This window comes from Actinomadura oligospora ATCC 43269 (genome assembly GCF_000518265.1).
Lineage (GTDB): Bacteria > Actinomycetota > Actinomycetes > Streptosporangiales > Streptosporangiaceae > Spirillospora > Spirillospora oligospora.
This window is the reverse complement of the sequence record NZ_JADG01000013.1, coordinates 169763-283027: the sequence shown is the minus strand read 5'-3', so window position 1 is coordinate 283027 and position 113265 is coordinate 169763. Positions and strand designations below refer to the sequence as shown.

The following is a 113265-nucleotide window of genomic DNA, read 5'->3' as shown; positions in this document are numbered from 1 at the left end:
GCCACTTGGCCGTCATGCCGTCCACGTGCATCTTGTTCAGCTCTTCGAACATGAACGTGCCGTGGCCGAGCTTCTCCTGCGACAGCGGGTAGAGCCAGACGACGGCGACGAGCATGAGCAGCCCGCCGAACAGCGAGTACAGCAGGAACTTCACGGCCGCGTAGGACCGCTGCGGACCGCCGTAGGACCCGATGATGAAGTACACCGGGATGAGCATCGCCTCGAAGAAGACGTAGAAGAGGAAGACGTCGGTCGCCGCGAAGACGCCGACCATCATCGCCTCGAGCGCCAGGATCAGCGCGAAGTAGATCTTCGCCGAGCGCTTCGGCGGAGCGGCGTCGGTGCCGCCGGAGCGGCCCGCCTCGTCCCAGGACGCGATGATCACGAGCGGGACGAGGATCACCGACAGCAGGACGAGCACGAGCGCGACGCCGTCGACGCCGACCGCCCAGTGCACGCCGAACTGCTTGATCCACCAGTACTTCTCGGTGAACTGGAACCGGTCGCCGCCGACCTTGAACGCGGTCGTCATCACGATCGCCAGGACGGCCTCGACCAGCGAGATCCCGAGCGCGGCCCGCTTGGCCAGCGACTCGTTCTCGCGCGGCAGCAGCCCCACCAGCAGCGCGCCGACGGCGGGCAGCGCGATGAGGACGGTCAGCCAGGGGAAGTCGGTCATGAGACGTTCACCACCAGGAGGGCGGCGACCACGATCGCCGCGCCGAGGTACATCGAGAGGGCGTAGGAGCGGGCGAACCCGGTCTGGACCCTGCGGATCCGTCCGGACGTTCCGCCGACGCCGGCGGCGATGCCGTTCACCGCTCCGTCCACGCCGCGGTTGTCGAACCAGACGGCGAGCCGGGTCAGCCACTGGCCGGGCCGCATCAGCAGCGACTCGTTGATGGCGTCACCGTAGAGGTCGCGGCGAGCGGCCCGGGTGAGGAACGACCCGGCGGGGGCCTCGACCGGAACCGGCCGCGCCCCGTACTGCCGCCACGCGATCGCGACACCGGCGAGCATCAGGACGAAGGTCGCGATGCCCGGGGCGGTGAACGGGTTGAAGCCGTGCTCCTCCGACTCGCCGACCACGGGGGCCAGGAAGTCGGAGAACCCGCCGAGGACGAGGAACCCGCCCGCGAACACCGACCCGAAGGCCAGCAGGATCAGCGGGATCGTCATCACCTTGGGCGACTCGTGCGGGTGGACGTCCTCCTGCCAGCGCTTCTCGCCGAAGAACGTCATGAACATCACGCGCGACATGTAGTAGGCCGTGACGCCCGCGCCCACCAGGGCGCAGGTGCCGAGGATCGCCCCCGACGTCCCGCCCTTGTTGTAGGCCGCCTCGATGATCCCGTCCTTGGTGAAGAAGCCGGAGAACGGCGGGCACCCGATGATCGCGAGGTACCCGAGCCCGAACGTCCCGTAGGTGACGTACATGAGCTTGCGCAGGGCGCCGTAGTGCCGCATGTTCACGTCGTCGCCGGTCGCGTGCATGACCGATCCGGCGCCGAGGAACAGGCCCGCCTTGAAGAAGCCGTGCGCGATGAGGTGCGCGATGGCGAGGGCGTAGCCCGCCTTGCCGAGCCCGGCGGCGAGGGTCATGTAGCCGATCTGCGACATCGTCGAGCCGGCCAGCGCCTTCTTGATGTCGTCCTTGCCGCACCCGATGATCGCACCGGCGATCAGCGTGGCCGCGCCGACGATGGTCACGACGAGCTGGGCGTCCGGCGACATCTCGAAGATCGGGGCCGACCGGACGATCAGGTAGACGCCCGCGGTGACCATGGTCGCCGCGTGGATCAGCGCCGACACCGGGGTCGGGCCCTCCATCGCGTCCAGCAGCCACGACTGCAGCGGGAGCTGCGCCGACTTGCCGCACGCGCCGAGCAGGAGCAGGAGCCCGAGCGCGGTCGCGACGCCGGACGACAGCTTCGCCGCCAGGCCCAGGTGCTCGGTGCCGGTGCCGAGGATCGTGGTGAAGTCGACCGAGTTGAACGTGGCGAACATCAGCATGATCGCGGTGACCAGGCCGAGGTCGCCGACGCGGTTCACCACGAACGCCTTCTTCGCGGCGACCGCGGCGGTCGGCTTGAACTGCCAGAACCCGATCAGCAGGTAGGACGCGAGACCCACGCCCTCCCAGCCGAGGAACAGCACGACGTAGTTCGCGCCGAGCACCAGCAGGAGCATCGCCGCGACGAACAGGTTGAGGTAGGCGAAGAACCTCCGCCGGTCCTCGTCATGGGCCATGTAGCCGATGGAGTAGATGTGGATCAGCGAGCCGACGCCCGTGATCAGCAGCACGAAGCTGATCGACAGCGGGTCGACCAGCAGGTCCATCCCGACGTGCAGCGAGCCGACGTCGAAGAAGTTCCACAGGTGCAGCGTGCGGCGCCGCTCGGCGTCGTCGTAGCCGAGCATCTGGACGAACATCCCGGCGCCGACGACGAACGACGCGAGCGACATCGCGACGCCGAGGAGATGTCCCCACCTGTCGGTGCGGCGTCCTCCGAGCAGGAGGACCGCCGCCCCGAGCAGCGGGAACGCGATGAGCAACCAGGCCGCGGCCTGGATCCCTTCCGCTTTCACTGGCCGCGGCCCCCTAGTACTTCAGCAGGTTCGCGTCGTCGACCGACGAGGACCTGCGGGTCCGGAAGATGGTCATGATGATGGCGAGGCCGACCACGACCTCGGCCGCCGCCACGACCATCACGAAGAACGCGATGATCTGGCCGTCGAGGTTCCCGTGCATCCGGGAGAACGACACGAACGTCAGGTTGCAGGCGTTGAGCATGAGCTCCACGCACATGAACACCACGATCGCGTTGCGGCGCACGAGCACGCCGATCGCGCCGATGGTGAACAGGATCGCCGACAGCGCCAGGTAGTGTCCCGGGCTCACTTCTCACCCTCCTCGGTCTCGGCGACGGCGCCGGCCTCGGAGTCGGCGGTCTCGGTCACCGTGCGGACGGCCCGGACGTCCTTGTCCAGGGCCTGCCGCTCGGTCTGCCCGTGCAGGTCGGTGTGCCGGTGCGCGGTGTCGGTCCGGGCCGAGATGACCGGGTTGACCGACAGCTCGGACGGCGTGCCGTCCGGCAGGAGCGCGGGCATGTCGACCGCGTTGTGGCGGGCGTAGGTGCCGGGTCCGGGCAGCGGGCCCGGGTGGGCGCCGGTCTGGCCGCCCCGGCGGAACCGCTCGACCGACAGCGACCGCTGGGTCGGCTTCGGCGTGGTGCGCTCGCGGTGCGCCAGCACCATCGCGCCGAGCGCCGCCGTGATGAGCAGGGCGCTGGTCGCCTCGAACGCGAACACGTACTTGCCGAACAGCAGGTACGCCAGGCCGCGGATGTTGCCGCCGTGCTCGGCGTTGGCCGCCTTGAGCCCGGTCGAGTCGCCGAGCGCGGCGTTGGCGAAGCCGGTGCCGAGCAGGGCGAGGAACCCGACGCCGCTGATCGCGGCCCAGAGCCGCTGCCCGCGTAGCGTCTCCACCAGCGAGTCGGTGGACGAGACGCCGACCAGCATCAGGACGAACAGGAACAGCATCAGCACCGCGCCGGTGTAGACGATGACCTGCACGAACGCCAGGAACGGCGCGTCCTGGATCGCGTAGAGCGCGGCCAGCGACAGCATCACGGTCGCCAGCAGCATCGCCGAGTGCACCGCCTTCCGCATGAAGATCATGCCGAGCGCCGCGGCGACCGACACGATCGCCAGGAGCCAGAAGAAGAACGGCTCGCCCGACTGCTTGTCGGCGACGGTGCCCGCGAGCACGTGCGCCGTGCCCGCGTGCCCCGCCAGGGCGTGGCCCGCGAGGGCGTGGGCGGTGGTCATTTCCTCTCACCGCCTTCCTCGGGCTGTAGGCCGAGGCGGTAGTAGTCCTCCTCGGAGTCGCCCAGCCGCATCGCGTGCGGCGGGCTCTCCATGCCCTCGCGCAGCGGCGCGAGCAGCATGTCCTTGGTGTAGATGAGCGACTCGCGGCTGTCGTCGGCGAGCTCGTACTCGTTGGTCATCGTGAGCGCCCGGGTCGGGCACGCCTCGATGCAGAGCCCGCACAGGATGCAGCGCAGATAGTTGATCTGGTAGATCCGGCCGTACCGCTCACCGGGCGAGTAGCGCTCGTCCTCGGTGTTGTCGGCGCCCTCCACGAAGATGGCGTCGGCGGGACACGCCCAGGCGCACAGCTCGCACCCGATGCACTTCTCCAGGCCGTCCGGCCAGCGGTTCAGCTGGTGGCGTCCGTGGAAGCGCGGGGCCGTCGGCTTCTTCACCTCGGGGTACTGGACGGTCTCGCTCTTGGTGAACATCTGGTGGAACGAGACCCCGAACCCCTTCACCGGGTTCAGGAAGTCAGTGAGTCCCACTGCTGACCTCCTCACGAGAGGTTTCGGTGATGCGCGGCCGCGGCACGTCGCGGTGGCCGTGGTAGTGCGGGGCGTCCATCGGCGGGACGGGATAGCCGCCCGCGTCCGGATGGTCGGGTGCGGGCGGGGGCTGGGCCACGTCCGCGGCGCCGCCGCCGTTCCGGGTGAACTCCCAGACGAAGGTCAGCAGGATCACGACGATCGCGATCCCGGCGATCGTCGCCATCACGCCCGTGGCGTTGTGGCCCTCGTTCTTCCACACCCGGATGGTCGCGACCAGCAGGATCCAGCCGATCGAGAAGGGCATCAGCACCTTCCACCCGAGCTTCATCAGCTGGTCGTAGCGGACGCGGGGCAGCGAGCCGCGCAGCCAGATGAAGAAGAAGATGAACAGCCAGAGCTTGACCATGAACCACAGCACCGGCCACCAGCCGGAGTTCGCGCCGGCCCACACGGTGGAGATCGGCGCGGGGGCGCGCCAGCCGCCGAGGAACAGGGTCGTGCACAGCGCCGACAGCGTCGCCAGGTTGATGTACTCGGCGAGGAAGAACATCGCGAACTTCAGCGACGAGTACTCGGTGTGGAAGCCGCCGACCAGCTCGCCCTCGCCCTCGGGCAGGTCGAACGGGATGCGGTTCGACTCGCCCATCATCGTGATCACGTAGACCACGAAGGACGGGAAGAGCAGCACCGCGTACCAGGTGTTGGCCTGCGCGTTGACGATCTCGGTCGTGGACATCGACCCGGCGAACAGGAACACCGCGACGAACGACAGCCCCATCGCGATCTCGTAGGAGATCACCTGCGCGGACGAGCGGAGCCCGCCGAGCAGCGAGTAGGGCGACATCGACGACCAGCCCGCCAGGACGATGCCGTAGACGCCCATCGAGGACATCGCGAGCACCAGCAGCACCGCGACCGGCAGGTCGGTGCCCTGCAGCGCGGTGTGGTGCCCGAAGATCGACACGGTCGGGCCGAACGGGATGATGGCGAACGAGATGAACGCGGGCACCGCCGACATGACCGGCGCGAGGACGAAGACGACCTTGTCCACGTTCCGGGGGACGATGTCCTCCTTCAGCGCCAGCTTCACGCCGTCCGCGAGGCCCTGGAGCAGGCCGAACGGGCCGGTCCGGTTCGGGCCGACGCGCAGCTGCATGCGGCCGATGACGCGCCGCTCGACCCACATCGACATCAGGACGGTCAGGACCAGGAAGACGAAGATCGCGAGGACCTTGCCCCCGATCAGCCACCACGGGTCCTTGCCGAAGGTGGACAGGGTCGGGTCGGCGGGCGCCGGACCCGCCAGCACCGCCGCTCCCGCCGAACTCACCAGACTCATCGGGAGCCTCCGATCGAGACGATGTCCCCGGCCGCCGCGCCCAGGTCGGCGTGCAGCGCGACCGGGGCGGAGTTGGCCGGGAGCCACACGACCCGGTCGGGCATGCCGGGCGTGATCAGCAGCGGCAGCGTGACCTCGCCGCGCGGGCCGCGCACCGTGAGCTCGCCGTCCGCGCCGGCCTCCTCGGCCGTCGCCGGGGACACCCGGGCGACGGCGTCGCGGGCCGTGCCGGCGAGGTAGGGCTCGCCGTCCTGCAGCGTGCCGCGGTCGAGCAGCAGCCGCCAGCTGGCCACGATCGCCTCGCCCGGACCGGGCTGCGGCAGGACGCCGATCGCGACCGACGGCGCGGGCTGCCGCTCGCCGCGGAACGCGCCGAGCCCGGTCAGCTCGCGGCGCGCCGCGTCCGAGTCGGGCAGGCCGAGGTGGACGTCCATCTCGTTCGCCAGCGCGTCGATGACCCGCAGGTCGGACATCTTCCCGGCGGTCTTCAGGACGGTCTCGAACGGACGGCCGCGGCCCTCCCAGTCGACGAACGTCCCGGACTTCTCGGCGACCGCGGCGACTGGGAGCACGACGTCCGCGCGGTCGGTGACCGCGCTGACCCGCTGCTCCAGGCTCACCACGAACGGCGTGCGGTCGAGCGCCGCGAGCGCCGCCTCGGGGTCGGGCAGGTCGTACGGGTCGAACCCGCCGACCAGCAGCGCCCCGCGCTCACCCGCCGCCGCGGACGCCAGGATCCCGGCGGTGTCGCGGCCCGGCGTCGCGGGCAGGTCCGCGACGCCCCAGGCGCGGGCGGTCTCGGCGCGGGCGTCCGGATCGAACACCGGACGGCCGATCGGCAGCAGCCCGGGCAGCGCCCCGGCCTCCACCGCGCCCCGCTCGCCCGCGCGGCGCGGCACCCAGGCCAGGCCCGCGCCGGTGGCGTGCGCCAGCCGGACGGCCGCGGACAGCGCGCCCGGGCTCGTCGCCAGCCGCTCGCCGACCAGGATCACCGCGCCCGGCTTCTCCAGCAGCTCGCGGACCTCGGCGTTCTCGCCCGCGACCAGGCCGCCGAGCACCTCCGCCTCAGCGCCGGGAACGGCCGGAAGCAGCGTCCCGCCGGTCTTCTTCAGGCCGCGGGTCTCGAACGGCGCGACCGCGACGACCTTCTGGCCCTTCTTGCGGAACGCCTTGCGCAGCCGCAGGAAGACGATCGGGGACTCCTCCTCGGGCTCGAACCCGGCCAGGAGCACCGCCGGGGCGTTCTCCAGGGCGGAGTACGACACCTCGATCGGACGGCCCGCGACGCCGAAGGCCAGGAACTCGGCCTCCTCGGCGCTGTGCGGACGGGCCCGGAAGTCGATGTCGTTCGTGCCGAGCGCGATCCGGGCGAACTTGCTGTAGGCGTAGGAGTCCTCCAGCGTGAGCCGTCCGCCCGTCAGGACACCGGCGTTGCCTCGTGCGCGCGCGAGGCCGCGAGCGGCCACCGTCAGCGCCTCGGGCCAGGACGCGACCTCCAGCTCACCCTTCTCGTTCCGGACGAGCGGGTGCGTGAGCCGGTCGGGCTGGGTGGCGTAGGTGAACGCCCACCGGCCCTTGTCGCAGTTCCACTCCTCGTTCACCTGCGGGTCGTCCCCGGCGAGGCGGCGGGTGACCTTGCCGCGCCGGTGGTCGGTGCGCAGCGCGCAGCCGGACGCGCAGTGCTCGCACGCGGACGGCGTGGACACCAGGTCGAACGGCCGCGACCGGAACCGGTAGGCCGCGCCGGTCAGCGCGCCGACCGGGCAGATCTGCACGGTGTTGCCCGAGAAGTAGGACTGGAACGGGTTGTCGGTGGCCGTTCCGACCTGCTCCTTCGCGCCGCGCTCGAACAGGTCGATGAACGCGTCCCCGGCGATCTGGTCGGAGAACCGCGTGCAGCGCGCGCACTGGATGCAGCGCTCGCGGTCGAGCAGCACCTCGGTCGACAGCGGGATCGGCTTGGGGAAGGTCCGCTTGGCCTCGGTGAACCGGGTCTCGCCGCGCCCGTTGGACATCGCCTGGTTCTGCAGGGGGCACTCGCCGCCCTTGTCGCAGATCGGGCAGTCCAGCGGGTGGTTGATCAGCAGCAGCTCCATCACGCCGTGCTGCGCCTTGTCGGCGACCGGCGAGGTCAGCTGCGTCTTGACGACCATCCCCGGCATGACCGTGGTGGTGCAGGACGCCTGCGGCTTCGGCATGCCGCGCCCGTTGCCCGCGTCCGGGATCTCCACCAGGCACTGGCGGCAGGCCCCGATCGGGTCGAGCAGCGGATGGTCGCAGAACCGCGGGATCTGGATGCCGAGCAGCTCCGCCGCCCGGATGATCAGCGTGCCCTTGGGGACGCTGATCTCGAAACCGTCGATGGTGCAGGTCACCATCTCGACCTGCTGCCGCTCGACGGTGCTCTTCTCGTCGGCGACGGTCATACCGCAGCACCTCCCCACAGGGTGGACTTGGCCGGGTCGAACGGGCAGCCGCCCTGCTCGAAGTGGCGGATGTACTCGTCCCGGAAGAGCTTGATCGAGGACACGACCGGGCTGGTCGCGCCGTCGCCGAGCGCGCAGAACGAGCGGCCGAGGATGTTGTCGGACAGGTCCAGCAGGGTGTCCAGGTCCTCCTCGGAGCCCTGGCCCGCCTCCAGCCGCTTGAGCAGCTGCTTGTACCAGTACGTCCCCTCGCGGCACGGGGTGCACTTGCCGCACGACTCATGCGCGTAGAACTCCGACCACCGCAGGACGGCCCGCACCACGCAGACCGTGTCGTCGAAGATCTGCAGCGCCCGGGTGCCGAGCATCGACCCGGCCGCGCCGACCGACTCGAAGTCGAGCGGGACGTCCAGGTGCTCGTCGGTGAACAGGGGCGTGGACGAACCGCCCGGCGTCCAGAACTTCAGCCGCCGGCCGCCGCGCATGCCGCCCGCCATGTCGAGCAGCTCGCGCAGGGTGATCCCGAGCGGGGCCTCGTACTGTCCCGGCCTGGTCACGTGCCCGGACAGCGAGAAGATGCCGAACCCGGCGGACTTCTCGGTGCCCATCGAGGTGAACCAGTCGGCGCCGTTCGCCACGATCGAGGGAACGGACGCGATGGACTCGACGTTGTTGATGACGGTGGGACCGCCGTAGAGTCCCGCGACCGCCGGGAAGGGGGGCTTGAGCCTGGGCTGACCCCGGTATCCCTCCAGGGAGTCGAGAAGGGCCGTCTCCTCGCCGCAGATGTACGCCCCGGCGCCGGTGTGCACGACCAGTTCCAGGTCGTAGCCCGAGCCGAGGATGTTCTCGCCCAGGTACCCGGCGGCGTAGGCGTCCCGTACCGCCTGCTGCAGACGCCTGATGACGTGCAGCACCTCACCGCGCACGTAGATGAACGCGTGGTTGGACTTGATCGCGTACGAGCTGATGATGACGCCCTCGACGAGGACGTGCGGGTTCGCCATCATCAACGGGATGTCCTTGCACGTGCCCGGCTCGGACTCGTCCGCGTTCACCACCAGGTAGCGCGGGTTCGGGCTGTCCGCGGGCAGGAAGCCCCACTTCATGCCGGTGGGGAAGCCCGCGCCGCCGCGTCCGCGGAGGCCGGAGTCCTTCACCGTCTGCACGATCGCGTCCGGTTCCATGGCGAGGGCCGTGCGCAGCGCGGAGTAGCCGCCGTCGCGCTCGTACCCGGCCAGCGTGAACGAGTCGGGCTGGTCCCAGTTCTTGGTGAGGATGGGAGTCAGCGTGGTCATTTCTCTCCCCCCTCGGCGGCGTCGTCCGGCCCCGCGGCAGGCTTGGCACCCGGCTCCGGGGCCGTCCAGCCGCGCTCGCGCGCGAGGTCGAGCCCGCGCAGCGACTCGGTCCCAGCCTGGACGCCCTCGTGGGCCAGACCGTCGTCGAAACCGGCCAGCACGCGGCTGGCCTCCTTCCACGTGGCGAGCCGGTTCGGCCCGCGCGAAGGAAGCACTTCCTTACCGGCGCGGAGGTCGTCGACCAGACGCTTGGCCCTCTCGGGCGTCATGTTGTCGAAGAACTCCCAGTTCACCGTCATGACGGGCGCGAAGTCACAGGCCGCGTTGCACTCGATGCGCTCGAGCGAGACCTTGCCGTCCTCGGTCGCCTGGTCGTGCCCGACGCCCACGTGGTCGCTCAGCTCGGACCAGATCTGGTCGCCGCCCATCACCGCGCACAGCGTGTTGATGCAGACGCCGACGTGGTACTCGCCGACCGGCTCGCGCTTGTACTGGGTGTAGAACGTCGCGACCCCGGTGACCTGCGCCGGCGTGATGCCGAGCGTGTCCGCGCAGAACGCGATCCCGCGCCCGGTGACGTGGCCGTCCACCGACTGCACCAGGTGCAGCATCGGCAGCAGCGCGGAGCGGGGCTGGGGATAGCGCGCCAGGATGTCCTTGGCGTCCCGGTCCAGCCGCTCCCGGGTCTCCGGGTCGTACGGCTCGGTGTTGCGGAACGGCGGCTCCAGCTTGAGCAGCTGCTCGCTCAACGGTCCACACCTCCCATCACGGGGTCGATCGAGGCGACCGCGGCGATGACGTCGGCGATCATGCCGCCCTCGGCCATCGCGGGCGCCGCCTGCAGGTTGGTGAACGACGGGTCGCGGAAGTGCACCCGGTAGGGACGCGTCCCGCCGTCGCTGACCAGGTGCGCGCCGAGCTCGCCGCGCGGCGACTCGACCGGCGCGTAGACCTGCCCGGCCGGGACGCGGAAGCCCTCGGTCACCAGCTTGAAGTGGTGGATCAGCGCCTCCATGGAGGTGCCCATGATGTGCGCGATGTGCCGGGGCGAGTTGCCCATGCCGTCCGCGCCGATCGCGAGCTGCGCCGGCCAGCCGATCTTCTTGTCCTCGACCATCACCGGGCCCTTGACCGTCTGGAGCCGCTCGACGCACTGCTCCACGATCTTCAGCGACTCCTCCATCTCCCTCATCCGGACCAGGTAGCGGCCGTAGACGTCGCAGGTGGTCTCGGTGGCCACCTCGAAGTCGTAGGTCTCGTAACCGCAGTACGGCTGGGACTTGCGCAGGTCCCAGGGGATGCCGGTGGAGCGCAGCATCGGGCCGGTGATGCCGAGCGCGGTGCAGCCCGTCAGGTCCAGGTACGCGATGTCCTTGGTGCGCGCCTTGTAGACGGGGTTGTCGTCCATCAGCTTGCGCATCGCCTTCAGCCGCTTCGGCATCCGGTCGAGGTAGTCGCGCAGCTTGCTCATCGCGCCGGACGGCAGGTCCTGCGCGACGCCGCCCGGACGGACGTAGGCCATGTTCATCCGCAGGCCGCTGATCTCCTCGAACAGGTCGAGGGTGTACTCACGCTCGATGAAGCCGTTCAGCATGACGGTCGTCGCGCCGAGCTCCAGGCCGAACGTGGCGATCGCGACCAGGTGCGAGGAGATCCGGTTGAGCTCCATCATCATCACGCGGATGATCGAGGCCCGCTCGGGGATCTGGTCGGTGATGCCGAGCAGCTTCTCCACGCCGAGGCTGTACGCCGTCTCGTTGAAGATCGGCGCGAGGTAGTCCATCCGGGTGACGAACGTGGTGCCCTGCGTCCAGGTGCGGAACTCCATGTTCTTCTCGATGCCGGTGTGCAGGTAGCCGATGCCCAGGCGGCACTCGTCGACCGTCTCACCGTCGAGCGTCAGGATCAGCCGGAGCACGCCGTGCGTGGACGGGTGCTGCGGGCCCATGTTCACCACGAGCCGCTCGTCGCCGGCGTCCCGGGCGTCGGAGACCACCTGGTCCCAGTCCTGCCCGTTGACGTCGTAGACGCGGCCCTCGGCGGCCTCCTCGGCGGCGGCCGTGTACGCGTCGTACTCGGTGTACTTGGTGGAGGGGCTCATGTGTACGACCTCCGCTGGTCGGGCGGCGGGATCTCGGCGCCGCGGTACTCGACGGGGATGCCGCCGAGCGGGTAGTCCTTGCGCTGCGGGTGCCCGACCCAGTCGTCCGGCATCATGATCCGGGTCAGCGCCGGATGGCCGTCGAACACGATCCCGAAGAAGTCGAAGGTCTCGCGCTCGTGCCAGTCGTTGGTCGGGTACAGCCGGACCAGCGACGGGATGTGGGGGTCGGCGTCCGGGCACGACACGTCCAGCCGGACGCGCCGGTTGTGCGTGATCGACAGCATCGGGTAGACCGCGTGCAGCTCGGCGCCCTCGTCTTTCGGGTAGTGCACGCCGCTCACGCCCATGCACATCTCGAACCGCAGGTCCGGCGCGTCCCGGAGGGTGGTCGCGACCTCGACCAGGTGCTCGCGCCGCACGTGCAGGGTCAGCTCGCCGCGGTGGACGACGATCCGCTCGACCGCGTCGCCGAAGGTCGGCAGCAGCCGCTCCAGCGTGTCGGCGACCTCGTCGAACTCGCCGGGGTCGGCGGCGCCCTCGGGCCCGCCGAACGGACGCGGCGAGGACACCTTCGGCGCCTGCCGGACGACGAGTCCGCCGTACCCGGAGGTGTCGCCGCTGCCCTGGATGCCGAACATGCCCATCCGGGCGACGGGCTGCTCGACCCGCTCCTCCTCGCGGTGCGCGGGAAGGCGGTCGGCGGCCTGCTCGGCCTGCTGCTCGGGGTTCTGGCTGCTCATCAGGCCCCCTGTCCCAGCAGCGGAAGCTGACGACGCTTGATCTCTTCCAGCTCGGCGATCTGCTTGGCGCGCTGCGGCCCGAGCTTGGTGTTCTGGATCTTGTCGTGCAGCTTCAGGATCGCGTCCAGCAGCATCTCCGGCCGCGGCGGGCAGCCGGGCAGGTAGATGTCCACCGGGACGATGTGGTCCACGCCCTGGATGATCGCGTAGTTGTTGAACATGCCGCCGGACGAGGCGCACACGCCCATCGCGATGACCCACTTGGGCTCGGTCATCTGGTCGTAGATCTGGCGCAGCACCGGCGCCATCTTCTGGCTCACCCGGCCCGCGACGATCATCAGGTCGGCCTGCCGCGGCGTCGCCGAGGCGCGCTCCATCCCCCACCGGGAGAAGTCGTGCCGGGGGTCGCCGGCCGCCATCATCTCGATCGCGCAGCAGGCGAGACCGAAGGTGGCGGGCCACACCGAACTCTTGCGCGCCCAGCCGGCGACCTGTTCGACGGTCGTCAGCAGGAAGCCGCTGGGGAGCTTCTCTTCAAGACCCATTTAGTCCCACTCCAGACCACCGCGCCGCCAGATGTAGGCGTACGCCACCAGCACGGTGAGGATGAAAAGGACCATCTCCACAAGACCGAAAACCCCCAGGCTGTCGAAGGTGACGGCCCAGGGGTAAAGGAAGATGATCTCAATGTCGAAGACGATGAACAGCATCGCCGTCAGGTAGTACTTGACGGGGAAACGGCCCCCGCCGACCGGCTGCGGGGTCGGCTCGATCCCGCACTCGTAGGCGTCCAGGCGCGCCCGGTTCCAACGCTTCGGCCCCGTCATCGAGGCCATCAACACCGAACCCGCGGCGAACGCGAACGCCAGAACCCCCAACACGATGATCGGGATATAGAGGTCCACGGAGTCCTACTTCCTCTCCTCGGGGCGTACGACGCTGTACGGGCGGGGTCTCCGCGCACGCGGAGCCCACGCCTCGACGACGCCCCGCCTGTGACTGCGGTCACAAGGCCGGGTCGTCGTCCTGTCCAAGGTGATCAATAGCACTCCCCTCCGGGGGTCGGGGTTAAGCGGCGGGCGCCACCCTCTGCATGGCGTTGATGATCCGGTCGAACGCGTCGCCGCCCTTGGGGTCGGTGAGGTTCGCCAGAAGCTTGAGGGTGAAGCGCATCAGCGTCGGATGCGGCAGGCCGTGCGCGGTGAGGAACTTCATCACCCGCGGGTCACCGATGGCCTGCACGAACACCCGCGCGAGCGTGAAGTAGCCGCCGTGCTCGTCCTTGAGGACGCGTGGGTACTCGTAGAGGGTCCGCTCGCGCTGCGCCGGGGTTCGCCGGGCGAGCGCCTGGACCATGATCTCGGCGGCCAGCCGGCCGGACTCCAGGGCGTAGTCGATGCCCTCGCCGTTGAACGGGTTGATCATCCCGCCGGCGTCGCCGACCAGCAGCATGCCGCGCGCGTAGTGCGGCTGCCGGTTGAAGCCCATGGGGAGCGCCGCGCCGCGGATCGGGCCGGTCGCGTGCTCCTCGTCGAACTGCCACTCGGGCGGCATCTGGGACGTCCAGCCCTTGAGCATGCCGCGGTAGTCGACGTTCTGGAACGACTTGGAGGTGTTGAGCAGGCCGAGGCCGACGTTGGCCGTGCCGTCGGCGAGGGGGAAGACCCAGCCGTAGCCGGGGAGCAGGCGCTGCCCGTCCCACAGCTCGAGCCATGCCTCCATGTACTCGTCGGTGGACCGGGGCGACTCGTAGTAGCGCCGGACGGCCACGCCCATCGGGCGGTCGCTGCGGCGCTCGAGGCCCATGGCCACGCTGAGCCGGGTCGAGTTGCCGTCGGCGGCGACCACGAGCGGGGCGTGGAAGGTGATCTCCTCGCCCTTGTGCTTGGCGGTCACGCCGGTGATGCGGTCGGTGCGCTCGTCGATGATGGGGCCGGTGACGTTGCAGCCCTCGATCAGCTCGGCTCCCGCGGACGCGGCGTGCCGGGCGAGCAGCTCGTCCAGGTCCATGCGGGAGCGGACGAGGCCGAAGTCGGGGAAGCTGGCCAGCTCGGGCCAGGGGAGCTCGATGCGGGTGCCGCCGCCGTAGATGCGCAGGCCCTTGTTGCGGCTCCAGCCGGGGGCGTCGATGTCGACGCCCATCGAGATCAGGGCCCTGACCGCGCGCGGGGTCAGCCCGTCGCCGCAGATCTTGTCGCGCGGGAACGTCGCCTTCTCCAGCAGGAACACGGACAGGCCGGCGCGCGCCAGCCAGTAGGCGGTGGACGACCCGGCGGGTCCGGCCCCGACGACGATGACGTCCGCGTGTCGGGTGGAGTCGGTCACAGCGTTCCTCTTACTTCGTTCGCTTGTGAAGTACTTCACAAGAATCCGATGGGGAGTCTATTCCTTTGGAGCCGCTTGTGGCTAACTCTGCGCCTACCTGGTTTTGGACCGGTGCAAACCGCCACGAGCGGACGGGTCAGCCCGGGTTGACGGCGTGGTGCATCGCCGCGACCCCGAAGGTCAGGTTCTTCCACCGGACCTTCGTCCACCCGGCGGACTGCACGATCCCCGCCAGGGCAGCCTGATCCGGCCACGCCAGCGTGGAATCGGCGAGATAGGTGTAGCTGTCCGGATTCGAGGACACCCGGGCCAGGAGGGGCAGCCCGATCTTGAGGTGCGCCTTGTGCCCGGCGTCCAGCAGCCGGTTCGGAGGGTGACTGACCTCACACACCAGAAGCCGTCCGCCCGGCTTGGCGACCCGCCGCATCTCGCGCAGCGCCGCCTCGGTGTCCTGGACGTTCCGGAGGCCGAACGAGATCGTCACGACGTCGAACGAGCCGTCCTCGAAGGGCAGCCTCATCGCGTCGCCCGCCACGAAGGCGAGGTTGGCGACCCCGGCCTGCCGCTCGCGTCCGACGCGGAGCATGCCGAGCGAGAAGTCGCAGGCGACGGTCTCGGCCCCGCCGTCGGCGAACGGCACCGAGGACGTGCCCGTCCCGGCGGCCAGGTCGAGCACCCGCTCCCCCGGCCGGGCGGCCACGGCACGCACGACCTCCCGCCGCCACCACCGTTCCATTCCGCCGGTCATCAGCGTGTTGAGCAGGTCGTACCGGTCGGCGGTCCGGTCGAACATGGCCGCCACGTCGGCGGGCTTCTTGTCGAGATTGGCGCGGGTCATACCTCCAGCCTAGGAGGCCGCCCGGGAACGCATGCGAACGGTCCACGGCCACCGCGGTGGAACCGCCGTCCGAGGCCCACCGAACACGCCTCCAGACGAGCTTCCCGAGCGGCGTCCAGACATGCGAAAGCCCCCACGAACGAGCGTGGGGGCCGGGGTTCCGCGGGCCGGAAAGACCAATCCGCTGCGCCTCAGGAGGCCGATCAGCCGCGGTTCAGGAGGCCGATCCGCCGCGGTTCAGGAGGTCGCCCCTCCGCGCCGCACCCCCGGGAAGTCAGCGCCTCCGGCAGCGAGTGGGAGGTCAGCGCCTTCGCGCCGCACGCTCGGAAGGTCGGTGCCTCCGGCAGTGAGCGGGAAGACTGTGCGCCCCTCCGCAGGGCGGAACAACGGCGCGTACCGCCGCGGGGGCGGGAAGGAGAGCGCGTCCCATGGCAGGGCAGGAAGGACAGCGGGTCCTGCCGCGGGCCGGGGTGGGAGCGCCGCGCGGTACGAGCTGGAGGTCAGTCCTCCTTGACGCGGGACTCCTCGAGCTTGGTCTTCTTGTCGCGGACGCTGTTGGCGATCGTCGCCGACATCGCGTCCCGCTGGGTCGACAGCAGCACGTAGCTGATGACGCCGCTGAGGACGAGGGCGCCGAGCAGCAGGAACAGCGGCGCCTTGCGCATGGGCGTCAGCCAGAGGACGGCGGTCGTGGCGACGAAGATCCCCAGGCGGGCGGAGGTGTAGAACAGAACGGAACGCATGGCGGTTCCAGGCTACTCCCGCTCTCCCGATGACCTGGTCCGCCCCTCCCGGACGGTCCTGTCCGGTCTCTCTCGTGGCGCGGTCAGGCCTGGCGGAGGACGTCCAGGAAGAGGGCCGGATCGACGTTCCCGCCGCTCAGCACGGCCACGGCCGTCCGCGTGGGCGGCAGGAACGGGCGGCGGTACAGGTAGGCGGCAGCCGCGACCGCGCCACCGGGCTCGGCGATGAGACGGGACTCACGCGCGATCCGGCGCATGGTCAGCCTGATCTGGTCCTCCGAGACGGTCACGATGTCGTCCACCAGCTCGTGGATGTGCGCGTAGGTGAGGTCGCCGAGCCGCTGGACACGCAGCGCGTCGGCGATGGTGCGCCCGGTGTCCTCGGCGGCCCACTGGACGGGATGCCCGGTGCGCAGCGACTCGCGGGCGTCGGCGGCGAGCTCCGGCTCGACGCCGATGACCTTGGCGTCCGGGTGGAGCGCCTTGACCGCGACCGCGACGCCGGAGACCAGTCCGCCGCCCGAGACGGGCACGAGGACGAGGTCGACGTCCGGCTCGTCCCGGACGATCTCCAGCCCGACCGTGCCCTGCCCGGCGATCACGCGCGGGTCGTCGAACGGCGGGACGAGCGTGAAGCCGTGGGCGGCGGCGAGCTTGTCGGCAGTCTCGACGCGGGCCTCGATCGTCGGCTCGACGTACACGATCTCCGCGCCGAGCGCCATGCAGGCGTCCACCTTCACGCCCGGCGTCGTGTGCGGGATGACCAGCACGCAGCGGATGCCGAGGGCGCGGGCCGTCCACGCGACGGCCTGGGCGTGGTTGCCGCTGGAGTGCGCGACGACGCCCCTGGCGCGTTCGTCCTCGGGAAGTCCGGCGATGGTCGCGTAGGCGCCGCGCAGTTTGAACGCGCCGACGGGCTGGAGCGATTCGGCCTTCAGCAGCAGCCGTTCTCCGTCGGGCGTCGGGAACGGCACGAGCGGGGTGCGGACGGCGGTTCCGGCGAGCAGTCCGGCCGCGTGCTCGACGTCCGCGAGGGTCACCAGTGCGGGCATGGAAGCGAGGTTATTCGCTCACGATCGGCGCGCGATAACGGACCGCCCGGCGCCGGTCACGGCCGGGGCACGAGGGACCGATGGTGGGCACGGTGTCCGTTGTGTCCAAAACCATGTTTACGGTCGGTGATCTGGGCAGCTCGCCAAACTACGCAGCGTGATGTTTTGCGAAAACAAGGGAGAAATCGGTCTTGCTCCGCCACACTAGGAAACAGTCCACCCGCGCCGAGAGCGGGACAAAGGGGGAGAGAGAACGTGGAGAGCACCAGCGAGCGCCTGCTGACCCCCGGAGAGGTCGCCGCGCTCTTCAGGGTTGATCCCAAGACGGTCACCCGATGGGCCGCTGCGGGCCGCATCAGCAGCATTCGGACGCCGGGAGGCCACCGCCGCTTCCGCGAGTCCGAGGTGCACGCGCTGCTTCGCGGAGACGAACCGGTCGCAGAGCACTCGGTCGTCCGCTGACGGGACCCGCCCGCGCCCTTCCGGCGCGGTCGGCCCCGCCGCCGCCTTTCCGGCACCGCCGCCCCGGCACACCCCGCCGGTAGCAGGCGGTTTCCTGTTTTGCGCACCCGTTCGCGGGTGCCGGAACGAACACGTTGACGACGCGCGGGCGTCCCGCCGAGTCCGCGCGTCGTCGACCTTCCGGCTCACGCCCGCCGCCTCCGTCCGAGGTCCGAGGTCCCGCGTCAGTGCCGACGCCCGTGGCCCTCACCATTCCCACATCTCACGGTTTGTACCGTTCCCGCGGCCACGGATCACACGGATCTCGCGTCGCTAGCATTTCCCGCGCCCCACCGATTTCACCACCCTTAACACACGACATCAACGGATTTCGCGTTCTCCGTCCACACGGCTCCCTCTTTCCGCGCTACCCCTTCTCCCCTCTCGGACTCCCGCCTCGGGCTCGCGGAAATCGCACAGCTCCCGACCGCCGCCGTTCAAGTGCGGAATGCACGCAGATGGCCGTGCTCACACCAGGACGGTCCTCACGCGCCGACGGCACTCGCGCGGCCCGTCGCGGAATGGGGCCCAGTGCAGGGCGGTGGCCTGTCGCGGAACGGGGCCCGGCGCAGGGCGGGGACCTGTCGCGGAGCGGAGGCCCGGCGCAGGGCGTGGCCTGTCGCGGGCGCGCCTGTCGCGGGCGTGCCTGTCGCGGGGCGGGGGCCTGTCGCGGGGCGGGGCCAGGCGCGGGGCGGGGGCCTGTCGCGGGGCGGGGGCCTGTCGCGGGGCGGGGCCAGGCGCGGGGCGGGGCCTGTCGCGGGGCGGTGGCCTGTCGCGGGGCGGTGGCCTGTTGCGGGGCGGTGGCCTGTTGCGGAACGAGGGTCTGTCGCAAGGCGGGGACCTGTCGCAAGGCGGGGACCTGTCGCGGAACGGGGGCCCGGAGCAGGCTAGGAGCCTGTCGCGAGGCGGGGCCAGGCGCGAGGCGGGGCCAGGCGCGGGGCGGTGGCCTGTCACGGGCGGGCCTGTCGCGAGGCGGGGGCTGGCGCGGAGCGGGGGTCTGTCGAGAGGCGGGGGTCTGTCTAGAGGCGGGGCCCGGCGGGTGAGGCGGGGTCAGGAGTCCTGTTCGTGTTTCCAGGCTTCGAAGGCGGCCTGGAGGTCGGCGTCGCCTTCGCGCCAGGAGCGGCGGCGGTCCTCGAGTTCGTCCTCGGTGAGGGACTGGGCGCGGAGGCGGTCGTAGTCGGGGTCGTCCGGGCCGATCTCCACGTACGCGTCGGCGATGACCCGTCCGTCGTCACCGCCGTCGAGCAGGACGCCGTGCGGCACCCTGAGCGTGCCGTCGGGGAGCCGGATCACGTACATCGGGAATCACCTTCGCTGGCTTGTCTTCCGTTGGCGGAGGGTCAGATCAGATTCCGTATCGGCGGTTGAAGAAGAGCATGACCTCGAGGGCGGCGCGGATGTTGCCGGAGAGCATATCCACCAATGCCGGACGCTGCCGGGCCGAAATCGCGGCGAACGCGTCGGCGAAGAACTCCCGGCGGCCGAGAGCGTCGGGCTGTTGGTGGAAGTCGCTCATCAGGTACGGCCTGCACATGTCGTAGAGCTCGAGGAACGCGGGCGTGTCGGACTGCCAGCCGGTGTCCCCGCCGTCGATGTCGTCGAGCGCGTGCCCGACCTCGTGCATCATCACGTCCGGCGTCGGGGAGGGACGGTCGCCGACGACGACCTTCCGGTCGCCGTACGCGCCCGCGCAGATGTCCCAGGTCGCCCGTCCGGACGGCAGCGGACGGCCGCGCAGGTGCCCCATGTCGTCCAGGTGCGGGACGCCGCCCGGGCCGACGTAGATCCCGGTGAGCCCGTCCGCGAGCTTGCGCTTCAGCGCGTCCGGCAGCGACGCCAGGCTCTCGACGGCGCGGACGACCTCGGGCGACGGCGGGCCCTGGCGCGCGTCCCACTGACGGTGCAGGACGTTCTCCAGGACACCGCAGTGGCGCAGTCCGTCCAGCATGGGAGGGCTGTCCGGCGAACGCGGAGCGGCGCGCGGCGGGCCCGGCTCGTCGTCCAGTTCGAAGTCGCTCCACGAGTAGACCTTCGCGGGCTGCTCGGCGCGTATCCGGTGGCGTCCGACCGCGGTCGCCGGGTCCGGGCTCGGAGCGTCGCCCTCGGGACGGGCCGCGTACGCGTCGTCCCGGCCACCCTTGCGGAACCTGCCGAACCGGTCGCGCGGCTGCGCGCCCCTCGGGCGGATCTGCGTCGGCTCGGGACTCTGCCAGGAACCGGAGTCCCGTGACCGTCCGGGGTCGGGCGGCGAGGGCGAGTACCGGGCGTCGCCGGGGCGCGACGCGCCTCCGGGGGACCGGCGGTGGATGCCTTTGAACCGCATCGGGCTCCTCGCGTTCTCGCGGGGCCCCGTGCGGGGCCTCCGGGAAGCGTAAGCCGAACGCCGACACGCCGTCATCCCCCCAAGTCGAGGACTAACGTTGACCCATGGCCTACGCGCTCATCGCCGTCGTCCTCGTCGCGGGCTGGCTCTTCTGCCTGCTGGATGTCCTCACCAGCGACGAGCGCGAGGTACGCCTCCTCCCGAAGTCCGTCTGGCTGCTCATCGCCCTCCTCGGATTCGTTCTCGGCGCCGTCCTGTGGCTGCTGGCGGGACGTCCGCGCGGCCGCTCCATGGAGTCGGTGCTGTGGCCCCCCGGCGCGCAATCCGACCGCCACCCGGACGCCCCCAAGGGCCCTGACGACGACCCCGCCTTCCTCAACGCCCTAACCCGCCGAATCCGCGGCGACAACTGACCCCGCCCGCCCGTCCTCGACACCAAGGCCCTCGCCTCGCCCGGACAGCCCCCCTTGGGCTCGCACCGAGCAGGGTGGTCAGCCGGGGTTGTGGTGGGTTTTCAGGTGGTCTCGGGAGTCCTGGTCCAGGCGTTCGATCGTGGTGGCCATGGGCTTGAGGGCCGTCAGGATCTCGTTGCGGAGGCCGTCGAACTTGGCGCTCATCTCGGCGCGAAGGCCGTCGATACGGGAGTTGGTGCCCTCGATCCTGGCGTCCAGTTCCGAACGCGCGCCGTCGATCTTGGTGTCGAGTCTGGTGGCAACGCCGTCGATGCGGGTGGTGAGTCCGGTGGCGACGCCGTCGATGCGGGTGGTGAGTTCGGAACGGATGAGGCCGATCTGGCGGAAGATGACGCCGATGATGGCCACGGCCGCGGCGATGAGCGGCCAAATCTGAGCGAGATGCATAACGGTGATCCCTTCGTCACGGACTGTTCTCAAGCGATCATCCGGGACGGCGACAACTGATCACAAGGCGATGGGTCGGCTGTGGACAACTCGCTGTCGCTCCGGTTTCGGAGGTCTGGGGGCGGGCACGCGAAAGGGCGTCCTCCCCGGAGGGAGGACGCCCTTGGCGAAGGTTGTCAGGCGTAGGAGTGGAGGCCGGAGAACATGTAGTTGACACCGAAGAAGTTGAAGATCAGGCACGCGAAGGCGACCAGGGAGAGGACGGCGGCCTTGCGGCCCTTCCAGCCGGCGGTGGCGCGGGCGTGGAGGAAGGCGGCGTAGGCGATCCAGGTGACGAAGGACCAGGTCTCCTTGGGGTCCCAGCCCCAGTAGCGGCCCCACGCCTCGTCGGCCCAGATGGCGCCCATGACGATGGCGGCCGTCCAGATCGGGAAGGCGAAGGTGGTGACGCGGAGGGCCAGGCGGTCGAGGGCCTCGACGCCGGGGACGCGGGACCAGACCGACTGCTCGGGGATCGGCCCGGCGGCCTCGCGGCGGGACTTCAGCAGGTACATGATCGTCGCGGCGCCGGCGACGGTGAACGAGCCGGTCGCGATGATCGCGGCGGTGACGTGGATGGCGATCCAGTAGGAGTTCAGCGCCGGGGTGACGGGGCCGACCGAGTCGTACAGCCAGATGTTGGCGACGCCGAGCGCGATCACGGCGGCGACCATGACGAACGCGCCGAGGAAGCGGGCCTTGTACCGGGCCAGGACGACCAGGTACGCGGTGACCGCGGCGAACGCGATGGCGGTGAGGAACTCGTACATGTTGCCCCACGGCCAGCGGTGCGCCGCGAGGCCGCGGGACAGGATGACGCCCAGGTGGGCCGCCCAGCCGAGGACGTTCAGCACCACGGCGAGGCGCGCCCAGTCGATGCGGCGGCGGTCGTCCTCCGCGGGCGGCGCGGCGACGACCTCGGTGACGGTCTCGTCGGGGCCGTCGGCCCCGACGAGGACCTTGGCCTCGGTGCGGACCACGGCGGCGGGCTGTCTCCTGCGGCCGAAGCCCAGGTCGGCCGCGTAGGCCACCACGGCGACGATGTACAGCACCACGGTGCTGAGCATCAGCTTGTCGCTCATGTTGGCGAGGTCGGCGGTTTGCACCCTCGTCACTCCTTGTCAGAAGGGTCGTCCGCCGCCGACGTGGACGTCTCGGCTCCGGACTGTTCGGACTTGTCGCCGGGGGACGCGTCCCCCGGCGTTCCGGTCTCCTCGGACACCGGGGTCGTCGGCTCCGAGGCGTCGGAGCCCTGTGAATCGCCGCGCAGCGCGGTCACCACGTCGTCGAACTCCGGGGTCGGGTTCCCGAGCGTGAGCCCGCCGACATGCACCACGGTACGCCCGTCCTCCGCGGCGCTCGCACGGACCCACACCCTGCGCCGCCGGACGGTGAACGAGGTGATCACGCCGAGGATGGCGAGGACGGCCGCGATCAGGGCGGGCATGCGGCCCGGGTCGTGGTTGACCGAGAGGCTCGTCCACTCCTTCAAGCCGTCGAAGGTGATGGAGCCGGAGCCGTCCGGGAGCTTGAAGGTCTCCCCCGGCTCCATGAGCTTCTCGCCGCCCTTGATCGGGATCAGCGTCTTGCCGATGCCCTCCAGCTGGTACACCGACTGGGCGTTTCCGCTGTCCAGGCCGAGGTCGCCCTTGAACCCGACGATCGAGACCACCGGACGGAGCGCCCCGGGGAACTCCGAGATGATCTGCTTGCCGTCGGTGGTGGCGGTCGCGGTCGGCCAGAGGATGGCGTAGAAGGCGAGCTGGTCCGGCTGCGCGTCCGGGACCTTGATCACGCCCTCGGACTGCAGGGTCCGCGAGTTCTGCGGGAGGAACGGGACGGCGCCGCGGTAGGCGACCTGGCCCTTGCCGTCCCGGACGGTGAACTGGGGCGCGTAGCCGTGTCCGAGCAGGTAGAGCTTGGTGCCGCCGATCTCCAGCGGGTGGTTGACCTTCAGGTTGTAGTGCTTCGAAGCGGAGGTCGGGGTGTCCCGGTAGGTGATCGAGGCGTGGAAGTCGGTGGCCTGGCCGCGCTTGTCGCCCTTGAGCTCGTACTTGGCCTGGAAGTCGTCCAGGGTGATCGAGAACGGCGCGAGTTCGTTGGTCGAGAACGCGCGGCCGGGCTTGAACTGGTCGTACTGGGCGAGCGTGTTCGCGAAGGACGAGCCCTCGCGGAGCAGCACGTCCCCCCGGTAGCCGAACAGGTTGCCGACGCCGAGGGAGAACAGCAGGCCGAGCAGCGCCAGGTGGAACAGCAGGTTGCCGAGCTCGCCCGCGTAGCCCTTCTCGGACGCCACGGCCCCCTTGCCCTCGGCGACCCGGAACCGGCGCTTCCTGAGCAGGGCCTTCGCCTCGGCGAGCACCTCGTCCGGGGTGCGGGACGTCTCGAACGTGGCCGACTGGGGCAGCCGGGTCAGGTTGCGGGGCGCGGCGGGCGGCTGGGCGCGCATCGCCTGGAAGTGCTTGACCAGGCGCGGGACGACGCAGCCCGCGAGCGACACGAACAGCAGGATGTAGATCGCCGCGAACCAGGGCGCGGCGAAGACGTCGAAGAGCGAGAACCGGTCGAGCCACGGCGCGAGCGCCTTGTGCTGCTGGAAGTAGACGTCGACCTTCTCCGGGGCCTGCGCGCGCTGCGGCAGGAAGGAGCTCGGGATCGCGCCGAGCGCCACCATGAACAGCAGGATCAGCGCCGTCCGCATGGTGGTGAGCTGCCGCCACGCCCAGCGCAGCCAGCCGATCGGGCCGATGCCCCTCGGACGCGGGCCCTCCTCGGCGGGCCTCCGGCCCGCCGGGGTGGCGGTCGCCGCCTCCTCGACCCGGTCCGGCCCGGCCTGGTCCGGCGTGGGCTCGTCCGGTGTGGTCTTCTCCGCCTTCGCGCGCTCAGTGTCTGTCTCGGCCATGGCTCAAATCGGGGTCTCGAAGCCGACGATGAACGACTTCATCTGGATGGTCAGTTCGTTCCAGAGCCCGGTCACCAGCGCGAGCCCGATGAGCACCAGCATCCCGCCGCCGATCCGCATGACCAGCGCGTAGTGCCGCTTGACGGCGGCGAACGCGCCGAGCGCGCGGCGGTAGGCGAGCGCGGTGAGCAGGAAGGGCAGCCCGAGACCGACGCAGTAGGCGACCGACAGCAGCGCGCCGCGGGTCGAACTGGCCTCGGTGATCGCCAGGGACTGGACGGCGGCCAGCGTCGGGCCGATGCAGGGCGTCCAGCCCAGGCCGAAGATCACGCCGAGCAGCGGGGCCCCGGCGATGCCGGCGCTCGGCATCCGTCCCGACTTCAGCGTCCGCTGCAGGCCCGGGATCATGCCCATGAAGGCCAGCCCGAACACGATCGTCATGACGCCGAGGACGCGCTGGATCGTGGTCTGGTACTCCAGCATCCAGCGGCCGAGGCCGCCCGCGACCGCGCCCATGCTGACGAACACGAAGGTGAACCCGCCGACGAACAGCGCGACGCCGCCGAGCAGCCGGCCGCGCCGCTGCTCGGCGAGGTCCGCGCCGGTCATCCCGGTCACGTACGACAGGTAGCCGGGGACGAGCGGCAGGACGCACGGCGACACGAACGACACCAGCCCCGCGAGCGCCGCCAGCGGGGCCGCCGCCAGCAGCGAGCCGCTGGTGACGGTCGTCTCGGTGTTCACCGCCGCGAGGATCACTTTTCCGCGAGGACCTTGGTCACGATGGGGTTCAGCGAGGAGAAGGTCGTCGCGCCGAGCAGCCGCGCCGCGATCCGGCCCTGCCGGTCGAGGACGAGGGTGGTCGGGATGGCGTTCGGCGGGACGTCCTTGAACGCCAGGCCGATGCGGCCGTCGCCGTCGAACACGCTCGGGAAGGACACCTTGAGCTTGCGCTCGAAGGCGATGGCGTTGTCCTTGTCGTCCTTGAAGTTGACGCCGAGGAACGCCACGCCGTTGTTCTTGTTCTGCTGGTAGACCTGCTCCAGCGAGGCCGCCTCGCCACGGCAGGGCGCGCACCAGGACGCCCAGAAGTTGACCACCGCGACCTTGCCGCGCAGGTCCGACAGCTTCACCGGCCTGCCGTCGAGCGTGCTGCCGTCCGCCTGCGGCGCGGCGTGCCGGCTCGACGCCGACACCTCCTGCACCTTGCCGTTGCCGGCGATGAACCGGTTGTCGCCGGCGGCGGGACCGCCGGTGCCGCCGCCCGCGCAGCCCGCGAGCAGCACGGCAGCGGACGCCGCGGCGGCGCTCACAAGGGTGATCCGGGGGCTCAACGCACCCTCCTACTACAAGACGTAGTACTCAATGTATCGGCAGGGTCAGGCGCCGGCGACACCGGTCCCCCCGCCGATGCCCGCGGCGGGCTCGGCGTAGGAGACCCCGACCAGGCGGCTGCCCTCGAACTCCAGGCTGGTGACGCTGGCGAGGTTGCACTCGCGGCGGCCCGGGTGGTGCCAGAGGCGGCGGTGCTCGGCGTGCAGGCGCAGGATCCAGATCGGCAGCTGGTGGCTGACCAGGACGGCCTCGTGGCCGGTCGCGGCGTCCCGGGCGGCGATCACGGCGGACCGCATCCGGCGCGCGATCTGGATGTGGGGCTCGCCCCAGGACGGCCGGAACGGGTTCCACAGGTAGCGCCAGTGCTCGGGCCGCTTCAGGCTGCCCGCGCCCACGCCGAACGTCAGGCCCTCGAAGTGGTTGTCCGCCTCGATCAGGCGATCGTCCACCGTGACCGGCAGCTCGAACGTGTCGACCAGCGGGGCCGCGGTCTCCAGGGCGCGCTGCATGGGCGAGGAGAACAGCGCGGTCACGTCGCGCCCCTCGAACCACTTGGCCGCGGCCCTGGCCATCTCGTTTCCGTCCTCGCTCAGGCGGAAACCGGGCAGCCGGCCGTACAGGACGCCGTCGGGATTGTGCACCTCACCGTGCCGCAGCAGGTGAACGATCGTCTTCTCAGTCATCGCGTCGCCAGGCTACCCGCCCCCGGAACGTCGCCCGCCCCGCCCCCACGCCCGCGGGAGAAGCCGGTGTGATCAGGCGGCCGGGCCCAGCTCGAACCAGGTGTGGAGGCGGCCCGAGGCGCCGGAGGAGAAGCCGAACCGGTCGGACAGGGACTCGATGAGGACGATCCCGTACCCGTTGTCGCGGGGCTCGTCGCCGACACGCCGGGTCGGGACGGTCTCGGCGCCCGCGTCCACGACCTCGCAGCGCAGGACGCCGCCCCGGTCGTGCAGGGCCAGGACGAAGCTGCCGCCGTCGCCCGAGCGGGAGTGCTGGACGCTGTTGGTGCATGCCTCCGAGACGAGCAGTTCGGCGGTGTCGCGGCGCGGATCCCCGGCCAGCTCGTCCCGGACGAACCGGCGCGCGAGCGCCACGCTGGCCGCGACGGCGGCCAGCTCGACCTCCCCGATGAGCTCTCCGACCTCGGCTCCGTACACGGCGCACCCCCGCCCCGATGACGCGCTGAACCCACACCGGACCAGCGCCGACTCCTGACCCTCCGCCACACAAGATAGGACGAACCGGACACCGGTCGCGCCGTCGGGTACGGCCGGGGGGTGTGTCAACCGGGAGATCAACACGGGCGTCCCACTGGCGAGATCAAGAGAAAGGGCACCATGCGCCGTTCACTGACGCTTGTCACCGCCGGGGTCGTCCTCGGTGGCATCCTCGTCCCGGCCGCGGACGCCGCCGCGCCGGCCTGGCGTACCGCCCGCACGGACGCCAAGGCCGACTACTACGCGGTCGCCGCGGTCAACAGCAAGAACGTGTGGGTCGCGGGCCGCGTCGGCGGAGCCCCCCACGCGTGGCGTTTCGACGGGAAGCGCTGGTCCGACACCAGGCTCCCCCAGGCGCTCCAGAAGCGCGGATTCCTCTCCAGCGTCGCCGGATCGGCGGCCAACAACGTCTGGGCCTTCGGGGTCGGGCCGTCCGGCCAGTACGCGCTGCGCTGGAACGGCAGCAAGTGGACGATCGCCCACACCTGGAAGACGACGTCGTCGATCGGCGGCGCGGTCGTCAACGGCCCGAAGGACGTGTGGGTCCACGGCACCGACAACGACGGGTTCAAGTTCGGCGCCTGGCACTACGACGGACGTACCTGGAGCCGCCCGAAGACCGGGTTCAGGATGGCCGCCGGAACCTCGGCCTCCAGCAAGAACATGTGGGTGGTCGGCGACGACGGCCGCGCGAACCCGTACCCGGTCGTCCGGCACTGGAACGGCAAGGCGTGGACCGCGGTCAAGCAGCCCGCGCTTCCGGTCGCCGGTGGCCGCACACCGGAGCTGAGGGCGGTCGCGGCGCGCTCGTCCTCGGACGTGTGGGTCGCGGGCACGCGGATCGAGACCCAGGGCGGCCCCGCGCTCCGGCCGCTCGCGCTGCACTGGGACGGGAAGTCCTGGCGCCGCTCCGACCCGCCGACCAAGAACTACGTGGTCGCGCTGGCCCAGGACGGCACGGGCGGCGTCTGGGCGGCCACCTACAGCGAGATGTTCCACTTCAGCAAGGGCCGCTGGGCCAAGGCGACCCTGCCGGGGATCAAGGGCAGGGCGACGCGGGTCGGCCAGCTGTCCCACGTCCCGGGCGGCACGTCCGTCTGGGGGACGGGCGCCTACGTCTGGGACGGCGTCGACACCTCGACCGGCGCGATCTTCCGGTACTGACGTCCGGCCGTCGGCGATGATCGGACGTTGGCGATGATCAGCCGGTCGTGACGTCAACCGGTCGTGACGATCGGCCGGTCGTGACGGTCAGCCGGTGCTGACGTTCGCCCAGGTGTGGCGGTCGAGGAAGCCGCGGTCGTCGTTGGCGTACTCGGTGAAGGCCAGCTGCACCTCGGCCAGCTCGAGGACGCGCGCGCGGTGGAGCTCGCCGCGCGCGCCGTCCTTGTACTCGAGCTCGTAGCCGCCGTCCTCCGGGGACACCTGGATGAAGTGGTGGCCGAACACGACCAGCGCGGCGAACGGGTTCTCCCCGCCGAGGCGGGTCAGGACGTCCCGGACGAGCCCGAGGTCCGGGTCGATGACGACCATGCCGTCGCCGGTGTGGAGCTGCATGCCCTGGTAGACGCCGACCGGGGCGATGTTGTGGACGAGCTCCCGGACCGGGTCCCAGACGATCAGCCCGAGGCCCTGGGCGATCGCGTAGACGTCCGTGGACACCTGGTCGGCGCGGTCGTCGGCCATCTCGACGCGCGCGAACCGTCCGCGGCCGGTCTCGGCGACCTGGACGTCGGAGTGCAGGCGGCGCAGTTCGACGACGAACTCCCCGATCGCCGGGGTCGGCTCGGCGCCGGTCTCACCGGCCTTCGCCGCCTCCTCCCGGGTCAGGGGCCGGTCGGATCGCCAGAGCAGCAGCTCGTACGTCATGTCCTCATCATCCCAGCTCAGCGCTTGGACGCGGCGACCGCGTCCGCGATCTGGCGCTGGACCCTCACCAGCGCCGCGGGCGGAAGGGGCTTCTTGGCGGTGGCCCGCTCGACGCCGAACGTCAGCGCGGCGACGCAGACCTCCGCCTGGGCCTGGGGCAGGCGGCAGGTGAGCGAGCCGCCGTTCATGATCCCGAGGACGACCGACACGTACGGCGAGGGCGGCGCGGCCTCGGTCGTGCCCGGGTTCAGCCCGACGACCATCTTCGGGGACGGCCGCCCGAGGTCGAGCGGGCGGCGGACGCGCAGGTCGGACGTGCACTCCCCGGACCTGCGGATCTTCGCGGCCTCGGGCGAGTCCGGGAAGTACAGGCAGGTGGAGATGTTGAACGAGCCGATCGAGAACGGCGAGTAGGTGGAGACGCCCCCGGCCGCCGCGCCGCGTCCGATCGTCGTGCTCGCGCTGCTGTTCCCGATCGAGCGCGAGCAGTCCTGCCCGGCGGGCCCGACGACGTACTCGCCCTGGGCGAAGCGGTAGACGGTGGCCCCGGCCGGGAGGCGCACGCCCGTCCGGACCTTCGGGGGCGCGCCCTTCGGGGTCTGGTCGCCGCCGAACGGGTCGGTGACCTTGCACTGGTGGGACGCGATGAGCTGGACGGTCGCCGTCGGGCTCGGTGCCGCGCTCGACTTGGCGCGCGGCTTCGGCGACGGCGAGGCCACGTAGTGCCGGGCCGTCGCGGCACCGCCCGCGACCAGCGCCGTCGCGACGACGCCCACGGCGACCTTCGCCGTCGTGGACGCCAGCAGCCCCTGGGACGCCGTCGCCGCAGCGGACGTCCCAGCGGCGGACGTCCCGGCGGCGGACGTCCCGGCGGCGGACGTCCCAGCGGCAGACGTCCCAGCGGCAGACGTCCCGGCGGCGGACGTCCCGGCGGCGGACGTCCCGGCCGCCGTGGAAGCCGCGCCGCCCGCCCCGGCCCCTGCCCCGGCGCCGACACCCGCTCCCGCGCCCGCCGCGCCGCCGCTGGAGCCGACCAGCGCGGCGATCGGGAACAGGGACGCCAGGGCCGCGGCGGACGCGGCCAGGGCGCGGACGCCCCGGCGCTCCCAGTCCGGCCCGTAGGCGGCGGACGCGACGGCCTCCAGCTCGGTCACGAAGTCCGCGGCGCTCGGCGGACGCAGCGCCGGGTCCTTGGCCATCCCGTGCCCGACGAGCGGACGCAGGGCCTCCGGGACGGCCTCGACCGGCGGCGGCTCGTTCAGGTGGGCGTTCTCCAGCACGGGCAGCGACCCCGAGAACGGGCGGCGGCCCGCGACGCATTCGAAGAACACGCAGGTGGCGGCGTACACGTCGGTCGCGGGGGTGGCCACTCCGCGCCGCCACTGCTCGGGAGCCATGTACGCGGGCGTGCCCGCGCCGCCGCTCTCCCGTCCGGCGGTGACGGCGATGCCGAAGTCGATCAGCTTGCTGCGTCCGTCCGGCGGGACGACCACGTTGGCGGGCTTGTAGTCGCGGTGGACGACCCCGAGCTCGTGCGCCGCGGCGAGGCCCAGCAGCGATCCCTTCAGGATCGCCAGGGCCGCCTCGGGGGCGAGTGCGCCCTCCCGCTGGAGGACGGTCCGCAGCGGCACCCCGTCCACGGCCTCCATGACGATCGCGGCGCCCTCGTCGGTCTCCACCAGCTGGAAGAGCCGCGCGACGTGCGGGCTGCCCGTGCGGCCGAGCATGGCGGCCTCGTGCCGGAGCACGGCCCGGTCCGCGTCGGACGCGACGTACTTGATCGCGACCAGCGTCCCGGCGGTGTCGTGCCGCGCGAGCACCACCGCGCCCTGCCCGCCCTCGCCGAGCTCCCGGACGGTCGTGAACCCCGGGACCCGCCACCCGTTCATCTCGCCTGCACCCCTCGGACCAAGATCGGTCCGGGCGAATGTAGCGGATCACGACGGCCGACCGGGAACGGCCGCACCCGCCGAACGCGGAGGCCCGAACGCGGGAGCCCGGACGCGGCGGGTCGGACGCGGGAGCCCGGACGCGGCGGGTCGGACGCGGGAGCCCGGACGCGGCGGGTCGGACGCGGGAGCCCGGACGCGGCGGGTCGGACGCGGCGGGTCGGACGCGGCGGGTCGGGGCAGGCGCGGAGGGTCAGGTGGGGACGGGGACGTCGGCGGGGACGGCCGTCCGGAAGGACTCCAGGGCGGCGCGGATGGCGGGACGGCGGGCGGCCTCCTCGCGCCAGACCGCGTAGACGCGGCGGGTGAGCGGGGCCTTCAGGGTGACGATCTCGACCTCGGAGGGGACGTCGCAGCGCCCGAGCCGGGGCAGTATCGCGATGCCCAGCCCGGCCGCGACCAGGGCGAGCTGGGTCGCGAACTCGTAGGCGTGGTGGTCGATGCGCGGCTCGCAGTCGATCGAGCGGAGAGTCCGGTGCAGCCAGTCGCAGCAGATCGAGCCGGGGGTGGAGCTGATCCAGGTCTCGCCCGCCAGCTCCTCCAGGTGGATCCCGGAGCGCCCGGCGAAGCGGTGGCCGGGCGGCAGCGCGACGTCCGCGACGTCCGCGCAGATGGGGCCCTTGACCAGGCCCTCGGCGAGCGGCAGCGGCTCGTTGCTCCAGTCCTGGACGACGGCCATGTCGAGGTCGCCGCGCAGGACCAGCGGCATGCTCTCCAGCGGGTCCAGCTCGCTCAGCAGGACGCGCAGGTCGGGGTGGTCGGCGCGCAGGGCGCGCAGGGCGGCCGGGAACAGGCCGCGGATCGCGGTCGGGAACGCGCCGACCGCCAGCTGCCCGACGACCGCGCCCCGGTGGGCCTCCAGGTCGGACTGGGCCTGCTCGACCAGCGACAGGATGCGTCCGGCGTGCCCGACGAGCAGCTGCGCGGCGTCGGTGAGCCGGACGCCGCGCCCGTTGCGTTCGAGCAGCTTCTGGCCGGTCTCACGCTCCAGCTTGGCCAGCTGTTGGGAGACGGCGGAGGTGGTGACGTGGAGCACGTCGGCGGCCGCGCTGACCGACCCGTAGGTCGCCACCGAGTGCAGGGCGCGCAGCCGTTCCAGATCGAGCATGAAGCAATGCTAAATCCATCTGTCAAGAAGTTCTAGCTTGTCCTAAACACACCAATTCAGGACGATCGGGGCATGCGTGCCCGCCATGTCCTGCTCGCCGTGCTGATCGCGGCGGTGTGGGGGTTCAACTTCGTGCCGATCAAGATCGGCCTGGAACACTACCCGCCGCTGTTCTTCGCCGCCCTGCGCTTCACCGTGGCCGCGCTGCCCGCCGCGTTCTTCGTCCGGCGCCCGCCCGTCCCGGCGCGCTGGCTGCTGCTGGTCGGGCTGCCCCTCGGCGTCGGGCAGTTCGGGCTGCTGTTCATCGCGATGCGGGTCGGCATGCCCGCCGGGCTGTCGTCGGTCGTCCTCCAGCTGGCGGCGCTGTTCACGGCGCTGATCGCGTGGGTGACCCTCCGGGAGCGCCTCAGGGCCGGGCAGGTCGCCGGGATGGCGGTCGCGCTCGGCGGGGTCGCGTGGCTCGGCGTCCTGCAGTCCGGCGGGACGAGCGGACCGCTCGGCGCGTTCCTGCTGTGCGTCGTGGCGGCGTTCATGTGGGGCCTGGCGAACGTCGCGATGCGCCGGATGAACGCGCACGCCACCGGCCCGGTCGACTCGTTCGGGTTCATGGTGTGGATGTCGCTGGTACCGCCGCTGCCGCTGCTCGCCCTGTCGCTGGCCTTCGAGGGGCCGGGCGAGATCGGGCGCTCGCTGGCGCACACGTCCCTGGAGGGCCTGGGCGCGCTGGCCTACATCGCCTACCTGTCCACGCTGGTCGGCTACGGCCTGTGGGGCTTCCTCATGCGCACGTACGAGGCCAGCACGGTCAGCTTGTACGCCCTGCTCGTCCCGCCGTTCGGGCTGGCCGGGGCCATGGTCGCCCTGCACGAGGACGTGAGCCCGGCGCGACTCTGCGCCGCCGCGCTGATCGTCGGCGGGGTCGCGCTCAGCGCAGTCCGCATCCGTACACGCCGGACGCCCCTGGTCGTCGATCCGGCGCCCGAACCCGTCCACACGAGGTGACTCCGATGACTGGAACGCCCATGCAGGGAACTCACGTCCCCCTGGTCACGCCCTTCACACCCGAGGGCGAGGTGGACGTCGCGTCGCTCGAACGGCTCGCCCGGCACGTCCTGGACGGCGGGGTCGACGGCCTCGTCGCGCTCGGCACGACCGGTGAGGCCGCGACCCTGACCCCGGACGAGCAGGAGACCGTCCTGCGCGTCTCACGGGGCGTCTGCGACGCGTACGGGGTGCCGCTGACCGTCGGCGCGGGAACGATGGGCACGGACGCCACCATCGCGCAGGCGCGCGATCGCGCCCCCTACGCGGACACCTTGCTGGTCGTCGCCCCCTACTACCTGCGCCCGACCGAGGACGGCGTCGTCGCGCACTATGCGGCCGTCGCGTCCGCCGTGGACGTGCCCGTCCTCATGTACAACATCCCGTACCGGACGGGCCGGACCCTCTCCGCCGAGGCCATCCTGCGCATCCTGGACCTGGACGGCGTCGTCGGCATGAAGCACTGTCCAGGCGGCATCGACGGGGACAGCCTCGTCCTGCTGGCCGAGGCGGGCGAAAAGGTCCTGTGCGGGGACGACGCGTACGCGTTCCCCATGCGCGCGCTAGGCGCGGCGGGCGTGATCGCCGCGACGGCCAATCTCGTGCCGTCCGCCTACGCGAACCTCGATCTCGCCACGCACGACCGGCTCGTCCCGCTGGTGGACGCCCTGTTCTCGGAGCCGTCGCCGACCGTCCTCAAAGCGTGCCTGGCGGCCCGGGGGCTGATCGACGACCCGTCCGTCCGGGCGCCGTTCCAGCCGCCGCACCCGGAGACCGTGGAACGCGCCCTCAAGGCTGCGTTCTAAGGCGGCGTTCTGAAGAAAAGCGAGGGCGGGGGCGCCCCAGCGGTGCGCCCCCGACCCCGGACACGGACTAGGCCGACGCCTGAGCGGCGGCCTTGGCGGCGTGCGGAAGCGCATCGACGATCTTCGAGAGCGCGGTGTCGTCGTGCGCGGCCGACAGGAACCACACCTCGTACGCCGACGGCGGCAGGTAGACGCCGCGGTCGAGCATCGCGTGGAAGAACGCGGCGAACGCGGCGGTGTCCTGCTTCTGCGCCTGGTCGAAGTTCTGCACGACCGGGACGTCGGTGAAGAAGACCGAGAACAGGTTGCTCGCGCGCTGCACCCGGTGCGGCACGCCCTCCTTGGCGAGCGCCTCGGACGCCGCCTCGGAGACGATCTTCGCGTTCCGGTCGATCGCCGCGTACACCTCGTCGGTCGCGTTCCGCAGCGTGGCGAGCCCGGCGGCGGTGGCGAGCGGGTTCCCCGACAGCGTCCCGGCCTGGTAGACGGGACCGGCCGGGGCGAGGCGGGCCATCACGTCGGCGCGTCCGCCGAACGCCGCGGCGGGCAGGCCGCCGCCCATGACCTTGCCGAACGTCATCAGGTCGCCCGCGACGCCCTCGACGCCGTACCAGCCGGACCGGGACGCGCGGAACCCGGTGAGCACCTCGTCCACGATCAGCAGCGCGCCGAACCGCTCGCACAGCTGCTTCAGCAGCAGGTTGAAGCCCTTGGTCGGGGGGACGACGCCCATGTTGCAGGGCACCGCCTCGGTGATCACACAGGCGATCTCGTCGCCGTGGACGGCGAACGCCCGCTCGATCCCGATCACGTCGTTGTAGGGCAGCACGAGGGTGTCGGCGGTGGTCGCGCCGGTCACGCCGGGGGTGTCGGGGAGGGCGAGGGTCGCCGCGCCGGACCCGGCGGCGGCGAGCAGCGCGTCCACGTGCCCGTGGTAGCACCCGGCGAACTTGACGACCTTGGAGCGCCCGGTGAACCCGCGCGCCAGCCGGATCGCCGACATGGTCGCCTCGGTGCCGGAGTTCACCAGCCGGACGGCCTCCACCGGCGTCCGCGCGACGATCTCCTCGGCCAGCTCGACCTCGCCCTGCGACGGCGCGCCGTACGACGTGCCGCGCCCGGCCGCCCGCGTGACGGCCTCCACGACCGCCGGATGCGCGTGCCCGAGGATCATCGGTCCCCACGAGCAGACGAGATCGACGTACTCGTTGCCGTCGGCGTCGGTGAGGTGGGGTCCACGCGCGGACGCGATGAACCGGGGGGTGCCGCCCACGGCCCGGAACGCTCTCACCGGCGAGTTCACGCCGCCGGGGATCACCCGTCCGGCCCGTTCGAACAACTCCTGGGACTTGTCTGCTTCGGTCACACCACCAGTCAACCAGTTGCAGTTCGGTGACGCGTCTTGACCTCGCCTGGTACCGGCCGATATTCCAGCAAAGGCGTCGTCTGCCCCTTCGGGACAGGCGAGAATGCTTCAGGCGGGATGTCGGTGTCGCGAGCGGCGACGCCCCCGGGGTCTCTTCCCGGCGCCGCCGGATCGGAGGGATGGCTCACACCGTGGTCGACGGCTGGACGGTTCCGGGATTCACCCACGAGCGGGACCTTGGCGGTGGTTCCGCGGGGCGCGTTGTGCTCGCGGTGGACGACATGACCCAGACCAAGGTCGCCATCCGCTATCTCGACAAGCGCCTCGAAGCGGACGAGGCGCTGCTGTCGCGGTACCGGATGGTGGCGCGCAGGCTGTCCCAACTGGAGGATCCGAACGTCGTCGACGTGTTCGACTTCGTGGAGAACCCGTCGCCGAGCGGCGGGACGGCGATCGTGATGCAGCGCGCCGAGGGCGTGTCGCTCCGGCGCATCCTCGCCTCGCGCGGCCCCGGCGGGCCCCTGGCGGCCCTGTCGGCGCTCGGAGGCGTCCTCCTGGGGCTGGCGGCGGGAGAGGGACGGGAGGTCGTCCACGGGGCGCTCCGGCCCTCCAACGTGATGGTCGCGCCGGACGGCGAGGCCCGCCTCACCGACTTCGGGCTCGGTTTCGGCCCGGCCGCGGGGCCCGCCTACGCCGCCCCCGAACTCTGGGACGACGCGGCCCCGTCGATCGCGTCCGACCTGTACGCCGCCGCCGCGATCTTCTTCGAGTGCCTGACCGGGCGGCCCCCGTTCAGCGCCCGCAGCAACTCCGGCTGGGCCAAGGCGCACCGCGAGACCCCCGTCCCGGTCGACCAGGTCCCGGGGCCGCTGCGCGACGTCCTCGCCCACGGCCTGGCCAAGGAGCCGGAGAAGCGGCCCGCCTCGGCCGCCGACTTCGCCGCCGAGCTCGAGGAGGCGGCGGTCGCGGCGTACGGGCCGTCCTGGGAGGCGCAGGGCCGGGGACGGCTCGCCGAGCTGGTCAAGGAGGCCGCCGCCTCCCCCGAGCCCGCGCCGTCCCGGATCCGCATCACCGGCCAGAACCGCGTGGCCGCCCCGTCCGGAGGGCGGAGCGGCGGCGGACGCCGCTGGGCCCTCGTCGGCCTGGCCGCCGTGGTCGTCGCGGGCGGCGGGGCCGGGGCCTACTTCACGATGGGCGGCAAGAAGGACACCGCCGACCCGCCGCACCCGTCCCAGGAGGCCAGCACCGCGGCCCCCACGCCGACCGCCCCGGCGGGCCCGGGCGCCGCGCTGGCCGCCCAGATCCGGGAGGCCACGACCCGCACGCCCTCCGCGTCCTTCTCGTTCCGGCGGACGGGCCCGGGGATCAAGGCCAACGCGCACGGCTCGTTCACGCTGGTCAACGGCGCCGAGCCGTCCTACACGATGCAGCTGGCCGGCGGTGGTGAGACCAAGCGCCCCGGCCAGACGGTCGTGATCGGCGAGAACGCCTACGTGCGCGCGGGCAAGGCCTGGCGGATGACCCCGGTGTCGTCCAAGGGCTACCCGTCGCTGGCCGCGCAGGTCCGCTCGGCCGGGTCCGTCCCGGCCCTGACGGCGCTGCTGGAGAACTCCACCAAGTTCCAGCACAACGGCACCCTGTACCAGGGGACGGCCGCGCTCGGCGCCCTCGGCCAGCAACCCGGGTTCGGCGGCCTGTACGCGGAGCTGGCGCGGGCCACGGGCGCGCAGGAGGTCACGTTCTTCCTGCGGGTGGACAAGGCCAACCGGCCCGTCCAGCTCAAGCTGCGCGCGGGGGCCAAGCCGCACTGGCTCCTGACGAACTACACCGGCTGGGCCCGCAAGCCCCCGATCGCCGCGCCCAAGACGGGCGCCTGACCGGACGATGCGGCAGCGCTCCACGGCGGGTTCACGGGCGCCGGGCCCACGGACGTCAGGCTCCCTGACGGCGGCCACGTGGGCGCTCGCCACCGTCGCCCTCGGCGCCGGGACCACCCTCTGGGCCTGGCGCCACCTGGTCGTCGTCACCGTCGAGGGCCACAGCATGGCCCCGACGTTCCAGGACGGCGACCGCGTCCTCGTCCGCCGACGCGGTCTGGCGGACGTCCGGGTCGGCGACATCGTCGTCCTCGAGCCCCCGAACACCCCCGATTTCCTCACCGCACCCCCGCCCGTGGCGGGCGGGACCGCGCAGGCGCCTGCGCGGCCGAAGACGCCGGGGGCTGCGGCACAGGTGTGGAACGTGAAGCGAGTGGCCGCAGTGCCGGGTGATCCGGTGCCGTCCGGGGTGCCCGGGGAGGGCGGGACGGTGCCGTCCGGGCGGCTCGCCGTCCTCGGGGACAACCCGGACAGCGTGGACTCCCGGCAGCGCGGGCTCTACCCCGGCGACGGGCTGCTGGGGGTCGTCCTGCGGCGGCTGGGCCGCTCCGCGGGCCCCATCGGGAACGCCGCCGCGGACGTTTCGGGGGACGGGCCAAACCGGCAACAGTCACCAAGATCGACTCTCCGCTGATCGCAGAAGTCACAACGCGGAACCGGCCTCTTGAGAGCTTGATCGCCGCCGGTTAGCTTCTGGGCAAGCGAGCGCCGGGCGGGTTCCGGAACCGGCACGGCGCCCGACCAGCCCTGCGACCGGAGCGATCCGGCGTGTCTGGAGGTGGTTCCCATGGTTCGTACCCTGACCAGGCTCAGCGACCGCATGCTCGACAGGATCCTCCCGTCCACCAAGGCCAAGGCCGAGGCGTGCTGGTGGACGTCGACCGGCATGCACTGCTGCATCTACGCCGGCCACACCTACTGCACCTGATCGGCGGCCGGGCGTGCGGATCGTCGCGTTGACCTCCCCTGTTGCGGTGGGAACGGCCATCGCCACGCGCCGCGCGTCCGGACGGACGGCACCGGCCGGGCTCGTCCCGGCCGGTGCCTCTCCGCTTTCCGCGGGCGGGCCCCGATGACCCCGCCGGAGGCGGCGGCCCCGTCGGAGGTTCCGCTGAGGCGGCGGCTGGCGAGCGTCGCGTCCCTGACCTGGCGGGCGCACCGGCGCGCCGCGCTGGCGGCGGTCGCGCTCGCCGCCCTGGCCGGGCTCGTGCCCGTCGCGACGGCCTGGCTCACCAAACTCGTCCTGGACGGCCTGGCCTCGGGCGAGGACCGGTCCGTCCTGCTCCTCCTCGCCGCCGGGCTCGCCGTCTGCGGCCTGTCGCTCACGGTCATCCCGCACGTGTCCACGTACGCGCAGCGGCAGCTGCGGCGCGCGGTGCGAGCCCTGGCCGCCGACCGGCTGTTCCGCGCGGTGAACTCCGACGCCGGGCTGCGCCGGTTCGAGAGCCCCCGCTTCCAGGACACCCTGCGGCTCGCCCGCGAGTCCAGCGAGAACGCGCCGGACCGCCTGGTCACCGGGGCGCTCACGATCGGCCAGTCGGCCCTGCTGCTCTCCGGGTTCGTCGTCACCCTCGTCGTGATCAACCCGGTCCTGGTCGCGGTGATCTTCCTGGCCGCGCTGCCCGCCGCGTGGATCCAGCTCGGGCTGAGCCGCGAGCGCGCCCGGACGATGTGGGGCATCAGCCCGGGCCTGCGCCGCCAGATCTTCTACGGCGAGCTGCTGACCAGGCCGGAGGCCGCCAAGGAGGTGCGGCTGTTCGGCCTCGGCGACTTCTTCCGCCGCCGGATGCTGGCCGAGCTGCGCGCGACCGACGCGGCCGAACGCCGCGTCGACCTGGCCACGGTCCGCCGCCAGGGCCTCCTCGCCCTGCTCGGTGGCGCGGTCGCGGCGGGCGGCCTGTTCTGGGCGGTGTGGGCGGCCACGGCGGGCGACATCTCGCCCGGGGACGTGACGATGTTCGTCGCGGCCGTCGCCGGGGTGCAGTCCGCGCTGAGCCAGATCGTCGACCGCTGGGCGGACGCGCACCAGGCGCTGCTGCTGTTCGGCCACTACGTCACGATCACCGAGGCCGGGCCGGACCTTCCGGTGCGCGCGGACCCGCGTCCCGTGCCCGAGCTGCGCCGGGGCGTCGAGCTGCGGGACGTGTGGTTCCGCTACGGCCCCGACCATCCGTGGGTGCTGCGTGGGGTCGACCTGGTCGTCCCGCACGGCCGGAGCGTCGCGCTCGTCGGGGTGAACGGCGCGGGCAAGAGCACCCTGGTCAAGCTGCTGTGCCGCCTCTACGACCCCGAGCGCGGCTCGGTCACCTGGGACGGCCTGGACCTCCGCGACCTCTCCCCGGCGGAGCTGCGGAGCCGCGTCGGCGTCGTCTTCCAGGACTTCATGGAGTACGACCTGTCCGCCTCCGAGAACATCCTGCTCGGCGACCTCACCGCCGCGGACGCCCCCGAGCGGATCCGCGCCGCCGCCCGCCGCGCCGGGATCCACGACGCCCTGGAGGCCCTCCCGGACGGCTACGACACGATGCTGAGCCGGATCTTCGCGGGCCCCGGGGACGAGGCCGGGGTCGCGCTGTCGGGCGGCCAGTGGCAGCGGCTCGCGCTGGCCCGCGCGCTGCTGCGCGACGACCGTGACCTGCTGCTTCTCGACGAGCCCAGCTCCGGCCTGGACGCGGAGGCCGAGCACGCCGTGCACGCCTCGCTCCGCGCGCATCGCGCGGGCCGGACCAGCGTGCTGATCTCGCACCGCCTCGGCGCGGTGCGGGAGGCGGACCACATCGTCGTCCTCGCGGACGGGAGGATCGTCGAGCAGGGCGGCCATGACGAGCTGATGGCCCGGGACGGCGAGTACGCGCGCCTGTTCACCCTCCAGGCGAGCGGCTACACGTCCGAGAGCCCCGCAGACGACCCGGCCACGGACACCCAGACCCGCGACGTCCCAGCGGACGATCGCGCACCCGAGGCCGCAGCCGACGGACGGGTTCCTGAGGCCGTGGCGGAGCGCTGAGCGGCGGCTAGAGGGCTTCGCAGGCGTCCGAGAGGACGGCGAGCAGGCGCAGGGGGTCGGGGAGGGGGGTGTTCTCCGGCGGACGGATCCAGCTGACCGTCCGGCCATAGGTCAGTAGCGACGGCGGGGCCACGACGTAGCTGTCGCGGCAGTGCCAGCGCATGCCGGGCGTCTCGGCGACGGTCTCGGGCGAGCAGTCGAGGTGGCAGGACCACCACTCGTCCTCGTCCACGGGCGTCCGCGTGGCGACGAAGAACAGGTACCGCTCGTCGGCGACGTTCGCGACCGGGCCGATGGGGAGGCTCTCGGCGTCGATGCGGGCCAGGGCCTCGACCCCGGCCTCGGCGGGGATGTCGAAGACGTCGAAGACGCGCCCGGTCGGGAGGATGACGTTGGCGTCGGGGCGCTCGGTCCACCAGCGGTCGATCACGGCGGGGTCGACGCTGGCCTGGATCGCCCAGGCGGCGGAGACGGGATGCGCGGCGGGGTCGGGACAGCCCACCCGGTCGCAGGAGCAGGCGCGGTCGCCGCCGACGGAAGCGTGCGCGCCGGGTACGCAGGGCCAGCCGAGGGCGGCGTAGGCGGCAGCGGCGGCGGCGTTGGCGGGGGGCCGGGGGCGCTCGCGGTTCCGATCGCGCCGTTCGCGGGCCCGACGGTTGTTCCTGTTGCCCGAGACCGCAAGCACGATGACGCCCCCCATTCACGCCGGGCCTGGGATCACCGGCCCCGTCCGGCTCCTTGTTAGTCGATGATGCCGGGCGGGAGGCCGCCCGGACACGGCAACCCCCCGGAAACGGTTCCAATTGACTAGGAGGAAGTGATCCCCGGCAAACGATCACCTACCTCGCGGCGGGGTCATCCCAGCGTGCGGGCGACCTCGGTGGCGTAGTAGGTCAGGATGATGTCGGCGCCGGCGCGACGGATCGCCATCAGGGACTCCATGACGGTGCGGTCGCGGTCCAGCCAGCCGTTGGCGGCGGCGGCCTCGATCATCGCGTACTCGCCGCTGACCTGGTACGCGGCGACCGGGACGTCCACGGCGTCGCGAACCTGGCGGAGCACGTCCAGGTAGGCCCCGGCGGGCTTGACCATGACCATGTCGGCGCCCTCGTCCAGGTCGAGGAAGACCTCGCGCAGGGACTCGGCGGCGTTGGCCGGGTCCTGCTGGTAGGAGGAGCGGTCGCCGAAGCTCGGGGCGCACTCGGCGGCCTCGCGGAACGGGCCGTAGAAGGCGGAGGCGTACTTGACCGAGTAGCCCAGGATCGACACGTTCTGGTGGCCGGCCGAGTCCAGCGCGGAGCGGATCGCCCCGACCTGGCCGTCCATCATCCCGGACGGCGCGACGACGGCGGCGCCCGCGGCGGCCTGCGCGACCGCGATCGACGCGTACCGCTCGAGGGTCGCGTCGTTGTCGACCTCCCCGGACGGGGTGAGGATGCCGCAGTGGCCGTGGTCGGTGAACTCGTCCAGGCACAGGTCGGAGATGAGGACGGTCGAGTCGCCGAGGTCGGACGCCAGGTCGCGCAGCGCGACCTGGACGACCCCGTCGGCCGCGTCGCCCGCCGAGCCCACGGCGTCCTTCACGGCCGGGACGCCGAACAGGATGATCCCGCCGACGCCCGCCTCGACGGCCTCGTGCGCGGCCTTGCGGAGCGACTCGCGGGTGTGCTGGACGACGCCGGGCATGGACTGGATCGGCTGCGGCTCGTCCAGGCCCTCCTTGACGAACATCGGCAGCACCAGGTCGGCCGGGGCCAGCCGGTTCTCGGCGGTCAGCCTCCGCAGCGCGGGGGTACGGCGGAGGCGACGTGGCCGGGCGACGGGAAACTGGGCGGACATCTCAGGCATCTCCAGGAAAAGGCGACGGCGGGCGCGCCGGGGTGTCCGGGCGCCCGCCGTGGGGTTCTACTTGCGGCGGCGCGCGCCCCGGCGCATCTGGCTGGGCTTGCGCAGCGGGTCGCCGTTCTCGATCTGGGCGGCCCTCCTCTTGGCACCGTACTCCGCGAGGGCCTCAGCCAGCGCCTGGACCGACGGCGTGGGCGACATCACGTCCACGCGCAGGCCGTACTCCTCGGCGGTCTTGGCGGTCTGCGGGCCGATGCAGGCGATCACGGTCACGTTGTGCGGCTTGCCCGCGATGCCGATGAGGTTCTTCACGGTGGACGACGAGGTGAACAGCACCGCGTCGAAACCGCCGCCCTTGATGGCCTCGCGGATCGGCGCGGGCGGCGGCGCGGCCCGGACCGTCCGGTAGGCGGTCACGTCCTCGCACTCCCAGCCGAGGTCGGTCAGGCCCGCGATGAGCGTGTCGGTGGCGATGTCGGCGCGCGGGAGCAGGACCCGGTTGATGGGGTCGAGGTCCTCGTCGTAGGGCGGCCAGACCTCGACCAGGCCCTCCGAGGACTGCTGCCCGGACGGCGTCAGGTCGGGGTGGACGCCGAACTCGACCAGCGCCTGCGCGGTCGCCTCGCCGACGGCCGCGACCTTCAGCCCGGCGAACGCGCGCGCGTCGAGGCCGTAGTCCTGGAACTTCTCGCGCACCGCGCGGACGGCGTTGGTGGAGGTGAACACCACCCACTCGTACCGTCCGGTGACCAGGCCCTTGACCGCGCGCTCCATCTGCTGCGGCGTGCGCGGCGGCTCGACCGAGATCGTCGGCACCTCGTCCGGGACGGCCCCGTACGAGCGCAGCTGCTCCGACAGCGACGCGGCCTGCTCCTTGGTGCGCGGCACCAGGACCCGCCAGCCGAACAGCGGCTTGGCCTCGAACCAGCCGAGCCGGTCCCGCCACTTCACCACGTCCCCGACGATGATCATCGCCGGGGTCTCCATGCCCTTGGCCTCGGCGGCCAGGCGCTTGAGGTCGGAGACCACGGTCTCCTGCTCGGTGGTGGTGCCGAGCATGGTCATCGCGGCGGGCGTGGAGTCCGGGCGCCCGACGGCGATCAGCGACTTGCAGACCTCGGCGACCGAGTGCTCGGCGCCGATGATCACCAGCGTGGCGGCCGGGTCGGAGAACGCGGCCCAGTCGACCCCGCCCTCGGACGCGTCGATGAACCGCACCTCGCGGTGCTTGTCGTCGGTCAGCGGGATGCCCGCGTACCCGGGCACACCGGTCAGCGCGGACACACCGGACGCGACCTCGAACGAGACGCCCGCCTTGTACAGGGCCTCGCCCCAGGACGCCATCCCGCAGGCCAGCGCCGGGTCGCCCTGGAACAGCCGGGCGACGCGGCGGCCCGCGCGGGCGTGCTTCACGGCGAGCTTCACCGGGTCGGCGACCTCGGCGGAGTCGACCAGCTCGGCGTCCGCGCGGCGGTGCGTCAGCACCTCGGGGTGGACGTGCGCGATCGGCGCGATCACCACGTCCGCGCCCGCCAGCACCTCCACGGCGCGCAGGGTCAGCAGCTTCGGGTCGCCGGGACCGGTCCCGACGAGGAAGACCCGGCCGGCGTCCGGGTCGGTGACCGGGTTGCCGGGACCGTTCACGGGGCTCACGCTCCCTCCCCCATCAGGTCGGCGGCGCCGCGGTCGAGCAGCGCCTCGGCGAGCGCGCGGCCCGTCTCGGCGGCCTCGTCCGGACGGCCGCTCGCGGACAGCCGCACCTGGCGGGACCCGTCGTGCGCGATGACGGCGGCGGTCAGGTGCAGCGTGTTCTCGGTGACGGCGGCGAACGCGCCCACGGGGGCCGAGCAGCCGCCCTCCAGCACCGCGAGCACCGTGCGCTCGGCGAGCACCGCGGCGCGGGTCTCCGGGTCGTCCACGGTGGCGAGCAGCGCGACCAGCTCCGGGTCGTCGCCGCGGCACTCCAGCGCGAGCGCGCCCTGGCCGGGCGCGGGCAGCATGGCGTCCGGCTCGAAGACCTCGGCGACGTCGTCCAGGCGGCCGATGCGCTTCAGCCCGGCGTGCGCGAGGACGACCGCGTCCAGCTCGCCGTCGGCGACCTTGCGGAGCCGGGTGTCGGCGTTGCCGCGGATCGGCACGATCTCCAGGTCGGGGCGGAGCGCGCGCAGCTGCGCGACCCGGCGCGGCGAGCCCGTCCCGACGCGGGCGCCCGCGGGCAGGTCGGCGAGCTTGTGCGGGCCGCACAGCGCGTCGCGCGGGTCGTCGCGCCGCGGGACGGCGGCGAGCGCGATCCCGTCGGCGGGCCCGGTGGGCAGGTCCTTCAGGCTGTGCACCGCGAAGTCCACCCCACCGGCGAGCAGCCGGTCCCGGAGCGCGTTGACGAAGACCCCGGTCCCCCCGATCTGCGCGAGCAGTGCCTTGGATACATCACCCTCGGTCGTTACCCCGACCAGCTCGACGCCATGCCCCGTGGCCTGCGTCAATGCGTCGGCGACCAGACCGGACTGGGTGGTGGCCATGAGGCTCCTGCGGGTGCCGAGCCGCAGTCGCCGGTCCGATTCCGTCACGTCTGGCTTCCTTCGATGTTGTCGGCGCGCGCCACGGCCTCGGGCCTGCTCGGGTCCAGCCCGAACAGCTCGCGCAGCGCGTCGGCGTAGGCGTCCCCCCCGGGCGCCGCCGCCAGCTCCTTGACCCGGACGGTCGGGGCGTGCAGCAGCTTGTCCGCCACACGCCGGACGGTCTGGGCGATCTCCTTGTAGGCCCGCTCGTCGATGTCGGGCAACCGGCCCGCGAGCCGGGACAGCTCCGCGTCCACCACCTCGGCGGCCTTGGACCGCAGCGCCACGACGGTCGGCGCGACCGCCGCCGCCCGGGCCGCGGACAGGTACGCCGAGACCTCGTCGCAGACGATCCGCTTGACCTGCTCGACCGCCTCCGGCCCGACCGCCCGCGCCGCCTCCTGCGCGACCCGCAGGTCGTCCAGGCCCGCGAGCGCCACGCCGGGCACCTCCCGGACGGCCGGGTCCACGTCGTGCGGCAGCGCCAGGTCCAGGAAGAACCGGCGGCGCTCCGGGGACGCGTCCGGAGCCTGCGTGTCGGCGCCGAGCATGTCGGCGGTGATCACGCGGCCGGTGGCGCCGGTGCACGAGACGATCAGGTCGGCCTCGGCGAGGGCGGTGGTCAGCTCGTCCATCCGGATCGCGCGGGCCGGGGACTCCAGGGACGCGGCGAGCCGGACGGCGTTGTCGAAGGTGCGGTTGGCGATCACGACCTCGCCCGCGCCGGCGCGGCTCAGCGTGGCCGCGGCCAGCGAGCTCATCGATCCGGCGCCGACGACCAGGGCGCGCCGGCCCGCGATCGGGCCGAGGTGCTTCTCCGCGACCTCCAGGCCGACGCTGACCAGGGACGCCCCGGCCTGGTCGATCCCGGTCTCGTGGTGCGCGCGCTTGCCGACCCGCAACGCCCGCTGCAGCAGGTCGTGCAGGTCACGGCCGATGGTGTGCTCGTCCTGGGCGAGCTTGAACGCCGTGCGGATCTGGCCGAGGATCTGCCCCTCGCCGACGACCATCGACTCCAGGCCGCTCGCCACGGCGAACACGTGCTGGACGGCCCGCTCCTCGTAGTGCACGTACAGGTGCCGGGACAGCTCCTCCAGCGGGACGCCGCTGTGCAGGGCGAGCAGCTCGGACACCGACGTGACGCCGCCGTGGAAGCGGTCCACGACCGCGTAGACCTCGACGCGGTTGCACGTCGAGACGATCGCCGTCTCCGACACGTGGCCGCAGTCGCGCACCGCGTGCAGCAGTTTCAGCAGGTCGTCGCCCGACACCGCGGCCCGCTCCAGCAGCGCCACCGGTGCACTGCGGTGGCTCAGTCCCACCACCAGCACGCTCATCGGCCGGTTCTCCGCTCTCGTTCGCTCATCGCCCGCTCGTCCGTCGCGCTCCCGGCCGTTCGCCCGTCGGCCGCCGTCTTCCCGTCCCTGCTCGCCTGTCCGTCCGTCCGCCCGCTCATCCGCGTCGCGCGCGCGTGGACGGCCCGGGGGGCCGTCCGCGTGCGCTTCACCGGTCCGCTCACTCGGCCGCCTCCACGTACTGCACTGGCTCCGGGGGCGCGCCGCCCAGCGCGGCCGGAGTCGCGTCCAGGCGGGGGGCGCCGTCCGGGCCGCCAGCCTTGCGCTGCTCGTGGAACGCCAGTATCTGCAGCTCGATGGACAGGTCCACCTTGCGGACGTCGACCCACTCGGGGACCGTGAGCACCACCGGCGCGAAGTTCAGCACGCTGGTCACGCCCGCGGCCACCACCCGGTCGCAGACGCCCTGCGCCGCCGCCGCGGGCGTGGCGATCACGGCGATGGACACGCCGTGCTCACCGATGACGTCCTCCAGCCGGTCGATGTGCCGCACGGTCAGGCCGGAGATCTCCTGCCCGACGATCTGCTCGTCGGCGTCCAGCAGGCCCGCCACGCGGAAGCCGCGGGAGGCGAAGCCGCCGTAGCCGGCGAGGGCGCGCCCCAGGTTACCCACGCCGATGATTGCCACGACCCAATCCTGGGTCAGGCCCAGTTCACGAGAGATCTGGTAGACGAGGTACTCGACCTCGTACCCGACCCCCCGGGTTCCGTACGACCCGAGGTGGGACAGGTCCTTGCGCAGCTTGGCGGAGTTCACCCCGGCGGCGGACGCCAGTTCCTCGGAGGACACGGTGGCGACGCCCCGGTCCTGCAGGGCGTGCAGCGCCCGCAGGTAGACCGGCAGCCGTGCCACAGTGGCCTCCGGGATCCCCCGGGGTCGGGCGGCGTCCACGCGTTCGCGGTGGCGGGTCTGTCGAGATGTCACGGCCTGCTCTTCGGGGGCTCGACGCTGAGTCCGGTCCGGGCACGGGCGAGGTGGTCCGGCCGGAAGCGACGGGAACCGTGCCCGGGACCCGAGGCTGCCCTCCAGATTAAGCCTTTGTGAATACACGCACAAAGTCGCCCCCGCCTTACCGAACGCGGCGTTCCCCGGCTTCCCGCAACGTCATCGCACGTCAGGGGCGCACGAATGGGCATTTCCGCCCGATCGTCCCCCGACTTTCCGCGCACTTGAGTGTGACTGACGGAACATTCGGCATTCGGCCGTTTTCCGGCTTGACGTCCGCCGTTCAGCAGGTCGGCCGAGGCTGGGGCAGGGGCAGAGGCGGGCGGGGTCAGGGGCGGCGCTTGGCGATGGCGGCGCGGAGCCGGGCCTCGTTGACGCGCCAGTAGTCCACCTGAACGCCGTCGACCAGCGTGACCGGGATCTGCTCCCAGTACTCGGCGTGCAGCGCCTCGTCGGTGGTGATGTCGCGCTCCTCGAAGCGGACGCCCTCGTCCGCCGCGACGCGCGTGATCACCTCGCGCGCCACGTCGCAGAGGTGGCAGCCGGGCCGGCCCAGCATCGTGACGACGATCCCGCCGGTCTCGGGGACGCCCGCGACCCGCCCGGCGTCCGCCGGCCCTGTGGTCATCGGTGAGGCCGCTGGTGGGGCGCGGTCCCCGGGTGCTGGCCGGGGCCGGGGTGGGGGCCGGTCCCCTGACGGGAGGCGGTGCCCGGGTGGGACGTGGGGCCCTGGTGGGGTCCGGTGCCCTGATGCGGCCCGGTGCCCTGGTGGGGCGCGGCCCCCTGGGACGGGTTCTCCCCGGGCATCTTCGCCGCGCCGAGCCGGATCTCGATCACGTTCGTCGCGAGGACGTGCGGGCGCGACTCGGCCTGGAAGCGGAGGAAGTGCGGGAGGCGCTGGTGCGCGGCGAACGCGGCCTCGTTCCGGAACAGCTGGTAGAAGATCCGCTGGGTGGGCGCGTTCACCACCTGGTGGGAGGCGAAGACCAGCGTGTCCGGCTCGGACGAGCGGGCGGCGGCGGCGAGGTCGGCGACGAGCCGGTCGAACGCCCCCTCCCGGCCTTCCAGCAGCGTGTAGACGGTGATCTGGCCACAGATCTGCGACATGTCGATCGATCCTCCGGCGGCGGCCGCGGCGGCGACGGCCATCAACTCGGCCAGCGCGTCCGGCCCGCTCAGCGCGGGCTGCGGCGGCAGCGGCTCTTCGGCGGGCGGGGGGAAGGTCAGCTCTTCTCGACGGCGGCGTCCGGCCGGACGGTCCGGAGCGGCGGCCATCGCGTTCGCCGCCGGGACCTGGCGGGGCGGAGGCTCGTCGTAGCCGGTCGCGGGGCCGTCGAGGTCGTCCTCGCCGTCCTCGAAGATCGGCAGGGTGCGCGTCGCGCCGTACCAGACCAGCCCGGCGGCGGCGCCGAGCGCGACCACCGCGGCGGGCGCGGGCAGCAGCCCGCGGGTGCCGCTGACGACCAGGACCCCGGCGAGCGCGACCAGCGCGATCGGGATCATCAGCTCCTGCGCCTCGGCGTCCCGCCGGGAGGCCAGCCAGGCGGTGAAGCCCGCGCAGCCGACCAGCGCCAGCACCGACACCACGTGCGCGCCGTCGATCAGCAGCAGCGGCAGGGCGTCGTAGGTCTTGGACGGGTTGGGCAGGCTCTTGGTGAGCTCGCTGGTCTTCAGCGGGTCCACCAGCAGGATGACCACGGCCACCAGCGTGTAGGAGACCGCGAAGAGCCAGGCCACGAAGCGCACCTGGACGAGGCGGGCGATCAGCTCCACCATGCCGAGGGCGAGCCAGACGGGGGCGAGCAGCGCCGCGCCCAGCTCGACGCCCCGGAAGACGGGCGCGTTGAACTTCATCAGGAAGCCCGCCGTCATGGCCAGCAGCGCCAGGGACAGTCCGATCTGCGTGACCGACCAGGCGATCAGGAACAGCATCCGGTCCGTGGAGGCGCGCTTGACCAGCAACCCTGTGGCGATTAGGGCACCCAGGGTCGCCAGCAGGGCGAGGAGAGCGTTGACCATCGCGCCCCATGGTGCCCGATGCGGAGGGATGAGAGGTAACCCGGGCGCGTTTTACACCTCATTGATGCCCTTTAGGACACGTCCTCCGAGGCGATGGGCACCGGACCGACCGGGCATCGCCCCGCATACCTTCCCGTATCCACAGTGGCCTCTCACGCCTCGGGCCACCTGCGGGGCGGGACGGGCGACGGGTTGAATACGCTCGGGTCATGCGGCGAATCTGGCAGCGCGATTTCTGGCAGCGCGACGACGAGGACCACGTGAGCGCGGGCGAGGCGGCGGCAGCGGCGGCGGAACGCCGCCCGCCGGTCCCCGAGGCCGACCGCCGCGCGGCCGCGTTCTTCGACGTGGACAACACGATGATGCGCGGCGCGTCCATCTACTACTTCGCCCGCGGCCTCGCCGCCCGCAAGCTGTTCACCCTGCGCGACCTGGCCCAGTTCGCGATGGGCCAGGCGATGTTCCGCGTCCGGGGCACCGAGAACGCCGAGCACATCTCCACCGCCCGCGAGGCCGCCCTGGCGTTCGTCGCGGGCCAGAAGGTCAGCGACATCGTCCGGCTCAGCGACGAGATCTACGACGAGGTCATGGCCGACCGGATCTGGAGCGGCACCCGGTCCCTGGCCCTCCAGCACCTGGACGCGGGCCAGCAGGTGTGGCTCGTCACCGCCACCCCGGTCGAGGTGGCCCGCACCATCTCCCACCGCCTCGGCCTGACCGGCGCCCTCGGCACCGTCGCCGAGACCGAGGCGGGCGTCTACACCGGACGCCTGGTCGGCAACCTGCTGCACGGCAACGCCAAGGCCGAGGCCATCCGCGCCCTGGCCCAGCGCGAGGGCCTCGACCTCGCGCACTGCTCGGCCTACAGCGACTCGGTCAACGACCTCCCGATGCTGAGCGCCGTCGGCCACCCCCACGCCGTCAACCCGGATCCGGCCCTCCGCGACCACGCCAGGGAGCACGGCTGGCCGATCCACGACTTCCGCACCGGCCGCAAGGTCACCATGGTCGCCCTTCCCGCCGCCGCGGGCCTGGGCGCGCTGGCGGGCGGCGTGGCCGCGGGCATCGCTCTCCGGAACCACTACAAGTCGTCGTCCTGACGTCCCGGCTCAGCGCTTGAGGAGGCCGCGGGCCTCGAGGACGGCCAGGGTCGCGTCCGGGAGGGCGGGGCACCAGCCGACCTCGACCTCCTCGAGCGCCGGGAGGGCCAGGAGCGCGTCAACGTCCACCAGCGAGCGGCAGTAGTCGAGCCGGACGCTGCGCAGGGACGGCAGGTCCGCGAGGCCGTCGAGGGTCCGCAGGTCCTCCATGGAGCCGATCTCCAGGCGCTCCAGGGCGCGCAGCCCCGCGAACGGGCTGAGGTCGTCGAGCTGGGAGAGGCCCCGGACGTTCAGCTCGCGCAGCGCGGCCATGGCGAACAGGGCGGAGAAGTCCTCGATGGTCCTCGCGTACGCCATCTCGACCCGGGAGATCGACGGGTGCCCTTCGAGCCCGTCGAGCGACGTGAGGTACTGGTACCCGGAGATCTCGATCTTGGTGAGGGCCGGGAGCCCCGAGAGCGGACGCAGGTCGGGGAGGGCGGTCTTCGGCAGGGCCAGCTCGATGAGGCGGGGATGGTGTCCGAGGCCGTCCAGGCTGGTCAGGCCGTCGGACGCGGTGAGCCACAGGCTCCGCAGCGCGGGCAGCCCGGCGAGGCCGTCCAGGGTCTTCAGGCGCGCGCAGTGCAGGCCCAGCTCGGCGAGCGAGTCGAGATCGCGCAGCCCGGCGACCGAGTCGACCTCCTTGCAGTACACCCTCAGCGTGACCAGCTCGCGCAGCCCCGACAGCGGGGAGAGGTCGTCGAGACGGGCGCACCAGGTCAGGTCGAGGCTCCTGAGCTCGGGGAACGCCGTGCCGAACCCGGCGACGCTCCGCACGCCGGTGCTCATCAGGTTCAGGATCCGCAGGTTCCGCATGCCGAGCAGCGGGGAGACGTCCGTGACGGCGTGGCAGTCCCGGAGGTTCAGGCTCCTCATGGCCGTCAGGCCCGCGAGCGGGGAGAGGTCGGTGACGGCCTTGGCGCCCTGCATGTCGAGCTCCTCCAGGCCGGTCAGCGTCGCCAGCCCGGAGAGGTCCCTCAGCTTCTTGCACTCGTCCAGCTTCAGCGTCCGCAGGCTCGTCAGGTGCCGGACGCCCTCCAGCGACTCGCGTTTCCGCAGTTCCAGCCCCGTGCGCCCCTCCCGGACGAAGGCGTCCGCGAGGACCAGCCTCGCGAACGCGTCGGGGTCGGGCGCCTTCTTCCAGAGCTTGAGCAGCTTCTCGGTGGGGACGTCGGTGGCGGCGGCGAACTCGTCCGCCAGCTCGAGGGCGTCGTCACCGCCGTACAGGACGAGCTCCCTGATCGCCTTCCAGGCCACCGCGGGCGACGCGGTCGTCACCTTGGCGCGCAGAGCGGTCAGATCGGGAGCGAGGGGAGGCGAGGTCATGAGCCTGGACGATAGTGATCACAGCCGACACCCGTCGGACGACCGTCCACACCCTCAGGCTTTCAGGAGGCCACTGGCCTTGAGTTCGTCCGGCGTCACGGTCCACTGGTCCACCTGGATCGTTTCGAGCGCCGGGAGGGCGAGGAGCGTCCCGAGGTCGGCGAGCGAAGGGCACTCGCTGATGTGCACCGACCGCAGGGACGGCAGGTCCGAGAGATCGCCGAGGGTGCGCAACCCGCCGTTGTCCACGAGTTCGAGGTACTCCAGGTCGCGCAGGCCCGAGAAGCCGCCGAGGTCGCTGAGTCCGTCAAGGCCACGAAGCACCAGCCGCCGGAGCCTCGGCATGGTGAACAGGGCGGAGAAGTCCGTCACCTCGGTCGTCGCGGTCAGGACGACGCTGGAGATGGACGGATGCCCTTCGAGCCCGTCCAGCGAGGTGAGCCTCTGGTCGTGCTGGATCTGGATCTCGGTGAGGGCCGGAAGCCGGGACAGCGGACGCAGGTCGGGAAGCGCGGTGAACGGCAGGTCCAGCCTGGTCAGGTGGGGGTGGTGCCCGAGACCGTCCAGGCTCTTCAGCCGTGTGGCGTCGGACAGCCGCAGCTCGCGCAGCGCGGGCATCGACTCGACGCCGTCCAGGCTGGTCAGGCGTGGACAGTCCAGCCCCAGAACGGCCAGGGAGTCGAGGCCGCGCAGCCCGGCGACCGACTCGATCCCGGTGCCGGACAGGTTGAGTTCGACCAGCTCACGAAGCCCGGCCAGCGGACTGACGTCGTCCAAGGAAGGGCAGTAGCTCGCGTCCAGGTACGCGAGCGACCGGAGCGCCCCGACCCCGGCGAGGCCGCGCACCCCGGACCTTCGCACGTTGAGCCACCGAAGGCTTCGCAGGCCGAGCAGGGCGGAGAGGTCCGTGACGGCGAAGTCGCCCTCCAGGTTGAGCTTCTCCAGGCCGGTCAGGCCCGCGAGCTCGGAGAGGTCCGTGAGCGCCTCGCACTCGTCCAGCCTCAGCGTCCGCAGGCTCGTCAGGTGCCGGAGGCCCGTCAGCGACGTGCGCCTCCGCAGCTCCAGCCCGGTCCGTCCCTCCCGGACGAACGCGGGCGCGAGGAGGAACTTCGCGAACGCGTCCGGGTCGGGGGTCTTCGGCCAGAACCTGAGGAGTTTGTCGGTCGTGACGTCCGTGGCGGCGGCGAACTCGTCGGCGAGCTCGAGGGCTTCGTCGCTGCCGTCCCGGAGGACGAGATCCCGGACGAACGTCCAGGCGCGGGCGGGGGACGCGGTCGTGACCTTGGCGCGCAGAGCGGTCAGATCAGGGGCGAGGGAGGCCATGCGCCGCACGCTAGTGATCATGACCGACATCCGCCGGAGAAAGCCGCCGCGCCCGCTCAGTCCTCCAGGAGGCCGCGGGCCCTGAGGTCGGCCAGCGTCCTCCGCGGGAGCCCGGTCCCCCAGTCCACCCGGACCTTCTCGAGCGCCGGGAGGGTGAGGAGCGTCCCCAGGTCGGCGAGCGAGTTGCAGCCGAGGAACTCCAGGGAACGCAGGGACGGAAGGTCCGTGAGGTCGCCGAGGGTGCGCAGTGTGTCGAAGAACGCGAGGTCGAGGGACACGAGGTCGCCCAGGCCCGAGAACACGCTGAGATCGGTGAGCTGGTCGAGGCCCTGAAGACCCAGCTCGCGGAGCGCCGGCATGCTGGACAGAGCCGAGAAGTCCCTGATGTCGGTCGTGTAGGTCAGGCGGACCGTGGAGATGGACGGGTGTCCTTCGAGGCCGTCGAGCGATGTGAGCCGGTGCTCGTTGCTGATCTGGATCTCGGTGAGGGACGGAAGCCGCGAGAGCGGGCGCAGGTCGGGAAGCGCGGTGCTCGGCAGCTCCAGCTCGGTCAGGTGAGGGAGGTGGCCGAGGCCGTCGAGGCTCTTCAGCCGCGTCGCGCCGTAGAGCCACAGTTTCCGCAGCGCGGGCAGCGCCTCGATGCCGTCCAGGCTGGTCAGGCGGGGGCAGCTCAGCCGGAGAACCTCGAGGGAGTCGAGGCCGCGCAGCCCCGCGACCGACTCGATCCTGGTGTGGGACAGGTCCAGTTCGACCAGTTCACGGAGCCCGGTCAGCGGACTGACGTCCTGGATGGCCCGGCACCCGCTCACGTCGAGGTGCCGGAGCGACGGGAACGCCTGCCCGAACCCGGCAAGTCCAGTCACACCGGTCTGACTCAGGTCGAGCCGGTGAAGGCTCCGGAGGCCGAGCAGCGCGGAGACATCGGTGACCCCACGGCAGGACCGCAGGTTCAGGCGCTTCAGCGAGGCCAGGCCGGACAGCGGGGAGAGATCGGTGACGGCCTTGGCGCCCGCCAGGTCGAGCTCCTCCAGGCCGGTCAGGCTCGCCAGCTCGGACAGGTCGGTCAGCGTCTTGCACCTGTCCAGCTTCAGCGTCCGCAGGTCCGTCAGGTGCCGGACGCCCGTCAGTGAGTCACATTTCCGCAGTTCCAGCGTGGTCCGTCCCTCCCGGACGAAGGCGGGCGCGAGAAGGAGCCTCGCGAACGCGTCTGGATCGGGGGTCTTCGGCCAGAACCTGAGCAGTTTGTCCGTCGGAACGTCCGTGGCGGCGGCGAACTCGTCGGCCAGTTCGAGGGCGTCGTCACCGCCCCAGTTCACGAGGTCCCGGACGAACGTCCAGGCGCGGGCGGGGGACGCGGTCGTGATCTTGGCGCGCAGAGCGGTCAGATCAGGGGCAAGGGGATGGGAGGTCATGCGCCCGCACGCTAGTGATCACGACCGACATCCACCGGAGAACCGTCCACGGCGGACGGCCCTCCGGCGGACGGGTCAGACCGTCTTGAGCAGGCCCCGCGCCTCGAGGTCCGCCAGGGTCGCGCGCGGAAGCGCGGTGTCCCCGTGGACGAGGATCTCTTCGAGGGCGGGAAGGGCGAGGAGCGTCCCGAGGTCGACGAGCGAGGGACAGTTGTAGAGCATCACGGCGCGCAGGGACGGCAGGTCCGCCAGGTGGCCGAGGCCGCGCAGCGAGTGGGCGAAGGAGAGGTCGAGGCGCTCGAGACCGTGCAGCCCGGAGAGGGCGCTGAGATCGCTGAGCTGCTCCATGCCCTGAAGGCCGAGCTCGCGCAGCACCGGCATCGCGTGCAGGACCGAGAAGTCCGTGATGTCGGTCGCGTACACCAGGTCGAGCTCCGAGAGGGACGGGTGCCCTTCGAGTCCGTCGAGCGTCGTGAGCCTGGTGTGGTTGTCGATCGTGAGGTTGGTGAGGGCAGGGAGCCGGGAGATCGGACGCAGGTCCGGAATCGCGGCGCTCGGCAGGCCCAGGCTGGTCAGCCGGGGGTGGTGTCCTAGTCCGTCCAGGCTCGTCAGCTTCGTCGCGCCGGAGAGCCACAGCCGCCGCAGCGCGGGCATCGAGTCGATGCCGTCCAGGCTGGTCAGGCGGGGGCAGTGCAGGGAGAGCTCGGCGACGGAGTCCATGTCGCGCAGCCCGGCGAGCGAGGCGACCTTGGTGTGGGACAGGTCCAGCTCGACCAGGTCACGGAGTCCGGAGAGCGGGCCGACGTCGTCGATGAAGCGGCAGTTGCTCAGGTCGAGGTACTGGAGGGACGGAAACGCCTCGCCGAACCCGGCGACGCTCCTCACCCCGGAACTCGCCAGGTCGAGCCGCCGGAGGCGCCGCAGGCCGAGCAGGACGGAGAGGTCCGAGACCCCACGGCAGCTGTGCAGGTTCAGGAACTTCAGCGTCTTCAGGTCCGCGAGGGGCGAGAGGTCGGTGACGGCAGCCGCGCCCTCCATGTGAAGCGACGCCAGCTTGGTGAGCGCCGCCAGCTCGGAGAGGTCGGTCAGCTTCCCGCACTGCACCAACCGCAGCTTCAGCAGGTTCGTCAGGTGCCGGACGCCCGTCAGGGACGTGCGCTTCCGCAGTTCCAGCTCGCGGCGGCCCTCCCGGGCGAACGCGGGCGCGAGCAGGAACTTCGCGAAGGCGTCCTCGTCCGGGGCCTTCGGCCAGAGCTTGAGCAGTTTGTCGCTGTGGACGTCCTTGGCGGCGGCGAACTCGCCCGCCAGCTCAAGGGCGTCGTCGCCGCCCCAGGAGACGAGCTTCCGGATGAACGTCCAGGCGCTGGCGGGGGACGCGGACTTCAGCTTGCCGCGCAGCTTGGCCAGATCAGGGGCGAGGGGATGGGAGGTCATGCGCCCGCACGCTAGTGATCGGGCCCGACATCCGCCGGAGAACCGCTCCGCCTCAGCGAAGTCTGAGCAGGCCGCGCGCTTCGAGGACGTCCAAGGACGCCTGCGGGATCGACGGGCAGAGGCCGACCTTGATCTCCTTGAGCACAGGCAGTTCGAGGACGTTCCCGACGTCGACGAGCGAGGCGCAGTCGAACAGGTCCAGCTGGTGGAGGGACGGCAGGTCCCCGAGATCGCCCAGGCCGCGGACGGCGTCGTTGTGCGTGATCTGAAGCCTCTCCAGGCCGCGGAGGCCGGAGAAGGAGCTCAGGTCGGTGACATGGTGGAGCGAGTTGAGGGTCAGCCGCCGAAGCGCCGGCATGGCGACCAGGGCACTGAAGTCGGTCATGTCGGTCGTTTTGTAGAGGTAGACCTCCTCCAGGGACGGATGCCCTTCGAGCCCGTCGAGCGACGTGAGCCCGCTGGCTCCGAAGATCGTGATCTTGGTCAGCGCGGGAAGCCCCGAGAGGGGCCGCAGGTCGGGGATCGGCGCGAACGGCAGGTCCAGCTCGGTCAGGTGGGGGTGATGACCGAGCCCGGCCAGGCTCTTCAGCCCCCTGGCGCCGCCGAGCGACAGCTTCCGCAGCGCGGGGAGCGCGTCGATGCCGTCCAGGCCGGTCAGGCGCGGGCAGTGCAGCCCGAACTCGACGAGGGAGTCGAGATCGCGCAGTCCCGCGAGCGAGTCGACCTCGGTTCCGGACAGGTTCAGTTCGGCCAGCTCGCGATGCCCGGACAGCGGGCTGAGATCCCGGACGGACCGGCAGTCGTACAGGTTGAGGGCCCGGAGCGAGGGAAACCCGGTCACGAACCCGGCGAGGCTGCTCACCCCGGTGTAGGACAGGTCGAGTCGCCGGAGGCTCCGCAGGCCGAACAGGACCGAGACGTCCGTGACGGCACGGCAGTGGCTGAGGTCCAGTTGCTCCAGCGCCCTCAGCCCGGCGAGCGGGGAGAGGTCGGATACCGTGCGGCAGTCGCTCAGATCCAGGCTCGTCAACGACGTCAGGCGGGCGAGCGGCGAGAGGTCGGTGAGGGCCGCGCCCTTCACGATGGTGAGTTCCTCGAGCCCGGCCAGTGCCGCCAGATCGGCGAGGTCCGTCAGCCTCTTGCTCTCGGTCAGCGTGAGCGACCGCAGGCTGGTCAGGTGCCGGACGCCCGCGAGGGACTCCGGTTTCCCCAGCTGCAGCGCGGTCCGTCCCTCCCGGACGAAGGCGGGCGCGAGAAGGAACTTCGCGAACGCGTCCGGATCGGGAGTCTTCAGCCAGAACCTGAGCAGCTTCTCGGACGGGACACGCGTGGCGGCGACGAACTCGCCCGCCAGCTCGAGCGCGTCGTCACCGCCCCAGTTGACGAGGTCCCGGATGAACTTCCAGGCCCGGGCGGGCGAAGCGGTCGTGACCTTGGCGCGCAGCGCGGTCAGATCGGGGGCGAGGGGATGGGATGCCATGCGCCCGCACGCTAGTGATCAGGCCCGACATCCGCCGGAGAACCAGCCGAACCGGGGTCAGAGGAAGGGGTGGCCCCGGCGGAGGAGGGTCTCGTAGAGCATCTGCTGGACGACCTCGCGAACGTGGTCGGTGAGGTTGAAGACCGTCATGGGGTCGTCGGCGGCCTCGGGGCCGTAGTCGGCGAGGGGCATGGGCTCGCCGAAACGGATCAGCCACTTGGACGGCAGGGGCACCAGGCCCGCGGCGCCCAGGAGGGGGAAGGTCGGGGTGATCGGGAAGTACGGGAGGCCGAGGAGGCGGGCGAGCGGCTTCAGGTCGGCGATCTTCGGATAGATCTCCTCGGCGCCGACGATGGCGCAGGGGATGATCGGGACGTCGGCGCGCAGGGCGGTCTCGACGAAGCCGCCGCGGCCGAAGCGCTGCAGCTTGTAGCGGTCGCCGTAGGGCTTGCCGATGCCCTTGAACCCCTCGGGGAAGACGCCGACCAGCTCGTCCTTGGCGAGGAGGCGGGCCGCGTCGGACGGGCAGGCGAGGGTGTGGCCCGCCTTGCGGGCCAGGTGGGCGAGCACCGGGACCTGGTAGACCAGGTCGGCTCCGAGGAGGCGGAGCGGGCGGTCCAGGTGGTCGTGGGTCGCGACCGACAGCATGATGCCGTCCAGTGGGACGGTGCCCGAGTGGTTGGCGACGATCAGCGCGCCGCCCTTGGCGGGGACGTTCTCCAGCCCCAGCAGCTCGACGCGGAACCAGTGCTCGTACAGGGCGCGGAAGGCCGGGAGCAGGACGGACGCGTTGAGGTCGGGGTCGAAGCCGAACTCGTCGACCTCGTAGTCGCCGGTCAGGCGGCGGCGCAGGAAGGACAGGCCGGACGCGAGGGCGTGTTCCACCGGGTTCCGGTCACGCGGCGAAGGCGGAGGCGGCGAGGGATCGGCGGCGTCCGGACGGATCGGGATGACGCGCGCGCCGTCCACCTCGTCGAAGGGCTCCTGGTGGTGGGCGTCCATGCCGCGTCACTCCTCCCTCGCCGAACGGTCAGTCGCGTCCGATCACCGATGCCAGCCGGTCGAGCAGGACGCCGCGTCCGCGCCCGGAGACGTGGTCGGCGAACGCCTCCTCCGAACCGTACTTGGGACGCCAGGACAGCTCGGCGGCGAGCCTGGAGGTGTCGAGGACGCGCCCGTGCATGAGCCAGCGCAGCAGCTCGGGGGAGAACGCGGGCATGCCGCCGAAGCGGCGGCCGAGCTCGCCGAAGGCGGCGATGGACTGGGCCGGGACGGGGACGTACGGACGGCCCGCGCGGCGGAGCGCCTGCGACAGCAGCAGGACGCCGTCGCCCGCGACGTTGAAGCGGCCGGGATGGTCCTCCACGGTCATCCGGCGCAGCACCTCGACCCCGTCGTCGGTGTGCAGGAACTGGAGCCGGGGGTCGAACCCCAGCACCGTCGGGACGACGGGCATGGCGAGGTACCGGGTGAGCGGGGAGTCGACTCCCGGGCCCAGGAAGTTGGCGAAGCGCAGCACCGACACCGTCAGGTCGGAGCGCCGCCGGGTCAGCCCCCGGACGTAGCCCTCCACCTCGGCGGTGTCCTTGGCGAACCCGTGCGCGGGCGCCTCGACCGCCTCGTCCTCCTCGGTGAAGACCGCCGGGTCCCGTGGTGAGGAGCCGTACACCGCCGCCGACGACCGCACGACGAGCTTGCGCATGTCGGGCGAGCGCTGGCAGGCCGCCAGCAGCTGCATCGTCCCGATGACGTTCAGCTCCTTGGCCTTCGCCCGCGGCCCGGCCTGGCCGGTGACCAGGCTGAGATGGACCACCGTGTCCACCCCGGCGGACGAGATGACCCTGGCGATGCCGGGCGTGCGGATGTCCACCCGCACGAACTCGGTGCGACCCAGCGACGTCGTCGGCGGAACCGTGTCCACGCCGATGACGCGCTCGATGCCCGGGTCTGCCTGGAGGGTGTTCGCGACCCGCGCCCCCAGGAAACGGGAGACGCCCGTCACGAGGACGACACGGGCCGCGGTGGAGGGCATGGAGGACACTGTGCGCCCCACCCCTTACGGCTGTGTGGCCGGCGTCTTTACTTCTTGTTACGACGCTGGATGCGCGTCTTCTTGAGCAGCTTGCGGTGCTTCTTCTTAGCCATCCGCTTGCGGCGCTTCTTGATGACAGAGCCCACGGGACCTCGCTCGGCGTATCGGGTGCGGTACAGGGAACGGGCCATGTCACGAGGTGGGTCGCGACCGGCGAGCCACCTTGTGCGCATGGTCCGTCGCCCAAGGGTACCGCTGAGCCGAAGCCGGTCCGTCCAGGGACCGCCCGCTCCCCGGTCGCCGCCCGTCCGCGGCCCGGTCGTCACGCCTTCGCAGGTCCGGACGCGTGACCGGCGCGTCACCCGCCGGCGGCGCGCACGGGACGAGGGCGGAACGAGGACAGGACGAGGGCAGGACGGCCGGGGCCCGCGGGGCTCCGGCCGTCCTTGTCGTCGTCTTCCCCGATCGGTGCCCCGCTATCCGGCTTCGATGAACGCGTCGCGCAGATAGTCGTGTACAGCCTGTTCGGGAACACGGAACGAACGTCCCACGCGGATCGCGGGGAGTTCGCCCGAGTGGACGAGGCGGTAGACGGTCATCTTGGACACCCGCATCACCGCCGCCACTTCGGCGACGGTCAGGAACCTGACCTCGCTGAGAGGTCGCTCGCCTGAGCTCATCGGACGCCCTCTTCCACACGTGCCGCGCACCGGCCCTTTGGGTGACTTTGATCACGCACGTGTACTTCCCCCAGCGTAAATCGTGTACCGACAGTCGCAAGAGGGGAGTTCCACCCATTTGCACCACCCGACCTGACGCCGGGGCCACAGTGCTGTTCCGGACGGAGCGCCATCAGGATGGCACCGAGCGTGCAACGATCACGGCCGGAATCGGCGAACCATGCATTGACCTGCGACTCCGCCGAACGACGAGGTCCCGGCCGTCCCATCGGTCCCAGGAGTCCCCCGCGTCACACGGGGTGACTCTCGGTCATCACGAAATCCGCGATCCGGGCCTCACGCCAGCCCCGCGCGCTCCAGCAGATAGGCGGTCATCGGGGCATAGTGGTGCGGCGATACGCCGTCGTCGAGCGGCACGACGACCTGGATCTTTCCTTCGGCGGCCCCGGCGAAGAGCGCGGGATCGTTACAGTCAGCGAATCCGACGGTGTCGACGCCCGCCTGGCCCGCCGCGCCCGCCCATCCGTGGTCGGCGATGGCCAGATCCGGCCAAAGAGAAGGTTTAGCCCCCACGAAACCGTCCGAAGCGATATCGGTGCCTCCCCCGGCGGTGCCGATCAGCCCGCCATCGGGCCCGGCGTGGTCGGCGGACCCGCCCCGGAGTTCGGCGAGCATCGCCTCCATGGGGGCGGCGTCGTGGGTGTGCTGGGTGCTCCCGGCGTCGTCCTGCACCGATGCGACGCCTTCCGGCGTGTAGACGATGGCGCGGGTCTCGGTGACGCCGTATCGCTCGATCTCGTACGTCCAGCCCCGTGCGGGGGTCAGGACGCGGCAGCCCCGGTCGGCCAGGGCCTGCGCGACGGCCTGGTAGACCGGCGTGAGCGTGGCCGGGTGCCCGGTCGCCAGCAGGACGGTCTCGCGGCGGCGCGCGGCGAGACCGATCCGGTCGCCCATCGCCTCCAGCGCGTCGAGGGTCAGCTCGGGGTCGATGGTGTCGTCCCCGTAGATGTGCAGCGGGTTCGGGTCGACGCCGCAGAGCTCCACCATCGTGGCCAGGACGTCCCGCTCGCTCCAGCGCTTGGACAGCCGCAGCCCGAAGAGGTAGTAGGGGTTGCGCGCGGCCATCCGCCGGTAGTGCAGCAGGTTGTTCTGGCGGGGCGTCGCGACGTCCCCGGCGATCATGGTCTGGAGGAGGTGGGCGCGCAGTTCGGCGCGGGTGGGGGCGTCCGCCATCAGTGGTCCAGTTCCGCCATCAGAGGTCCAGCATGGGGTCGAGGCCGTGTTCGGGGAAGACCGCGCGGCGGGTGGCCATGATCGCCTGGTCGACAGGGTTGGCCGGGTCCATGCCGTCCGACCAGGGGCGGAACTCGACGGTCTGGTGGCCGTCGGTCATCCTGCGGGGCGCGATCTCGTCGGTGCGGAGCCGGACGAGCTCGCGCCAGGCGTCGGGGGTCGCGGTGTCCGGCGGGACGGGGCGTCCGGCGGCCTCGGCGATCAGGTGCGTCCAGGCGCGCGGGACGACCTGGACGAGTTCGTAGCCGCCTCCGCCGGTCGCGAGCCAGCGTCCGTCCGCGACCTCGTGGGCGAGCCGGTGCAGCATGGCGTACGCGGTGCGCTGGCCGTCCACGGTGAGGATCAGGTGGGCGAGCGGGTCGAGGGCGTGGGTGTCCGCGCCGTGCTGGGTGACCAGGACCTGCGGCCGGAACGCGCGCAGCAGGGACGGGACGGTCGCGTCGAAGGCCCGCAGCCAGAGCGCGTCGCCGGTGCCGGGCGGCAGGGCCACGTTCACGGCCGTGCCCGCCGCGCCGCCTCCGCCGGTCTCGTTCGGGAAGCCGGTGCCGGGGAACAGCGTGCGCGGCGTCTCGTGGAGGCTGATCGTCAGGACGCGCGGGTCGTCGTAGAACGCGGCCTGGACGCCGTCGCCGTGGTGGACGTCGACGTCCACGTAGGCGACGCGCTCGGCGCCGTTCTCCAGCAGCCACGCGATCGCGATCGCCGGGTCGTTGTAGACGCAGAAGCCGCTCGCGGCCCCCGCGAGCGCGTGATGCAGCCCGCCGGACACGTTCACCGCGTGCCCGGTCTCACCGCGCCAGACCGCCCGGGCCCCCGCCACCGACGCGCCCGCGACCAGCGCGGACGCCTCGTGCATGCCGAGGAAGACGGGGTTGTCGTCGGTGCCGAGGCCGTGCCGGGGGTCCGGAAGGCCGGTCTCGCCCGCGTGCCGGACGGCCGCGACGTACGCCTCCTCGTGGACCAGGCGGAGCACCTTGTCGTCCGCCGCCTCGAACCCGGCGACCCGCACACCCGCGCCGGACAGGACGCCGAGCTCGCGGGCCAGCGCGATCGTCAGCTCGACCCGGACGGGGTTCATGGGGTGCCCGGGGCCGAAGTCATAGGAGGTGAGGCGTTCGTCCCAGAAGACCGTGAGGTCGCACTCGCCGGAGGCCGAGGGGCTGGTCATGGGCCCCACGGTAGCGCCACGCCGACCCGCCGGAACCATCCGGGACGGAGGCCGGTGATCGACCCTCCGCGTCCGGACGACTCCGGAAACATGACCCGACCTCCGCGAATGTCCCCTGGCCGCGACAAAGTTGTGGCGTGAACTACCCCACATTTCGGGCATTGAGGTAACACAGCCGAAACATGACGAGCGGGGTGCTCATGGACCCGATGCCACCCTCCCCGCGTCCGGCAGAGGAGACCCCTCTGCCGACGCCGACTCCCCTGCCCACCCCCGCGCCCGCGCCCCTGGCTCCTTCAGCGGCCGTGCCCGCGCCCGACGATCCGGAGCGCTGGACGCACGACCGCGGCCCCAGCATCCGCAGCCGGGCCATCTCGCGAGCCCTCTACCTCGGGCTGCGGCCGTTCATCCACCGCGTCCCGGGCCATGCCGTGAGCCTCCGCGCGGCCCGGTCGACCGTGGACGCGGCGTCCCTCCTCATGCGCGCGGGACAGCGCGCCCGCGTGCTCCCCCTGGTCGACCCGCGCGTCGAGACCGGCGAGGACGCGCCGCCCATCGTCGGCGAATGGGTCGTCAGCCGCGACTCCGAGACGGCGCGGGGCGCATCCGGGCCGTCCGCACAGGGCGCGGGCGGGCCATCGGCGCAGAGTGTGCGTGGGCCGGCGCAGGGTGCGGGCGGGCTGGCGCAGGGTGCGGGCGGGCCGCTGGCGCAGGGTGTGCGTGGGGCGATCCTCTATCTGCACGGGGGCGGGTATGTGGTGTGTTCGCCTCGGACGCACCGTCCGATCACCTCGCGGCTCGCCGTCGAGACCGGGTTGCCCGTGCTCGCCCCGCACTACCGGATGGCCCCCGAGCACCCGTTCCCCGCGCCGCTCGAGGACGCCGTCGCCGCGTACCGGTGGCTGCTGGACCGGGGCGTGCCCGCGTCCGGGATCGTCCTCGCCGGGGACTCGGCGGGCGGCCACCTGGCCGCGTCGCTGACCGGCGAGATCCTGCGGACCGGGCTGCCGCGCCCGGCCGGGACCCTCCTCTTCTCCCCCTGGGTGGATCTGACCTGCGAGTTGTCCACACGGGAACAGCGGGTCGCGCGCGACCCGTACATCAGCGCGTCCACGGCCCACCGGATCGCGCGCCTGGTGGTGGGGCCCGGCGGGTTCGACGATCCGCGGCTCGCGCTGCTCGGCCGCACGTGGCGGGACGCGCCGCCGTTCCTCGTCCAGGTCGGCGGCGCGGAGGTGCTGCGTCCCGAGGCCGAGGCGCTCGCGGACGTCCTGACCGGCGCGGGCGTGGACTGCGAGCTCCAGGTCTGGACGGGCCAGATGCACGTCTTCCAGATCCTCAACCGGATGCTGCCCGAGGCCGGAGCCGCGATGAGCGAGGCCGCGAGGTTCGTGGCCCGCGTGACGGCGTCCGCCCCCGTCCCGGCGTCGGCCGTGGCCTGACGCCGGGACGTCCCCCCAACGGGCGGGCCCTCCCCGGGTGTGCCGGGTGCCCGAGGCGCCCCCGGGGTCAGCGGACGCGCTCGGGCACGCGGCGTTCCACGGCCGGGCGCTCCCGCCGGCCGACGGTCAGCAGCCCGGCCAGCGCGGCGAGCGCGGCCACGCCCTCGCCGGCGACCGACTGCGTCTTCTGGGCGTACCAGACCGGATCGTGCATGTTCGGGATCGGTCCGAGCGTGCCGACGTCCACGGAGAAATAGAGGAGGAGCGCGCCGATCGCGCTCGCCGCGACGAACAGGGCGAGGGCGTACGTCCAGCGACGCGCGTGCGCCAGGACGAGCAGTCCGGCGGTCCCGGCCACGACGGCCTGGACGTAGAAGATCGTGTCGGCGTGGATCGTTCCGCCCGGCACGTATTTCATCTGCGGCGCGAACCGCCAGTGCACCACCGCGTCCACGGCGAGCCCGGCGGCCACGAGTACGCGAAGCACAAGTCCCATGCCCTTTACACGGAAGAAGAGGTCGTTCGGCTCAATCCCGCGAGAACGACAAAGGAACCCGTGGACCGGCGGTCAGCCCGCGGCCAGCTCGCGACCGCGGTTGCGGGCCGCCTCGATCGCCTCGAGGACGGCCGCCCGGACGCCGTGCTTCTCCAGTTCCCGGATCGCGGCGATGGTCGTCCCGCCCGGCGAGGTCACGGCCTCACGCAGCAGGACGGGGTGCTCGCCGGAGTCGCGCAGCATGATCGCCGCGCCGACGGCCGACTGGATCACCATCTCCAGCGCCGCGGCGCGCGGCATGCCGAGCAGGATGCCCGCGTCCACCATGGCCTCGACCAGGTAGTAGAAGTAGGCCGGGCCGCTGCCGGACAGGGCGGTCGCGCCGTCCTGGAGGGACTCGGGGATGCGCAGCACCTTGCCGACCGGGCTGAGCAGCTCCTCGGCGAGCTTGAGGTGGGTCTCCCCCGCGTGCGAGCCGGGCGAGATCACGCTCATCGCCTCGTCCACGTGGACGGGGGTGTTCGACATGACCCGGACGACCGGGACGCCCTCGCCCAGCCGCTCCTCGACGTACCCCGACGTGATGCCCGCCGCCATCGAGATCACCAGCGTCCCGGCCGGGACGTGCGGCCCGATCTCGTCCAGCAGGGCGCCCATGTCCTGCGGCTTCACCGCGAGGACGAGCACGTCCGCGGTCTTGGCGGCCTCCCGGTTGGAGACCGTCTCGACGCCGTACCGCTCGCGCAGCAGCGCGGCGCGCTCCTCGCGGCGGGCGGTGGCCCTCAGCTCGGACGGCCGGCGCCCGGCCCGCAGGACGCCGGACAGCAGCGCCTCGCCCATCTTGCCCGCACCGAGAATCGCGATCATTGTGCACACCTAGCCATGGGACGTCGGGGAACGCGTCCCAGCGTAGCGAGCGCCGTCAGGCCCCCGACGGCCGCCGGTCGGGACCGGGGACGGGCACAGGTCGAACCCTGGGCGGGGCGCCGGGCGGGCCGCCGGTCAGGATCGTCCGGCCATGGACCGGAAGAGGAAGCCCAGGTTGGCGGGCTTCTCGGCGAGGCGGCGCATGAAGTAGGCGTACCACTCGCGGCCGAATGCCGTGTAGACGCGGACCCGCGCGCCCTCGTCCGCCAGCCGCCGCTGCTCCTGCGGCCGGATCCCGTAGAGCATCTGGTACTCGAAGCCGGACTCGTCCCGGTCGTGCAGCGCGGCGAGCGCGCCCGCGATCTCGATCAGCCGCGGGTCGTGGGTGGCGAGCATCGGGTAGCCCTGGCCCGCCATCAGCACCCGCATGCACCGGACGAACGACTTGTCGATCTCGACCGTGTCGGTGAACGCCACCGACTCCGGCGCGCTGTAGGCCCCCTTGCACAGCCGGACGCGCGAGCCCTCGTGGGCCAGCTCGGCGCAGTGCTCCTCGGCGCGCCGCAGGTAGGACTGGATCGCGACGCCCGTCTCCGGGTACTCGCGCCGCAGCTCGGCGAGGATGCGCAGGGTCACGTCGACCGTCTCGTACTCCTCCATGTCGAGCGTGACGGTCGTGCCCGCGTCGCTGGCGGCGGCGCAGACCCGGCGGGCGTTGGCCAGGGCGAGCGACTCGTCCAGGGCCAGGCCGACGGCGCTGAGCTTGAGGGACACCTCGGCGCTGTCGGCGAGCCCCTCCTGGCCGATCCGGACGAGCAGCTCGGCGTAGTCGTCGACGTTCGCGTCGGCCCGGTCGGTGTCGAGGGTGTCCTCGCCCAGCGCGTCCAGGCTGACCAGAAGGCCCTCCTCGGCGAGTTCGGCGGTGACGCGCAGCGCGTCGTCGGTCGTCTCGCCCGCGACGAAGCGCCGCACGACGCGGCGGCTGCCGGGCGCGGTCTCCATGAGCTTGCGCGCGGCGCGGCTGCGCGAGGCGGCCAGCAGAGCCTGACGGAGCACGGGTCTGTCCTTCCGGATGAGCGGGACGGCGTCTTCCACGTCCCGCGTCGTCCAAGGTCATACCCACCATCGCGGAACGATCACGACCCCGTTCCGCGAGTCTCGCAGGTCAGCCGGTGCGGCGGCGCAGGGTGGCCGCGCCGAGCGCCAGGGAACCGAGGGTGAAGGCGGCGATCACCAGGACGTCCCGGAGGAGCGCGCCGGAGAAGGACGGCTCGCGCGACACCCGCTGCATGGCGTCCACCGCGTAGGACAGCGGCAGGACGTCCGAGATCACCCGCAGCCAGGTCGCCATGCTGTCGCGCGGGATCAGCAACCCGCACAGCAGCACCTGCGGCAGGACGAACGCGGGCATGAACTGGACGGCCTGGAACTCGGTCCGCGCGAAGGCGCTGGCGAACAGGCCGGTGGCCATGCCGAGCAGCGCGTCCAGGACGGCGACCAGCACCAGCGACCAGACCGAGCCCTGGAGGTCGAGACCGAGCCAGGACAGCGAGATCACCAGGACGACGCCGACCTGCGCCAGCGACAGCAGGCCGAACGCGAGGGCGTAGCCGAGCAGGAAGTCCAGCTTGCCGGTGGGCGTGGTCATCAGGCGTTCGAGCGTGCCGCCGGTGCGCTCGCGCAGGGTGCCGACCGAGGTCACCACGAACATGATGATGAACGGGAACAGGCCGAGCAGCATCGGCCCGATCCGGTCGAAGAGCGCCGGTTCGTCGAACACGTACCGGAGCAGGATCATCAGCACGCTGGGCACGCCGATCAGCAGGCCGAGGGTGCGGTGGTCGTGCCTGAGCTGGGCGAGGATGCGCCGGGTGGTGGCCACGGTGATCGCCGGGCTCAGGACGGGACTCATGCCGGAACTCATGCCGGGCTCTCCGCTCGCTCGTGGATCAGGTGCAGGAACGCGGCGTCCAGGTCGGCCGCCCCGGTGCGCTCGGTCAGCTCGCGGGGCGTGGCGTCCGCGAGGATCTCGCCCTCGCGCATGAGCAGGAGCCGGTCGGTGCGGCCCGCCTCGTCCATGACGTGGCTGGACACCACCAGCGTCGTCCCGCGCCCGGAGAGCTCGCGGAACAGCGCCCACAGCTCCTCGCGCAGGACGGGGTCGAGGCCGACGGTCGGCTCGTCCAGGACCAGGAGCTCGGGGTCGCCGAGCAGCGCGGCGGCCAGGTTCGCGCGGTTCAGCTGGCCTCCGGACAGCGTCCCGACCACCTGGTCACGGCTCCCGCCGAGGCCGACCTCCTCGATGACGCGGTCGGCGTCGGTGCGCGGCGCGCCGAGCACCGCGCCGAAGTACCGCATGTTCTCCCGGACGGACAGGTCGGCGTAGACGGCCGGGATCTGCGTCGAGTACCCGACCCGCCGCCGCAGTCCCCGGGACCCGGCGGGCTCGCCGAGCACCCTGACCGTCCCCGCCTGGACGATCTGGACGCCGACCAGGCAGCGCATCAGCGTGGTCTTGCCGCATCCGCTCGGCCCGACGAGGCCGAGGACCGATCCGCGCGGCGCCTCGAACGACAGGTCGCGGAGCACGGTCTTGCCGCCGCGGACGACCCGGAGGCCCGCGACCTCGACGGCCGGCACAGAACTCATCATGTGTTGAATTTACGTCCGCGCCGCGCCGAGGTCAAGAACCACGGGGGGACGCCCGCCGGAATCCGGACGGGCGTCGGGGGGCCGGTTGCCAGGCATCGGGGGCCGGGCGTCGGACGTCGGCGAGGAGAGGGCGGGCCGGGAGGTCAGCCGTCGAGGTAGCGCTGGAGGGTCGGGGCGACCAGGTCGACCAGCTCCTCCGGGGAGGCGGAGGCCAGCGGCTCCACCCGGATCACGTGCCGGACGATCATCACGCCGACCAGCTGGCCGACCGCGGCCTGCAGCCGCAGCAGGGGGACCTCGCGGGCGGCGGCGACCCGGTCCAGCAGCGCCGAGGTGACGAACTCGCGCATCAGCGTGGCGGCCCGCTCGTTGGTCATCGCGCTGCGGAGCATCGCCACGATCGGGGCGCGCTTGTCCGGGTCCTCCCAGATCGCTATGAATTCGCGGGCGAACTGCTCGCCGAGCCGGTCCGGATCACCGGCCATGACCTTCGGGAGCAGCTCGGCCGGGTTCACCGGGAAGCGCATCGCCGCGACGAACACGCCCTCCTTGCTGCCGAAATAGTGGTGGACGAGCGCCGGGTCGACCCCCGCCGCACGCGCGATGGCGCGCAGCGACGCGCCGTCGAACCCCTTCTCGGCGAACATGTCGCGGGCGGCGGCGAGGATCTGCTCGCGCGTGTCGGTCCGTCCGGTGGGACGCCCCGGCGCGCGCCGCCCCGCCCCGGACGCCTCGACCGACGAGGCCGAGGAGGTCGGGGAGGCCGAGGAGCCGTCGGTCATCGGCCGCCCGCCCGGCGGGAGACCTCGCCGCTGGCGCTGACCTCCCAGGTGCGGTGGGCGGCGGCGAGGTGCAGGCGGGCGAAGGCGAGCGCCTCGGCCAGGTCCTCCATGCGCTCGGCGCGGCTGGACGCGCGGCGCGTGTTGACCTCCAGGACGATCTGACCGCCGAAGCCGTCCTCGGCCAGCTTCTCCAGGACCGGGCCGCAGGGCTGGTTGCCGCGTCCCGGGACGAGGTGCTCGTCCTTGTTGGTGACGCCGAGGCCGTCGGCCAGGTGGACGTGCCGGAGCCGGTCGCCGAGCTGGACGGCCATGTCGAGCGCGTCCGACTTGGACACCGCCGTGTGCGAGAGATCGAGCGTGACGTGCGGGTACGGCTGGTCGACGGGGTTCCAGTCGGGCGCGTACAGGCCCGCCTCGGCGCCCCGCGCCTTCAGCGGGAACATGTTCTCGACCGCGAAGTGGACGTCCGTCTCGTCCTGCATGCGGGTGATTCCGTCGATGAAGTCGCGCGCGTACTCGCGCTGCCAGCGGAACGGCGGGTGGACGACCACGACGTCGGCCCCGAGCTGCTCGGCGACCTCCTTGGACCGGACGAGCTTGCCCCACGGCTCACGGCCCCAGACCCGCTGGGTGAGCAGCAGGCAGGGCGCGTGGATCGACCTGATCGGCACCTGGTGGTACTCCGACAGGCGGCGCAGGACGTTGAGATCCTGCGAGGACGCGTCGGTGGAGACCATGACCTCCACGCCGTCGTACCCGAGCAGGGCGGCGATCTCGAAGGCGCTCGGCGCCTTCTCCGGATACACCGACGCGGTGGACAGCGTGATCGGCGCGTCCGGCACGCGGATCGCCGGAGCTGCGGTGCCGTTGTGCTGCGGGGTCAAGGCTCCCTCGCCGTCTCGGTTCGCACGGTCTCCCGGCCGGCGGGCGACGTCGGCGCCGCCGGGTGCGTTCGTCGCAAGCCTATGCGCCAGCGCCCCGCCCTCAACCCCCCGGTGCCGCGCGCCCGGCGTTTCCCGACCTCAGCGCCCGACTACCCTCTGCTGCGTGGTCGAGATCGCACCGGGCGCCGTGCCCAGTCCCAACATCTGGAACTCCCCCTCGGTCTACGAGATCGAGAACCGCGCCGTCGACCCGGACGGCCTGATCGAGGCGTCGATGCGGAAGATCGCCCCGTGGGCGGGCCGCACCGTCCTCGATCTCGGCTGCGGCACCGGCTTCCACCTGCCCCGGTTCGCCGTCGAGGCGTCCCGGGTGGTGGGCGTCGAGCCGCACGCGGGTCTCGCCGCCGCGGCCCGCCGCCGCGTCCAGGACCTCGCCAACGTGACCGTCCGGGTGGGCGCGGCCCAGGCCCTGCCCCTGCCGGACGCGTCGGTCGACGTCGTCCACGTCCGCTGGGCCTACTTCTTCGGGCCGGGCTGCGAACCGGGCCTGGCGGAGCTGGAGCGGGTCGTCCGGCGCGGCGGGACGATCTTCATCGTGGACAACGACGCCACCCGCTCCACCTTCGGCGGCTGGTTCCGGCGCGGGCTGCCGTCGTACGACCCGTCCGGCGTCGAGCGCTTCTGGACGCGCCGGGGATTCCAGCGGGAGCCGCTCATGATCCGCTGGGAGTTCCAGAGCCGCGCCGACCTCGCGGCCGTCCTGCGGATCGAGTTCCCCGAGAGGCTCGCCGCCGCCTTCGAGCGCGAGCACGAGGGCCTCACGGTGGACTACGCCGTCAACCTCTGGTGGCGCACAACTGACTGGTAGGTCACAACCCCTTCCGTCTACTGGACGGCCTGTACAACAATTGCTCCCGCCCGCCGCCCCTCCGGCCCCAGGGAGACCGATGCGCAGCGCCGTCAGCACCACCCTCACCGCGACCGCCGTCGGCGCGGGCTCGGCCGTGCTCCTCGGCGGAGCCGGGATCGCCGCGCAGCGCCGCGCCGTCCGCCGCCTCCGCGACCGTCCCGACCCGCACGCCGCCGAGCCGTTCGGCTCCCTGCGCGGCCGTCCCACCCCGGTCCGCGCGTCCGACGGCACCCGCCTGTACGCCGAGGTGGACGGCGAGGACCGCACGGACCTCGCGATCGTCTTCTCGCACGGCTGGACCCTCTCCCAGGACTCCTGGCACTTCCAGCGCCGCGCCCTGCGCGGCCTCGGCCGCCTGGTGTTCTGGGACCAGCGCGGGCACGGCCGCTCCGACGGCGGCGCCCGCGACGACTACGGCCTGCCCCGCCTCGCCCACGACCTCGCCGACGTGATCGAGCAGACCGTCCCGGCGGGCACCCCGGTCGTCCTCGTCGGCCACTCCATGGGCGGCATGACCATCCAGCGCCTCGCCGACGAGTACCCCCACCTGCTCGGCGACCGCGTCGTCGCCGCCGCCCTCTGCAACACCTCGTCCGGCGGCCTCGGCGAGATCACCCTGGGCCTGCCCGCCCTGGCGGCCCGCCTGACCCGGCGGACCCTCCCCCGCACCCTGCGCCTGGCCGGCGTGGGCTCGTCCCTCATCGAGAAGGTCCGCCACCTCGGCCGCGACGGCGTCCTGCTCTTCGAGGACCACGCCGCCTTCGGCCCGGACGCCAGCCCCTCCGCCGTCGCGTTCGCCGAGCAGATGGCCGCCGACACCCGCATGGAGGCCGTCCTCGACTTCCTGCACTCGATGATCACCCACGACGTCATCTCCGACTGCGCCCACCTCGGCCGGATCGAGACCCTCGTCCTCGGCGCCGAACACGACCTCCTCACCCCGGTCGGCCACACCCTCCGCCTCGCGGCCCGCATCCCCACCGCCCGCCTCGAAGTCCTCGCCGACGCCGGCCACATGGCCATGCTCGAACGCCCCGCCACCGTCTCCGACCACCTGGGCGACCTCATAGCCCGAACCCACAAGAACCTCGGTCTCTAGGGCGTGTCTCGAAGTCGGCGTCCGTGGCGAGCGGCGTCCGGGTGCGTGCATCGTGGGGGCGGAGGAGGGAGTCGGCCCGGGTTTGGCCGTCGACCGACGACAACCCCACGAGGTGCGCGCCTGGGCGTCGCGCAGTAGGGCAGGTGGCTTCGAGACACGCCCTGAGTCCCGGCGACGCCGCTCAGGTGTTGATGGTGGCGTCGAGGGTTGAGCGGATGCGGGTGGCGATGTGTCGCATGCCCGCCTTGTTGGGGTGGGCCGGGGCGGCCTTGTGGGACGGGAGGAGGCCCTCCACCCAGCGGGAGCGGGACGGCGCGCAGGCGTCGTGGCCCTCGGTGCCCTTGTAGGTGTCGACGAAGGTGGCGTTGTTGGCGGCGGCCGCGGCGGCGAGCATGGCGTTCAGGTGGCGCTCGGCCGTGTTCAGGTAGGGGACGTCGCCGGTGGACAGCGGGACCTTGGGCCAGCAGCCGACGCCGTCGGGCAGAAGGCGCATGTAGCCGACCACCAGGACGCGCGCGTGCGGGGCGCGCGCGTGGATCCGCCGGAGAACGTCCCCGATCTTCGGCGCGGTGTCCTTGATGCGTTTGTCGAGGGTCGCGCCGTAGTGGGTGGAGCAGGGCGCGCCCATCGGGGACAGGAGGCTGTCGGCGGCGCAGGCGACGAGGACCTTGGTGAAGCCCACGTCGTTGCCGCCGATGCCGAGGGTCACCAGGTCGGTGTCGCGGGTGACCGAGTCGATCTGGGGCGGGTTGACGCCGGTCGTGGTCGGCTGCCGGTGGGTCATGTCGACGGTCTCGGCGCCGGTGCAGCTCACGTCCGTGAGGGTCGCCTTCAGGGACGCGGCGACCAGGGACGGATAGTTGTGGTCCGAGCGCAGGCAGCCGAGCAGGCCGTGCGCCCTCGGGATCAGCGGGCCGGCGGTGAAGGAGTCGCCGAGCGCCGCGTACCGGAGGCCGGTCGACCGTCCGGCGGCGACGGCGGGCAGGGGCGTGGCGGCGGTCATCGTCAGCGCGAGTGTGGTCGCGAGTCTGCGCATGTCCCCGGGTCCTTTCGCGGCGGATCCGTGAGCCGGCGCTCGCGGCCGGGCTCCCGGACGTCACGGTAGGGGCTCGCGAGCGGAAGGTCATCGGCCGGACACGCGAGGTGACCGAAATCTGACCTGGTCGGGACGGGGGCCGGGGCTTTCTGTCGGTGGCGGGCCGTACGCTTCGGCGCATGGCGAAGGCGAAGACCGCGCGGGCGGCCTACCACTGCGGCGAGTGCGGGTGGCAGACGTCCAAGTGGGTGGGACGGTGCGGTGAGTGCCAGGCGTGGGGCACGATCGTCGAGGCGGCGTCCGCCACACCCGCGCGGGTCGTCGCGGCCGGGCCGGTGTCGGCTCCGGCGCGTCCGATCGGGCAGGTGGACGTGCGGTCCGCGCGCACCCGTCCCACCGGGCTGGACGAGCTCGACCGGGTGCTCGGCGGCGGCATCGTGCCGGGGGCCGTGCTGCTGCTGGCGGGCGAGCCCGGCATCGGCAAGTCCACGCTGCTGCTGGAGGTCGCGGCGCTCGCGTCCGCTCCGGCGCTCGCGAACGTCCCGCCGCAGGCCCGCACGGGGCAGGGGTCCGCGCAGGATCCGCTGGCCCCCGTCCGAGCCGGAGCCACAGGCGGCGCGGACGACGGGGCGGGCGATGGGAAGCGTGAGCGGACGCCCGTCCTGTACGTGACCGGGGAGGAGTCGGCCGAGCAGGTGCGGCTGCGGGCCGACCGGGTCGGCGCGATCACCGACGACCTGTACCTGGCCGCCGAGACCGAGCTGTCGGCGATCCTCGGGCACATCGACGCGGTCGAGCCGGTCCTGCTGGTCGTCGACTCGATCCAGACGATCGGGACGTCCGAGGTGGACGGCGCCCCCGGCGGCGTCACCCAGATCCGCGAGGTCGCCGCCAACCTGATCCGGGTCGCCAAGGAGCGCGGCATCACGGTCGTGCTGGTCGGGCACGTCACCAAGGAGGGCGCGATCGCCGGGCCCCGGCTGCTCGAGCACCTCGTCGACGTCGTCCTGTACTTCGAGGGCGACCGGCACAGCCGCCTGCGCATGATCCGCGCCGTCAAGAACCGGTACGGCCCGACCGACGAGCTGGGCTGCTTCGACCTGTCCGAAGTCGGCCTCGTCGGCCTGCCCGACCCGTCCGGGCTGTTCCTCACCCGCCGCGAGGAGCCGGTGCCCGGCACCTGCGTCACGGTCACGCTCGAGGGACGGCGTCCGCTGGTCGCCGAGGTGCAGGCGCTGGTCGCCAAGTCGCACCTGCCGTCCCCGCGCCGCGCGCACTCCGGGCTGGACGCCTCGCGCGTCGCGATGGTGCTGGCCGTCCTCGCGCAGCGCTGCAAGATCTCCATGCACGAGCAGGACGTGTACGTCTCCACGGTCGGCGGGGTGCGGCTGTCCGAGACGTCCGTCGACCTCGCGATGGCCCTCGCCGTCGCCGGGTCGACCGTCGAGCAGTCGCTGTCGTCCACGCTGGTCGCGCTCGGCGAGGTCGGGCTCGCGGGCGAGGTGCGGGTGGTGCCGGGCGTCCAGCGGCGGCTGGCCGAGGCCGCGCGGCTCGGGTTCAAGCACGCGGTGGTGCCGCGCGGGTCGCTGGAGCTCGGCGACGGCTCCCCGCTCAGGCGCGCCGACCCCCTGCTCAGCGATTTCGAGGGTATGAAGGTGATGGAGGTGGACAGCCTGACCCAGGCGCTCCAGGTGTCCTTCACGGCCCCCTGACCCGTCCGCCCCGCCGACCAGTTCCGTGCGCGTCACGCTTGCGACCAGGGGAGGAGCCGTCCGCCCGGCCCTCTCGGTAAACTGACGCCGGTAAGCGACCTCCGGGGGCCAGGTGCCAGCAATCGACAAGGGTCATGACGAACGACGCCGCGCGACGCTCGCCGCGGTGGCCCCGGGCACCCAGATCCGGGACGGTCTGGAGCGCATCCTGCGCGGCCACACCGGCGGGCTGATCGTGCTCGGCTACGACGCGCAGGTCAGTGAGATCTGCACCGGCGGCTTCGAGCTGGACGTGGAGTTCTCCGCGACCCGGCTGCGCGAGCTCGCCAAGATGGACGGTGCGATCGTCATCGACGACAGCCGCGGCCGGATCGTCCGCGCCGCCGTTCACCTCGTGCCCGACTCCACGATCCCGACCGAGGAGTCCGGCACCCGGCACCGCACGGCCGAACGGGTCGCGCGGCAGACCGGCCGTCCGGTGATCTCGGTGAGCCAGTCGATGAACATCATCGCGCTCTACCTGGACGGCGTCCGCTACGTCCTGGAGGACTCGGCGGCCATCCTGTCCAAGGCGAACCAGGCGCTCGCCACACTCGAACGCTACAAGCTGCGCCTGGACGAGGTGTCCGGCACGCTCTCCGCGCTCGAGATCGAGGACCTGGTCACCGTCCGGGACGTGTCCGCGGTGGTGCAGCGGCTGGAGATGGTCCGCCGGATCGCCGACGAGATCGAGGGCTACGTCGTCGAGCTCGGCACCGACGGGCGGCTGCTGTCGCTCCAGCTCGACGAGCTGGTCTCCGGCGTGGACGTCGACCGCGAGCTGATCGTCCGCGACTACCCGTCCGCCACGGCCCGCGCGGTCGGGGTCGAGACGGTGCTCGCGAACCTCGACGTGCTCTCGGCGAACGAGTTGCTCGACCTGACCACGGTCGCCGAGGTGATGGGCTTCGCCGGGCCGGACGCACTCGACCTGCCCGTCTCCCCGAAGGGCTACCGGCTGCTGGCGAAGGTGCCGCGGCTGCCGAGCCTGGTCGTGGAGCGCCTGGTCGAGCACTTCGGCGGCCTGCAGAAGCTGCTCGCCGCGTCCATCGACGACCTGCAGGCCGTCGGCGGCGTCGGCGAGTCCCGCGCCCGCAGCGTCCGCGAGGGCCTGTCCCGCCTCGCCGAGTCCTCCATCCTCGAACGCTACGTCTGACCACCCGCCCCGGCCGCCTCCCAAACGGCCGGGGCGAACGGTCACGGCCCGGGCCCTGGCGGTGGCCGCCCAGGCGACCCGACCGGATCAGTGGTCGACGCTCGGGCCAAGAGGCCGAGGCATGGGTCAGAAGTCGAGGCGCGGGCTGGAGGCGGTGACGCGGGCGGTCGCCGGGCGCACCGGCCAGAGGCCGGCGATCTCGTCGGCGAGCGTCGCGACCAGTTTCGGCACGTCCGACACCGCCGTCTCGTGCATGGCCTCGGCGACGATCAGGACCGAACGCGTCCCGGGGCGGACGGCCGAAAGACCGCTCTGGCGGTTCGTCCAGCGACGGGCGTGCGCACGGCCCGCCTCGTCGGCGTAGGTGACCTCGCCCGGCGCGGGGTGCTCGATCGTGCCGCCGAAGGTCTCGTACTCCTCCGTGCCGTCCGCCGGACGGACCGTGAGTCCACCGGTCACGGTCGCCAGGTCGAGCGCGGCGACCGGGATCGCGAACGCCGCCGACACCGCGTTGCACAGGTCCACCAGCGGGTGGACGACGGGCAGCGAACCCTCTTTCCGGACGCGCCGCAGCAGCGCCTCGGACGCGCACCGGTACTGCGTCGGCTTGAGGCCCATCGCGGCGAACGTCCGCCGCCAGGCTCTGATCTCGGGGAGTTCGGCCTCCTGGCCCGCTTCGGCGAGCCGGGCCAGGGCGACGGCGGTGTGGTCCGCGACGCGGGCGTTCACGTCGGTGTCCGGCGTGATGCCGTCCGCGACGACGACGGTCCCGGCGACCAGGTCAGGGTGGTCGGCCCAGAGGTTCGGCGAGTGCTGGAAGTACATGGTCCCCCGTCCGGTGTGATGGTCGGGGGACCACCCTGCCGTCGCGACGGTCCTCTGGACAGGGCCAACCGCGTCCCGTTCCAGAGGACCAATCCGGCAGGCGTCAGCGGAGGTGGAAGACCTGCTTCTGGGGTTTGACCTGGTCGGCCTTCAGGGCCGCGACGTAGGTGCCGGGCAGGGCCTTGTCGCGCCTGCCCGAGCAGTCGGCCCCGGAGCGCCTGCGGTCCCAGGTCACCGTGGTCACGTACGGAATGCCGCGCCGCAGCGTCTGCACGGACGCCCCGGACCCGCCGTCGCACACCGACGCCGACCACACCCTGTCCGAGCCGGACGTGATGCGGACGTCCAGGCTGCGCGTCCCGACGTCGTAGCGGCAGGTGCGCTGCCCCGTGTTGACCACGGTGAGGCGGAACGACGGCCGCGCGTCACCGGTGAAGCTGTCACCGCTGGAGGCGAAGTTCACCACCACGTCGCGCGGCGCGCACGCGTCGCCGTCCTTCGGGGCGGGCTTCTTGGGGGGCAGGGTGACCTTGGAGGTCGTGGTGACGGTGACCGTGGGCGCCGGGACGGGCACGCCGGGCGTGGCGGACGGCGAGGGCGTCGCCGATCCGACCCCGGCGACGCTCTGCAGCGGCGGCTTCTTCGTGTCGCCGCCGCCCACGCCGCCGAACGCGCCGCAGGCCCAGGCGGTCAGGCCGACCATGCCCAGCACGCCGGCGAGCGCGATCGCCCGCCGCCGCCAGTACTGGTCGATCCCCCACTCTTCCTCTGGATCACGTTCAGTATCCGCGTCCATGCGGACAGTATGCATATGGGGATCGTCCGGGACGTGGCGACCCGCCGTGCCACAATGCACCTCGTCATGCGGAAGTTCACCGACCCGATCCTGGCCTGGTACGACGCGAACGCCCGGGACCTGCCCTGGCGGGCGCCGGGCGCGACCCCCTGGGGCGTCCTGGTCAGCGAGATCATGTTGCAGCAGACGCCGGTGGTCCGGGTCCTCCCGGTCTGGCACACCTGGCTGGAGCGCTGGCCGACGCCCGCCGCGCTCGCGGCCGAGCCGTCCGGGGAGGCCGTGCGCGCCTGGGGACGGCTCGGCTACCCGCGCCGCGCGCTGCGGCTGCACGCGGCGGCGCAGGCGATCGTGGACCGGCACGGCGGCGTGGTCCCGGACTCCCACGAGGCCCTCCTCGACCTGCCCGGAATCGGCTCCTACACGGCGGCGGCCGTCGCGAGCTTCGCCTTCGGGCAGCGGCACGCGGTGCTGGACACCAACGTCCGGCGCGTCCTGGCGCGGATGGTCGACGGCGTCGAGTACCCGCCCAAGTCGCAGACCCGAGCCGAGGTCACGACGGCCGAGTCGCTGCTCCCCCTGGACCCGCCGACCGCCGCGCGCTGGTCGGTGGCGGTCATGGAGCTGGGCGCGCTGGTCTGCACGGCCCGCTCGCCGCGCTGCGTGGACTGCCCGGTCCTCGACCGGTGCGAGTGGCAGGCGCGGGGCCGTCCCGCCTACGACGGACCGCCGCGTCGCGGCCAGTCCTATGCGGGCACCGACCGGCAGTGCCGTGGCCGCCTGCTCGCCGTCCTGCGCGACGCGCACGGCCCGGTCGGCAAGCCCGCCCTGGACGTGGTGTGGTCGGACGCCATCCAGCGCGAACGCGCCCTCGACGGCCTGATCTCGGACGGCCTCGTCGACCCCCTCGACGACGGCCGCTACGCCCTCCCCGGCTGATCCCCCGACACCCCGGCCGATCCGGCAGGCCCGCTCCAGCTGATCCGGGGCGCGTGCGGCCGGAATGTCAGAGCGCGGATTTAGGATGCACGCAGATCATCTTCGCGCAGGCATAGAGAGGGCGTCATGACCACGTTCACGTTTCCGGCCGTCCCGCCGTTCGACTTCGCGCCGCAGCTGCGCTTCCTGTCCGGGTTCCGGCCGGCCGCCGGGCAGCAGCGGGTGGACGGCGGGACGCTCACCCGGGCCCTGCGCGCGGGCGGGCGCACGTTCGCCGTCCGGCTGACGGCGCTGCCGGACGGCGAAGGCCTGCGCTGCGACCTGCGGTTCGACGGGCCGCCGCCTTCGAACGAGGAGGTCGCGGAGGTGCGACGGCAGATCACGTCCTGGCTCAGCCTGGACGACGACCTCAGCGGCTTCTACGAGATCGGCCGCCGCGACCCCGGCTTCGCGCCGGTGATCGACCGGCTGCACGGCTATCACCAGGTCAAGTTCCCGACGCCGCTGGAGAACGCCGTCTGGGCGATCCTGTCGCAGCGCACGGCGCTGCCCGTCGCCGCGAAGGAGAAGCAGGCCCTCGCCGAGGCCTTCGACAACGTCCTGACCGTCGACGACGTCCCGTACCGGGCGTTTCCGGACGTCGAGCAGCTGGCCTCCCTTCCCGCCGGACGCATCGCCGAGCTCGTCGGCAACCTCCGCAAGGGCCAGTACCTGGACGGCACCGTCCGCGCGTGGCTCGACCTCGACGAGGACCACCTGCGCACGGCCCCCTTCGAGGAGGCCAAGGACGTCCTGCTGAACCTCCCCGGCATCGGCCCCTGGTCGGCCGCCTTCATCCTGATCAGGGGCTTCGGCCGGATGGACGAGGTGCCGGACGAGAAGCAGTTCGTCACGGCCGCGTCCCGCGTCTACGGCCGTCCGCTCACCGCCGCCGACGTACGGAAACTCGGCGAGCCGTACGGTCCGTGGGCCGGGTACTGGGCCCACTACCTCCGCATCGCCGCCTGACACGGCACGCCGCTCGACGCGGGCGCCCTGGCTAGGACTTCGTCGCCGTTCAGGAGGAGTGGCCGCGGAGGCCGTCGAAGACCACGTCGAGGACGCGCCCGCGCATGAGGACGTCCAGGTTCCCGGTGGCCTGGGACGTCCCGGCGAGGAGGGCCATCACCTCGCCGAGGCCGACGTCCGCGCGCACGGCCCCGGCCTCCTGTGCGCGCGCGAGCAGAACACCCAGCGCCCCCCGCAGCTCTTGCCTCACCTCGTCGCCACTGGCGTGAAGGTCGATGCCCGCGCCGGTCAGCTCGGCGGAGACGGCGTTCTTGGTGGCCGATTCGCCCACGACGAGCTGGAAGAAGTCGAAGAACGCGCCGCCGGGGTCGGGCGACTCCGTCCGGAGCCTCGCCTGCTCGGCGAACCCGGCCAGGATCTCGCCGAGGACGGCCTCCAGCAGCGACTCCTTGGTCGGGAAGTGCCGGAACACCGTGCCGATGCCGACCCCGGCACGCCGGGCGACCTCCTCGGTGGACGCCCCGGTACCGCGCTCGGCGAAGACCTCCCTGGCCGCGACCAGCACTTTCGCCCGGTTGCGCGCGGCGTCCGCACGCAGCGGCTTCACGGGGACAGCGGGCTTTTCGGGCGTGGGCTCGGCACCCATCGCACCTCCTGGATTGACAAGCGGAGTGATGACTCCATATTTTGAAATCGGAGTGAGCACTCCGATTCTACGACGGGAGCGCAGCATGCCCAGCCCGAAAGAGGTCTTCCTGCGGGTGGTCGAGAGCCTGGCCGCCAAGAAGGTCGATGACCTGCACCTCCTCTACGCCGAGGACGCGGTCGTCAGCCACCCGTTCACCCATCCGGAGTCCCGGTTCGAGGGCCGCGAGGCCCTGCGCGAGCACTTCGCCCAGGTGCCGGGCATGCCGTTCGAGATGACGGTCCGCGACGTCGTCGTCCACGAGACGTCCGATCCCGAGGTGATCGTCGCCGAGTTCGCCTACGACGGCCGCAACACCGGCACCGGAGCCCGCTTCACCGTCCCGAACATCTTCGTGATGCGCATCCGGGACGGCCTGATCGTCGAGGCGCGCGACTACGCCCACCACCGGGCGTTCAGCGCGGCGATGGAAGCCCGCTCATGACCCCGCGCGAGACCTTCGACCGCCTGTCCCAGGGCATTTCCGACGGCCGGTGGGGCGAGCTGGCCGCCCTCTACGCCGAGGACGCGGTGGTCGAGCAGCCGTTCGTCATGCCCCTGGCCCCGTCGCGCATCGAGGGCCGGGCCGCCCTCGCCGCGCACTTCGCGAAGGCCGCCCAGGGGCCGTTCCGGCTCCGTGTGGAGAACGTGGTCGTCCACGAGACGTCCGACCCCGAGGTGATCGCCGCCGAGTTCGGCTACGCCGGTGAGCTGACCGCCACGGGCGCCGGGTTCGCGATGGGCAACATCCAGGTGCTGCGGGTCCGGGACGGGCTGATCGTCTACAGCCGCGACTACCACGACCACGCCGCGCTGGAGCGGGCCTTGGGGGCCTCATGATCCGACCGCCCGTCCGACCGGCGGAAATGCCGCGCGGTGAGGAGGTGTTGCCCTTGGAGTAAGTCTCCTCTCCCAAGCTGAAGGGCCCCTCCGTGCGCGTCGACATCTGGACCGACATCGTCTGCCCCTGGTGCTACATCGGACAGGCGCGCTTCGACGCGGCGCTGGCCGGGTTCGAACACCGTGACGAGATCGAGGTCGTCCAGCACTCCTACGAGCTCGCCCCGGACCTCTCCCCCGCCGAGTCCGGGCGCGTGCTGGAGATGCTGATGGACAAGTACGGCATGTCGCGCGAGCAGGCCGAGGAGGCCGAGGCGCGGGTCTCGGGACTCGCCGAGGCCGAGGGCCTGCCCTACACGTCGGACCGCGCGAACGGCAACACCTTCGACGCGCACCGCCTGCTGCACCTCGCCGCCGAGCGCGGGCTCGGCGACGAGCTCCGGCACGCGCTGTACCGGGCGAACTTCGGCGGCGAGGGTTCCGTCTTCGGCGCGGACGCGCTGACCGAGGTCGCCACCGGCGTCGGGCTGGACGCCGCCGAGGTCCGTTCCGTCCTCGCGGGCGACGCCTACGCCGACGCCGTCCGCGAGGACGAGCAGACCGCGGCCCGCATCGGCGTCCGCGGCGTGCCCTTCTTCGTCCTGGACGGCAAGTACGGCATCAGCGGCGCCCAGGAGACCTCCACCTTCACCGAGGCCCTCACCCAGGTCTGGCAGGGGCTCCACCCGCAGGCGAGGAAGACGGCCGGGGACGCCCAGGCATGAGTGAGGGGGCGTGGCCCGCGCACCTGGACGTCGGGGCGGTGCGGTTCGCACGCCCGACCGCGCGCTATGACGAGGTCCTGGCGTTCTACCGGGACGACCTGGAGCTGCCCGTCCTGGCGGCCTGGCGCGATCACGACGGGTACGACGGCGTGGTCTTCGGCCTGCCCGGGACGCCCGTCCAGATGGAGATCACGCAGCACGGCACCCCGCCGGTGATCCCGGAGCCGCATCCGGAGAACCAACTCGTGCTGTACCTGCGCGGCCCCGAGGCACGAGACGCGGCCGTCGCCCGTCTGACGGCCCGCGGCCACCAGCCCGTCGCACCCGCGAACCCTTACTGGGAACGCCACGGAGCAGCCGTCTTCACCGACCCGGACGGCTGGATCCTCATCCTCGCCCCCTGGATCTTCGGCACAACTCCCCCACCCACCCCCGCCTGACGCCACCCAATCCGGCATCCCTCCCCCAAGCCCCCCGCCCGACACCTTGCCTGTCTGACGGCCTGCGCCTGCCCGCCTGACGCCGCCTTGAGGTCCTCTCTGCCCGCCCCTCCCTGAGGGGGCCTTGGACGGCCCCTTGAGCACCGCGCGTCCGGTAGGCGGCATCTGAACCCCCCACGCCTCCTGAACCCTCACCGGCTCGGCAGGCGCGCGCCCGCCCCGCCGTCCGCCCCGCCTGACGACGCCCTCTCCGCCCTGCCGGGCCTCGCCCGACGCGACACCCGGGCCCGCTGGGCTTGGGGGACGGGCTGGTCGGGCACGCGGGCCTGGCTGGTGCGGTGTGTCGTCCCGGGCCTGGTGGGGGCCGGGGAGCGGATGTCAATGGGGGGCGGTGGGGGCGTCATGGCATTCGTCGGGCTTGCCCCATCCCGTTGACCAGGCACAACGTAACGTCGCGGACATAGGTAGATCGATTGTGGGGCGGCATTCAGGAAAGTGTCAGGAGCGTCCCAGGACCTCTCAAGAAGCCGATAGGCACAATCAGCGGGCGGGCACGAGCTGAGATGAACGGGCGGACGATCGTTACGGGAGGGCGGGATGGGGTCGTTCAGGCGGACACGCGGTAGACAAGTGACGCGTCGGACCTTCCCTGTGCTGACCGCCGCGGCGGTCATGGCCGGCCTGGCGATCGTGTCGTGGCCGCCGTCCGCCGGTGGCGGGGCCGCCGAGGCCGCGCGGGAGGTGCGGCCTCCCGTCAGCGACGGCGCCGCCGGTTCGGTGAAGCCGCCCGAGTCGTCCAGCAGGACGTTCGACGGCCTTCCCGCGGTCGGGGCCCTGTTCGCCACGGACAGCGCGGGCAAGCTGACCGACCACACCTGCACCGCCAGCGTCGTGGACAGTCCCGGCCGGAACCTGCTGGTCACCGCCGCGCACTGCGTGGGCGGCGGCTCCCGGCGCGGCGACCTCGGGGTGGCGTTCGCGCCCGGCTACCGCAACGGCCAGACGCCCTACGGGGTCTGGCGCGCGGTCGCGTTCTACGACCCGCCCGAGTGGGCATCGTCCGGTGACGAGGACTCCGACGTCGCGTTCCTCCAGGTCAAGGACGCCAGCGGCGGTGACAAGCGGGTCCAGGACGTCGCGGGCGCGATGACCCTGGAGGCGGACGGCCCGGTGAGCGGCCGGGCGCGTGTCGTGGGCTACCCGTCCTCGGTCGAGCGCCCGGTGGCGTGCCGGAACCGGGTCGAGCCGTACAGCGCGACCCAGCTCCGCTTCACCTGCGCCGGATTCCCTAACGGCACCAGCGGCGGCCCGTTCCTCGCCGGTGACGACGAGAAGACCCTCGTCGGCGTGATCGGCGGGCACGAGGAGGGGGGCAGCACCCCGGACGTGTCCTACTCGGTCACCTTCGGTTCCAAGGTCAAGGACCTGTATCAGACGGCGAGCGCCTCTTCCGCCGCCGACGCCGACTCCTGATCCGAGACGCCGACGGCCGCGCTCCGGCGCGTCCCTGCGAGCCCCACACCGGACGCCACCAGCACCGGCACCGCCGCGAACACGAAGCACAGCGGCAGCGACACCAGGTCGGTGAGCGCCCCGACACCCGCCGCCCCGAGGGACGCCCCGGCGTTGAACGCGGTGTTCACCCAGGACGCGACGGCCGTCCGGCGCTGCGGCGGCGCCGCGTTCTCGACCACCAGGTACCCCGTCGTCAGGGTCGGCGCGATGAACAGCCCGAAAACCGCGACGATCGCGATCAACGCCGGGACGCCGGGGGCCAGCCCCGCCGCCGCGAGCGTCAGCGCGATCGGGACGGACAGCAGCGGCAGCCGCGTCCCGGGAGCCATCCGCCAGGTCACGACGCCATAGACGAGCCCACCGGCGACCCCGGCCACCGACATCGCCGCCTCGGCCCAGGCCGCACCGGCGGCCCCGGCGAACGCGACGTTCAGCAGCGCGAGCCCGCTCTCGGCCGCCCCGAGCGCCGCCATGGCGAGCAACGTCGGCCAGAGCCGTCCGAACACGCTCCAGGCACCGGGAACAGGGGCCTCAGGCCGTCCCGCAGCGCTTTCCGAACCCTCCGGCGACACCGCCTCGGCGGGACGCGTGATCGTGTTTCGGACGGTGGTCAGGCCGAACGTCCCGACGATCACGAGTCCGGCGCTCACCAGCAGGCCGACGGTCGCGCTGGACAGGACGGCGAACAGCCCGGCCAGCAGCGGTCCCACCGTGAAGATGATCTGCTCGCAGACCGTGTCCAGGCTGTAGGCGCTCTGGAGCAGGCTCCGGTCGGGCACCAGCTCGGGCCACAGCGCCCGCATCACCGGGCCCAGCGGCGGCGTGCAGGCCCCCGCCAGAACCGCGACCACGCCCGAGAGGGGCACCGAGCCCATGTGGGCGGCGACCGCGAGCCCGACCAGCCCGAGCCCGTACAGAACGGCCATGGGACGGAGCGCGGCACGCGGACCGAACCGGTCCACCAGGCTGGCACGCCAAGGCGTCAACAGGGAGCTGGTGCCGCCGAACAACGCGACCATCGCACCCGCGCGTGCGTACGAGCCGGTGGTCTGGACGAAGGTCAGGGTCAGGGACAGTCCGACCGTCCCGTAGGAAAGGCGTCCCAGCAGGGCCGCGCCGAAGACTCGGGCGGCACGAGGGGAACGCAGAACAACGCCATATGAGGCGAACATGGAAATGTTCCTTCTGCGAACGACGCGTCAGAGCGCGCGCCGTGAATGTGCGAGGGCACCGTCCGCCGCCTCGTTCACCCGGGGACGGGCGCGGCGGCAAGGCGCTCTCTACGCACAAAGAAGGAACATGCAGACATCTTCACATCGCTCCCAGTTTTGGGCAAGCGATCCGTCACACTCGCGCGTTCCCGCGTGTCAGCAGGGTGAGAGGGAAGGGAGAACACCATGACAGGCGTCAAAACGATCATCTACTCGGTCTCGGACGTCCCCGCGGCGAAGGCCCGGCTGGACCTGCTGCTCGGCGTCGAGCCCTACTCCGACGAGCCCTACTACGTGGGCTACAAGGTCGGCGGCCAGGACATCGGCGTGACCCCGAAGCGCGGGGACGCCGCGGTCAGCGGCCCGGTCTGCTTCTTCGAGGTCGACGACATCACCAAGGCCGTCCAGGAGCTCACCGACTCCGGCGCGTCCGTCGTCGAGGACATCCGCGACGTCGGCAACGGCCGCCGGATCGCCACCCTGAAGGACCCGGACGGCAACCCGATCGGCGTCCTCCAGGACCCGCCCGCCTGATCCGGGCCGCGCCCGGTCCACGCGAGGAACATGGTCGAGGCCCCGCTCGCCCGCGGGGCCTCGACCATGTCACGCGTCCTCACGCGCCGTTCAGCACCAGACGACCGGATTGCCCGTCCGGACGGACGCCTCGCAGACCCGTCTCAGCGGCTCCACCGCGTAGTCGAAGTAGGTTCCGCTCAGCGGACGCTCCACGACGTTCAGCCGCTGCGGGTACGCGCCGTCCTGCTCGCCGATGGTGGACGTCAGATCGAGCGTCGTCTCCTCGCCGTCCGCCGTGCGGAACCGGACACGCCCCGCGCGGACGCGCCGCTGCGTGCAGCGCAGGGCCCGGAACAGCTCGCGGTCGGAGTCGTCGACGACGAACAGCCCGCGCTCGTCCACGCCGACGCGGCGCTTGGCGATGCCGTCCCACACGAACACGCCCCCGTACGCGCGGATGTTCGTGGCCAGCACGTTCCCGGTGTCCTCGTCCAGCAGGACGGTCTCGCGCCCGACGTCGTCGCACCCGCGAAAGGCCGCCAGCTCGCCGAGGGCCTCCCGGGCGCGCTCGGTGGGCAGCTCACCGCCGTTCGCGTCGGGCAGGTATTCGCGCAGGACAGGAAACCGTTCCCATCCGGCGACCTCCATCGCCTCTTTCAGGTACCGGTAACCGCCCCAGTTGGAGATCCGCTCGCGGGCGACCTCCATGTCCTCGTGGGCGCACGCGGCGTGGGTCCTCCACTCCCAGAACGCCGCGTTCAGCGACGCGCCGAGCGCCCCCTCGGCCGACCCGTCGTCCAGGTAGGGGCCGTACTCGTCCGCCTTGACCAGATGCCTCGGGACGGGCGGCTCGGTGGTGTGGCCGTCCTGCCAGCAACGGCACAGCACGAAGGCGTCGAGTCCCATACAGGCAATGCTTCCGATATGAGAAGTACCCGGTCAACGCATTAAACGCCGCAGGGCTCGGACCCGGCTCACGGCAGCGGCAGCCGGAGGACGGAGCCGGAGCGGATCTCGCGCAGGAAGGGGTCGTCGTCCTCACGCCAGCAGGCGCGTGAGCGGACGACGGCGTGGACGGGGAGGCCGAGCCGGGCAGCGCAGTCCTGGGCGGCGTCGAAGGCGGCCTCACGCGAGACGTCGCCGACGACCAGGACCTCGACGTCGCCCACGAGCTCGTCGTCGCCGAACGGATACGCCTCGTCCGCGTAGTGGGCGGCCCACACCCCGAACAGGTGCAGCTCGGCGACGCCGGGCATCCGCGCGAAGTGCTCGGTGACGACCGCGGACGGCCCGAACCCGAGCATCACCAGGCGGGCCAGCGGCGCGAACATCGGCGAGGACGCGTCGCGCGAGACGAGCCGCCCGGCCGGGGTGCGGCGCAGCCGCAGGATGCCCGCGCGGGCCAGCCGCTCCACCTCCCGGACGACCGTGCCGAGGTCGGTGCGCAGCATGACGGCGAGGTCGAGCATGGTCATCTCGCGCTCGGGCCCGATCAGCAGCCGGGCGAGCAGCTCGCCCTGCCGTCGCGAGCGGAAGATCGGCAACTGCTGCGGCGCGGGCGAGCGCAGGTCGCGCATGAACACCTGAGCGAGGTGGGAGTCCACGGGCGGGCGCACCCGCCGCGCGGGCCGCCGCCGGAACTCCGCCGCCGAACCCAGCACATTCGATCGCATGTTCGAAATACTACGAACGGGGTCCGACAGAATCCGTCCCAGGAGGGGCGTCCCGTCCCACAGGACCACAGAACCATAGGAGAGACGAAGAAAGGCCCGCACCTTCCGGTGCGGGCCTTTCTCACGCCTCGCTCTCGCGATCGCCTTCACTCACCTCACAGAGGCGGAGGAGCTCACTCCTTGTTGAAGTTGACCGCGCCCTCGATCGGCGGCGGGCTGTCCGGCACGCCGTTCGGCTTCGGGACGCCCTTGAAGGTGAACTTCGCGTTCTCGCCGGTGCCCTCGGTGCCGACGATGATGATCTGCCCCGCCGTCAGCTCGCCGTAGAGGATCTTCTCGGAGAGGTTGTCCTCGATCTCGCGCTGGATCGTGCGGCGCAGCGGCCGGGCCCCCAGGACGGGGTCGTAGCCACGCTCGGCGAGCAGGTCCTTGGCCTCGGGCTTGAGCTCGATGCCCATGTCGCGGTCCTTGAGGCGCTCGTCCACCTTGGCGATCATCAGGTCGACGATCTGGATGATCTCCTTCGGCGTGAGCTGGTGGAACACCACGATGTCGTCGACGCGGTTGAGGAACTCGGGGCGGAAGTGCTGCTTGAGCTCCTCCGACACCTTCGACTTCATCCGGTCGTAGTCCCCCTGGGTGTCGTCCTGCCGGGAGAACCCGAGGGACTGGCCCTTGGAGATGTCCCGGGTGCCCAGGTTGGTGGTCATGATGATCACGGTGTTCTTGAAGTCGACCACACGCCCCTGCGCGTCGGTGAGGCGGCCGTCCTCCAGGATCTGCAGCAGGCTGTTGAAGATGTCCGGGTGGGCCTTCTCGATCTCGTCGAACAGGACCACCGAGAACGGCTTGCGCCGCACCTTCTCGGTCAGCTGGCCACCCTCTTCGTACCCGACGTATCCGGGCGGGGACCCGAACAGCCGCGAGACGGTGTGCTTCTCCATGAACTCCGACATGTCCAGCTGGATGAGCGCGTCCTCGTCCCCGAACAGGAACTCGGCCAGCGTCTTGGACAGCTCGGTCTTACCCACACCCGACGGGCCCGCGAAGATGAACGAGCCACCCGGACGCTTCGGGTCCTTCAGGCCCGCGCGCGTACGGCGGATGGACTGCGACAGCGCCTTGATCGCGTCTTCCTGACCGATCACGCGGCGGTGCAGCTCGTCCTCCATCCGCAGCAGCCGCGCCGACTCCTCCTCGGTCAGCTTGAAGACCGGGATGCCGGTGGCGGTGGCCAGGACCTCGGCGATGAGCTCCTCGGTCACCTCGGCCACGACGTCCATGTCGCCGGCCTTCCACTCCTTCTCCCGCTGCGCCTTCTTCGCCAGCAGCTGCTTCTCCGAGTCGCGGAGCGCGGCGGCCTTCTCGAAGTCCTGCGCGTCGATCGCCGATTCCTTCTCCCGGCGGACGTCGGCGATCTTCTCGTCGTACTCGCGCAGGTCCGGCGGCGCGGTCATCCGGCGGATGCGCATCCGCGACCCCGCCTCGTCGATCAGGTCGATCGCCTTGTCCGGCAGGAACCGGTCGGAGATGTAGCGGTCGGCCAGCTGCGCGGCGGCGACCAGCGCGGCGTCGGTGATCGACACGCGGTGGTGCGCCTCGTACCGGTCGCGCAGGCCCTTGAGGATCTCGATGGTGTGCGACAGGGACGGCTCGGCGACCTGGATCGGCTGGAAGCGCCGCTCCAGCGCCGCGTCCTTCTCCAGGTGCTTGCGGTACTCGTCCAGCGTCGTCGCGCCGATCGTCTGCAGCTCGCCACGGGCCAGCATCGGCTTCAGGATCGACGCCGCGTCGATCGCGCCCTCGGCGGCGCCCGCGCCCACCAGGGTGTGGAGCTCGTCGATGAACAGGATGATGTCGCCGCGGGTCCGGATCTCCTTCAGGACCTTCTTCAGCCGCTCCTCGAAGTCACCCCGGTAACGCGACCCGGCGACCAGGGCGCCGAGGTCCAGGGTGTAGAGCTGCTTGTCCTTCAGCGTCTCGGGGACCTCGCCCTTGACGATCTTCTGCGCCAGACCCTCGACGACCGCCGTCTTACCGACGCCCGGCTCGCCCACCAGCACCGGATTGTTCTTCGTGCGACGCGACAGCACCTGCATCACACGCTCGATCTCGGTGTCCCGGCCGATGACCGGGTCGAGCTTGCCCTCGCGGGCCGCCTGCGTCAGGTTCCGGCCGAACTGGTCCAGCACAAGGGAGGTGGAGGGGGCCGCCTCCGACGGGCCGCCCGCCGACGCGGGCTCCTTGCCACCGGAGTAGCCGTGGAGCAGCTGGATCACCTGCTGCCGCACCCGGTTCAAATCCGCACCCAGCTTCACCAGAACCTGGGCCGCGACACCCTCGCCCTCCCGGATCAAGCCCAGGAGGATGTGCTCGGTGCCGATGTAGTTGTGCCCCAGCTGCAACGCCTCGCGCAGCGACAGCTCCAGCACCTTCTTGGCCCGCGGAGTGAACGGGATATGCCCCGACGGCGCCTGCTGGCCCTGGCCGATGATCTCCTCGACCTGCTGCCGCACCGCCTCGAGACTGATCCCGAGCGACTCCAGCGCCTTGGCGGCCACACCCTCACCCTCGTGGATCAGACCCAGGAGGATGTGCTCGGTGCCGATGTAGTTGTGGTTGAGCATCCTGGCCTCTTCCTGAGCCAGAACGACAACCCGCCGCGCGCGGTCGGTGAACCTCTCGAACATCTCGTCGCTCCTCACAGAGCGGTTGGGCAGAGTCCGGAACGTCCGAACCTGTCCTTCCGCATGCTAGCCCGCCCCGAGGAGGCCGCCCGGTGCACTCCCACCAGAAGACGTTCCCCAGCTAAGCGCTGTTCATCCTCATCCAACTACCGTACTGATGCGGCATGTTCCCTCTACGCCGCGAGCGAACGGGCCTTTGCCCGGGCCGTTCACGAGCGCCTCACCAGCACCATTGCGAAGGCCCCAGGTGGTCACGGGACGTGCGTTCCGCTCCGGCGGCCGATGAATCGCGGCCCGTGTACGCCACAAGCGAACGGCCGCGGGGCCCGAACGGCCGGCCCCAAAGCGAACGTTCGTCCTTCTTGGCCCGCTTCCGGGCCCTCTGAAGATCAATCCGTCCGGCCTGTTCGCGCAATGCGAACGGCCCGCCTCGCGCTCGCCGCGCGCGCGGCGGACGATGGAAGCGGGCCGGTCGGTCCGGACGAAGCCGGTGCAGGCCGTGACGGTCCGGTCGGCGGGCCCCGGTCACCCCCGCGGGGAGGACCTCCCCGCTCCCGCCGACCCGGTTCCGGTCGGCCTCGACGGCCGACCGGCGCCTCTAGTTGGCGGCCTCGTACTGCTCGATCACATTGGCCGGGATACGGCCGCGCTCGTTGACCTTGATGCCGCGGGCCTTGGCCCAGGCACGGATCTCGGCGCTGCGCTCACGGCTGGACGCGCCGCGCTGGCGCCGGCGGCGCTGGGTTCCCGCCTTGCGGGACACCTCCACGAACGGCTGAAGAGAATCCCGCAGCTTCTTCGCATTGGCGCTACTGAGGTCGATCTCGTAGGAGGCGCCGTCGATCGAGAACGCTACGGTCTCGTCCGCCTCGCCACCGTCGAGGTCGTCGACGAGAAGCACCTGAACCTTCTGTGCCATGAGGACAGACCTTTCAGACTGGAGCAAACTGCATTCGGCTGCAAACATATACCTCGAAGCGCGTCGATGACAATTCGACACCCGCGATGAAGTTTGCTTCCTCCACGGTAACTCATCGTAATCGGACACCATCCGAATCGGACATGATCCGGTGCATCCGGGCGGGACGTGGCGGCCGATCGGGAAAAAATCCTGGGCGCGCCGCTTAACGGTCCGGGCCCGATCGTCCCACGAGCCGCCGATTAACCCCGACGTAACGCCCCTAACCGCCCCCTGCCAGGACGGGGGAAGCCCGGTCGAAGACGGTCCAAAGTCGCTCGGAACGGCGGTTCGGCGGGCGGCGCGGAAGAGATGGCGTCGCGGAAGTGATACGGAAGGCGGCCGGAAGTCCGACGCAAGACCGGCGTGAAGGTCGCACGAAGGTGGCGCGAACCCGGCGGGCCGTACGCGCCGGGCAAACTCTGCCCTCGAGTCCCCGGCGGGCGAAACTCTCCAACGGCTCCAAGGGGACGTCACGGCCGGTGGCCCGGATCACAACTCCCCCATGTAAGGGGATTTGCGCGCATTATGTCAATCGATGGTGTTCTTCACCACGCCGGTTCCCGCCGTCCGGTCGTGGACGGCCCTCCGCTCGGGTCCGCGGAACGCCGTCGCCACGTTCACGACCCAGAAAATTCCGGCCAGCACGCCGAGCACGGGGACCGGCCGCAGCGCGATCGGAACGGCGTACACGGCGGCCCGCAGGGCGGCGCGCGCCGGGTCCGGGCGGGAGCCGTCCGCGGTGACGACACGGACGCCCGCGAGCCGCTTGCCGAGCGTCCGTCCCCACAGCGCGATCTGGACGGTGTCGTACGCGAGCAGGGCGGACGCGACCGCCGTCGGGGACCAGTGGTCCGCGGTGTCGTGCGGAAGGACCGCCCTCAGCACCAGGACCACGGGCAGCCCGACGGCCAGCGTGTCGACGATGCGGGCGAGCAGACGCTGCCCCGGCTCGGCGAGGATCCCGTCCCCGCCGGACACCGCCTCGGACGCCGCCTCGGACACCGCGCCCGGCTCGACGGCCGCCTCGCCCGCCGGATCGGCCGCGACGCCCTCGGCCGCGGCCGTTCCGGGAGGCGGCCGTTCCCCGGCGCGTTCGTCCCGCTGTTCCCCCGAGGCGGTCATCGCCTAACCCTCGTAACCACCACGGCCTGACTGGCCGCTTTCGTAGGACGATCCATATCCCTGGTCGTAGCCCTGGCCATAACCCGAGTCCTCGTATCCCGCGCGTTCGTCGATGACGACGGTTCCGGCGAGCCGGTCGTGCAGGGCCTGGTGCAGCGGCTCGTCCCAGATGGCCCACAGATACGCCATCAGCATGCCGCCCACGACGAGCAGTTCGCCGGTGAACGCGTAGTTCCAGACCTTCACCGCGAGGATGAGAAAGAAGAACACGCCGATCTGGTAGCCGATGTTGTTGACGGCCGCGCGCCAGACCGCGTGAGCGCCGCTGAGCGGTTCGCCCAAGGGTTGCGCGCGGACGACGCCGATCCCGAGCCAGCGCTTCCCGAGCGTCCGGCCCCACATCGACAACTGGACGGCCTCGTAGAGGAACGGAAGGACGGCCATCACCGCGAAGAGGGTGATGATGATCGGCCAATTCCAGATCGCGCCCTCGTTCGCGGCCTTCTTGCTCGACCCGCCCGCGCCCGTGACGGCGAGGGTGACCGGCAGGACGAGCGCGAAACCGAATGCCGACACGAGGATGCCGTCGATGATTCGCGCGCCCGCGCGGCGCAGGATCGGCGCGTGGACGAGTGCGGGAGGGCCCGCGTCCGCGTATTCATAGCCGGACGACTCGTACCCGGCGGTGTGCTCGCCGGTCGCATACTCGGTGGCGGCGTAGTCGGTCGTCGCGTTCGCGTCGCTCTCGTTCCAGGACGGCTGCCCGCCCCGTTCCCATTGCTGGGTCTTCGGCTGCCGCCGCTCGTCCCGTTGCTCGGGCTGCTGCTGCCACTGCTGCTGCACGGGCTGCCGGGACGGCTGCTGCCACTGCTGTTGCGGGGGCGGCGCACCGTACGAGGGGTCACCGTGGGACGGCTGGTCGTGCCGTCCCCGGCGGGGGAAGTCACTCATGGGTCAATCCTCCAGGCGGAGCAGCATCCGGGTGTTTCCCAACGTATTGGGCTTCACCCGGTCGAGGTCCAAGAACTCGGCCACGCCTTCGTCGTAGGAGCGCAGAAGTTCCTCGTACACCTCGTGGGACACGGGCGTTCCGAGAAGCGGACGGAATCCGTGGCGGGCGAAGAACTCCACCTCGAACGTCAGGCAGAAGACGCGCCGGACGCCGAGCTCGCGCGCGGTCTCCAGCAGGCGGGTCACGATCCGGTGCCCGACGCCGCGTCCGCCGTGCCCCTCGGCGACCGCGACCGAGCGGACCTCCGCGAGGTCCTCCCACATCACGTGCAGGCCGCCGCAGCCGATGATCGGCGCGTGCCCGTCCGGCCCGGCGGCCTGGAGGTCCTCGGCCACCCAGAACTCCTGGACGTCCTCGTACAGCGAGACCGTCGTCTTGCGCAGCATGCGCGGCCCGGGACCGGCGTGACTGCCGATCAGCCGGGCGATCTCCTGAACGTCGGGCGTGCGGGCCCGCCTGATCACCACTTCCACAAGCAGGCGACGCTATCGGACTCCGCGGGGTGGGCGCGGTCCGGGCGGCGGCGAGGGCGGACACATGCCCTCAGAAGGGTCCCGACGCGGCCCGGCAGGGGGATGTACCAGGCACTTCACCAGAAGGACGGCGGCCTCCCCGGCTTTTCGCATGTTCTGGTTGGCATCCCCTTCCGGCTCCGTTAGTGTCCGGCTCGGAATCGGGTTTCGGACCGTGACCGACCCGATCCGCCGAGTAGCCGGACCGCAGCCCGCGGTCCGGGAGCCGGGGACCCGCCTTCGACGACACCGCGGCACGGGCCGCGCCGGTCGCCGGCCGGGGTGAATCCGCCGAACGTCCGCGATCACCGCGTCAGCGGCGACCGCGCGCACGCGAGGCGACCGCGCGCACGCGACAGGCCGACGGGCCGCTCCTGCCCGAACCCGGCAGCCGACCCGGCAGGCGGACGAGGAGAGGGGATTTCGTGGAGCCATCGCGCCCTGCTTCATTTCCGCACGCGCACCAGACCGGCACCCGCCGTGTCGCGCTCCGGCGTTCAGTGTCCGCACGTGACGCTGCTCGTCGCGCGGCTGCGGTGACGGGGCTGGCCCTGGCGTTGGCGGGCGGGGTGCCGGGGCTCGCCGCGCACGCCTCTCCGAAGCCGTCCGGTGACAAGGAACTGTCCGCGCAGGCGCTCAGGCTCGCCGACCAGTTAGAGCGGCTCACCGAGCAGTACAACGGGCTCAGGGTGAAGCTGCGGGAGGCGCAGACGGCCGCCAGGGCCGCGACGGCGACCTCGCGGCAGCAGAACGCGGCCCTCGAGACCCTCCGCACCCGCATCAGCCGCCTGGCCGCGACCACCTACATGCAGGGCGGCGGGACCGACGCGGCCGTGTCGTTCGTCGCCTCGAAGGACCCGCAGCAGGTCCTCGACCGGGCCGCCACACTGCGGTTCTTCGCCAACCAGAACAGCACGCAGTTCGTCAGCCTCCTCCAGACGATGCAGGCGGCCGACCGCGCGTTCAAGGCCGCGCGGCAGCGCGAGCAGGACGTGGCCGCCCTGCGCGGACAGGTGGACGCGCAGCGCACGAAGGTCTCCGACGCCTACGAGAAGATCCGCGGACGGCTCGTGAAGCACGACCCGGCGTCGGTCGCGAAGCTGCCGGTCGTCGGCGACGACGTCGGCGCCCGGGCGCTCCGGCTCGCGATGACCAAGATCGGCGACCCCTACGTGTGGGGCGCGTCGGGACCGTCCACCTTCGACTGCTCCGGCCTGGTCATGTGGGCCTTCCAGCAGCTCGGCGTCAACCTGCCGCACTACACCGGCGACCAGTGGAACGCGGGCCCGCACGTCTCCCGCGGCCAGCTCCGTCCCGGCGACCTGGTCTTCTTCTATCCCGACCTGCACCACATCGCGATGTACGTCGGAGCCGGGAAGATCCTGCACGCTCCGCACACCGGCGACGTCGTCAGGGTCGACGACCTGTCCGGACGCCCCTTCGCGGGAGCCGTCCGCATCGGCCGCTGACGGACCGGTCGACCGGCATCGCAAATGACGGCTGCGGGCGTCGTTCACCGGCCGCGTTCAGGTGGTGTGCGAGCCAACGGCGGGGGTTCGCTCACATGTGATCGGGTCGTGCCGGACGCGGCGCGCGTTCGAGACGCCTCGGTCTGAACAGACTGCCGATCGCGTTCGCGGCGCGCGCGGTCATGCCGTGTGCCGCGCGCGTTCGCGGGCACGAGTCCGTCCGGCGAGCCGCGTCCTGCGGCGACGCCCGGGGCAGGGGAGCATCACTGCCTCGGCGGGACGTCGCCGCCACGGGGTCGGACGGGGCGCTCGTCGGGTCGGCCGGGACGCCATCGGTGCGGCGTCGCCCCTCGTTCGCGGGACGGGCCGTACCTCCCGGCCGGGTAGGTACCGGTCAGATCAGCTGCCTTCGGGCCGCCCACACCACGGCCTCGATAGGGGTGTTGACCTCCAGCCGGTCGCAGATGGTCCGCAGCCGGCGGCGCAGGGTCCGGGCGCTCAGTTCCAGTTTGCGTGCCGCCACATCAGCGGTGACACCACTGGCGATCTGGGCGAGAAGCTTGATCTCCTCCTCGTTCAGCCGCAGTTCGTCGGTGCCACGACGTGCGAGTGTGGCCTGTTCCACTCCGTCCTCCCTCGTTCGAGGTGATGACCGCGGGGATGCAGCCGCCTGCTGCACAGGCACGGGTAGGCCGATGTCTACGCGTCGGGTTGCCGGGGTCCGGATCGCTCCGGACCAGATCATCGATTCGTGGTTCGGCGTGCTTGGCCGGAGGTGGCCGCCTGCGAGAACGGGTCGCGTGACGGGGGAACTCCGGGTCACGATTCAGTCGTTGAGCGTCCGAACACCGGCGCGCCGACCGGCGCGGAGGGGCCGACCGCACGACCGCGGACGGGGCCGACGCGGCGGAGCGCGCCATGTCCGGGACGGGTCACGATCGCCAGCCATCCAACCCACCCTTTCTCGCCCGATCCGACGACCCCCGTTAGGGTGAAGATCGTGAATCGTTTCAAGCTACGCTTCGGCTCGGAACGCTAGGCGGCCGGATCCGGCCCGTCAAGCGCCGATTGCGCACTCTGTGTGCTTGTATGGACTCTGCGAGTGACGGCCCGTTCGGAAATGATCCGCGACATGCCTCATGACCTGCGGAAACAGTTCCGGGGCGGACGAGGAGTGAGTTGCCACAGACCAGTATCCGGGAGGTTGCGAGGCGTGCCGGGGTCTCAGTTGGGACCGTTTCGAATGTCCTAAACCGGCCAGACTTGGTGGCCGAAGCTACCCGTGATCGCGTTCGCGCGGCGATCAAGGAGCTCGGCTTCGTCCGCAACGAGTCCGCGCGGCGGCTCCGCCAGGGGCCCGCGGCGCATCCGGAGCCCCCCGCCGAACCCCCGCCCTCCCGCGCTCCCGCCTACGGGGTCCTCGTCGAGGATCTCGCCAACCCGTACGCCTCCGATGTCGCGCGCGGCGCCGAGCGCGCGCTGAACAAGGCCGGCCGCGACGTCCTGTGGCTGTCCAGCGACCACGACCCCGCCAAGGAACGGCGCGGCCTCGACCTGCTCGCGGCGCAGCGCACCGAGGGCGTCCTGGTGATCCCGGTCGGGATGGACGACGCCGACGTCGAGCGGCTGCGCGCCGCCGGGATGTCGGTCGTCCTGCTCGACCACACCCGTCCCGGCGTCTGCTCCGCGCGCGTGGACCATGTCGCGGGCGGGGCCGTCGCGGCCGACCGGCTGCTCGCGCTCGGCCGCCGCAGGATCGCGTTCGTCAGCGGACGCCCGGAGCCCCTTCCGGTGGTCGCCCGCCGTGAGGGCGCGGCGAGCACGCTCGCGGGCGCGCGCGCGGGAACGCTCCCGGTGTTCACGATGGAGGCCCTGACCCCGACCGAGGGGCAGGCCGCCGCGCGCCGGCTGCTCGCGCTGCCCGAGGTGCCGGACGCCGTGTTCTGCGCCAACGACCTGCTCGCCATCGGCCTGACCAACGAGCTGGTGCGGCTCGGCGTCCGGATCCCGGACGACATCGCCGTGATCGGCTACGACGACATCGAGCTCGCCGCGTCCGCCGCGGTGCCGCTCACGACCGTCCGGCAGCCGCGCCGCGAGCTCGGCCGCGCCGCCGCCGAACTGGCGCTCGCCGAGACCTCGGAGGGCGCCGCCCACACCCACCGCCAGCTGATCCTGACTCCCGAACTCGTCCTCCGCGACTCCGCCTGACCCCGCCACCCGCCTGCCCCCGTCTCCCCGCCTTCCCCCCGCTCCCCCTCCCTCTCGGTGCGCCGCCGTGCGCCGGCCATTGACAGAATGCTGTTCGGTCTGCGTGGCTGGACGCATGGCGACGACCGGTGTGCCCGGGGCGCGGGCGATCCTGGGGTTCGATCCGTCCGATCCGGCGTTCCGCGCCGATCCGTACGCCGAGTACCGGCGGACGGCGGAGGCGGGGACGCTGACGCGCACGGAGGCCGGTTTGTGGGTCACGGCGTCCTACGGGCTGTGCGAGAGCGTCCTGCGGGACCAGCGCTTCGGGCATCGTCCGGACGGCTCGGGCGCCGGGTGGCGGCGCTCGGCCGGGGCACGGCGCTCGTTCCTGACCATGGACCCGCCCGACCACACCCGGCTCCGGCGGCTCGTCGGCCGCGCGTTCACCCCACGCCTGGTCGAGCGCCTCCGCCCGCGCGTCGAGCAGGTCGTGCACGACCTGCTCGCGGACACCGCCGACCACTCCTTCGATGTGATCGCGGATCTCGCGCATCCGCTGCCGGTGATCATCATCAGTGAGTTGCTGGGCGTTCCGGCGGAGGACCGGGAGCGGTTCCGTGGCTGGTCGGACGCGCTGGCGCGCGGGCTCGACCCCGACTTCCTGCTCCCGCCGGACGATCTGGCCAGGCGGGATGAGGCGCGCGCGGAGTTCGGCGTGTACTTCCGGGAGCTGGCGGCGCGCCGCCGGGCCGAGCCGCGCGACGACCTGCTGAGCGCGCTGACGGCGTCCCACGACGGGGAGGCGCTGACCGAGGCGGAGCTGCTGGCCACGTGCGTCCTGCTGCTGGTCGCGGGCCACGAGACGACGGTGAACCTGATCGGGAACGGCGCGCTCGCGCTGCTGCGGCACCCGGAGCAGCTCGCGTGGTTCCGCGATCATCCGGGCGACACGGCCGTGGCGATCGAGGAGCTGCTCAGGTACGACCCGCCCGTCCAGTTCACCGTCCGGGCGGCGCTGGAGGACGTCGTACTGGCCGGGACGCCGATCCGCGCCGGCGAGCTCGTCCTGTTGCTGACCGGCGCGGCGAACCGGGACCCGGCGGCGTTCCCGGAGCGCCCGGACGAACTGGACCTCGGCCGGTACGCGAATGCCGAGACCGCCCGCCATCTGGCGTTCGGCCTCGGCATCCACTACTGCCTCGGCGCTCCCCTCGCCCGGCTGGAGGGCGGGGTCGCGCTGCGCGAGCTGTTCGCGCGGGACGTCGTCCCGGCGGACGGCGGCCTCGACGAGCCGTCCTACCGGGACAACATCGTGCTGCGCGGGCTCGCCGGGCTGCCGCTCGCTATTCGGGCTTGACCAGGGGGAACAGGATGGTGTCCCGGATCCCCCTGCCGGTGAAGGCCATGATCATCCGGTCGATGCCGGCGCCCATCCCGCCGGTCGGCGGCATGGCGTACTCCAGCGCGCGCAGGAAGTCCTCGTCGAGCTGCATCGCCTCGGCGTCGCCACCGGCGGCCAGCATGGACTGCTCGGTGAGGCGGCGGCGCTGCTCGACCGGGTCGACCAGCTCGGAGTAGGCGGTGCCGAGCTCGGTGCCGAACCCGATGAGGTCCCACTTCTCGGTGAGCAGCGGCTCGTCCCGGTGCTGCCGGGTGAGCGGCGAGGTCTCCACCGGGTAGTCCATGACGAACGTCGGCTGGACCAGGGTGTGCTCGATGAGCTCCTCGAAGATCTCCTGGACGAGCCTGCCCTGGCCCCACTTGGCGTCCGGCTTGACGCCGTGCGCCTCGGCGATCTTGCGGACGGCCTCGATCGGGGTGTGCGGCGTGATCTCCTCGCCGACCTTCTCCGACACCGAGCCGTACAGCGTGATCCGCGGCCACTTCGCGAGGCCGAGGTCGACCTCGACGTCGCCGTGCCTCACCACGGTCGTGCCGAGGGCCGCGACGACGGCCTTCTGGTACATCCGCTGGGTGAGGTCGGCCATGTCGTTGTAGTCGAGGTAGGTGCCGTACGCCTCGAGCATCGTGAACTCGGGGTTGTGCGTGGAGTCGGCGCCCTCGTTCCGGAAGTTCCGGCTGACCTCGAAGACCTTCTCGATGCCGCCGACGACGAGCCGCTTGAGGTACAGCTCGATCGCGATCCGGAGGTACAGCTCCATGTCGTAGGCGTTGATGTGGGTCTCGAACGGCCGCGCCGCCGCCCCGCCGTGGATCGGCTGGAGCATCGGCGTCTCGACCTCGAGGTAGCCCTCGTCGTGCCAGAAGTCCCGGACGGCGCGGACGGTGCGGCTGCGCAGCCGGGCCATCTCGCGGGCCTCGTCGTTGACGATCAGGTCGACGTACCGCATCCGGACCCGCGCCTCGGGGTCGGTGAGCCCGGCGTGCTTCTCCGGCAGCGGGCGCAGGCACTTGGCGGTGATCTGGAACGAGTCCGCCATGATCGACAGCTCGCCGCGCCGGGACGTGATGACCTCGCCGGTCACCCCGACGTGGTCGCCGAGGTCGACCTCGCGCTTCCAGAACTCCAGCTGCTCCTCGCCGACCTTGGCGAGCGACAGCATCACCTGGATGTCGCCCGAGCCGTCCCGGATGGTGGCGAAGCAGAGCTTGCCGGTGTTGCGGACCAGCATGACGCGGCCGGCGACGCCGACCGTCTCGCCGGTCTCGGTGCCGGGCTCCAGGTCGGGGTGTTTCGCGCGGACCTCGGCGATGGTCGCCGTGCGGGGGTAGGTCACCGGGTACGGATCGACGCCGGACTCGCGGAGCCGGTCGAGCTTCTCCCGGCGCACCCGCATCTGCTCGGGCAGATCGTCGTAGGTCTCGTCACTCACGGCCCAAGGCTACCGACCCGCCGCCATGCGACGGGAATCGTTATCCCCCGTCCAGGGATTCAGGGGCGTGGGAGGGCGGGTGAGGGGACCAGGGCGGGGCCCAGGTCGCGGGCCAGGGCGACCGCGAGGGAGCGGAACGCGCGGACCTCAAGGCGCGTGTCGTCCCGGCGGGCGGCGAGGACGCTGTGCTCCCACGGCGCGTCCAGGAGCGGGACGAACCGGACGCCCGGCCAACTGTAGAAGCGGACGAAGGAGTAGAGGCCGGAGCTGAGACCGCGTCCGGCGGCGGTGCCGGTCAGGACGTCCTGCGGGGTGCGGACGCCCTCCGGGTTGAGCCGCGGCGGCTCCCCGTTGCGTCCGGCGGAGAAGTACAGGTAGTCGGCGAAGGCGCGCGCGGGACGGCCTCGCGGGGTGAGTTCTGGCGGTGGTGGCGCCGGTGGCGATCTGGTCGTTCGCCGCGCCGGTGAACGCGTTCACGCTGTTGCCGACCGAGGTGCCCGTCCATCACCTGCGGATCGCGTACGCGGGCCTGGTGACGGCGCTCACGCTCGGGTCGGGCATGGCGGCGCAGCCGTTCGCGCGGCGGCTGGAGGCCCGGCATTCGCGGCTGGTCGCGCGGGTCGGACTCGGGCTGACGACCGTGGGACTGGTCGTGGCCGCGCTGACCGTCGCGTCCGGGATGCCCGTTCTGAACGTCGCCGTGGCCGTCCTGCTGGGGTCGGCGTACGGGTTCGTCCTGACCTACAGCCTGGGTGAGGCGGCGCGGATCGCGGCTCCGGGCGAGCTCGCCCGGCTGACCGCGATCGTCTACGCCCTCGTCTACGCGGGCATGTTCACGCCGCTGGTCATCACCGCGCTGACCGTCCTGGTTCCGATGACGGCCCTGCTCGGGGCGGGCGCGGCGCTCGCCGCGCTCTGCCTGACGTGGATCTGGATCCGGGTCTGAACCGAGGCGCTAGCCGACCGTGCCGACGTTGCGCTCGTAGATGAGGCGGAGGCCGACCAGGGTCAGCCACGGCTCGTGGTGGTCGATCGTGCGGGCCTCGTCCAGGACGAGCGGGGCGAGGCCGCCGGTGGCGATGACGGTGACCTCGTCCGGGTCGTCGGCCAGCTCCTCCGACATCCGGTCGACGATGCCGTCCACCTGGCCGGCGAAGCCGTAGATCAGCCCGGACTGGAGCGCCTCGACGGTGTTCTTGGCGATCACGTTGCGCGGACGCTGCAGCTCGATCTTGTGGAGCTGCGCGCCGCGCACCGAGAGCGCGTCGATGGAGATCTCGATGCCGGGGGCGATCGCGCCGCCGACGTACTCGCCCTTCGCCGACACCGCGTCGAACGTCGTGGCCGTCCCGAAGTCGACCACGACCGCCGGGCCGCCGTGCAGGTGCACGGCGGCCAGCGAGTTCACGATGCGGTCGGCCCCGACCTCCTTCGGGTTGTCCATCCGGACCGGGACGCCGGTCTTCACGCCGGGCTCCACGATCACCGCGGGGACGTCGCCGTAGTACCGGCGGCACATCTCGCGCATCTCGTGCAGGACCGACGGCACCGTGGAGCACAGGGCGATGCCGCTGATGTCGGTTTCGGCGAGCAGCGGGCTCTGCTGGACGAGCCCCTGGAGCACCACGGCGATCTCGTCCGCGGTGCGGCGCGGGTCGGTGTTGATCCGCCAGTGCTCGATGACCTCCTCGCCCTCGAACAGGCCGAGGACGGTCTGGGTGTTACCGACGTCGATGGTGAGCAGCATCAGGTCCCCGCTGATCAGGAGAAGTCAAGGCCGATGTCGAACACGCGCGCCGAATGGGTCAGCGCACCCACCGCAAGGTAGTCGACACCGGTCACGGCGGCATCTCGGGCCCCGTCCAGGGTCAGCCCGCCGGACGCCTCCAGCTCGGCCCGGCCGTCCACCAGCCGGACGGCCTCGAACATCGTGTCCTGGTCCATGTTGTCCAGCAGCAGGGACGTCGCGCCGGCCTCGACGGCCTCGCGGACCTGGTCCAGCGTGTCACACTCCACCTGGACGTGGAGGGCGGGGTAGGCCGCGCGGATCGCCTGGTACGCCTTGGTCACCGAGCCCGCGGCGGCGATGTGGTTGTCCTTGACCAGCGCCGAGTCGGACAGGCCCATCCGGTGGTTCACGCCGCCGCCGCAGCGCACCGCGTACTTCTGGACGGCCCGCAGGCCCGGCAGCGTCTTGCGGGTGTCGCGGACGCGCGCGCCGGTGCCCTCGACGGCGTCCGCCCAGGCGCGCGTCGCGGTCGCGATGCCGGACAGGTGGGTGAGCAGGTTCAGCGCGATCCGCTCGGCGCGCAGGACGGCCCTGGTCGGCCCGGAGACCGAGATCAGCACCTGGCCCCTCGTCACCCGGTCGCCGTCGGCGGCCTTGGCCTCGGCGTCGACGCCGAGCAGGTCGAACACGACCTCGGCGACCGGGATCCCGGCGACCACGCCGTCCTCGCGGGCGGTGAAGTCGCCGGTGGACCGCTCGTCCGGGCCGAAGATCGGCGTGCTCGTGACGTCGACCGGGCCGTCCTCGTCCAGGGCCGTCCGCACCAGCCGCTCGACGGCCTCGGGGGCCAGCCCGGCCGTCCGCAGGCGGTCGGCGAGTTCCGCTTCCATCCTCGGTTCCTCCTCAGCGCTCGAACTCGGTCTGCAGCGTCCCATCCCAGGTCAGCCGGGTCACCAGCCGCCCCCGCCAGTGCGCGTCGTCGCGGTCCGGGAAGTCGTCGCGCCAGTGGCTGCCGCGGGTCTCCTCGCGGAGCCGCCCGGCGGCGACGATCGCGCTCGCGACCGTGTGCAGGTTGGACGCCTCCCAGCCCACGACGCCGGGCTCGCCGAGCGCCCCGGCCAGGGCGGCGAGTTCCCGGTCCGCCGTGGCGAGGCCGTCGGCGGTGCGCAGGACTCCGGCGTGGGTCGTCATGATCTGCTGGATCTCGCTCCGGACGTCCCGTCCCGTGCTCGCAGGCGGCTCCGCGCCGGACGGCTCGGGTGTGACCGGCTCGCCGGGCTCGGGCGCGTCGTCGCTGATGGCGACGGCGATGCGCTCGGCGTAGACCAGGCCCTCCAGCAGGGAGTTGGACGCCAGGCGGTTCGCGCCGTGGACGCCCGTCCGGGCGACCTCGCCGCACGCGTACAGGCCGGGGACGGTCGTCCGGCCGAACAGATCGGTGCGGACGCCGCCGCTCGCGTAGTGCGCGGACGGCGCGATCGGGATCGGCTCGGTCACCGGGTCGATCCCGTGGTGGCGGCAGACCGCGAGGATCGTCGGGAAGCGGCGCTCCCACATCTCGGCGCCGAAGTGCCGGCCGTCCAGCAGCATGTGGGACGCGCCGGTCTCGTGCATCCGGTTCATGATCCCCTTGGCGACGACGTCGCGCGGGGCGAGCTCGGCGAGCTCGTGCCGTCCGACCATGAAGCGGACGCCGTCGTGGTCGATCAGGTGCGCGCCCTCGCCCCGGACGGCCTCGGAGATCAGCGGCAACCGCCCGCGCGCGTCCTCTCCCAGCCACAGCGGCGTCGGGTGGAACTGGACGAACTCCAGGTCGGCGACCTCGGCCCCGGCGCGCAGCGCCAGCGCCACGCCGTCGCCCGTGGACACCTCGGGGTTGGTCGTGGCCGAGTACACCTGCCCGAGCCCGCCCGTCGCGAGCACGACCGCCCGCGCCCGGACGGCCCCGACGCCGCTCGGCGAGCCCTCGCCCATGACGTGCAGGGTGACCCCGGCGGCGCGTCCCTCCGCGTCCTTGATCAGGTCGAGGACCAGGGCGTTCTCGATCGCCTCGATCTGGTGCTCCTTGAGCGCGGCGCGCAGCGCGCGGCTGATCTCCGCGCCGGTCGCGTCGCCGCCCGCGTGCGCGATGCGCCGCCGGTGGTGGCCGCCCTCGCGGCCGAGTTCGAGCTCCCCGGAGGCGTCCCGGTCGAACGCCGCGCCCAGGTCGGCCAGCCGCCGGACGGCCGCGGGCCCCTCGGTGACCAGCACCCGGACGGCGTCCTCGTCGCACACCCCGGCCCCGGCGGTGAGCGTGTCGGCCAGGTGCTCGCCGGGGGTGTCGGCGGGGTCGAGCGCGGCGGCGATCCCGCCCTGCGCCCAGCGGGTGGAGCCCGCGTCCAGCAGCGCCTTGGTGACGAGCAGGACGCGCTGCCCGCGCTCGTGGCAGCGCAGCGCGGCCACGAGCCCGGCGATGCCGGAGCCGATGACGACCGTGTCGGCGGACCGGGTCCAGCCGGGCGCGGGGGCGGTGAGCGGTCGGGGGATCATGCGCCCTCCTCGGGGAGGCAAGTTTTCGTCATTCTGACACTAACCCCGGGGATCGGCGCTGTGAGACCGCCCACACAAGCGCCGGACGCCGCCACCCGAGCGGGTGACGGCGTCCGTGAAAGTCCAGGTCCGAGCCGATTCAGGGCCGGTTCAGGGGGCTCAGAGGGAGTGTGCGGGACGGAGCTGGTCGGTTCCGGGGACCGGCTCGGCCGGGTCGTCGCCGAGCGCCACGATCCGGTTCTCGGTGTCCACGTGCACCACGGTCGGGGTGAACGCGCGCGCCTCGGCGTCGGTCAGCTGCGCGTAGCTGATGATGATCACCAGGTCGCCCGTCTGGACGAGCCGGGCCGCCGCGCCGTTGATCCCGATCACCCCGGAGCCGCGCTCGCCCGCGATCAGGTACGTGGACAGCCGCGCGCCGTTGTCGATGTCCACCACGTCCACCTTCTCGCCCGGGAGCAGGTCGGCGGCGTCCAGCAGGTCGGCGTCCACGGTCAGGGAGCCGACGTAGTGCAGGTCGGCCTGGGTCACCGTGGCACGGTGGATCTTGCTCTTGAACATCGTCCGGATCATCGCGACTCCTTGCCGAACTCCAGGGGGACGTTGTCGATCAGGTGGGTGGCCCCCACCCGGCCCGCCACGGCGAGCACCGCCGGGCCGTCGTGGCCGCCCGCCACCTCGGTGAACGTCGCGGGATCGACGAGCACCAGGTAGTCGAGCTCCAGTGGGGGCTCGGCCGCCCCCGCCGCTTCCAGGACCGCGCGCGCCGCGCGGCGCACCGCGGACGGCCCGTCCGCGACCGCGTCCTCGCCCGCCCGGAGGGCCCGGGACAGCGCGAGCGCCGTGCTCCGCTCGTCCTCGCCGAGGTAGCGGTTGCGGCTGGACAGCGCCAGCCCGTCCGGCTCCCGGACGGTCGGCGCGCCGATGATCTCGACCGGAAGATCCAGGTCGGCGACCATCCGGCGGATCATCGCGAGCTGCTGGGCGTCCTTCTCCCCGAAGACCGCGACGTCCGGACGCGTCAGGTTCAACAACTTCGCGACGACCGTGAGCATTCCGGCGAAGTGCCCGGGACGGGTCTCGCCCTCCACGATCCGGCCCATCGCGCCGGGGTCGATCGTCACCATCGGCTCGCCCGGGTACATGACCTCGGGGGTCGGCGCGAACACCACGTCCACGCCCTCGTCCGCGCACGCCTCGAGGTCGGCGGCGAAGGTGCGCGGGTAGCGGTCCAGGTCCTCGCCCGGCCCGAACTGCAGGGGGTTCACGAAGATCGACACCGCCACGGCGTCGGCCTCCCGGCGGGCCCGCCGGATCAGCGAGCGATGCCCCTCGTGCAGCGCGCCCATCGTCGGCACCAGCGCCAGCGTCCCCCGGACGCCGGACCGCACGGCCGCCAGTTCCTCGCGGGTCTTCGCGATCACCGGTGTCAAGATTCCTCCACAGGTCGGCCGCCGCCCTCGGGCGGTCGGCACGCCGTTCTCCCAGTACTGCGCCCTCGGCGGGTCGCTCGGGGTCCGGTCCAGGGGACCGGCTCCGTCAGTCGGCGAGGGCTTCGAGCAGGCGCTCGGCGTCCTCGGGCTTGAGCCGTCCGGCGCCGAGCGCCCGGTCGGCGGTGAGGCGGGCCAGCGCCACGTAGGCGTTGCGGCTCTCCGGAGAGATCCGGCCCAGCTCGGCGACGTGGTCGGCCACCGTCCCGGCGTCGCCGCGCGCGACCGGGCCGGACAGCCCGTCGATGCCGAGCCGCAGGCCGTTGTCCAGGGCGGCTCCGAGCAGCGGGCCGAGCATCCGGCCCGGCTCGTCCACACCGGCCCGGCGCAGCAGGTCCATCGCCTCCACGACCAGCGTGACCAGGTGGTTCGCGCCTCCCGCGAGCGCCGCGTGGTAGAGCGGGCGGCGTTCCTCGGCGATCCACGCGGGCTCGCCGCCCATCTCCAGCACCAGCGCCTCGGCGACCGGGCGCAGCGGCTCCGGCGCGGTCACGCCGAACGAGATGCCGCTGAGCCGGTTCACGTCGTCGGGACGTCCGGTGAAGGTCATCACGGGGTGCAGGGCCAGTGGCAGCGCGCCCGCCTCGGTGAGCGGGTTCAGGACGGCCGCGCCGTACCGTCCGCTGGTGTGCGCGACGAGGCGTCCCTCAACGGACGTCCCGGTCGCGGCCAGCCCGGCGGCGAGTTCGGGGAGCGCGTCGTCCGGGACGGTCAGCAGGACGAGCTCGGAGGCGGCGACCACGTCCCGGGGGTCGACGACCTCGGCGCCGGGCAGCCGCTCCTCGGCCCGCAGGCGGGACGCCTCGGACACCGCCGACACCGCGACCACGCGGTGCCCGGCGTGGCCGAGCGCGACGCCGAGGGCCGTGCCGACCCGTCCGGCGCCGACGACGCCGACCGAGAGCCGGGCCGGACGGTCCGCCGGATCGGGCAGCCCGGAGGCGGGCAGGGCAGATGCGTTCATGGGTTTCGTTCCAGTCCTCAAGGTAGGTACCGGACGTGCGCGACCCAGCGTACCCGTGGGTCGCGGGACGTCCGGAACCGCCGCACCATCGCAATGTGGTGACCATACGGCTACCCATGGTGATGGCGAACCCCGCACACCCGCCACAGTTGCCCCGGCCGCAACGGCGACCCCTTGCCACCGCAAGCAAACGCAGAGTAACTCTGAAGGCGTGACGGCCGTCATGAACAGGTCAAGCAAATCCCACCGGATGCCCAAGGACGCTCTGGTCGACACCAGGTCCGAGGGCATGTGCCCCCCGAAGAGACGGAGACCACCGTGATCAAGACCGCCCTCAAGACCGCCACCGTCACCGCGACCATCGCCGGGGCCACCTTCCTGGCCGCGCCCGCCCACGCCGACACGCACACGCACAACACCAACAAGGGCAGGGCCACCGGCAACACCGTGAACTTCATGGTCGTCGGCGGGTACGGCGTGACCTGCGGAACGGTGTCGGTCGCGGGCCAGGCGGGCACGTCCTGCGACGGCGACGCCGTGCACAACGACGGCAACCGCAGCCTCGCCGGCGGCGAGTACGGCGAGGGCTACGGCGGCCTGCGCGGCGAGCGCTGACCGGGTCGCCGGTACGGCCGGTGAGCCGCGTCGGTCCGGGCTGACGAGGGACGCGGCCGGGGTCCCTTCCCCCTGCCGCGTCCCGGACACGCCGCCGCCCCACCGCATCGACGGATGCGGTGGGGCGGTCGGCTCTCCGCCACTGCCGGGCGGGACGGGCGGGACGGGCTCAGCCCGCCGAGAGGGACTCGACGACCGACGCCTTGGCGGCGCGGCGGGCGGGCATGACGGCCGCGAGGACGCCCGCGACCCCGGCCAGCACGACGAACCCGATGATCTGCGCGTACGGGACGGAGAACACCGCGCTCTCGGACATCGCGCTCGTCGCGGCCCAGCCGAACCCGACCCCGAGGAAGACCCCGGTCAGCGCGCCGATCACCGACATCACCAGGGCCTCCACCGACAGCATCCGGCGCAGCTGCCGCCGGGTGAGGCCGAGGGCGCGCAGCAGCGCGGACTCGCGGGTGCGCTCCACCACCGACAGCGACAGCGTGTTGGCGATGCCGAACAGCGCGATCACGATCGCGAGCCCGAGCAGCCCGCCGAACACCATCAGCAGCACGTTCACGGCCTTGGTGAACTGGTCGCGCAGCTCCGCCATGGACCCGACCCGGATCGTCGGGTACGCCCTGGCGGCGTCGTCGACGGCGCGGCGCGCGTCGTCCACCTGGACGCCCGGCTTCACCTTCGCCCACACCACCGCCGCGTCCCGGACGGCCGAGACCCGCTGGAAGTCGGCCTCGTTCACCAGCACGCCGTGCAGCGGGACGTCCCCGCGGAAGATCCCGGCGACCCGGATCGGCGCGCTCCCGCGGTCCCCCCGGACCTGGACGGTCTGCCCGACCTTGTAGCCCTTGGACCTCGCGGTCTCCCTGTCCACGATCAGCGTGCCGGGCTCCGGCGCGGACACCGTGCCCGCGTCCGCGGTCACCTTGATCAGCGAGCCGAACGAGGACGCGGTGACGGTCTGGACCGTCGTGTCCCGTCCGCCCTTCTTCGGCCGTCCGGCCTCGCGGGACTCGGTCACCTGGCCGAGCTGCGGCAGCGCCCGCAGGTTCGCGACCAGGCCCGCGGGGACCCGGTGGGTCGCGTCGTCGGCGGGCTTGCCGCCGCCGAACTGCGACTCGATCTGGAAGTCCACCGGGAAGTGCTCGTCCAGCTGCGCGTTCGCGGTGGCGGTGCCGCTGGCGGCGACGACCGAGAACAGGCTCATCAGCCCGATCCCGATGGTCAGCGCGATCGTGGTGGTCGCCGTCCGGCGCGGCGAGCGCTGCGCGTTCTCGACGGCGAGCCGCGCGGGCACCCCGCCGGTCCTCGCCGGGACGGCCCCGACCAGGCGTCCGAGCGGACGCACCAGCGCGGGCATCGCGGCGACGACGCCGACGAAGAACAGCATCCCGCCGACCGCGACCATGTACATCGGGCTCTCGCCCTTGTCCGAGCCGAACCCGCCGAGCCCGGCCAGGCCGAGCCCGCCGAGGCAGAACAGCGCGGTCAGGATCGTCCGGACCCAGCCGAGCCGGAACCGTCCGCTGCCCGGCTCCAGGTCGGCGCGCAGCGCGGCGATCGGCGCGACGCGGGTGGCGGCGCGGGCGGGCAGCAGCGCGGAGGCGACGGTCACGAGGACGCCGACGAGCAGCGCGACCAGGACGGTCCGGCCGGTCAGCCCCGGCCCGCCGAGCTTGAGGCCGGTGTCGAACGAGCCGATCACGCCGAGCGCGCCCGCGCCCAGCCCGAGCCCGGCCACCAGGCCTAGCAGCGACCCGACCAGGCCGACCACGACCGCCTCGACCAGCACCCCGCCGAACACCTGGCGGCGGGTCGCGCCGACGCAGCGCAGCAGCGCCATCTCGCGCGTCCGCTGGGCGATGAGGATCGCGAACGTGTTGTAGATGACCAGCGCCGACACCAGCATCGCGACCAGGCCGAAGAGCAGCAGGCCGGTCTGGATGATCGCGGTGTCCGCGCCGTTGGCCTTGGACAGCCGCTGCGCGAGGCCCTTGCCGGTCAGCGCGTCGTGGTCCGGCCCGACGGCCTTCTGGACCGCGTCCCGGCCGCCGCCGAGCACGTCGATCTCGGTGAACGTCCTCACGCCGGTCATCGTGGCGGCGGTCGCGGCGTCGAAGCCGACCGCGCCCTGCATGCTCGCGTCCCGGTCCATGCCCATGTCGACGAGGCCGACGACGGTGAACCGGTGCGGCCCGTTCTTGTGGTCGAGGACGGTCACCGCGTCGCCGACCTTGAACTTCTCCCGCTTGGCGAGGTGGGTGTCGAGGACGGTCTCGGACGGCCCCTTCGGCGCACGGCCGCCGTCCAGCTCGTAGCGGAGCAGGCGTCCGGCCGGCACCGACATGCCCACGGTCGGCATGTCCCCGACCGCCTTGCCGTCCCGTCCGATCAGCGCGGCGTCGCCCTTGACCAGGCCCTCCGCCGCCGTGACGCCGGACACGTCCTTCACGCGGGCGAGCATCGACGCGGGGATCTCCCCGCCGTCGCGCTTCGGCAGGACGGCCACGTCCACCTTGCCCGCGGACGTGGCGAACGTCTTGTCCACCCCGGACCGCATCGCGTCGGTCAGCACGAACGTGCCGCTGATGAACCCGACGCCGAGGGTGATCGCGAGCGCGGTGAGCAGCAGCCGGAGCTTGTGCGCGGCGAGCCCGGCCAGTGTCGTCTTGAACATCGCGCTCAGGCCCCCAGGCTCTTGAGGCGGTCGAGGACGGTGTCCGGCGTCGGCTGGAACAGCTCGGTGACGATCTGGCCGTCCCGCAGGAACACCACGCGGTCGGCGTAGGACGCGGCGACCGGGTCGTGCGTGACCATGACGATCGTCTGGCCCATCTCGCGGACGGACGCGCGCAGGAAGCCGAGCACCTCCGCGCCGGACCGCGAGTCGAGGTTGCCGGTCGGCTCGTCCGCGAAGATCACTTCGGGACGGGCGACCAGCGCCCGGGCGCACGCGACCCGCTGCTGCTGCCCGCCGGACAGCTCGTTCGGCCGGTGCCCGAGCCGCTCGCGCAGCCCGACCACGTCGATGACCTGGTCGAACCAGGCCCGGTCGAGCTTGCGCCCGGCGAGCTCGAGCGGCAGCAGGATGTTCTGCTCGGCGGTGAGCGTCGGCAGCAGGTTGAACGCCTGGAAGATGAAGCCGATGCGGTCGCGGCGCAGCAGTGTGAGCTGCTTGTCGTTCATCGCGGTCAGCTCGGCGTCGCCCAGCGTGACGCGTCCGCCCGAGACCGTGTCGAGCCCGGCCAGGCAGTGCATCAGCGTGGACTTGCCGGACCCGGACGGCCCCATGATCGCGGTGAACGCGCCGCGCGCGAACCCGACGCTGACACCGCGCAGGGCGTGCACGGCCGCGTCCCCGGAGCCGTAGACCTTGCTCACCTCGGCGGCGACCACCGCCGACGGCTCGGCGGCCCGCCCGTGCGTCGCGGGCGGGTTGGTGAACGTGCTGGTCACTGGGGCTCCTTCGGTGGTCTCCAACGTCGGGGTCCACGCTAGAAAGCCGCGAGCGGCGTGCCATCGACCACGCGTCCACGGTTCGGATCAGCACTTCGGCTGGCTCACGGCCGGGCCTACGACCTGAGTCGTACATTCCGATCAACCCCACCGCTGACCCGGAATCCACCACCTCGCACGAACCCGCAGGTGCGGCCTGCGACAGGGCGGGCATGCGGAAGCGCCGGAACCCGGGGGGGGTTCCGGCGCTCGTACGCGCATCGACCGGGGCCGTCCGGAGACTCACGGGAAGGTCACCGGACGGGCCCGTCAGCCGATGGCGTTGCCGACGGCCGCTCCGCCCTTGCAACCGCCGCCCGCGGTCCCGAGGATGCCGACGGCGTTGCCGCAGACGTCGATCGGGATCGAGATCGGCGCGATGATCTGGTTGCCGGACAGGACGCCGCCGGAGCCGTTGGTGTGGATGTCGGCGTTCGCGGGAGCGGCCAGGACCGAGCCGGTGACTGCGGCGCTGAGAGCGCAGGTGAGCGCGAGCTTCTTGAGCACGTGGAACCTCCCGTACGTGGGGCCGCCGGGGCGACCCGACCAACACGACCGCGCCGCCGCGCCATCCGGCGACGCTCACGTCGGGTAGTTATTCAGCTACCAATGCGTAATGGAACCGCCAACTCCCGCTTGAGAACGAAAAGTCACCATAGAGTGATCGCTTCGTGACGGTCAGTTGCCGCTTTGGCCGCTCTTGACCAGACCTGTCTCATACGCGAAGACCACGGCCTGGACGCGGTCGCGCAGCCCCAGCTTCATCAGGATCCGGCCCATGTGGGTCTTCACGGTGGCCTCGGAGACGTAGAGCCGCTCGGCGATCTCGGCGTTCGACATCCCGCGCGCGACCAGGTGCAGCACCTCGGTCTCGCGCTCGGTCAGCGCGGCGAGGGCCTCGGCCGCCCTGTCCCGGCCGCCGTCCGGCAGATGCAGGGCGAACCGGTCCAGAAGGCGCTTGGTCGTGCTCGGCGCGACCACCGCGTCCCCGGACCGGACGGCCCGGATCGCCTCCACGAGCTGCGCCGGGCCCGCGTCCTTGAGCATGAACCCGCTCGCGCCCGCCTTGATCGCGGCGAACGCGTACTCGTCCAGGTCGAAGGTGGTCAGGATGATCACCTTCGGGCCCCCGGCCGCCACGATCCGCCGGGTCGCCTCGATGCCGTCCATGCGCGGCATCCGGACGTCCATCAGGACGACCTCGACCGGGCTGTCCGCCGGGGCCGCCCGCACCGCCTCCACGGCCGTCGCGCCGTCCCCGGCCTCCCCGACGACCTCGATGTCGGGCTGGGCGTCCAGCACCATCGTGAAGCCCGCCCGCACCAGCTCCTGGTCGTCGACCAGAAGCACCCGGATCGGCTCGTCCACCCGTTTCTCCTCACTCACGTCCAACCGTCACGCCCCCACCGAGCGCCTCCATCGCGCGTTGGCCACCCGCATCAGGTTCGCGCTTCCTCGCGGACGGGGATGCGCGCCCGCACCGCGAACCCGCCACCCGGACGCGGCGCCGCGTCCACCTCGCCCCCGTAGACGGCGGCGCGTTCGCGCATGCCGACCAGGCCGTGACCGTGCCCGTCGTCCGGGGCGGCGGCTCCGCGCCCGTCGTCCACGACCTCGACGGTCACCTCGTCGTCACCGTAATGCAGGGTGACCGTCGCCGAGGTGCGCGGACCGCCGTGTTTCAGGGCGTTCGTCAGTGCCTCCTGGACGATCCGGTAGATCGTCAGCGCACGCCCCTCGGACACCTCCGACTGCGTTCCGGTGCGTTCCAGGGTGACCGGGAGACCGGCCGTCCGGACCTGTTCGACGAGGTCCTCCAGCTGGCCGAGGCCGGGCTGCGGCGCGTACGCCTCGCTCGCGGCCTCCTCGCGCAGCACGCCGAGCAGCCGCCGCATCTCCGCGAGCGCCGTGCGCCCGGTCGAGGAGATCGCCTCCAGGGCCTGCCGGGCGCGGCCGGGGTCGGTGTCGATCGCGTAGGCCGCGCCGTCCGCCTGGACGACGATGACGCTGACGTTGTGCGCGACGACGTCGTGCATCTCGCGGGCGATCCGGGCGCGCTCGGCGTTGCGGGCCATCTGGATCTCGGTGTCCCGCTCGTGCTCCAGCCGCTCCGCGCGTTCCTCCAGCTCACGCAGGTAGGCGCGGCGCGTCCGCATGTGCAGGCCGAGCACCCACACGGCGAGGGCCACCACGACGTACGGGAACAGCGACGAGCGCAGGATGTCCCAGTTCCCGGACGACTGCTGGTAGGACTCCAGGGCCGAACCGACCACCGTGACGCCCAACGCCGCGAGCCCCCAGCGGAACGAGCAGTACGCCGTGACGGCGTAGAGGCCCATCAGGACCGTCCCGTTCGCGACGACCACCTGCGTGCCGTTCAGCCACTGGGCGAAGCTGACCAGCGAGACCACCGCGAACGTCGCCCGGGGCCAGCGCCTCCGCCACACCATCGGCAGCAGGAGCACCACCGAGAGCAGCAGGTACTGGACGGTGGAGAGGTCGTAGCGGTGCACCGGGTCGTGCAGGACGGACGGCGCCGAGAGGAACTGCAGCATCGCCAGCGGCAGGACGAACGCGGCGTCCACCAGCGTCCGCCTGCCGCGCCACCACTCCCACAGCCTGCCGACCATGCCGCAAGCGTACGTATGAGCTGGTCAGCCTGGGATCAGCCGCAGGTCGGACACGCCGTCCGCCGCAGGTAGCGCGGCCCGGCCCACCGGCGGCGGACGGCGCAGCCCACCGACCTCGGCAGGCGTGGGCCACGCGCCCCGGGCGGCGCCTGACGTCCGGCGGAGCGCGGTAACGTCGACAGAATGGTGGCGTTGACCTGGGCTCCCTGGCGGCCCGCTATGGAGCTGGCCCTCTACGGAGCGGACGGCTTCTACCGGCGGGGCGAGCGGCCCGCCGAGCACTTCCGGACCTCGGTGAGCGCCTCGTCCCGGTTCGCCGCCGCCCTGGCCCGGCTGCTCGGCGAGGTGGACGCGGCGCTCGGCCGTCCGCAGCGGCTGGACGTGGTGGACATCGGCGCGGGCTGCGCCGGAATCCTGCGGCACCTGCTCGCGCACGCGGCCCCCGACCTGGCCGGACGGATCCATCCGGTCGCGGTCGAGGTCGCACCGCGTCCGGACGGCCTGCCCGACGCGATCACCTGGCGCGACGCCCCGCCCGACTCGATCACCGGCCTGGTGATCGCGAACGAGTGGCTCGACAACATCCCCCTGGACATCGTGGAGCAGACCGACGACGGCCCCCGCCTCGTCGAGGTCTGCCGGACGACCGGGACGGAACGCCTCGGCCCGGTGCCGTCCCCCGAGGACCTCGACTGGATCGCGTCCTGGTGGCCGCTCGCCGAACCCGGCGACCGCGCCGAGATCGGACATCCGCGCTGCGCCGCCTGGGCCTCGGTCATCGGACGCCTGGACGCGGGCCTCGCAGTCGCCGTCGACTACGCGCACGCACGTGCTGACCGTCCGCCCTACGGAACGCTCACCGGATACCGCGACGGCGCCACGGTCGCCCCCGTCCCGGACGGCTCATGCGACATCACCGCCCACGTGGCGCTGGACGCCTGCACAGCCTCCGGGCAACGCGCGGGCGCGAGCGCGACCCTGCTGACCACTCAGCGGAACGCGCTGCGCGCCCTCGGCCTCACGGGCGCGCGTCCGCCGCTGGACCTTGCCCACCGCGACCCGCGCGCCTACCTCGTCGGCCTCCGCACCGCCGGTGAGGAGGCCGAACTCCTGGACGCGTCGGGCCTCGGCGGCTTCGGCTGGCTCGCCCAGACCGTCGGAACGCCCCTACCGCCGTCCCTGGCCGACCTCGCGTCCCAGGCGGGTGGCCAGGGTCAGAGTTCGACCTTGAGCGACTCGAGCCCGCGCAGGATGTAGCCGGGCTTCCAGCGCGGCTCCTCGGTCAGCCTCA

General features: G+C 72.1%; 111 protein-coding genes (2 of these 111 only partly in view). 29 read left to right on the top strand and 82 right to left on the bottom strand.

From position 1 onward, the window contains the following. The 17 genes from P696_RS0123340 to P696_RS0123260 form a co-directional block, all read right to left on the bottom strand. Window positions 1–679 carry the 5' end (the start) of an NADH-quinone oxidoreductase subunit M gene (locus P696_RS0123340; RefSeq protein WP_026414234.1) on the bottom strand. Its footprint begins 890 nt before the window's first position, so 679 of the gene's 1569 nt are visible here — the first part of the coding sequence; the start codon lies at window positions 677–679; its stop codon lies beyond the left edge, outside the window. Then, window positions 676–2589 carry an NADH-quinone oxidoreductase subunit L gene (nuoL, locus tag P696_RS0123335; protein WP_026414233.1) on the bottom strand — a complete coding sequence of 638 codons (1914 nt, stop codon included), beginning with the start codon at window positions 2587–2589 and terminating at the stop codon, window positions 676–678. Before nuoL ends, P696_RS0123340 begins: the two co-directional genes overlap by 4 nt. Before the next feature lie 13 nt (window positions 2590–2602). Further along, a complete protein-coding gene (gene nuoK, locus P696_RS0123330) occupies window positions 2603–2902 on the bottom strand; it encodes an NADH-quinone oxidoreductase subunit NuoK (RefSeq protein WP_026414232.1) in 300 nt (99 codons plus the stop codon). After that, a complete protein-coding gene (locus P696_RS47540) occupies window positions 2899–3831 on the bottom strand; it encodes an NADH-quinone oxidoreductase subunit J (RefSeq protein WP_051468036.1) in 933 nt (310 codons plus the stop codon). Before P696_RS47540 ends, nuoK begins: the two co-directional genes overlap by 4 nt. Next, window positions 3828–4361, bottom strand: a complete 534-nt coding sequence (nuoI, locus tag P696_RS0123320) for an NADH-quinone oxidoreductase subunit NuoI (protein WP_026414231.1) — start codon at window positions 4359–4361, stop codon at window positions 3828–3830. The genes P696_RS47540 and nuoI overlap by 4 nt, the downstream gene beginning before the upstream one ends. Next, the gene (gene nuoH / locus P696_RS0123315) at window positions 4348–5703 is read right to left on the bottom strand and encodes an NADH-quinone oxidoreductase subunit NuoH (protein WP_026414230.1); all 1356 of its coding nucleotides are present in this window, start codon (window positions 5701–5703) and stop codon (window positions 4348–4350) included. Before nuoH ends, nuoI begins: the two co-directional genes overlap by 14 nt. Then, window positions 5700–8129 (bottom strand): NADH-quinone oxidoreductase subunit G, encoded by a 2430-nt coding sequence (locus P696_RS0123310; protein ID WP_026414229.1) that lies wholly within the window; start codon window positions 8127–8129, stop codon window positions 5700–5702. Before P696_RS0123310 ends, nuoH begins: the two co-directional genes overlap by 4 nt. Continuing rightward, the gene (nuoF, locus tag P696_RS0123305) at window positions 8126–9427 is read right to left on the bottom strand and encodes an NADH-quinone oxidoreductase subunit NuoF (RefSeq protein ID WP_026414228.1); all 1302 of its coding nucleotides are present in this window, start codon (window positions 9425–9427) and stop codon (window positions 8126–8128) included. Before nuoF ends, P696_RS0123310 begins: the two co-directional genes overlap by 4 nt. After that, window positions 9424–10176: an NADH-quinone oxidoreductase subunit NuoE gene (gene nuoE / locus P696_RS0123300; protein ID WP_245627779.1), complete on the bottom strand. Its 753-nt coding sequence runs from the start codon at window positions 10174–10176 to the stop codon at window positions 9424–9426. The genes nuoF and nuoE overlap by 4 nt, the downstream gene beginning before the upstream one ends. After that, on the bottom strand, window positions 10173–11528 hold the full coding sequence (locus P696_RS0123295; protein WP_026414226.1) for an NADH-quinone oxidoreductase subunit D: 1356 nt from the start codon (window positions 11526–11528) through the stop codon (window positions 10173–10175). Before P696_RS0123295 ends, nuoE begins: the two co-directional genes overlap by 4 nt. Continuing rightward, entirely contained in the window at window positions 11525–12271 is a 747-nt protein-coding gene (locus tag P696_RS0123290) for an NADH-quinone oxidoreductase subunit C (protein WP_026414225.1), read from the bottom strand. Before P696_RS0123290 ends, P696_RS0123295 begins: the two co-directional genes overlap by 4 nt. Then, the gene (locus P696_RS0123285) at window positions 12271–12816 is read right to left on the bottom strand and encodes a NuoB/complex I 20 kDa subunit family protein (protein WP_026414224.1); all 546 of its coding nucleotides are present in this window, start codon (window positions 12814–12816) and stop codon (window positions 12271–12273) included. The genes P696_RS0123290 and P696_RS0123285 overlap by 1 nt, the downstream gene beginning before the upstream one ends. Continuing rightward, on the bottom strand, window positions 12817–13176 hold the full coding sequence (locus P696_RS0123280; RefSeq protein WP_026414223.1) for an NADH-quinone oxidoreductase subunit A: 360 nt from the start codon (window positions 13174–13176) through the stop codon (window positions 12817–12819). Between the two features lie 163 nt (window positions 13177–13339). Beyond that, a complete protein-coding gene (locus P696_RS0123275; protein WP_026414222.1) occupies window positions 13340–14596 on the bottom strand; it encodes a geranylgeranyl reductase family protein in 1257 nt (418 codons plus the stop codon). Window positions 14597–14732: 136 nt separating this feature from the next. Further along, window positions 14733–15434: a demethylmenaquinone methyltransferase gene (locus P696_RS0123270; RefSeq protein ID WP_026414221.1), complete on the bottom strand. Its 702-nt coding sequence runs from the start codon at window positions 15432–15434 to the stop codon at window positions 14733–14735. Between the two features lie 500 nt (window positions 15435–15934). After that, window positions 15935–16177, bottom strand: coding sequence for a DUF4229 domain-containing protein (locus P696_RS47535; protein ID WP_034486325.1), 243 nt, complete (start codon window positions 16175–16177; stop codon window positions 15935–15937). An 83-nt stretch (window positions 16178–16260) separates the two neighbouring features. After that, window positions 16261–17229: a threonine ammonia-lyase gene (locus P696_RS0123260; protein ID WP_026414220.1), complete on the bottom strand. Its 969-nt coding sequence runs from the start codon at window positions 17227–17229 to the stop codon at window positions 16261–16263. A 255-nt stretch (window positions 17230–17484) separates the two neighbouring features. On the opposite strand from P696_RS0123260, the gene P696_RS0123255 reads away from it, so the two are divergent. Continuing rightward, window positions 17485–17691, top strand: coding sequence for a BldC family transcriptional regulator (locus tag P696_RS0123255; RefSeq protein ID WP_026414219.1), 207 nt, complete (start codon window positions 17485–17487; stop codon window positions 17689–17691). Between the two features lie 1089 nt (window positions 17692–18780). On the opposite strand, the gene P696_RS0123250 is transcribed toward P696_RS0123255, so the two are convergent. Together P696_RS0123250 and P696_RS0123245 are read right to left on the bottom strand one after the other, a co-directional pair. Next, window positions 18781–19029 (bottom strand): hypothetical protein, encoded by a 249-nt coding sequence (locus P696_RS0123250; protein WP_026414218.1) that lies wholly within the window; start codon window positions 19027–19029, stop codon window positions 18781–18783. A gap of 46 nt (window positions 19030–19075) precedes the next feature. Beyond that, window positions 19076–20053, bottom strand: coding sequence for a hypothetical protein (locus P696_RS0123245; protein WP_026414217.1), 978 nt, complete (start codon window positions 20051–20053; stop codon window positions 19076–19078). A 104-nt stretch (window positions 20054–20157) separates the two neighbouring features. Between P696_RS0123245 and P696_RS0123240 the strand changes: the two genes are divergently transcribed. Then, on the top strand, window positions 20158–20466 hold the full coding sequence (locus P696_RS0123240; RefSeq protein ID WP_026414216.1) for a PLD nuclease N-terminal domain-containing protein: 309 nt from the start codon (window positions 20158–20160) through the stop codon (window positions 20464–20466). Between the two features lie 78 nt (window positions 20467–20544). On the opposite strand, the gene P696_RS0123235 is transcribed toward P696_RS0123240, so the two are convergent. From P696_RS0123235 to P696_RS47525, 7 genes are all read right to left on the bottom strand, one after another. Continuing rightward, entirely contained in the window at window positions 20545–20913 is a 369-nt protein-coding gene (locus tag P696_RS0123235) for a hypothetical protein (RefSeq protein WP_026414215.1), read from the bottom strand. A 176-nt stretch (window positions 20914–21089) separates the two neighbouring features. Then, a complete protein-coding gene (gene ccsB / locus P696_RS0123230; protein WP_026414214.1) occupies window positions 21090–22058 on the bottom strand; it encodes a c-type cytochrome biogenesis protein CcsB in 969 nt (322 codons plus the stop codon). 5 nt (window positions 22059–22063) lie between these two features. Continuing rightward, window positions 22064–23854 carry a cytochrome c biogenesis protein ResB gene (gene resB, locus P696_RS47530; RefSeq protein WP_084337998.1) on the bottom strand — a complete coding sequence of 597 codons (1791 nt, stop codon included), beginning with the start codon at window positions 23852–23854 and terminating at the stop codon, window positions 22064–22066. 3 nt (window positions 23855–23857) lie between these two features. Next, on the bottom strand, window positions 23858–24598 hold the full coding sequence (locus tag P696_RS0123220) for a cytochrome c biogenesis CcdA family protein (protein ID WP_026414213.1): 741 nt from the start codon (window positions 24596–24598) through the stop codon (window positions 23858–23860). A gap of 11 nt (window positions 24599–24609) precedes the next feature. Continuing rightward, window positions 24610–25188 (bottom strand): TlpA family protein disulfide reductase, encoded by a 579-nt coding sequence (locus P696_RS0123215; RefSeq protein ID WP_026414212.1) that lies wholly within the window; start codon window positions 25186–25188, stop codon window positions 24610–24612. Between the two features lie 45 nt (window positions 25189–25233). Continuing rightward, complete coding sequence (locus P696_RS0123210; RefSeq protein ID WP_026414211.1) at window positions 25234–25872, bottom strand: histidine phosphatase family protein; 639 nt, start codon at window positions 25870–25872, stop codon at window positions 25234–25236. 72 nt (window positions 25873–25944) lie between these two features. Further along, window positions 25945–26349 carry an ATP-binding protein gene (locus P696_RS47525; protein ID WP_051468035.1) on the bottom strand — a complete coding sequence of 135 codons (405 nt, stop codon included), beginning with the start codon at window positions 26347–26349 and terminating at the stop codon, window positions 25945–25947. 180 nt (window positions 26350–26529) lie between these two features. Between P696_RS47525 and P696_RS0123200 the strand changes: the two genes are divergently transcribed. After that, entirely contained in the window at window positions 26530–27573 is a 1044-nt protein-coding gene (locus tag P696_RS0123200; protein WP_026414210.1) for a ligand-binding sensor domain-containing protein, read from the top strand. A gap of 87 nt (window positions 27574–27660) precedes the next feature. On the opposite strand, the gene P696_RS0123195 is transcribed toward P696_RS0123200, so the two are convergent. The 3 genes from P696_RS0123195 to P696_RS0123185 all read right to left on the bottom strand — a co-directional run bounded on the left by P696_RS0123195 (window position 27661) and on the right by P696_RS0123185 (window position 31335). Beyond that, window positions 27661–28278: a hypothetical protein gene (locus P696_RS0123195; RefSeq protein ID WP_026414209.1), complete on the bottom strand. Its 618-nt coding sequence runs from the start codon at window positions 28276–28278 to the stop codon at window positions 27661–27663. 17 nt (window positions 28279–28295) lie between these two features. Further along, window positions 28296–30167 carry a serine/threonine-protein kinase gene (locus tag P696_RS58305; RefSeq protein WP_051468034.1) on the bottom strand — a complete coding sequence of 624 codons (1872 nt, stop codon included), beginning with the start codon at window positions 30165–30167 and terminating at the stop codon, window positions 28296–28298. 253 nt (window positions 30168–30420) lie between these two features. Continuing rightward, window positions 30421–31335 carry a LysR family transcriptional regulator gene (locus P696_RS0123185; RefSeq protein WP_026414208.1) on the bottom strand — a complete coding sequence of 305 codons (915 nt, stop codon included), beginning with the start codon at window positions 31333–31335 and terminating at the stop codon, window positions 30421–30423. A 72-nt stretch (window positions 31336–31407) separates the two neighbouring features. Here P696_RS0123185 and P696_RS0123180 point away from each other — a divergent pair, with 72 nt between their 5' ends. Both P696_RS0123180 and P696_RS47510 read left to right on the top strand, forming a co-directional pair. Further along, complete coding sequence (locus P696_RS0123180) at window positions 31408–32337, top strand: EamA family transporter (RefSeq protein WP_026414207.1); 930 nt, start codon at window positions 31408–31410, stop codon at window positions 32335–32337. A 5-nt stretch (window positions 32338–32342) separates the two neighbouring features. Continuing rightward, window positions 32343–33182 carry a 4-hydroxy-tetrahydrodipicolinate synthase family protein gene (locus tag P696_RS47510; RefSeq protein WP_034486312.1) on the top strand — a complete coding sequence of 280 codons (840 nt, stop codon included), beginning with the start codon at window positions 32343–32345 and terminating at the stop codon, window positions 33180–33182. Between the two features lie 67 nt (window positions 33183–33249). On the opposite strand, the gene hemL is transcribed toward P696_RS47510, so the two are convergent. After that, window positions 33250–34548, bottom strand: a complete 1299-nt coding sequence (hemL, locus tag P696_RS0123170) for a glutamate-1-semialdehyde 2,1-aminomutase (RefSeq protein ID WP_026414206.1) — start codon at window positions 34546–34548, stop codon at window positions 33250–33252. 179 nt (window positions 34549–34727) lie between these two features. Here hemL and P696_RS52850 point away from each other — a divergent pair, with 179 nt between their 5' ends. From P696_RS52850 to P696_RS47495, 4 genes are all read left to right on the top strand, one after another. Next, window positions 34728–36425 carry a protein kinase domain-containing protein gene (locus tag P696_RS52850; RefSeq protein WP_051468033.1) on the top strand — a complete coding sequence of 566 codons (1698 nt, stop codon included), beginning with the start codon at window positions 34728–34730 and terminating at the stop codon, window positions 36423–36425. 7 nt (window positions 36426–36432) lie between these two features. After that, window positions 36433–37059, top strand: a complete 627-nt coding sequence (locus tag P696_RS52845) for a S26 family signal peptidase (protein WP_051468032.1) — start codon at window positions 36433–36435, stop codon at window positions 37057–37059. Window positions 37060–37212: 153 nt separating this feature from the next. Then, a complete protein-coding gene (locus P696_RS56160; RefSeq protein WP_157429867.1) occupies window positions 37213–37353 on the top strand; it encodes a hypothetical protein in 141 nt (46 codons plus the stop codon). A gap of 144 nt (window positions 37354–37497) precedes the next feature. Next, window positions 37498–39432 (top strand): ABC transporter ATP-binding protein, encoded by a 1935-nt coding sequence (locus P696_RS47495; RefSeq protein ID WP_064744093.1) that lies wholly within the window; start codon window positions 37498–37500, stop codon window positions 39430–39432. 7 nt (window positions 39433–39439) lie between these two features. Here P696_RS47495 and P696_RS47490 read toward each other — a convergent pair whose 3' ends face one another. The 8 genes from P696_RS47490 to P696_RS47475 all read right to left on the bottom strand — a co-directional run bounded on the left by P696_RS47490 (window position 39440) and on the right by P696_RS47475 (window position 48155). Continuing rightward, window positions 39440–40117 carry a bifunctional DNA primase/polymerase gene (locus P696_RS47490; protein WP_245627778.1) on the bottom strand — a complete coding sequence of 226 codons (678 nt, stop codon included), beginning with the start codon at window positions 40115–40117 and terminating at the stop codon, window positions 39440–39442. 170 nt (window positions 40118–40287) lie between these two features. Then, entirely contained in the window at window positions 40288–41271 is a 984-nt protein-coding gene (hemB, locus tag P696_RS0123140) for a porphobilinogen synthase (protein WP_026414205.1), read from the bottom strand. 66 nt (window positions 41272–41337) lie between these two features. Further along, window positions 41338–42921: a bifunctional uroporphyrinogen-III C-methyltransferase/uroporphyrinogen-III synthase gene (locus P696_RS0123135; RefSeq protein ID WP_026414204.1), complete on the bottom strand. Its 1584-nt coding sequence runs from the start codon at window positions 42919–42921 to the stop codon at window positions 41338–41340. 5 nt (window positions 42922–42926) lie between these two features. Next, window positions 42927–43844 (bottom strand): hydroxymethylbilane synthase, encoded by a 918-nt coding sequence (gene hemC, locus P696_RS0123130; protein WP_026414203.1) that lies wholly within the window; start codon window positions 43842–43844, stop codon window positions 42927–42929. Next, window positions 43841–45172 carry a glutamyl-tRNA reductase gene (locus P696_RS0123125; RefSeq protein WP_026414202.1) on the bottom strand — a complete coding sequence of 444 codons (1332 nt, stop codon included), beginning with the start codon at window positions 45170–45172 and terminating at the stop codon, window positions 43841–43843. The genes hemC and P696_RS0123125 overlap by 4 nt, the downstream gene beginning before the upstream one ends. A 178-nt stretch (window positions 45173–45350) precedes the next feature. Continuing rightward, window positions 45351–46115 (bottom strand): redox-sensing transcriptional repressor Rex, encoded by a 765-nt coding sequence (locus P696_RS47485; RefSeq protein WP_051468029.1) that lies wholly within the window; start codon window positions 46113–46115, stop codon window positions 45351–45353. Between the two features lie 349 nt (window positions 46116–46464). After that, window positions 46465–46764, bottom strand: a complete 300-nt coding sequence (locus tag P696_RS47480; protein ID WP_051468028.1) for a glutaredoxin family protein — start codon at window positions 46762–46764, stop codon at window positions 46465–46467. Next, entirely contained in the window at window positions 46761–48155 is a 1395-nt protein-coding gene (locus P696_RS47475; RefSeq protein ID WP_064744092.1) for a putative quinol monooxygenase, read from the bottom strand. The genes P696_RS47480 and P696_RS47475 overlap by 4 nt, the downstream gene beginning before the upstream one ends. A gap of 209 nt (window positions 48156–48364) precedes the next feature. Between P696_RS47475 and P696_RS0123105 the strand changes: the two genes are divergently transcribed. Next, window positions 48365–49255 carry an HAD family hydrolase gene (locus P696_RS0123105; protein WP_026414201.1) on the top strand — a complete coding sequence of 297 codons (891 nt, stop codon included), beginning with the start codon at window positions 48365–48367 and terminating at the stop codon, window positions 49253–49255. A 9-nt stretch (window positions 49256–49264) separates the two neighbouring features. On the opposite strand, the gene P696_RS0123100 is transcribed toward P696_RS0123105, so the two are convergent. The 11 genes from P696_RS0123100 to P696_RS0123050 all read right to left on the bottom strand — a co-directional run bounded on the left by P696_RS0123100 (window position 49265) and on the right by P696_RS0123050 (window position 61442). Further along, entirely contained in the window at window positions 49265–50620 is a 1356-nt protein-coding gene (locus P696_RS0123100) for a leucine-rich repeat domain-containing protein (RefSeq protein ID WP_026414200.1), read from the bottom strand. A gap of 54 nt (window positions 50621–50674) precedes the next feature. Next, on the bottom strand, window positions 50675–51964 hold the full coding sequence (locus P696_RS0123095; protein ID WP_157429866.1) for a leucine-rich repeat domain-containing protein: 1290 nt from the start codon (window positions 51962–51964) through the stop codon (window positions 50675–50677). Between the two features lie 35 nt (window positions 51965–51999). Then, window positions 52000–53355 carry a leucine-rich repeat domain-containing protein gene (locus P696_RS47470; protein WP_051468027.1) on the bottom strand — a complete coding sequence of 452 codons (1356 nt, stop codon included), beginning with the start codon at window positions 53353–53355 and terminating at the stop codon, window positions 52000–52002. A 75-nt stretch (window positions 53356–53430) separates the two neighbouring features. Next, window positions 53431–54789, bottom strand: a complete 1359-nt coding sequence (locus P696_RS47465) for a leucine-rich repeat domain-containing protein (RefSeq protein ID WP_051468026.1) — start codon at window positions 54787–54789, stop codon at window positions 53431–53433. 52 nt (window positions 54790–54841) lie between these two features. Continuing rightward, window positions 54842–56269: a leucine-rich repeat domain-containing protein gene (locus tag P696_RS0123080; RefSeq protein ID WP_026414198.1), complete on the bottom strand. Its 1428-nt coding sequence runs from the start codon at window positions 56267–56269 to the stop codon at window positions 54842–54844. A gap of 57 nt (window positions 56270–56326) precedes the next feature. After that, window positions 56327–57271, bottom strand: coding sequence for a lysophospholipid acyltransferase family protein (locus P696_RS0123075; RefSeq protein ID WP_051468025.1), 945 nt, complete (start codon window positions 57269–57271; stop codon window positions 56327–56329). Between the two features lie 28 nt (window positions 57272–57299). Next, on the bottom strand, window positions 57300–58301 hold the full coding sequence (locus P696_RS47460) for an NAD-dependent epimerase/dehydratase family protein (protein ID WP_051468024.1): 1002 nt from the start codon (window positions 58299–58301) through the stop codon (window positions 57300–57302). 47 nt (window positions 58302–58348) lie between these two features. Then, on the bottom strand, window positions 58349–58447 hold the full coding sequence (locus P696_RS54760; RefSeq protein WP_018654693.1) for a 30S ribosomal protein bS22: 99 nt from the start codon (window positions 58445–58447) through the stop codon (window positions 58349–58351). 330 nt (window positions 58448–58777) lie between these two features. Beyond that, the gene (locus P696_RS0123060; RefSeq protein WP_026414196.1) at window positions 58778–58981 is read right to left on the bottom strand and encodes a helix-turn-helix domain-containing protein; all 204 of its coding nucleotides are present in this window, start codon (window positions 58979–58981) and stop codon (window positions 58778–58780) included. A 336-nt stretch (window positions 58982–59317) separates the two neighbouring features. Beyond that, on the bottom strand, window positions 59318–60214 hold the full coding sequence (locus tag P696_RS0123055) for a phosphatase (protein ID WP_026414195.1): 897 nt from the start codon (window positions 60212–60214) through the stop codon (window positions 59318–59320). A 19-nt stretch (window positions 60215–60233) separates the two neighbouring features. Continuing rightward, on the bottom strand, window positions 60234–61442 hold the full coding sequence (locus tag P696_RS0123050) for an acetoin utilization protein AcuC (RefSeq protein WP_026414194.1): 1209 nt from the start codon (window positions 61440–61442) through the stop codon (window positions 60234–60236). A 182-nt stretch (window positions 61443–61624) separates the two neighbouring features. Between P696_RS0123050 and P696_RS53685 the strand changes: the two genes are divergently transcribed. Beyond that, window positions 61625–62884, top strand: coding sequence for an alpha/beta hydrolase (locus P696_RS53685; RefSeq protein ID WP_245627777.1), 1260 nt, complete (start codon window positions 61625–61627; stop codon window positions 62882–62884). A 67-nt stretch (window positions 62885–62951) separates the two neighbouring features. Here the strand turns inward: P696_RS53685 and P696_RS47455 are convergent, their stop codons facing one another. From P696_RS47455 to P696_RS0123010, 7 genes are all read right to left on the bottom strand, one after another. Beyond that, window positions 62952–63380, bottom strand: coding sequence for a hypothetical protein (locus P696_RS47455; RefSeq protein WP_034486309.1), 429 nt, complete (start codon window positions 63378–63380; stop codon window positions 62952–62954). 72 nt (window positions 63381–63452) lie between these two features. Continuing rightward, on the bottom strand, window positions 63453–64247 hold the full coding sequence (proC, locus tag P696_RS0123035; protein WP_026414192.1) for a pyrroline-5-carboxylate reductase: 795 nt from the start codon (window positions 64245–64247) through the stop codon (window positions 63453–63455). Window positions 64248–64382: 135 nt separating this feature from the next. After that, a complete protein-coding gene (locus P696_RS0123030; protein ID WP_026414191.1) occupies window positions 64383–65303 on the bottom strand; it encodes a proline dehydrogenase family protein in 921 nt (306 codons plus the stop codon). 109 nt (window positions 65304–65412) lie between these two features. After that, a complete protein-coding gene (locus P696_RS0123025) occupies window positions 65413–66171 on the bottom strand; it encodes an ABC transporter permease (protein ID WP_245627776.1) in 759 nt (252 codons plus the stop codon). Further along, window positions 66168–66899 carry an ABC transporter ATP-binding protein gene (locus P696_RS0123020; protein ID WP_026414189.1) on the bottom strand — a complete coding sequence of 244 codons (732 nt, stop codon included), beginning with the start codon at window positions 66897–66899 and terminating at the stop codon, window positions 66168–66170. Before P696_RS0123020 ends, P696_RS0123025 begins: the two co-directional genes overlap by 4 nt. Before the next feature lie 143 nt (window positions 66900–67042). Further along, window positions 67043–67681 carry a TetR/AcrR family transcriptional regulator gene (locus P696_RS0123015; RefSeq protein ID WP_026414188.1) on the bottom strand — a complete coding sequence of 213 codons (639 nt, stop codon included), beginning with the start codon at window positions 67679–67681 and terminating at the stop codon, window positions 67043–67045. Further along, a complete protein-coding gene (locus P696_RS0123010) occupies window positions 67678–68565 on the bottom strand; it encodes a sugar phosphate isomerase/epimerase family protein (protein WP_026414187.1) in 888 nt (295 codons plus the stop codon). Before P696_RS0123010 ends, P696_RS0123015 begins: the two co-directional genes overlap by 4 nt. A gap of 163 nt (window positions 68566–68728) precedes the next feature. On the opposite strand from P696_RS0123010, the gene P696_RS0123005 reads away from it, so the two are divergent. Then, window positions 68729–69433: a class I SAM-dependent methyltransferase gene (locus tag P696_RS0123005; protein ID WP_026414186.1), complete on the top strand. Its 705-nt coding sequence runs from the start codon at window positions 68729–68731 to the stop codon at window positions 69431–69433. 79 nt (window positions 69434–69512) lie between these two features. Continuing rightward, window positions 69513–70574 carry an alpha/beta fold hydrolase gene (locus tag P696_RS0123000; protein WP_026414185.1) on the top strand — a complete coding sequence of 354 codons (1062 nt, stop codon included), beginning with the start codon at window positions 69513–69515 and terminating at the stop codon, window positions 70572–70574. A 181-nt stretch (window positions 70575–70755) separates the two neighbouring features. On the opposite strand, the gene P696_RS0122995 is transcribed toward P696_RS0123000, so the two are convergent. Next, the gene (locus tag P696_RS0122995; protein ID WP_026414184.1) at window positions 70756–71610 is read right to left on the bottom strand and encodes an SGNH/GDSL hydrolase family protein; all 855 of its coding nucleotides are present in this window, start codon (window positions 71608–71610) and stop codon (window positions 70756–70758) included. Window positions 71611–71789: 179 nt separating this feature from the next. Here P696_RS0122995 and radA point away from each other — a divergent pair, with 179 nt between their 5' ends. Together radA and disA are read left to right on the top strand one after the other, a co-directional pair. Then, on the top strand, window positions 71790–73322 hold the full coding sequence (gene radA, locus P696_RS0122990) for a DNA repair protein RadA (protein WP_026414183.1): 1533 nt from the start codon (window positions 71790–71792) through the stop codon (window positions 73320–73322). Between the two features lie 112 nt (window positions 73323–73434). Then, the gene (gene disA, locus P696_RS0122985) at window positions 73435–74517 is read left to right on the top strand and encodes a DNA integrity scanning diadenylate cyclase DisA (protein WP_026414182.1); all 1083 of its coding nucleotides are present in this window, start codon (window positions 73435–73437) and stop codon (window positions 74515–74517) included. A gap of 126 nt (window positions 74518–74643) precedes the next feature. Here disA and P696_RS0122980 read toward each other — a convergent pair whose 3' ends face one another. Together P696_RS0122980 and P696_RS0122975 are read right to left on the bottom strand one after the other, a co-directional pair. Continuing rightward, on the bottom strand, window positions 74644–75342 hold the full coding sequence (locus tag P696_RS0122980; protein ID WP_026414181.1) for a B3/B4 domain-containing protein: 699 nt from the start codon (window positions 75340–75342) through the stop codon (window positions 74644–74646). 103 nt (window positions 75343–75445) lie between these two features. Continuing rightward, complete coding sequence (locus P696_RS0122975) at window positions 75446–76138, bottom strand: hypothetical protein (RefSeq protein ID WP_026414180.1); 693 nt, start codon at window positions 76136–76138, stop codon at window positions 75446–75448. Between the two features lie 66 nt (window positions 76139–76204). Between P696_RS0122975 and P696_RS0122970 the strand changes: the two genes are divergently transcribed. Both P696_RS0122970 and P696_RS0122965 read left to right on the top strand, forming a co-directional pair. After that, on the top strand, window positions 76205–77074 hold the full coding sequence (locus P696_RS0122970) for an HhH-GPD family protein (RefSeq protein WP_034486469.1): 870 nt from the start codon (window positions 76205–76207) through the stop codon (window positions 77072–77074). Window positions 77075–77200: 126 nt separating this feature from the next. Further along, window positions 77201–78082, top strand: a complete 882-nt coding sequence (locus tag P696_RS0122965; RefSeq protein ID WP_026414178.1) for a DNA-3-methyladenine glycosylase family protein — start codon at window positions 77201–77203, stop codon at window positions 78080–78082. Between the two features lie 49 nt (window positions 78083–78131). On the opposite strand, the gene P696_RS0122960 is transcribed toward P696_RS0122965, so the two are convergent. Continuing rightward, window positions 78132–78728, bottom strand: coding sequence for a TetR/AcrR family transcriptional regulator (locus P696_RS0122960; protein WP_051468022.1), 597 nt, complete (start codon window positions 78726–78728; stop codon window positions 78132–78134). A gap of 85 nt (window positions 78729–78813) precedes the next feature. Here P696_RS0122960 and P696_RS52840 point away from each other — a divergent pair, with 85 nt between their 5' ends. From P696_RS52840 to P696_RS47440, 5 genes are all read left to right on the top strand, one after another. Next, entirely contained in the window at window positions 78814–79212 is a 399-nt protein-coding gene (locus P696_RS52840) for a nuclear transport factor 2 family protein (RefSeq protein WP_051468021.1), read from the top strand. Beyond that, window positions 79209–79607 carry a nuclear transport factor 2 family protein gene (locus tag P696_RS52835; RefSeq protein WP_051468020.1) on the top strand — a complete coding sequence of 133 codons (399 nt, stop codon included), beginning with the start codon at window positions 79209–79211 and terminating at the stop codon, window positions 79605–79607. The genes P696_RS52840 and P696_RS52835 overlap by 4 nt, the downstream gene beginning before the upstream one ends. Before the next feature lie 92 nt (window positions 79608–79699). After that, window positions 79700–80371 carry a DsbA family oxidoreductase gene (locus P696_RS47445; protein ID WP_051468019.1) on the top strand — a complete coding sequence of 224 codons (672 nt, stop codon included), beginning with the start codon at window positions 79700–79702 and terminating at the stop codon, window positions 80369–80371. After that, window positions 80368–80811: a VOC family protein gene (locus P696_RS0122945; protein ID WP_026414176.1), complete on the top strand. Its 444-nt coding sequence runs from the start codon at window positions 80368–80370 to the stop codon at window positions 80809–80811. Before P696_RS47445 ends, P696_RS0122945 begins: the two co-directional genes overlap by 4 nt. Window positions 80812–81441: 630 nt before the next feature. Continuing rightward, window positions 81442–82284 carry a trypsin-like serine peptidase gene (locus P696_RS47440; protein ID WP_170026557.1) on the top strand — a complete coding sequence of 281 codons (843 nt, stop codon included), beginning with the start codon at window positions 81442–81444 and terminating at the stop codon, window positions 82282–82284. On the opposite strand, the gene P696_RS47435 is transcribed toward P696_RS47440, so the two are convergent. Next, window positions 82242–83498 (bottom strand): MFS transporter, encoded by a 1257-nt coding sequence (locus tag P696_RS47435; protein ID WP_034486307.1) that lies wholly within the window; start codon window positions 83496–83498, stop codon window positions 82242–82244. The genes P696_RS47440 and P696_RS47435 overlap by 43 nt on opposite strands. 225 nt (window positions 83499–83723) lie before the next feature. Between P696_RS47435 and P696_RS0122930 the strand changes: the two genes are divergently transcribed. Beyond that, on the top strand, window positions 83724–84071 hold the full coding sequence (locus P696_RS0122930; RefSeq protein ID WP_026414175.1) for a VOC family protein: 348 nt from the start codon (window positions 83724–83726) through the stop codon (window positions 84069–84071). Window positions 84072–84161: 90 nt separating this feature from the next. Here P696_RS0122930 and P696_RS0122925 read toward each other — a convergent pair whose 3' ends face one another. From P696_RS0122925 to P696_RS0122895, 7 genes are all read right to left on the bottom strand, one after another. Further along, window positions 84162–84959 (bottom strand): nitrogen regulation protein NR(II), encoded by a 798-nt coding sequence (locus P696_RS0122925; RefSeq protein WP_026414174.1) that lies wholly within the window; start codon window positions 84957–84959, stop codon window positions 84162–84164. A 68-nt stretch (window positions 84960–85027) separates the two neighbouring features. Beyond that, window positions 85028–85726 (bottom strand): ArsR family transcriptional regulator, encoded by a 699-nt coding sequence (locus tag P696_RS0122920; protein WP_157429864.1) that lies wholly within the window; start codon window positions 85724–85726, stop codon window positions 85028–85030. A gap of 173 nt (window positions 85727–85899) precedes the next feature. Continuing rightward, a complete protein-coding gene (locus P696_RS0122915; RefSeq protein ID WP_026414172.1) occupies window positions 85900–88416 on the bottom strand; it encodes an ATP-dependent Clp protease ATP-binding subunit in 2517 nt (838 codons plus the stop codon). 595 nt (window positions 88417–89011) lie between these two features. Next, entirely contained in the window at window positions 89012–89332 is a 321-nt protein-coding gene (locus P696_RS0122910) for a histone-like nucleoid-structuring protein Lsr2 (protein ID WP_026414171.1), read from the bottom strand. Window positions 89333–89902: 570 nt separating this feature from the next. Beyond that, window positions 89903–90496 (bottom strand): RDD family protein, encoded by a 594-nt coding sequence (locus tag P696_RS47430; protein WP_084337990.1) that lies wholly within the window; start codon window positions 90494–90496, stop codon window positions 89903–89905. A gap of 3 nt (window positions 90497–90499) precedes the next feature. After that, the gene (locus P696_RS52830; protein ID WP_051468017.1) at window positions 90500–91447 is read right to left on the bottom strand and encodes an RDD family protein; all 948 of its coding nucleotides are present in this window, start codon (window positions 91445–91447) and stop codon (window positions 90500–90502) included. A 3-nt stretch (window positions 91448–91450) separates the two neighbouring features. After that, window positions 91451–91981, bottom strand: coding sequence for an amino-acid N-acetyltransferase (locus tag P696_RS0122895; RefSeq protein WP_026414170.1), 531 nt, complete (start codon window positions 91979–91981; stop codon window positions 91451–91453). A 575-nt stretch (window positions 91982–92556) separates the two neighbouring features. Here P696_RS0122895 and P696_RS0122890 point away from each other — a divergent pair. After that, window positions 92557–93489: a C40 family peptidase gene (locus P696_RS0122890; RefSeq protein ID WP_026414169.1), complete on the top strand. Its 933-nt coding sequence runs from the start codon at window positions 92557–92559 to the stop codon at window positions 93487–93489. 394 nt (window positions 93490–93883) lie between these two features. Here the strand turns inward: P696_RS0122890 and P696_RS0122885 are convergent, their stop codons facing one another. Next, a complete protein-coding gene (locus tag P696_RS0122885) occupies window positions 93884–94114 on the bottom strand; it encodes a LuxR family transcriptional regulator (RefSeq protein WP_026414168.1) in 231 nt (76 codons plus the stop codon). Window positions 94115–94668: 554 nt separating this feature from the next. Between P696_RS0122885 and P696_RS0122880 the strand changes: the two genes are divergently transcribed. Next, window positions 94669–95700: a LacI family DNA-binding transcriptional regulator gene (locus P696_RS0122880; protein ID WP_034486298.1), complete on the top strand. Its 1032-nt coding sequence runs from the start codon at window positions 94669–94671 to the stop codon at window positions 95698–95700. A 115-nt stretch (window positions 95701–95815) separates the two neighbouring features. Beyond that, complete coding sequence (locus tag P696_RS0122875; protein WP_026414166.1) at window positions 95816–97039, top strand: cytochrome P450; 1224 nt, start codon at window positions 95816–95818, stop codon at window positions 97037–97039. Here the strand turns inward: P696_RS0122875 and lysX are convergent. Next, entirely contained in the window at window positions 97026–98480 is a 1455-nt protein-coding gene (gene lysX, locus P696_RS0122870) for a bifunctional lysylphosphatidylglycerol synthetase/lysine--tRNA ligase LysX (protein ID WP_051468064.1), read from the bottom strand. The two genes, P696_RS0122875 and lysX, sit on opposite strands and share 14 nt — an antisense overlap. A gap of 472 nt (window positions 98481–98952) precedes the next feature. On the opposite strand from lysX, the gene P696_RS47420 reads away from it, so the two are divergent. Then, on the top strand, window positions 98953–99462 hold the full coding sequence (locus P696_RS47420; RefSeq protein ID WP_157429863.1) for a hypothetical protein: 510 nt from the start codon (window positions 98953–98955) through the stop codon (window positions 99460–99462). A 9-nt stretch (window positions 99463–99471) separates the two neighbouring features. Here P696_RS47420 and P696_RS0122860 read toward each other — a convergent pair whose 3' ends face one another. The 6 genes from P696_RS0122860 to P696_RS0122835 all read right to left on the bottom strand — a co-directional run bounded on the left by P696_RS0122860 (window position 99472) and on the right by P696_RS0122835 (window position 105228). Then, the gene (locus tag P696_RS0122860; RefSeq protein WP_026414164.1) at window positions 99472–100263 is read right to left on the bottom strand and encodes a type III pantothenate kinase; all 792 of its coding nucleotides are present in this window, start codon (window positions 100261–100263) and stop codon (window positions 99472–99474) included. Between the two features lie 14 nt (window positions 100264–100277). After that, a complete protein-coding gene (nadC, locus tag P696_RS59100) occupies window positions 100278–101135 on the bottom strand; it encodes a carboxylating nicotinate-nucleotide diphosphorylase (protein WP_026414163.1) in 858 nt (285 codons plus the stop codon). A 13-nt stretch (window positions 101136–101148) separates the two neighbouring features. After that, a complete protein-coding gene (locus P696_RS0122850) occupies window positions 101149–102774 on the bottom strand; it encodes an L-aspartate oxidase (RefSeq protein ID WP_026414162.1) in 1626 nt (541 codons plus the stop codon). A gap of 159 nt (window positions 102775–102933) precedes the next feature. Next, entirely contained in the window at window positions 102934–103347 is a 414-nt protein-coding gene (panD, locus tag P696_RS0122845; RefSeq protein ID WP_026414161.1) for an aspartate 1-decarboxylase, read from the bottom strand. After that, on the bottom strand, window positions 103344–104207 hold the full coding sequence (panC, locus tag P696_RS0122840) for a pantoate--beta-alanine ligase (RefSeq protein ID WP_026414160.1): 864 nt from the start codon (window positions 104205–104207) through the stop codon (window positions 103344–103346). Before panC ends, panD begins: the two co-directional genes overlap by 4 nt. 106 nt (window positions 104208–104313) lie before the next feature. Further along, window positions 104314–105228, bottom strand: coding sequence for a Rossmann-like and DUF2520 domain-containing protein (locus P696_RS0122835; protein ID WP_051468015.1), 915 nt, complete (start codon window positions 105226–105228; stop codon window positions 104314–104316). Window positions 105229–105546: 318 nt separating this feature from the next. Between P696_RS0122835 and P696_RS0122830 the strand changes: the two genes are divergently transcribed. Then, window positions 105547–105843 (top strand): hypothetical protein, encoded by a 297-nt coding sequence (locus P696_RS0122830; RefSeq protein ID WP_157429862.1) that lies wholly within the window; start codon window positions 105547–105549, stop codon window positions 105841–105843. A 169-nt stretch (window positions 105844–106012) separates the two neighbouring features. Here the strand turns inward: P696_RS0122830 and P696_RS0122825 are convergent, their stop codons facing one another. The 5 genes from P696_RS0122825 to P696_RS0122805 all read right to left on the bottom strand — a co-directional run bounded on the left by P696_RS0122825 (window position 106013) and on the right by P696_RS0122805 (window position 111974). Next, a complete protein-coding gene (locus P696_RS0122825; RefSeq protein ID WP_026414157.1) occupies window positions 106013–108526 on the bottom strand; it encodes an ABC transporter permease in 2514 nt (837 codons plus the stop codon). Window positions 108527–108531: 5 nt separating this feature from the next. Further along, window positions 108532–109305 (bottom strand): ABC transporter ATP-binding protein, encoded by a 774-nt coding sequence (locus tag P696_RS0122820; RefSeq protein WP_026414156.1) that lies wholly within the window; start codon window positions 109303–109305, stop codon window positions 108532–108534. Window positions 109306–109614: 309 nt separating this feature from the next. Beyond that, entirely contained in the window at window positions 109615–109851 is a 237-nt protein-coding gene (locus tag P696_RS0122815; RefSeq protein WP_026414155.1) for a chaplin, read from the bottom strand. Window positions 109852–110022: 171 nt separating this feature from the next. Beyond that, window positions 110023–110712, bottom strand: a complete 690-nt coding sequence (locus tag P696_RS0122810) for a response regulator transcription factor (RefSeq protein WP_281174976.1) — start codon at window positions 110710–110712, stop codon at window positions 110023–110025. A 71-nt stretch (window positions 110713–110783) separates the two neighbouring features. Continuing rightward, entirely contained in the window at window positions 110784–111974 is a 1191-nt protein-coding gene (locus P696_RS0122805) for a sensor histidine kinase (protein ID WP_026414153.1), read from the bottom strand. 183 nt (window positions 111975–112157) lie between these two features. On the opposite strand from P696_RS0122805, the gene P696_RS47415 reads away from it, so the two are divergent. Continuing rightward, window positions 112158–113231 (top strand): SAM-dependent methyltransferase, encoded by a 1074-nt coding sequence (locus P696_RS47415; protein WP_051468014.1) that lies wholly within the window; start codon window positions 112158–112160, stop codon window positions 113229–113231. Here the strand turns inward: P696_RS47415 and P696_RS0122795 are convergent. Beyond that, a protein-coding gene (locus tag P696_RS0122795; protein ID WP_026414152.1) for a cytochrome P450 crosses the window boundary here: on the bottom strand, window positions 113189–113265 show its end. It continues 1123 nt past the right edge of the window; 77 of the gene's 1200 nt are visible here — the last part of the coding sequence; its start codon lies beyond the right edge, outside the window; its stop codon occupies window positions 113189–113191. The two genes, P696_RS47415 and P696_RS0122795, sit on opposite strands and share 43 nt — an antisense overlap.

Coding starts and splice junctions, on each gene's coding strand:
- P696_RS47510 (WP_034486312.1), top strand. CDS start 32,343: ATGACTGGAACGCCCATGCAGGGAACTCACGTCCCCCTGGTCACGCCC.
- P696_RS0123195 (WP_026414209.1), bottom strand. CDS start 28,278: ATGACGTACGAGCTGCTGCTCTGGCGATCCGACCGGCCCCTGACCCGG.
- P696_RS0123080 (WP_026414198.1), bottom strand. CDS start 56,269: ATGGCATCCCATCCCCTCGCCCCCGATCTGACCGCGCTGCGCGCCAAG.
- P696_RS0123095 (WP_157429866.1), bottom strand. CDS start 51,964: ATGATCACTAGCGTGCGGCGCATGGCCTCCCTCGCCCCTGATCTGACC.
- nuoH (WP_026414230.1), bottom strand. CDS start 5,703: ATGAGTCTGGTGAGTTCGGCGGGAGCGGCGGTGCTGGCGGGTCCGGCG.
- P696_RS52850 (WP_051468033.1), top strand. CDS start 34,728: ATGGCTCACACCGTGGTCGACGGCTGGACGGTTCCGGGATTCACCCAC.
- P696_RS0122930 (WP_026414175.1), top strand. CDS start 83,724: ATGACAGGCGTCAAAACGATCATCTACTCGGTCTCGGACGTCCCCGCG.
- P696_RS0123105 (WP_026414201.1), top strand. CDS start 48,365: ATGCGGCGAATCTGGCAGCGCGATTTCTGGCAGCGCGACGACGAGGAC.
- P696_RS0123060 (WP_026414196.1), bottom strand. CDS start 58,981: ATGAGCTCAGGCGAGCGACCTCTCAGCGAGGTCAGGTTCCTGACCGTC.
- P696_RS0122960 (WP_051468022.1), bottom strand. CDS start 78,728: ATGGGTGCCGAGCCCACGCCCGAAAAGCCCGCTGTCCCCGTGAAGCCG.
- P696_RS52840 (WP_051468021.1), top strand. CDS start 78,814: ATGCCCAGCCCGAAAGAGGTCTTCCTGCGGGTGGTCGAGAGCCTGGCC.
- P696_RS0123285 (WP_026414224.1), bottom strand. CDS start 12,816: ATGGGTCTTGAAGAGAAGCTCCCCAGCGGCTTCCTGCTGACGACCGTC.
- P696_RS0123210 (WP_026414211.1), bottom strand. CDS start 25,872: ATGACTGAGAAGACGATCGTTCACCTGCTGCGGCACGGTGAGGTGCAC.
- P696_RS47470 (WP_051468027.1), bottom strand. CDS start 53,355: ATGACCTCCCATCCCCTTGCCCCTGATCTGACCGCTCTGCGCGCCAAG.
- panD (WP_026414161.1), bottom strand. CDS start 103,347: ATGATCCGGACGATGTTCAAGAGCAAGATCCACCGTGCCACGGTGACC.
- P696_RS0123235 (WP_026414215.1), bottom strand. CDS start 20,913: ATGCATCTCGCTCAGATTTGGCCGCTCATCGCCGCGGCCGTGGCCATC.
- P696_RS47465 (WP_051468026.1), bottom strand. CDS start 54,789: ATGACCTCCCATCCCCTCGCCCCTGATCTGGCCAAGCTGCGCGGCAAG.
- proC (WP_026414192.1), bottom strand. CDS start 64,247: ATGATCGCGATTCTCGGTGCGGGCAAGATGGGCGAGGCGCTGCTGTCC.
- P696_RS0123310 (WP_026414229.1), bottom strand. CDS start 8,129: ATGACCGTCGCCGACGAGAAGAGCACCGTCGAGCGGCAGCAGGTCGAG.
- P696_RS53685 (WP_245627777.1), top strand. CDS start 61,625: ATGACGAGCGGGGTGCTCATGGACCCGATGCCACCCTCCCCGCGTCCG.
- P696_RS0123200 (WP_026414210.1), top strand. CDS start 26,530: ATGCGCCGTTCACTGACGCTTGTCACCGCCGGGGTCGTCCTCGGTGGC.
- P696_RS0122825 (WP_026414157.1), bottom strand. CDS start 108,526: ATGTTCAAGACGACACTGGCCGGGCTCGCCGCGCACAAGCTCCGGCTG.
- P696_RS0123125 (WP_026414202.1), bottom strand. CDS start 45,172: ATGAGCGTGCTGGTGGTGGGACTGAGCCACCGCAGTGCACCGGTGGCG.
- P696_RS0123250 (WP_026414218.1), bottom strand. CDS start 19,029: ATGTACGTGATCCGGCTCCCCGACGGCACGCTCAGGGTGCCGCACGGC.
- P696_RS47535 (WP_034486325.1), bottom strand. CDS start 16,177: ATGCGTTCCGTTCTGTTCTACACCTCCGCCCGCCTGGGGATCTTCGTC.
- P696_RS0122945 (WP_026414176.1), top strand. CDS start 80,368: ATGAGTGAGGGGGCGTGGCCCGCGCACCTGGACGTCGGGGCGGTGCGG.
- P696_RS0123245 (WP_026414217.1), bottom strand. CDS start 20,053: ATGCGGTTCAAAGGCATCCACCGCCGGTCCCCCGGAGGCGCGTCGCGC.
- P696_RS0123055 (WP_026414195.1), bottom strand. CDS start 60,214: ATGGCGGACGCCCCCACCCGCGCCGAACTGCGCGCCCACCTCCTCCAG.
- P696_RS47495 (WP_064744093.1), top strand. CDS start 37,498: ATGACCCCGCCGGAGGCGGCGGCCCCGTCGGAGGTTCCGCTGAGGCGG.
- P696_RS0122970 (WP_034486469.1), top strand. CDS start 76,205: ATGCGGAAGTTCACCGACCCGATCCTGGCCTGGTACGACGCGAACGCC.
- P696_RS0123025 (WP_245627776.1), bottom strand. CDS start 66,171: ATGAGTTCCGGCATGAGTCCCGTCCTGAGCCCGGCGATCACCGTGGCC.
- P696_RS47430 (WP_084337990.1), bottom strand. CDS start 90,496: ATGACCGCCTCGGGGGAACAGCGGGACGAACGCGCCGGGGAACGGCCG.
- P696_RS0122995 (WP_026414184.1), bottom strand. CDS start 71,610: ATGCGCAGACTCGCGACCACACTCGCGCTGACGATGACCGCCGCCACG.
- P696_RS0123020 (WP_026414189.1), bottom strand. CDS start 66,899: ATGATGAGTTCTGTGCCGGCCGTCGAGGTCGCGGGCCTCCGGGTCGTC.
- P696_RS0122850 (WP_026414162.1), bottom strand. CDS start 102,774: ATGATCCCCCGACCGCTCACCGCCCCCGCGCCCGGCTGGACCCGGTCC.
- P696_RS47540 (WP_051468036.1), bottom strand. CDS start 3,831: ATGACCACCGCCCACGCCCTCGCGGGCCACGCCCTGGCGGGGCACGCG.
- P696_RS47415 (WP_051468014.1), top strand. CDS start 112,158: ATGGTGGCGTTGACCTGGGCTCCCTGGCGGCCCGCTATGGAGCTGGCC.
- P696_RS0122910 (WP_026414171.1), bottom strand. CDS start 89,332: ATGGCACAGAAGGTTCAGGTGCTTCTCGTCGACGACCTCGACGGTGGC.
- P696_RS47455 (WP_034486309.1), bottom strand. CDS start 63,380: ATGGGACTTGTGCTTCGCGTACTCGTGGCCGCCGGGCTCGCCGTGGAC.
- nuoF (WP_026414228.1), bottom strand. CDS start 9,427: ATGACCACGCTGACTCCCATCCTCACCAAGAACTGGGACCAGCCCGAC.
- hemB (WP_026414205.1), bottom strand. CDS start 41,271: ATGTCCGCCCAGTTTCCCGTCGCCCGGCCACGTCGCCTCCGCCGTACC.
- P696_RS0123270 (WP_026414221.1), bottom strand. CDS start 15,434: ATGACCCGCGCCAATCTCGACAAGAAGCCCGCCGACGTGGCGGCCATG.
- P696_RS52830 (WP_051468017.1), bottom strand. CDS start 91,447: ATGAGTGACTTCCCCCGCCGGGGACGGCACGACCAGCCGTCCCACGGT.
- P696_RS47460 (WP_051468024.1), bottom strand. CDS start 58,301: ATGCCCTCCACCGCGGCCCGTGTCGTCCTCGTGACGGGCGTCTCCCGT.
- P696_RS0123295 (WP_026414226.1), bottom strand. CDS start 11,528: ATGAGCCCCTCCACCAAGTACACCGAGTACGACGCGTACACGGCCGCC.
- P696_RS0122805 (WP_026414153.1), bottom strand. CDS start 111,974: ATGGTCGGCAGGCTGTGGGAGTGGTGGCGCGGCAGGCGGACGCTGGTG.
- radA (WP_026414183.1), top strand. CDS start 71,790: ATGGCGAAGGCGAAGACCGCGCGGGCGGCCTACCACTGCGGCGAGTGC.
- P696_RS0123290 (WP_026414225.1), bottom strand. CDS start 12,271: ATGAGCAGCCAGAACCCCGAGCAGCAGGCCGAGCAGGCCGCCGACCGC.
- P696_RS0123050 (WP_026414194.1), bottom strand. CDS start 61,442: ATGACCAGCCCCTCGGCCTCCGGCGAGTGCGACCTCACGGTCTTCTGG.
- P696_RS52845 (WP_051468032.1), top strand. CDS start 36,433: ATGCGGCAGCGCTCCACGGCGGGTTCACGGGCGCCGGGCCCACGGACG.
- P696_RS0123185 (WP_026414208.1), bottom strand. CDS start 31,335: ATGCTCGATCTGGAACGGCTGCGCGCCCTGCACTCGGTGGCGACCTAC.
- P696_RS56160 (WP_157429867.1), top strand. CDS start 37,213: ATGGTTCGTACCCTGACCAGGCTCAGCGACCGCATGCTCGACAGGATC.
- P696_RS0123180 (WP_026414207.1), top strand. CDS start 31,408: ATGCGTGCCCGCCATGTCCTGCTCGCCGTGCTGATCGCGGCGGTGTGG.
- P696_RS0123260 (WP_026414220.1), bottom strand. CDS start 17,229: ATGCCCGCACTGGTGACCCTCGCGGACGTCGAGCACGCGGCCGGACTG.
- P696_RS0122915 (WP_026414172.1), bottom strand. CDS start 88,416: ATGTTCGAGAGGTTCACCGACCGCGCGCGGCGGGTTGTCGTTCTGGCT.
- P696_RS52835 (WP_051468020.1), top strand. CDS start 79,209: ATGACCCCGCGCGAGACCTTCGACCGCCTGTCCCAGGGCATTTCCGAC.
- P696_RS0123100 (WP_026414200.1), bottom strand. CDS start 50,620: ATGACCTCGCCTCCCCTCGCTCCCGATCTGACCGCTCTGCGCGCCAAG.
- P696_RS0123240 (WP_026414216.1), top strand. CDS start 20,158: ATGGCCTACGCGCTCATCGCCGTCGTCCTCGTCGCGGGCTGGCTCTTC.
- resB (WP_084337998.1), bottom strand. CDS start 23,854: ATGGCCGAGACAGACACTGAGCGCGCGAAGGCGGAGAAGACCACACCG.
- P696_RS0122975 (WP_026414180.1), bottom strand. CDS start 76,138: ATGGACGCGGATACTGAACGTGATCCAGAGGAAGAGTGGGGGATCGAC.
- P696_RS0123075 (WP_051468025.1), bottom strand. CDS start 57,271: ATGGACGCCCACCACCAGGAGCCCTTCGACGAGGTGGACGGCGCGCGC.
- P696_RS0122965 (WP_026414178.1), top strand. CDS start 77,201: ATGACCACGTTCACGTTTCCGGCCGTCCCGCCGTTCGACTTCGCGCCG.
- P696_RS0123015 (WP_026414188.1), bottom strand. CDS start 67,681: ATGACCGACGGCTCCTCGGCCTCCCCGACCTCCTCGGCCTCGTCGGTC.
- P696_RS58305 (WP_051468034.1), bottom strand. CDS start 30,167: ATGAACGGGTGGCGGGTCCCGGGGTTCACGACCGTCCGGGAGCTCGGC.
- lysX (WP_051468064.1), bottom strand. CDS start 98,480: ATGCGGGTGCGCCGGGAGAAGCTCGACCGGCTCCGCGAGTCCGGCGTC.
- P696_RS0123000 (WP_026414185.1), top strand. CDS start 69,513: ATGCGCAGCGCCGTCAGCACCACCCTCACCGCGACCGCCGTCGGCGCG.
- P696_RS47475 (WP_064744092.1), bottom strand. CDS start 48,155: ATGGTCAACGCTCTCCTCGCCCTGCTGGCGACCCTGGGTGCCCTAATC.
- P696_RS0122920 (WP_157429864.1), bottom strand. CDS start 85,726: ATGCGATCGAATGTGCTGGGTTCGGCGGCGGAGTTCCGGCGGCGGCCC.
- P696_RS47435 (WP_034486307.1), bottom strand. CDS start 83,498: ATGTTCGCCTCATATGGCGTTGTTCTGCGTTCCCCTCGTGCCGCCCGA.
- P696_RS0122925 (WP_026414174.1), bottom strand. CDS start 84,959: ATGGGACTCGACGCCTTCGTGCTGTGCCGTTGCTGGCAGGACGGCCAC.
- nadC (WP_026414163.1), bottom strand. CDS start 101,135: ATGGAAGCGGAACTCGCCGACCGCCTGCGGACGGCCGGGCTGGCCCCC.
- P696_RS0122860 (WP_026414164.1), bottom strand. CDS start 100,263: ATGCTGCTCACCATCGACGTCGGTAACACCCAGACCGTCCTCGGCCTG.
- P696_RS0122835 (WP_051468015.1), bottom strand. CDS start 105,228: ATGAACGCATCTGCCCTGCCCGCCTCCGGGCTGCCCGATCCGGCGGAC.
- P696_RS0122875 (WP_026414166.1), top strand. CDS start 95,816: ATGGCGACGACCGGTGTGCCCGGGGCGCGGGCGATCCTGGGGTTCGAT.
- P696_RS0122980 (WP_026414181.1), bottom strand. CDS start 75,342: ATGTACTTCCAGCACTCGCCGAACCTCTGGGCCGACCACCCTGACCTG.
- P696_RS47480 (WP_051468028.1), bottom strand. CDS start 46,764: ATGACCACAGGGCCGGCGGACGCCGGGCGGGTCGCGGGCGTCCCCGAG.